Source organism: Photobacterium sp. GB-36 (assembly GCF_003026135.1).
In the GTDB taxonomy this organism is placed as follows: Bacteria; Pseudomonadota; Gammaproteobacteria; order Enterobacterales; family Vibrionaceae; genus Photobacterium.
Genome location: NZ_PYNY01000018.1, coordinates 1 through 87042 on the forward strand (window position 1 = coordinate 1; position 87042 = coordinate 87042).

General features: G+C 37.6%; 85 protein-coding genes. 44 read left to right on the top strand and 41 right to left on the bottom strand.

From position 1 onward, the window contains the following. Nucleotides 1-63: 63 nt before the first annotated feature. The 3 genes from C9J46_RS21670 to C9J46_RS15005 all read left to right on the top strand — a co-directional run bounded on the left by C9J46_RS21670 (nt 64) and on the right by C9J46_RS15005 (nt 2023). Complete coding sequence (locus tag C9J46_RS21670; RefSeq protein WP_199190640.1) at nt 64-222, top strand: hypothetical protein; 159 nt, start codon at nt 64-66, stop codon at nt 220-222. A 205-nt stretch (nt 223-427) separates the two neighbouring features. After that, nucleotides 428-1069: a hypothetical protein gene (locus C9J46_RS15000; protein WP_107207610.1), complete on the top strand. Its 642-nt coding sequence runs from the start codon at nt 428-430 to the stop codon at nt 1067-1069. A gap of 321 nt (nt 1070-1390) precedes the next feature. Beyond that, on the top strand, nt 1391-2023 hold the full coding sequence (locus C9J46_RS15005) for a hypothetical protein (RefSeq protein WP_107207609.1): 633 nt from the start codon (nt 1391-1393) through the stop codon (nt 2021-2023). A gap of 91 nt (nt 2024-2114) precedes the next feature. On the opposite strand, the gene C9J46_RS15010 is transcribed toward C9J46_RS15005, so the two are convergent. Together C9J46_RS15010 and C9J46_RS15015 are read right to left on the bottom strand one after the other, a co-directional pair. Beyond that, nucleotides 2115-2729, bottom strand: a complete 615-nt coding sequence (locus tag C9J46_RS15010) for a cold shock and DUF1294 domain-containing protein (RefSeq protein WP_107291131.1) — start codon at nt 2727-2729, stop codon at nt 2115-2117. A 27-nt stretch (nt 2730-2756) separates the two neighbouring features. Further along, the gene (locus C9J46_RS15015) at nt 2757-3416 is read right to left on the bottom strand and encodes a site-specific DNA-methyltransferase (RefSeq protein ID WP_107207607.1); all 660 of its coding nucleotides are present in this window, start codon (nt 3414-3416) and stop codon (nt 2757-2759) included. 179 nt (nt 3417-3595) lie between these two features. Between C9J46_RS15015 and C9J46_RS15020 the strand changes: the two genes are divergently transcribed. Both C9J46_RS15020 and C9J46_RS15025 read left to right on the top strand, forming a co-directional pair. Beyond that, nucleotides 3596-4441: a patatin family protein gene (locus C9J46_RS15020; protein ID WP_107207606.1), complete on the top strand. Its 846-nt coding sequence runs from the start codon at nt 3596-3598 to the stop codon at nt 4439-4441. Between the two features lie 80 nt (nt 4442-4521). Next, nucleotides 4522-5016: a peptidylprolyl isomerase gene (locus C9J46_RS15025; RefSeq protein WP_107291132.1), complete on the top strand. Its 495-nt coding sequence runs from the start codon at nt 4522-4524 to the stop codon at nt 5014-5016. A gap of 84 nt (nt 5017-5100) precedes the next feature. On the opposite strand, the gene C9J46_RS15030 is transcribed toward C9J46_RS15025, so the two are convergent. Beyond that, entirely contained in the window at nt 5101-5787 is a 687-nt protein-coding gene (locus tag C9J46_RS15030) for a DNA alkylation repair protein (protein WP_107207604.1), read from the bottom strand. Nucleotides 5788-6301: 514 nt separating this feature from the next. Here C9J46_RS15030 and C9J46_RS15035 point away from each other — a divergent pair. From C9J46_RS15035 to C9J46_RS15055, 5 genes are all read left to right on the top strand, one after another. Continuing rightward, nucleotides 6302-7732 (top strand): sodium-dependent transporter, encoded by a 1431-nt coding sequence (locus C9J46_RS15035; RefSeq protein WP_107207603.1) that lies wholly within the window; start codon nt 6302-6304, stop codon nt 7730-7732. A gap of 310 nt (nt 7733-8042) precedes the next feature. Then, the gene (locus C9J46_RS15040; protein ID WP_107246094.1) at nt 8043-9896 is read left to right on the top strand and encodes an ABC transporter ATP-binding protein; all 1854 of its coding nucleotides are present in this window, start codon (nt 8043-8045) and stop codon (nt 9894-9896) included. A gap of 289 nt (nt 9897-10185) precedes the next feature. Next, a complete protein-coding gene (locus C9J46_RS15045) occupies nt 10186-11787 on the top strand; it encodes a response regulator (protein WP_107207601.1) in 1602 nt (533 codons plus the stop codon). A 20-nt stretch (nt 11788-11807) separates the two neighbouring features. After that, complete coding sequence (locus C9J46_RS15050; protein ID WP_107207600.1) at nt 11808-15737, top strand: transporter substrate-binding domain-containing protein; 3930 nt, start codon at nt 11808-11810, stop codon at nt 15735-15737. Between the two features lies 1 nt (nt 15738). After that, nucleotides 15739-16941: an EAL domain-containing protein gene (locus C9J46_RS15055; RefSeq protein ID WP_107207599.1), complete on the top strand. Its 1203-nt coding sequence runs from the start codon at nt 15739-15741 to the stop codon at nt 16939-16941. Nucleotides 16942-16992: 51 nt separating this feature from the next. Here the strand turns inward: C9J46_RS15055 and C9J46_RS15060 are convergent, their stop codons facing one another. After that, complete coding sequence (locus C9J46_RS15060) at nt 16993-18105, bottom strand: NADH:flavin oxidoreductase (protein ID WP_107261091.1); 1113 nt, start codon at nt 18103-18105, stop codon at nt 16993-16995. A gap of 292 nt (nt 18106-18397) precedes the next feature. Beyond that, a complete protein-coding gene (locus tag C9J46_RS15065; RefSeq protein ID WP_107207597.1) occupies nt 18398-18997 on the bottom strand; it encodes a nuclease-related domain-containing protein in 600 nt (199 codons plus the stop codon). Between the two features lie 369 nt (nt 18998-19366). Between C9J46_RS15065 and C9J46_RS15070 the strand changes: the two genes are divergently transcribed. The 4 genes from C9J46_RS15070 (at nt 19367) to C9J46_RS15085 (ending at nt 23040) form a co-directional block, all read left to right on the top strand. Next, nucleotides 19367-19837 carry a hypothetical protein gene (locus tag C9J46_RS15070; protein WP_107207596.1) on the top strand — a complete coding sequence of 157 codons (471 nt, stop codon included), beginning with the start codon at nt 19367-19369 and terminating at the stop codon, nt 19835-19837. A 251-nt stretch (nt 19838-20088) separates the two neighbouring features. Continuing rightward, nucleotides 20089-21246, top strand: coding sequence for an ABC transporter substrate-binding protein (locus C9J46_RS15075; RefSeq protein ID WP_107261093.1), 1158 nt, complete (start codon nt 20089-20091; stop codon nt 21244-21246). Next, nucleotides 21243-22286, top strand: coding sequence for an iron ABC transporter permease (locus tag C9J46_RS15080; protein WP_107261095.1), 1044 nt, complete (start codon nt 21243-21245; stop codon nt 22284-22286). Before C9J46_RS15075 ends, C9J46_RS15080 begins: the two co-directional genes overlap by 4 nt. A gap of 1 nt (nt 22287) precedes the next feature. After that, nucleotides 22288-23040, top strand: coding sequence for an ABC transporter ATP-binding protein (locus C9J46_RS15085; RefSeq protein WP_107261097.1), 753 nt, complete (start codon nt 22288-22290; stop codon nt 23038-23040). An 87-nt stretch (nt 23041-23127) separates the two neighbouring features. On the opposite strand, the gene C9J46_RS15090 is transcribed toward C9J46_RS15085, so the two are convergent. The 3 genes from C9J46_RS15090 to arfB form a co-directional block, all read right to left on the bottom strand. Further along, on the bottom strand, nt 23128-24015 hold the full coding sequence (locus C9J46_RS15090; protein ID WP_107261099.1) for an aspartoacylase: 888 nt from the start codon (nt 24013-24015) through the stop codon (nt 23128-23130). Nucleotides 24016-24105: 90 nt separating this feature from the next. Further along, nucleotides 24106-24555 carry a hypothetical protein gene (locus C9J46_RS15095; protein WP_107246107.1) on the bottom strand — a complete coding sequence of 150 codons (450 nt, stop codon included), beginning with the start codon at nt 24553-24555 and terminating at the stop codon, nt 24106-24108. A gap of 130 nt (nt 24556-24685) precedes the next feature. Continuing rightward, a complete protein-coding gene (gene arfB, locus C9J46_RS15100; RefSeq protein WP_107207590.1) occupies nt 24686-25099 on the bottom strand; it encodes an alternative ribosome rescue aminoacyl-tRNA hydrolase ArfB in 414 nt (137 codons plus the stop codon). Nucleotides 25100-25355: 256 nt separating this feature from the next. Here arfB and C9J46_RS15105 point away from each other — a divergent pair, with 256 nt between their 5' ends. Continuing rightward, on the top strand, nt 25356-25688 hold the full coding sequence (locus C9J46_RS15105; protein ID WP_107207589.1) for a DUF3392 domain-containing protein: 333 nt from the start codon (nt 25356-25358) through the stop codon (nt 25686-25688). A gap of 43 nt (nt 25689-25731) precedes the next feature. On the opposite strand, the gene aphA is transcribed toward C9J46_RS15105, so the two are convergent. Next, a complete protein-coding gene (aphA, locus tag C9J46_RS15110; RefSeq protein ID WP_107246109.1) occupies nt 25732-26451 on the bottom strand; it encodes an acid phosphatase AphA in 720 nt (239 codons plus the stop codon). A 265-nt stretch (nt 26452-26716) separates the two neighbouring features. On the opposite strand from aphA, the gene C9J46_RS15115 reads away from it, so the two are divergent. Further along, complete coding sequence (locus C9J46_RS15115) at nt 26717-27496, top strand: thioredoxin domain-containing protein (protein WP_107291133.1); 780 nt, start codon at nt 26717-26719, stop codon at nt 27494-27496. A gap of 99 nt (nt 27497-27595) precedes the next feature. On the opposite strand, the gene ansB is transcribed toward C9J46_RS15115, so the two are convergent. From ansB to C9J46_RS15130, 3 genes are all read right to left on the bottom strand, one after another. Next, nucleotides 27596-28663: an L-asparaginase 2 gene (ansB, locus tag C9J46_RS15120; RefSeq protein ID WP_107291134.1), complete on the bottom strand. Its 1068-nt coding sequence runs from the start codon at nt 28661-28663 to the stop codon at nt 27596-27598. 215 nt (nt 28664-28878) lie between these two features. Then, complete coding sequence (locus C9J46_RS15125) at nt 28879-29130, bottom strand: hypothetical protein (protein ID WP_107246113.1); 252 nt, start codon at nt 29128-29130, stop codon at nt 28879-28881. 57 nt (nt 29131-29187) lie between these two features. Beyond that, entirely contained in the window at nt 29188-29634 is a 447-nt protein-coding gene (locus tag C9J46_RS15130) for a hypothetical protein (protein WP_233217771.1), read from the bottom strand. Nucleotides 29635-30084: 450 nt separating this feature from the next. On the opposite strand from C9J46_RS15130, the gene C9J46_RS15135 reads away from it, so the two are divergent. Both C9J46_RS15135 and C9J46_RS15140 read left to right on the top strand, forming a co-directional pair. Further along, entirely contained in the window at nt 30085-31101 is a 1017-nt protein-coding gene (locus tag C9J46_RS15135) for a Preprotein translocase subunit SecY (RefSeq protein WP_107291135.1), read from the top strand. Between the two features lie 217 nt (nt 31102-31318). After that, nucleotides 31319-32848, top strand: coding sequence for a phospholipase D family protein (locus C9J46_RS15140; RefSeq protein WP_107291136.1), 1530 nt, complete (start codon nt 31319-31321; stop codon nt 32846-32848). 73 nt (nt 32849-32921) lie between these two features. On the opposite strand, the gene rimK is transcribed toward C9J46_RS15140, so the two are convergent. The 3 genes from rimK to hppD all read right to left on the bottom strand — a co-directional run bounded on the left by rimK (nt 32922) and on the right by hppD (nt 35525). Beyond that, nucleotides 32922-33824 (bottom strand): 30S ribosomal protein S6--L-glutamate ligase, encoded by a 903-nt coding sequence (rimK, locus tag C9J46_RS15145; RefSeq protein WP_107207582.1) that lies wholly within the window; start codon nt 33822-33824, stop codon nt 32922-32924. Nucleotides 33825-33829: 5 nt separating this feature from the next. Then, nucleotides 33830-34291: an ATP-dependent zinc protease gene (locus tag C9J46_RS15150; RefSeq protein WP_107291137.1), complete on the bottom strand. Its 462-nt coding sequence runs from the start codon at nt 34289-34291 to the stop codon at nt 33830-33832. A gap of 163 nt (nt 34292-34454) precedes the next feature. Next, nucleotides 34455-35525: a 4-hydroxyphenylpyruvate dioxygenase gene (gene hppD, locus C9J46_RS15155; protein WP_107246116.1), complete on the bottom strand. Its 1071-nt coding sequence runs from the start codon at nt 35523-35525 to the stop codon at nt 34455-34457. Between the two features lie 223 nt (nt 35526-35748). On the opposite strand from hppD, the gene C9J46_RS15160 reads away from it, so the two are divergent. Beyond that, complete coding sequence (locus tag C9J46_RS15160) at nt 35749-36675, top strand: CHAD domain-containing protein (protein WP_107287939.1); 927 nt, start codon at nt 35749-35751, stop codon at nt 36673-36675. A gap of 3 nt (nt 36676-36678) precedes the next feature. On the opposite strand, the gene C9J46_RS15165 is transcribed toward C9J46_RS15160, so the two are convergent. After that, complete coding sequence (locus tag C9J46_RS15165) at nt 36679-37158, bottom strand: glutathione peroxidase (protein WP_107207578.1); 480 nt, start codon at nt 37156-37158, stop codon at nt 36679-36681. A 75-nt stretch (nt 37159-37233) separates the two neighbouring features. Between C9J46_RS15165 and C9J46_RS15170 the strand changes: the two genes are divergently transcribed. From C9J46_RS15170 to C9J46_RS15180, 3 genes are all read left to right on the top strand, one after another. Then, on the top strand, nt 37234-37785 hold the full coding sequence (locus C9J46_RS15170) for a hypothetical protein (RefSeq protein WP_107246120.1): 552 nt from the start codon (nt 37234-37236) through the stop codon (nt 37783-37785). A 200-nt stretch (nt 37786-37985) separates the two neighbouring features. Further along, entirely contained in the window at nt 37986-40091 is a 2106-nt protein-coding gene (locus C9J46_RS15175; protein WP_107246121.1) for a protein-disulfide reductase DsbD, read from the top strand. Nucleotides 40092-40120: 29 nt separating this feature from the next. Then, the gene (locus C9J46_RS15180) at nt 40121-40645 is read left to right on the top strand and encodes a protein disulfide oxidoreductase (protein WP_107291138.1); all 525 of its coding nucleotides are present in this window, start codon (nt 40121-40123) and stop codon (nt 40643-40645) included. Between the two features lie 45 nt (nt 40646-40690). On the opposite strand, the gene C9J46_RS15185 is transcribed toward C9J46_RS15180, so the two are convergent. Continuing rightward, entirely contained in the window at nt 40691-41200 is a 510-nt protein-coding gene (locus C9J46_RS15185; RefSeq protein WP_107261143.1) for an NlpC/P60 family protein, read from the bottom strand. Nucleotides 41201-41476: 276 nt separating this feature from the next. On the opposite strand from C9J46_RS15185, the gene C9J46_RS15190 reads away from it, so the two are divergent. Together C9J46_RS15190 and C9J46_RS15195 are read left to right on the top strand one after the other, a co-directional pair. Then, nucleotides 41477-41905 (top strand): GNAT family N-acetyltransferase, encoded by a 429-nt coding sequence (locus C9J46_RS15190; RefSeq protein ID WP_233217772.1) that lies wholly within the window; start codon nt 41477-41479, stop codon nt 41903-41905. A 368-nt stretch (nt 41906-42273) separates the two neighbouring features. After that, nucleotides 42274-43038: a 1-acylglycerol-3-phosphate O-acyltransferase gene (locus C9J46_RS15195; RefSeq protein ID WP_107246125.1), complete on the top strand. Its 765-nt coding sequence runs from the start codon at nt 42274-42276 to the stop codon at nt 43036-43038. A 55-nt stretch (nt 43039-43093) separates the two neighbouring features. Here the strand turns inward: C9J46_RS15195 and C9J46_RS15200 are convergent, their stop codons facing one another. Next, a complete protein-coding gene (locus C9J46_RS15200; protein WP_006644976.1) occupies nt 43094-43447 on the bottom strand; it encodes a DUF2750 domain-containing protein in 354 nt (117 codons plus the stop codon). Nucleotides 43448-43720: 273 nt separating this feature from the next. Here C9J46_RS15200 and rarD point away from each other — a divergent pair, with 273 nt between their 5' ends. Both rarD and C9J46_RS15210 read left to right on the top strand, forming a co-directional pair. Further along, a complete protein-coding gene (gene rarD, locus C9J46_RS15205) occupies nt 43721-44629 on the top strand; it encodes an EamA family transporter RarD (RefSeq protein WP_107291139.1) in 909 nt (302 codons plus the stop codon). A gap of 80 nt (nt 44630-44709) precedes the next feature. Continuing rightward, nucleotides 44710-45072 (top strand): nucleotide pyrophosphohydrolase, encoded by a 363-nt coding sequence (locus tag C9J46_RS15210; RefSeq protein WP_107246127.1) that lies wholly within the window; start codon nt 44710-44712, stop codon nt 45070-45072. Between the two features lie 62 nt (nt 45073-45134). Here C9J46_RS15210 and C9J46_RS15215 read toward each other — a convergent pair whose 3' ends face one another. The 4 genes from C9J46_RS15215 to nrdD all read right to left on the bottom strand — a co-directional run bounded on the left by C9J46_RS15215 (nt 45135) and on the right by nrdD (nt 50824). Further along, on the bottom strand, nt 45135-45398 hold the full coding sequence (locus tag C9J46_RS15215) for a DUF2960 family protein (RefSeq protein ID WP_045084205.1): 264 nt from the start codon (nt 45396-45398) through the stop codon (nt 45135-45137). Between the two features lie 106 nt (nt 45399-45504). After that, nucleotides 45505-47592 carry an EAL domain-containing protein gene (locus C9J46_RS15220; RefSeq protein ID WP_107246129.1) on the bottom strand — a complete coding sequence of 696 codons (2088 nt, stop codon included), beginning with the start codon at nt 47590-47592 and terminating at the stop codon, nt 45505-45507. Nucleotides 47593-48121: 529 nt separating this feature from the next. Then, on the bottom strand, nt 48122-48592 hold the full coding sequence (gene nrdG, locus C9J46_RS15225) for an anaerobic ribonucleoside-triphosphate reductase-activating protein (RefSeq protein ID WP_107207570.1): 471 nt from the start codon (nt 48590-48592) through the stop codon (nt 48122-48124). A 105-nt stretch (nt 48593-48697) separates the two neighbouring features. After that, nucleotides 48698-50824 carry an anaerobic ribonucleoside-triphosphate reductase gene (nrdD, locus tag C9J46_RS15230; RefSeq protein WP_107291140.1) on the bottom strand — a complete coding sequence of 709 codons (2127 nt, stop codon included), beginning with the start codon at nt 50822-50824 and terminating at the stop codon, nt 48698-48700. 328 nt (nt 50825-51152) lie between these two features. Between nrdD and C9J46_RS15235 the strand changes: the two genes are divergently transcribed. Beyond that, nucleotides 51153-52259: a diguanylate cyclase gene (locus tag C9J46_RS15235; protein ID WP_107207568.1), complete on the top strand. Its 1107-nt coding sequence runs from the start codon at nt 51153-51155 to the stop codon at nt 52257-52259. Between the two features lie 50 nt (nt 52260-52309). On the opposite strand, the gene C9J46_RS15240 is transcribed toward C9J46_RS15235, so the two are convergent. After that, entirely contained in the window at nt 52310-52732 is a 423-nt protein-coding gene (locus C9J46_RS15240; protein ID WP_107207567.1) for a hypothetical protein, read from the bottom strand. 294 nt (nt 52733-53026) lie between these two features. On the opposite strand from C9J46_RS15240, the gene C9J46_RS15245 reads away from it, so the two are divergent. Further along, complete coding sequence (locus C9J46_RS15245; RefSeq protein ID WP_107291141.1) at nt 53027-53893, top strand: endonuclease/exonuclease/phosphatase family protein; 867 nt, start codon at nt 53027-53029, stop codon at nt 53891-53893. 80 nt (nt 53894-53973) lie between these two features. On the opposite strand, the gene C9J46_RS15250 is transcribed toward C9J46_RS15245, so the two are convergent. From C9J46_RS15250 to C9J46_RS15265, 4 genes are all read right to left on the bottom strand, one after another. Then, a complete protein-coding gene (locus C9J46_RS15250) occupies nt 53974-55317 on the bottom strand; it encodes a sigma-54 dependent transcriptional regulator (protein ID WP_107291142.1) in 1344 nt (447 codons plus the stop codon). 298 nt (nt 55318-55615) lie between these two features. Further along, complete coding sequence (locus C9J46_RS15255) at nt 55616-56137, bottom strand: phospholipase D-like domain-containing protein (RefSeq protein ID WP_233217776.1); 522 nt, start codon at nt 56135-56137, stop codon at nt 55616-55618. A 268-nt stretch (nt 56138-56405) separates the two neighbouring features. Further along, the gene (locus tag C9J46_RS21675) at nt 56406-58340 is read right to left on the bottom strand and encodes a hypothetical protein (RefSeq protein WP_199190641.1); all 1935 of its coding nucleotides are present in this window, start codon (nt 58338-58340) and stop codon (nt 56406-56408) included. A gap of 200 nt (nt 58341-58540) precedes the next feature. Continuing rightward, complete coding sequence (locus tag C9J46_RS15265; protein WP_233217777.1) at nt 58541-59563, bottom strand: phospholipase D-like domain-containing protein; 1023 nt, start codon at nt 59561-59563, stop codon at nt 58541-58543. Between the two features lie 167 nt (nt 59564-59730). Between C9J46_RS15265 and C9J46_RS15270 the strand changes: the two genes are divergently transcribed. Both C9J46_RS15270 and C9J46_RS15275 read left to right on the top strand, forming a co-directional pair. Next, a complete protein-coding gene (locus C9J46_RS15270) occupies nt 59731-60123 on the top strand; it encodes a DUF2750 domain-containing protein (protein WP_005365846.1) in 393 nt (130 codons plus the stop codon). A gap of 67 nt (nt 60124-60190) precedes the next feature. After that, nucleotides 60191-60544, top strand: a complete 354-nt coding sequence (locus C9J46_RS15275; protein ID WP_107207563.1) for a HopJ type III effector protein — start codon at nt 60191-60193, stop codon at nt 60542-60544. Between the two features lie 83 nt (nt 60545-60627). Here C9J46_RS15275 and C9J46_RS15280 read toward each other — a convergent pair whose 3' ends face one another. After that, nucleotides 60628-60960, bottom strand: coding sequence for a hypothetical protein (locus C9J46_RS15280; RefSeq protein ID WP_107207562.1), 333 nt, complete (start codon nt 60958-60960; stop codon nt 60628-60630). A 279-nt stretch (nt 60961-61239) separates the two neighbouring features. Here C9J46_RS15280 and C9J46_RS15285 point away from each other — a divergent pair, with 279 nt between their 5' ends. The 3 genes from C9J46_RS15285 to C9J46_RS15295 all read left to right on the top strand — a co-directional run bounded on the left by C9J46_RS15285 (nt 61240) and on the right by C9J46_RS15295 (nt 63790). Continuing rightward, nucleotides 61240-62022, top strand: a complete 783-nt coding sequence (locus C9J46_RS15285; protein WP_107207561.1) for a phosphoribosylglycinamide formyltransferase — start codon at nt 61240-61242, stop codon at nt 62020-62022. Nucleotides 62023-62234: 212 nt separating this feature from the next. Continuing rightward, nucleotides 62235-63023, top strand: a complete 789-nt coding sequence (locus tag C9J46_RS15290; protein WP_107246133.1) for a phosphoribosylglycinamide formyltransferase — start codon at nt 62235-62237, stop codon at nt 63021-63023. Nucleotides 63024-63313: 290 nt separating this feature from the next. After that, a complete protein-coding gene (locus C9J46_RS15295; RefSeq protein WP_107291143.1) occupies nt 63314-63790 on the top strand; it encodes a DM13 domain-containing protein in 477 nt (158 codons plus the stop codon). Between the two features lie 173 nt (nt 63791-63963). On the opposite strand, the gene C9J46_RS15300 is transcribed toward C9J46_RS15295, so the two are convergent. Continuing rightward, nucleotides 63964-64605, bottom strand: coding sequence for a LysE family translocator (locus tag C9J46_RS15300; RefSeq protein ID WP_107246135.1), 642 nt, complete (start codon nt 64603-64605; stop codon nt 63964-63966). Between the two features lie 149 nt (nt 64606-64754). Here C9J46_RS15300 and C9J46_RS15305 point away from each other — a divergent pair, with 149 nt between their 5' ends. After that, nucleotides 64755-65030, top strand: a complete 276-nt coding sequence (locus C9J46_RS15305) for a nitrogenase-stabilizing/protective protein NifW (RefSeq protein ID WP_107207557.1) — start codon at nt 64755-64757, stop codon at nt 65028-65030. Nucleotides 65031-65134: 104 nt separating this feature from the next. Here C9J46_RS15305 and ykgO read toward each other — a convergent pair whose 3' ends face one another. Together ykgO and C9J46_RS15315 are read right to left on the bottom strand one after the other, a co-directional pair. Next, nucleotides 65135-65278 carry a type B 50S ribosomal protein L36 gene (gene ykgO / locus C9J46_RS15310; protein ID WP_023934641.1) on the bottom strand — a complete coding sequence of 48 codons (144 nt, stop codon included), beginning with the start codon at nt 65276-65278 and terminating at the stop codon, nt 65135-65137. A 2-nt stretch (nt 65279-65280) separates the two neighbouring features. Beyond that, nucleotides 65281-65538 (bottom strand): type B 50S ribosomal protein L31, encoded by a 258-nt coding sequence (locus tag C9J46_RS15315; protein ID WP_107261129.1) that lies wholly within the window; start codon nt 65536-65538, stop codon nt 65281-65283. Between the two features lie 105 nt (nt 65539-65643). Between C9J46_RS15315 and C9J46_RS15320 the strand changes: the two genes are divergently transcribed. The 4 genes from C9J46_RS15320 (at nt 65644) to C9J46_RS15335 (ending at nt 67972) form a co-directional block, all read left to right on the top strand. After that, complete coding sequence (locus C9J46_RS15320) at nt 65644-65877, top strand: hypothetical protein (RefSeq protein WP_233217779.1); 234 nt, start codon at nt 65644-65646, stop codon at nt 65875-65877. A gap of 229 nt (nt 65878-66106) precedes the next feature. Then, nucleotides 66107-66424 carry a fumarate hydratase gene (locus tag C9J46_RS15325; RefSeq protein WP_107207556.1) on the top strand — a complete coding sequence of 106 codons (318 nt, stop codon included), beginning with the start codon at nt 66107-66109 and terminating at the stop codon, nt 66422-66424. A 271-nt stretch (nt 66425-66695) separates the two neighbouring features. Next, complete coding sequence (locus C9J46_RS15330; protein WP_107291144.1) at nt 66696-67274, top strand: DJ-1/PfpI family protein; 579 nt, start codon at nt 66696-66698, stop codon at nt 67272-67274. Between the two features lie 11 nt (nt 67275-67285). Next, nucleotides 67286-67972 carry a DNA alkylation repair protein gene (locus C9J46_RS15335; RefSeq protein WP_304590120.1) on the top strand — a complete coding sequence of 229 codons (687 nt, stop codon included), beginning with the start codon at nt 67286-67288 and terminating at the stop codon, nt 67970-67972. Between the two features lie 2 nt (nt 67973-67974). On the opposite strand, the gene C9J46_RS15340 is transcribed toward C9J46_RS15335, so the two are convergent. From C9J46_RS15340 to C9J46_RS15350, 3 genes are read right to left on the bottom strand one after another with little or no spacing between them, the layout of a single operon-like run. Next, nucleotides 67975-68457: a rod shape-determining protein gene (locus C9J46_RS15340; RefSeq protein ID WP_107291146.1), complete on the bottom strand. Its 483-nt coding sequence runs from the start codon at nt 68455-68457 to the stop codon at nt 67975-67977. A gap of 29 nt (nt 68458-68486) precedes the next feature. After that, entirely contained in the window at nt 68487-69074 is a 588-nt protein-coding gene (locus C9J46_RS15345; protein ID WP_107291147.1) for a hypothetical protein, read from the bottom strand. Further along, the gene (locus C9J46_RS15350) at nt 69074-69925 is read right to left on the bottom strand and encodes a DMT family transporter (RefSeq protein WP_107291148.1); all 852 of its coding nucleotides are present in this window, start codon (nt 69923-69925) and stop codon (nt 69074-69076) included. The genes C9J46_RS15345 and C9J46_RS15350 overlap by 1 nt, the downstream gene beginning before the upstream one ends. Before the next feature lie 559 nt (nt 69926-70484). On the opposite strand from C9J46_RS15350, the gene C9J46_RS15360 reads away from it, so the two are divergent. Beyond that, nucleotides 70485-70733: a hypothetical protein gene (locus tag C9J46_RS15360; protein WP_105061985.1), complete on the top strand. Its 249-nt coding sequence runs from the start codon at nt 70485-70487 to the stop codon at nt 70731-70733. Nucleotides 70734-70954: 221 nt separating this feature from the next. Here the strand turns inward: C9J46_RS15360 and C9J46_RS15365 are convergent, their stop codons facing one another. The 3 genes from C9J46_RS15365 to C9J46_RS15375 all read right to left on the bottom strand — a co-directional run bounded on the left by C9J46_RS15365 (nt 70955) and on the right by C9J46_RS15375 (nt 74656). Beyond that, nucleotides 70955-72391, bottom strand: coding sequence for a glyceraldehyde-3-phosphate dehydrogenase (locus C9J46_RS15365; protein WP_107291149.1), 1437 nt, complete (start codon nt 72389-72391; stop codon nt 70955-70957). Between the two features lie 410 nt (nt 72392-72801). Continuing rightward, nucleotides 72802-74040 (bottom strand): cysteine desulfurase-like protein, encoded by a 1239-nt coding sequence (locus tag C9J46_RS15370; protein WP_107291150.1) that lies wholly within the window; start codon nt 74038-74040, stop codon nt 72802-72804. Beyond that, nucleotides 74018-74656: a 2OG-Fe dioxygenase family protein gene (locus C9J46_RS15375; protein WP_107207547.1), complete on the bottom strand. Its 639-nt coding sequence runs from the start codon at nt 74654-74656 to the stop codon at nt 74018-74020. Before C9J46_RS15375 ends, C9J46_RS15370 begins: the two co-directional genes overlap by 23 nt. Before the next feature lie 575 nt (nt 74657-75231). On the opposite strand from C9J46_RS15375, the gene C9J46_RS15380 reads away from it, so the two are divergent. Genes C9J46_RS15380 through C9J46_RS15400 form a run of 5 tightly spaced genes read left to right on the top strand, consistent with a single transcriptional unit; the run spans nt 75232 to nt 80872 of the window. Beyond that, nucleotides 75232-76362 carry an efflux RND transporter periplasmic adaptor subunit gene (locus C9J46_RS15380; protein ID WP_107291151.1) on the top strand — a complete coding sequence of 377 codons (1131 nt, stop codon included), beginning with the start codon at nt 75232-75234 and terminating at the stop codon, nt 76360-76362. Then, entirely contained in the window at nt 76362-77636 is a 1275-nt protein-coding gene (locus C9J46_RS15385; protein WP_107207545.1) for a TolC family protein, read from the top strand. The genes C9J46_RS15380 and C9J46_RS15385 overlap by 1 nt, the downstream gene beginning before the upstream one ends. Further along, complete coding sequence (locus tag C9J46_RS15390) at nt 77633-78847, top strand: ABC transporter permease (RefSeq protein ID WP_107246148.1); 1215 nt, start codon at nt 77633-77635, stop codon at nt 78845-78847. Before C9J46_RS15385 ends, C9J46_RS15390 begins: the two co-directional genes overlap by 4 nt. A gap of 2 nt (nt 78848-78849) precedes the next feature. Continuing rightward, complete coding sequence (locus C9J46_RS15395) at nt 78850-80124, top strand: ABC transporter permease (RefSeq protein ID WP_107207543.1); 1275 nt, start codon at nt 78850-78852, stop codon at nt 80122-80124. A 1-nt stretch (nt 80125) separates the two neighbouring features. Further along, nucleotides 80126-80872, top strand: coding sequence for an ABC transporter ATP-binding protein (locus tag C9J46_RS15400; RefSeq protein WP_233217781.1), 747 nt, complete (start codon nt 80126-80128; stop codon nt 80870-80872). Between the two features lie 66 nt (nt 80873-80938). Here C9J46_RS15400 and C9J46_RS15405 read toward each other — a convergent pair whose 3' ends face one another. The 4 genes from C9J46_RS15405 to C9J46_RS15425 form a co-directional block, all read right to left on the bottom strand. Then, complete coding sequence (locus C9J46_RS15405; protein ID WP_105061977.1) at nt 80939-81328, bottom strand: hypothetical protein; 390 nt, start codon at nt 81326-81328, stop codon at nt 80939-80941. Nucleotides 81329-82060: 732 nt separating this feature from the next. Continuing rightward, the gene (locus tag C9J46_RS15415) at nt 82061-84070 is read right to left on the bottom strand and encodes a diguanylate cyclase domain-containing protein (protein ID WP_107246151.1); all 2010 of its coding nucleotides are present in this window, start codon (nt 84068-84070) and stop codon (nt 82061-82063) included. Further along, entirely contained in the window at nt 84060-84632 is a 573-nt protein-coding gene (locus C9J46_RS15420) for a YfiR family protein (protein ID WP_233217780.1), read from the bottom strand. The genes C9J46_RS15415 and C9J46_RS15420 overlap by 11 nt, the downstream gene beginning before the upstream one ends. Nucleotides 84633-84686: 54 nt before the next feature. After that, the gene (locus C9J46_RS15425) at nt 84687-86828 is read right to left on the bottom strand and encodes a TonB-dependent siderophore receptor (RefSeq protein ID WP_233217783.1); all 2142 of its coding nucleotides are present in this window, start codon (nt 86826-86828) and stop codon (nt 84687-84689) included. Nucleotides 86829-87042: the final 214 nt, after the last annotated feature.

Genomic DNA, 87042 nt, shown 5'->3' on the forward strand with positions numbered 1-87042 from the left:
CTCGCTGCTTTGTAAGTTGCTGGGTGCCAATCGGTGCCTTAGTGGAGGCTTGAGCCGTATGCAGTGAAAGTTGCACGTACGGTTCTTAGAGGGACGGCACTTGGTAACAAGTGTCGTCTACTCGACAATGGGGTGCTATCGGAGCATGAAAAGCGATGTGATAACCAAGCGATTCTGTCGTATCGTAATTACCAAGCGACTTTGCCATTACACTCACTTTAAAGAGAATATCTAGTAAATACTAAGAAAAATACCAACGACCTCCCCCTCTAAGCTGACAATTACCTGACATAACACCACAAAAATAGCGACTTTTGTCATAACCCTGTAAAAAGTAAGTTATTCTCACTGCAAATGATTGCTTTTAATTTATTAACAATCTAACATCTTCTGCAATATTTATTCATATATTGAAAAAGGGTTTTACATGAAGAAGTTATGTTTAGCAGCAATGGTAGCTACAGTACTTGTTGGCTGTAACGCAGGTGACGAAGTTGTAGAACACGGCGGTATCGACATCAATAATTTATCTCAAACCCAAAAACAAGATTACGCAGAGTTAACTGCCGATGCATTAGCAGTCATCGCGCAAGCGGCTGATAATTGTTCAAATGGAATGGCTGTTGGCGAGACAAAACAATGTGACCTTAGCGCTAGCAATACAACGACAAACATTATTGTAGCAAAAGGCCAAATTGACGTTGAACAACAGGAAAATCAAACTGTTATTGTTCATACAACAAAAGCAATGGAGTTTACCTCTCCAAATGCAGTGACAAACGGTGAAGTCATTTCACTTAATTTCAGTGAAAACCTTGATAAAGATTACAACATGACCCTTAAAACGCTACCTGGCGGAAATAACGTTACCTTTAAGGGAATGCTCATTAATACCGCTGACAGCGATGCAAAATATTGGTCTACTGAATCAACAACTGGACTAGCTCTTAAATATGATGCCAATATCAAGCTTCCATCCCTTATCAGCGGTAATGCCGTAATTACTGGTAAAGATAACCAGACATTTAATTGGTCTGCTGATAGTAATGGCGATATTACCGCTCAATAGAGTTACGCCTAGCATTCATTAACCAGCACTATAATCTAGTGCTGTTTTTTTACATTTAACCAATTGTTTATTAAACAATAAATTTCTTCCAGCTACGATAGCAGAAATAAGCAGTAACCTTTACTTTTCTAGGTTCAGTTAACATCATTTAATATCTGAGCAGTTCTGTTAGACAAGTGTCATGAAAATTATTTGAAAACAACCATTACTGTCATCTCTTTGTCAAAACCAAGTCATTAACACTGCGAATGATTGCTTTCAATTTATTAACAACCTACCCTCTCTCACAGTATTTATACATATATTGATAAAAGGTCTTGTATGAAGAAGCTATGTTTAGCGGCAATAGTAACAACAACATTATTAGGTTGTAATGTTGGTGATGAAGTTGTAAATCACGGCGGGATTGATGTTGATAACTTGAGCCATGCTGATTTACAAAACTATGCAGACGTAACTGCAGATGCCTTAACTGTTGTAGCAAAAGCAGCAAAGGACTGTGCTGAGAATCTACCGGTTGGTAATTCTAATGAATGTTATATTCCTGAAATTCAGGGAAATATTGATATTGCTGTTACAAAAGGCCGTATCAAGGTAGAAAAACAAACTGACAGAGTTGTTATTCATACCATTGAAGCGATGCAGTTTACCACCCACAACGCGATTGCAAATGGCGAAATTATTTCATTATCTCTGGATAAAAACACTGATGATGATTACATCATGGCGATGAATAATAGTAATCAAATCACATTTAAAGGTATGTTGGTTAATACTGCGGACAACGATACTACATACTGGTCTACCGAATCTACATCGCCACTGACTTACCGATACAATATCAATGAAGTTCATCCTTATATCACAAATGGTAGCGCGATTATTTCAGGTAAAGGTAACCAGTACTTTACTTGGTCTGCTGATGCAGATGGCGACATTTCTGTTATTCGATAAATGAAAGATCGCCCAGCACGTCATTATACATTGGTCTATGCTGGACGATTAATAGAATCTTATTCATTACTATAATGAATCACGCTCTATTTTAAATTAGCTGCAACACTTGTTTAATTAACGTCACCCCTTCTGGGGTAAACGATAGAATAAACGCCGCGCAGTTAAGTATGATCATTGCCCATAATATGGCTTTAAATGGCTGTTTTTGAGATTTATGGCGCAATATCTTTTGTGCCCACAACGCACCAGGCCATCCCCCCACTAAGGCTAATATATGCAAGCTTGCTTCTTTGGTTCGCCATTTATCTAACTCAGCCGCACGTTTATCATGTGCATACACCGCAAAAGTCACAACGCTTAATACTAAATATCCAATCAGTACTTGATAAGGGGTATTAAAAAGCGCCACTGATATCGCAACAAAAGCCAAAAAGATAACACTAAACCACTGTGACTTTGAAAAAGGTGCGGTGTATTTATCTAAACCTGAATGTGCTTTGGTCAATGTCACTGTTGTTGCTGACATGCGCCCTTTTTTATCTTTACTTATACGAAATGTTACGGCCTCATTGATACGAGGACGACACTGTTTATCCGGCAAGGCAGAGACATGAAAAAAAACATCTTGCTCGCCGTTATCTGGTGCAATAAATCCAAAACCTTTTTGTTGATTCCAGCTAATAATCTTTCCCTGTTGGGCCATGTTTGTTCCTAGCTTAAAAAATGTCGTCTATCGCGACGATAGACGTTGTTTTAAATGTTGATGGGCTGAATCAGAGATATCGCTACCCCATGCTTGACGCGCTAACCTATCAGCCGCCACTAATGTTGAACCTGAACCAAAAAACGGATCGGCAATAACATCACCTTCAACACTACTTTGCTCTATTAATATCTCTAATAGTGGGACGGGCTTTTCTGTCGGATAACCACGATAAACACGCTTACATTCCAATACATCTGGAATCGATAAGTTATTCAGTTTTCGCTTACCTTTTTCGAAAAACAAAATAAATTCATAACGTGCTCGATAATGGTATCCCATCCCTATCGCGACTTTATCCCACACGATGGGTTTCCAAAACTTAAACCCCACCTGCTCTGCAATCGGTTTAATGTGAAACATTGTTTCTTGATCACAGAACAAATAGAAATGACTGTTTGGTTTTAAAACGCGATAGGCTTGCGTCAATAAACTTTCAAATCGTTCATTGGGGAAAATATCAAACCATTGGTTACTCGATCCTTTACTTTGTTTTAATCGCGTTGTTGTTCCCACTGAGCGGTGTTTTTCAAGCGACTCATAAGGTGGATCGGTGATCATCAAGTCAATACTTTGATCGGGCAAAGCTGTTAACCACTCAATCGCATCTTTTTGGAAAATTTGCATCAACAAACCTAATCTAATATGTGGGAGGAGAAACACGCAAAATAATGTCCGTCATAATACGTTAAATAACAAAAAACTCATAAAAATGTGATCTAGAATTAAATGTGTGCATATTCTTAAAGGTAATATCGTCTAATTCCAATATGGAATAATTAAATCACCAAGGATAAGGAACAGTGATGAGTAAACGCGCTTTGGTTGTCGAAGGTGGGGCAATGCGTGGCATTTTTGCCACTGGTGTATTAGATGCTTTTATTGAACGTAGTTACAACCCATTTGATTTTACTATCGGCGTATCAGCAGGCTCTGTAGTACTCATGGGATATCTGTGTGAAAGTTATCAACGTAACTATAAAGTTATTACCGAATACGCACGCAGTAAGGAGTTCATTAATTACAGACGTTTTGTTAAAGGTGGTAACTTAATTGATATTGATTGGTTATGGAACACCAGTATCAGTCATCTTCCTTTAGAGCTACACAAATATGAGAATCGTAATGTCCCACTTTACGCCACAACAACGGTGGTCGATACGGGTGAGCCTAACTACGTTGAAGTAACACGTAACAACTTAAATGAAGTGATGACTGCAACATGCGCCCTACCGATCATTTACCGTCAATTTCCACAAGTTGACGGTATTGAAATGAGCGATGGCGGTATTGCCGATCCTATCCCAGTGATCGAGGCTTACAATAAGGGCGCACGTGATATCACAGTTATTCTATCTCATGCTCAAGGTTTGTTTGCTAAAAATCGACAAGTGCCATGGTTAACACGTCGCTTATTCCGAACAAATCCCGTGTTTGGGCAAGAGTTTTTAACCAAAGAGTCTCGCTATAATAAGGCATTGTATTTTATTCATAATCCGCCAAAGGATTGCAAAATCACCGCCATTGCACCTGATAAAACGTTTATGATCAAAAGATTAACTAAAGATATCAGTAAATTAGATCAAGGTTATCAACAAGGTAGAGAAGCAGGATTAAGGCTGATCAATAATGACCTTCAATTTAAGCCATGATATTTAATGACTTTTTTACTACAAATAGCATCACTATTACGTATACTGCCCGATTCAATTTACACCACGGTTAGTTTTAGATGATTATTTTTACCACCAATGTTGGCGATATTACGATTGAGCTGAACAAGAAAAAAGCGCCTGTTACGGTTAAGAACTTCTTAAAATATTGCCAAGACGGTTTTTACAACGGCACTATTTTTCACCGAGTGATCAAAGGCTTTATGATCCAAGGTGGTGGTTACACTGTGAAAATGAAAGAAAAACCAACCCGCGCGCCCATTGTTAATGAAGCAAACCGTGGTCTGAAAAATGTGATAGGTACTATCGCAATGGCAAGAACAGATGCCCCGCATTCAGCAACGGCTGAGTTTTTTATTAATGTTGCTGACAATGATTTTCTTGATCACACAGCAACAACAAATGCGGGCTGGGGATACACTGTTTTTGGCGAAGTAACGGCTGGAATGGACGTAGTAAACAAAATTTCAAAAGTAAAAACATTATCTGTTCGCGATCATGACGATGTCCCTCGTGATCCGATTGTGATTGAAAAAGTCACTATCATTGAATAGTAAAAAGCCCGTATACGTTTAACTCGCTATGATCGAGTTAGCGTAATACGGGCTTTATCGTTAACTGTAAAGGCTTAAATATCGCTACAAACCTAATGTAAGTTTTCTTGCTTCTCGCCTAGCTTGCGGCGTTAATATACCAATATTCGATATAAGAAAATGATCAACGAAAGGGAAATCGGTTTCACTGTAATTTCGCAACACTAACCCTATCGCTTGCTGCACCTCATAATCACTATCATCGGCTAATAGCAGTACTGTCTCGCACAGTAAGTCGACATTGGTATGCTGTTTGTGATGACAATGCGCCAATAATGACGCTCGTTTCAACCATTTATTATCAGACTCTCGCCATTCAATTAGTTTTGATTCAAATTCGCGATGCCCTAACACAACAGGACTGATTAACTGCTCAACTAAGCGATCAGCAATATCAACCCCATCAACAGTTTCCAGCATTTCTTGATAAGTATGAAAAGCATGTTCATTTCTAAATGCATGGTAATACTCACCAGCATCAAGTGCTAAATAACGCTCTTCACGATAAACACCGGACCATAGCCAAAGCAGTAAGCGACGATAATTTTCTGCATTATCAATTTTTGTATGTGCTCTCGCATCTTTAAAAATTTCACTTCGTTGCTCGGCATTAACCCCATAGCAAGGCTGATTTACCCTAAGTGTTTGTTGCATATTGGCAGCAACCGCTTTATCTGCAACTTTGGCTAAGTGCTGCTGTATATAAATAACCATAGGTATAACAAGTGACATTGGGCGAATCTTTCCTTTTGCACTGTGTAATGACGCTATGACACTACACATTATGGCCAATTGGCTGACTTTTTATTATATAAACGAACCAAATGGAACGCTGTTCGCTTAACTGTTTCATATTCACTCTAAACAATCAATTTATAAAACACTTTATAATCCCAAGCGATTCGAAACCGTTTTATTTTAGGTTATCAATAGCAAACTAGTTATCAGCACAATCTTCCATTTTTTGTATACAGATTAATTGAGCAGCGTGCAAAACTAAAAAGTGTAAACATCTAATAACACTTCTATCTTTTTTACAGAAATTAACTAATTCATTACAATTAATGATTTTCAACCCCGCCAATGCGTGATAAATATGTTAATTATGTAAACTCAATCAGTTTAAATAACTTTTTATTTTATGATTTATAGTCAAAGATTTTCATATTTCTCATAGTGAAAAGGATATTTAAGACTAAATATTTATAACAATTATGACTCACTACAATCATTAACAGGATGTTTTATGGACACATCAACTTCTCCAACCGCTAATCGTGGAAACTGGAGTTCACGAATTGGCTTTGTTATGGCCGCAGCAGGATCTGCTGTTGGTTTAGGAAACATTTGGAAGTTTCCTTATACTGCTGGCGACAATGGTGGCGGCGCGTTTGTTGCTATTTACTTGTTTTTCGTTATTTTCATTGGCTTTAGCGTCATGCTAACTGAATTTGCAGTGGGACGTAAAACAGGTTTGTCTGCCGTTGGCGCATTTAAAACCACCGATCGTCGTTGGACGTTTGTTGGCATCATGGGAGTATTAAGTGGCCTACTTATCATGGGGTTTTACCCTGTTGTTGGTGGTTGGGCCATTGCTTATATCTATAAAATTTCAACCGGATTATTAAGTACGCCAACGGCTATTAACGATAGTTTTGGTAGCTTTATTTCTGATCCTATACAACCGCTTTTCTGGATGGGACTTTACCTTTTATTTAATATTTTTGTCGTTATCCGAGGCGTTTCAGGTGGTATAGAAAAAGCAGGTAAAGTGTTAATGCCACTGCTTTTCATTATCTTAATCATTGTGTCTATCAAAGGCCTTACCTTACCTGGCTCAATGGCGGGCTTAGAGTTTTTATTCAAGCCTGATTTTTCAAAAATTGATAGTTCTGTTGTGCTTGCTGCACTGGGACAGGCGTTCTTCTCACTAAGTTTAGGTATGGGCTGTATGCTGACATACGGCAGTTACTTACGCAGAAAAGAGAATATCGTACAAACCACCGCTATGGTTACGGCGATGGATACGGGGGTAGCATTACTCGCCGGTATCGCTATGTTCCCTGCAATGTTTGCGTTCAGCATGGAACCTTCTGCAGGGCCAGGTTTGGTATTTGTCGTTGTTCCGCAATTGTTTGCTGAAATGGGTGGCATCGGCTTCTTACTTGCAATTTTATTCTTCGTTGCTTTAAGTGTGGCGGCATTAACCTCGTCAGTGTCATTACTGGAAGTGGTCGTTGCCTACTTAATTGACGAGAAAGGTTTTAGCCGTGTGACTGCGGTGATCAGCGCAAGTATTGTGATGGCGCTACTTTGTATTCTTGCTTCGCTATCTATTGGTGGCTTTGGTCCTAAGCTATTCGACACTGGTGCATTTGATGTCTTTGACTTACTTACTGACAAAATCTTCCTTGCTGTTGGTGGTATGTTGGTGTGTCTATTTGCGGGCTGGCGTTTAGATCGAAGTGAGCTAAAAAAAGAAATTACCAATAACGGAAAAGTGTCATTCCCACTGTTCAACCTTTGGTATGTATTGATTAAATATATCATTCCAGTGGCTATCGCTATTGTTGCAATTTCAGGTGTGAAAGCTGGATTTGATAGTGATAAAGGCGACATCATGTTATTAGGTTTAGCGATTATTGCGCTGTGTGGGGTTTTCTCTAAAAAGCTGTAAATCTATTCGCTACAATCATGACAATATAACAATGAAAGGTTTGTCACTAACAATGACAAACCTTTTTTTTCTTATCGGTATACATTTATTACAAATGAAATCTGGCCATACTTGTATATTTTTATAAATTTGTATTCTCGTATTGAGACCCTTCATAATAATTCGTACACTGAGAGCGTTTAAATAATTAACTGCCATGCATACGGTTTTACTGTAATAAGCTCAATCATAAATCATATTTTTCCTCATTTTCTTATGAATGCGCGACTACACAGCTAATAACAAAATGCCAATACTAACTAGGTGAACTATGTTCAAACGCTTCGAAGGTTTCACGAACGCTTTTCCAAAGCAAGAGCCCACACAACCCCCCCAAGGTATTTTTGCATTTTGTCGCTATTACACTCGTGGATTTGAAAAGCCGTTAGCTTGCATGGCGTTACTTAGTGCTATTGTTGCAATTATTGAGGTTGTGCTATTTGGTTTTATGGGTAAGTTAGTCGATTGGCTAGCAGCAAGTGATCCTAAAACATTCTTAGCTGAAAACGGGACAACCTTAATTTGGTTATCCGTGGTCGTGCTTATCGTAATGCCACTATTAGTCTTGATCTCATCATTGCTATCACACCAAACGTTACTGGGTAACTACCCAATGTCCATTCGTTGGCAAGCTCACCGTTATCTGCTCAAACAAAGCCTGTCGTTTTACCAAGATGACTTTGCAGGACGTATTGCAACTAAAGTCATGCAAACTTCTCTTGCCGTAAGAGAAACTGTAATGAAAACGGCTGATGTTTTCGTTTACGTCTCTGTTTACTTTACTTCGATGTTAGTGATCCTTGCTCAAGCGGATTGGCTATTGATGTTACCTATGTTGGCTTGGTTAATCGCTTATATTGGTATTCAAATTCACTTTATTCCTAAGCTAAAGAAGGTCGCAGCAGAGCAAGCTGATGCCCGCTCGACCATGACAGGACGAATTGTTGACAGTTATACCAATATTGCAACAGTCAAACTGTTCTCCCACAGTAAATATGAAACCGATTATGCCGAAAAAGGGATGAAGGGCTTCCTTGCAACGGTTCATCATCAAATGCGCTTGGTTACCGGATTTGATATTTGCGTTCAATTAGCTAACTACTTATTACTTTTTTCTATTTCTGTCCTTTCTATTTATCTGTGGATGCACAGTGCAATTCAAGTGGGTTCGATTGCAATTGCGATTAGTTTAGCGCTGCGTATTAATGGCATGTCGATGTGGATCATGTGGGAAGTGGGTGCGCTATTTGAAAATATGGGTACCGTTGTCGACGGTATGAAAACGCTGTCTAAGCCAGTTGAAATTGAAGATGAGCCTAACGCTAAGCCATTAGCTGTGCAAAATGGTGGCATTGAATTTGATAACGTAAGCTTTAACTATGGCGAAAATAAAGATGTTATCAACCATCTCTCGTTGAATATTAAACCTGGTGAAAAAGTTGGCTTAGTCGGTCGATCTGGCGCAGGCAAATCAACCTTAGTTAACTTGCTATTACGTTTTCATAATTTAGAAGGCGGCAATATTCGCATAGATGGGCAAGACATTGCGAAAGTTACGCAAGATTCATTACGCAGTAAAATTGGCATGGTAACGCAAGATACGTCTTTGCTTCATCGCTCTATTAAAGACAACATTCTTTATGGTGATCCTGAAGCCAGTGAAGAGCAGTTGCTTTCCGCAACTAAACAAGCACATGCCCATGAGTTCATCGAAACATTGACAGACCCGTTTGGTAATATTGGTTACGATGCTCAGGTGGGTGAACGTGGTGTTAAACTCTCAGGAGGACAACGTCAGCGTATTGCTATCTCCCGCGTATTACTGAAAAATGCGCCAATCTTAATCTTAGATGAAGCAACCTCAGCGTTGGATTCTGAAGTGGAAGCGGCGATTCAGGAAAGTTTGGTTGAATTAATGGAAGGCAAAACAGTTATCGCGATTGCCCACCGTTTATCGACTATTGCAGCGATGGATCGTCTTATCGTATTAGATAAAGGCCAGGTTATTGAGCAAGGTACACACCAAGAGCTCATCAATCAGAAAGGTATTTATGCTCAGTTATGGGCACATCAAACTGGTGGCTTCATTGGCGAAGAAAATCATCACCTTGCCACTGAAAGTTAACTATTAACTTAGCCTATGTGTGATTGATGTTAAAAGAGGTCGCTTAGCGACCTCTTTTTTATAATAAGATTATCCGTATTCAATAGCACTGCCCCTTTCATACAACTCTTCCCTTGATTCACGTTGAAACGCCTAACAACAACATTCCTCATGAAGATAACTCACCAAAAAACAAAAGCTTAATTGAGTTACACGTTGTTACATAAGAATATTTGTTGATTATTTAATTAGCTATTATCATCCCGCTCCCTTTACAAATTTTAAATCCATTTTCCTTTTCTGAGCTTATATGGTTAATAGTCAATCAATTCTAATTGTCGATGACAGTGTAATTATTCAGCAAACGACTAAATTAATTCTGTTGAAAGCGAAATTTGAAGCACAACGAATTTATTTTGCATCAAATGCACAAGATGCAATAAAGCTTTGCCAACGCAATGTATTCGATATCATTTTTATTGATTTTAATTTAGGTCTTGGCAGCACAGGCCTTCAGTTACTTGAGCGCCTCCACCACAATCAATTGATCACTCATCATCCTTTGATTTTTATTGTTACTGCAGATGATTCAGAATCAATTTTGATGGGATTTTCTGAATACCAACCTACAGACTATTTAATTAAGCCTTTTCGTTTAGAAACACTGACAACGCGAATAAATCTCCATTTTAATAAGCATAAGTTTGAAGATGCTGTATTTAACACTTACCAATCAAAGGGTTGGTTAGGTGTACAAGAGTTTATTGAAAACTATTCTTATTGTGATAAATATTGGTCGAGTGTAACAGCCTTGGCTAAACGATTATTGCTAAATAAAGTGACGACAAGTTATAACGATATTGACGTCATGTTAAATAGTTTACTTCAACAAAATGACTATGTGCCTGCTAAATTATTATTAGCGCAATTATGGTTAGAGCAAAATAAATTTGACCAGCTTACTCCGTTGCTTACATCAATTAATTCTTCTAGCCCACAACAACACCTAACACTATTAGATCTTAAAGCTCGCTCTGCATTAAAACAGAACCGTATAAGCATAGGCTATGAATTTTGGTTAGCGGCGCATAAAGTAAGCCGTAATAATCTCTACCGCTTGTTTGGTTTAATATGGATTGAGTTTTGTCTTCAACACGACACTGAGATCGAACGTCATATCAGAGAAGCCTGTTTTTCACTGCGTTTTTCCATTTGGGATAAACCTCAAAACTACGCATTTTTAGTGTGGGTACAGCTACAACAATACAACAAAAAGCACCAGTCGATAGAGAAACTATGGTGCTCTATTAATCAGCAGCAGAAGATCACTAAGCACGATCGCGCCTATATCTATTTATTACAGGCATATCAGGCCGCTGAAAATGATTCTAATTTGATTGCGTATCGTGAATTTATGAATGCATTAAATTATGTAGAGCACCATGAATATAATGAATTACCAAGCGAATTTCTTATTATTGCGCTAAGTACAGCCATTAAGCTTTCAATGCATACTCATATAATTAAATTTGTAAAGCAGTTGACCAACATTTTCAATTTACAACCTAATGAACCACATAATGTCATTAAGCAGATGTGGCTAAAAGCGCAGACGGCTAAAATTAATGAGAGCAAGTGTGCTGAGTATAGTTATACCTTACAGTTGGTAAAACAAAAACAATTTGTGACGGCTGGACAGTTACTTTTTACATTATGGCCGATGTACCGTTTTGATATCACTTTGGCACGCTGCATAGTGGAACTATTTGCTCGTGGACACCTAGATTTATATGTTAGTGAAAAAAATACTGTCAACGAAGCAAGGTGGGTATTTGAGTCACAAGATATTAAACCTGAATGGTATAAAACATTAAAAACGAAACATACCGTACTCAACCAGCGCCTTTACTAAACGTTAATGAGAATTAAGTCATGCGTCACTTTACTTTACTAATAATTTTATTTATTAGCTCATTAACCTGGGCTGATGACAATGTTCAAAAAACAACATTAAAAGTTGGATACCTTTCATTAGATTGGTCACCGTTATCCTCACTCAATAAAAAGCAAGAAGTCGTAGGGCTATTACCTGACTATATGTCAATTATCAGCCATAACGCTGGGTACACTATTGAAAATATTGTTTATGATACGCCGACTGAAATTCTAACAGCATTAGCACGCGATGAGCTTGATGTTGCCATAGGGGTAAGCAACAGTGCAGAAAGAGAAAAGTTTTTTGCATTTAGTGAGCCTCTATTGGCTTTTCCTTACGCAATGCTTAGCTATTCGTCTTCTAATATTCTCTTAAATTTTGATGACAAGATAATCGCCATTGAAGAGAACAGTGTTCTTAGTGGTTTATTACCTCAAGTTAACGAAAGTATTACCACGATTTCAATGACTGATTCAAAAACCGCTCTCAATTCTGTTAAAAGAGGCGTGGCTGACGCTTACATCGGCAATTCAATTCTTTTAAATAAGCTACTGAAAAGCAATGATCCATCGATCCCATTTGAAGTAACAATACTTGAACAATTACCTTTAGAGCAGTTGCATCTTGCAAGTTCAATAAAAAATAGTGCCATTATCAAACAACTCAATAGCACTATCGTTGCCCTATCTAAAACAGAAATAAATTGGCTTCACAATAAATGGCTGACAAGTAATCAAATTGCTCTACTCAAGGATCCGAGTAAGATTAAACTTACTGGCGATGAAAGTCATTTTCTTGAGTCTTTAGCTACGCTAAAAATTGGTTACCAATTTGATGATAATCGTCTAAAAGATGAAGATATTCTATATCTGCAAGTTGAAGATATCGCTCAAAAAATGAGTTCAGGGCTCGGTATTAATTATGAGTTTATCCATATTAATGACTACTCCCAAGCTAAAGCGTTGCTTGCACAAGGGGATATACATATTCTTAGCGCCGTTGCCACGTCATCATTACGGAAAAAAGAACTGCTTTTTAGCATGCCTTATGGGCAAGAAGGCTGGGTTATTGTCAATAAAATTTCAAAACGAAATAGCTACGGAATTACACCTAAAAATAGTATTGGTGTTATTAAATCAAGTTTTGTTAAAAACCTTGCTTTAAACTTATACCCAGATAATAAAACTATTAGTTTTGATTCAAGAAATGACATGCTTGCTGCATTGATTAATGATCAAATCGATTATGCTGTTATTTCACTTAGCCAAGCGCATGTGTTGTTACAAAATGAATACCTTGGCCAATTAAAAATTGTCCCTAGCAAGTTGGATAACCACCAACGTTCAATTAATTTTGCAGTAGATAATAACAATCTTCAGCTAAGAAATATCATTAATAAAGTGATAATGACATTGCCACCAGAAGATCTAACGAATAGTTTTAGAAAGTGGCATTCTATAACCATAAAATCTGACGTTAATTACAGCCAAATCATTGGCTGGGCGATCATAGTTACAACAGTAATTTTTAGTATTATTACTGTAATTATCTATTGGAATCGTCGTTTAAGTCGAGAGATCACACAACGGAAAAATGCCGAACAAAAGCTAACTTATCTAACGAATAATTTTGATGGTGTTTTGATTCAACACTTACAATACAGTGCAAACCCATTTGATATTGAATTTTTATTCATTAGCGAAAAAATCAATCTATTCATTGATTGTGATGCATCTAAACTATACGAAGATCCGGCTTTATTAATTGATATTTTGAAACAGCGTGAAGACTTCGAATCTCTTTATTTAACAATGCAACAGGCAGTTTCTATTGGCTATTGGAGTACTAATTTACAAATTCATTCCAACACGCTTAAACCGCGCTGGATAGAACTACGTTGCCAAATATCGGAAGTTGAAAACGGTTGGCAGTGGAATACTATTATTCTAGATATTTCGCAAACCAAAGAACAACAAGTAGCACTAATGGAAGCTAACGAGAAATCACTGGCTGCGACTGAATCTAAATCACGCTTCTTGGCCATGATGAGCCACGAGATCCGCACGCCAATCAGCGGAATTCTAAGTTTATTAGAGCTAATGGAACCACATGCGAAAACTAATGAATTACGCCAAATTCATCATAATTTGTCACAATCAGGGCGTAACTTGCTCAACATTGTCAATGATGTATTAGATTTTTCGAAAATTGAAGCTGGTAAGCTCAGTATTAACCCAAGTGAAAATAATATTTCGGATCTTATTCATGAATTAGTACAGCCCCACTCTATTCATGCACAGCAAAAAGAAATTACATTCACCTTGTGGCTCGATCCTTCCATCGCACACTGTTTGCTGTTTGATGAAGTACGTTTAACGCAAATTCTTAATAATCTTATTAACAATGCGATTAAGTTTACCGTGCAAGGAAACATTCATCTGGCTGTTGATATGATCCAAGAATCAGCATCAGAACAAAAGCTGACATTCTCTATCACTGATACGGGGATTGGTATTAAACCTAAAGATTTAGAGCGTTTATTTCAACCATTTGTTCAAGTTGAGCAAAACAGTAACCGTCGCTTTAGTGGTACAGGGCTAGGTTTATCCATTTGCCACCAATTAGCCCAACTAATGGGGGGTGAAATTGTAGCGAAAAGTGACATTAATGTTGGCACTACATTTAGTGTTACGATCCCCTTCACTGTTGTTGAAAAGAAATCTGTCAAGCCGTTACATAAACATTGTGGCTTTTTGGGCGATATTGACGAGCAGTTTTTAGAGTTATATTTACAATCATGGCATTGCTCATACACAAAAATTGCAATTGCAAATAAAGCTAAATTACCAGCATTCATTCTAACGAATAAAATCAATACGATTATCGTGAAAGACACATGGCTTACTGATCACAATATTGATGCAGCATGGTTTAAGGCTAATTTACCGTCAATAAACGTTATTACAATTAGCTCTCCGAGCCATTTTTTCACTCAAAGCACCTCGGAAGGTTATATCATTTCTTGTAATCCATTATTGCCGAATCTGTTCTATCAAGCGCTAGCAAAACAGACCTGTAAAAATACCCTATTCCCTGATATAACCACCACAGAAAAGCGTGTATACACCTATGAGCAGGCTGTTGCAAAAGGGCGTTACATTCTGGTTGCAGAAGATCACCCTATTAACCAGCAGATCCTTAAACAACAACTAGAGCAACTTAACTATGCCGTTGATATTGTAGATAACGGTCAAAAAGCACTAGATGCATTAAGCAAGAATTCATATGATCTATTACTAACAGATTGCCATATGCCAGAGCTTGATGGTTTTGAGCTGGTTAAAGCCATTCGTAAACAAGAACAGATAAAAGCTGCTAAGCCTCTTCCTGTATTGGCGTTAACAGCAGATGCGCTATCTAACGAACAATTTTTTAAAGAGATTGGATTTGATGCGTATTTAATTAAGCCAATAACATTAGATGAATTAAATACCGTATTAAACCAATGGCTACCGAGTAGAAATTGTGACAATGTCACGTCAACATATGAGCACCTCGTGCCTAATACGTTAACGGATAGTGAAAGCACAACGGATTTAGTTAATATTAACGAGCTTATTGATATCTTCGGTGATAGTGAAACAGCCTATACATTGCTCGATCAGTATCTTGCATCATGTATTAAAGACCAGCATGAATTGAATATGGCTATTAACGAAAATAATATTGAATTAGTAGGCTTAATTATTCATCGAATTAAAGGTGCAGCTCGCGTCATGACGTTCCACCAGCTTGATGCACTTTGCATCGATGTGGAAAAGGATATTCAACAGCATAGAATAGAGACTTTACAGCACCATTATGAATCATTAATAGCTTTAGTTGGTCAACTCACTCAACAAATCGATAATTTAAAAGGTAACTAAAATGCGCATACTATTGATAGAAGATCATGATTTTCAGCGCCAAGTGCTAACAACGCAGTTAGCTCGTATTATCGATCCTGTTAATGATGAAATTCATTGCGCGGTTAACGGTGCCGAAGCATTAAAAATTATGCAGCAATATCAACCACAGTTATTGTTGTGTGATTTAAATATGCCGGAAATGGATGGCATCAGTTTTCTTGGTCATATTGCAAAACAGCAGTTTAAGGGCGCTATTATAATCACCAGCGCCTTGAAACAAGATATCTTAGCCAGTGTTGAGAAAATGTGTCTTAACTATAAACTTAATTTATTAGGCACATTGGCTAAACCTACCTGTTTAAAGCAAATTAGTGCTTTAATTGAAACAGCAAAGCAAACTAATGCATTACCTGAACGCCTACCGTCTTGTGATATAAAATTGGATGAAGCCTTTATCGATCTCGCCTTTAAACAATACTGGTTTGTGCCTTACTTTCAGCCTATCGTATCGCTTGAAACAGGTGAATGGGTTGCTTGTGAAGCGTTAATACGTTTAGTGCATCCTGAATATGGTACGGTTCCGGCTTACCAGTTTATTGATCAAATCATGGCGCACAATAAAGAAAAGCAATTAGCAATTTACATTATTCATTACGTAATTTGTTATCGTTCATATTTCCATAATCGAAAAATTGCGATAAATATTTCATCTAAAACATTGGCTGATCCACATTTCATCAACTGCGTACTGAAATTAAAAGAACAATATTACGATTTAAATCAATGGTTATATTTTGAACTAACAGAGTCCGATATATTTGAATCAGTCGGTGAAGCCATTGAGTCTGCATCACGCTTGAGTATGCACGAGTTTGTTTTATCCATTGATGATTTTGGTACTGGCTATTCGTCACTTAAGCAGTTAGAAACATTAACGTTTAATTCCCTTAAACTTGATCTTGGCTTTATTCAGGCATTACCAACAAGCATTACGGCACAAGCCATTGTGGAATCATGCTTACTACTCACTAAACGCTTAGATTTAATCACTATTGCTGAAGGCGTTGAAAACCTTGCTTTATGGAAGCAATTACAGGAAATGCACTGTCAACAAGCACAGGGATATTTTATATCTCCCCCTTTGCCATATGACAGTATTGAGCAATGGTATCAGCAGTGGCAACAAAAAAGCGCCTCACTTGCTATTACTCCCGCTGAATAAAAAAAGAGTTAGTGTTTTTGAACACTAACTCTTCTTATGCCCTCTTAAAAATTACAATGCTGCAATTTCAGCTTTTCGCGTTTTAGAGGTCACACAAAAATTCCCACGGCGAGTTCGACATTTTGAGCATCTTTCACACTCAACATCGATCCGATTCCCCTCTTTCCAACGTTTGATCAGTTGTGGCTCCGTCAGTAGCGGACGTGAAAACGCAAACAATTCAATATTTGTATTATCAGCAAGCGCTTCAATTGCACAGTAATTACTTAAGCCACCAACAGTCATAACAGGCACTTTAACGTCTTCACTTATCACACGGCCATATTCGCTAAAGTAACCTTCCGCTTGAATCTCATAACCATCATGCACTTCACCAACCATAGTATCGGCTTTGCCATGAATATTGCCTGAGATGATAATGGCATCAACCCCAATCGCTTCCAGTTTTTTACAAATAACACGCGTTTCTTCAAAAGTTAATCCACCTTCAAAAAATTCTGTCGCGGTTAATTTCACTAGGATCGGGAAATCTTTACCGACTAACTTTCTGATCGCATCGTAAATTTCAATTAAGAAACGCATACGATTTTCAAGGCTACCGCCGTACTGATCTTCACGTTGGTTGTAGTAAGGGCTTAAAAACTGATTTATTAAATAAGTATGCGCCGCATGAATTTCTACACCATCAAAACCCGATTGTTGAGCACGTAAGCTTGCTTGGGCAAATGCATTAACGATGTAATCAATTTCTTTTTGTGTCATTGCTTTACCCAATGTTTGGGTACTTTTTTCACACACGGCACTAGGTGCAAAAATAACACGTTCGCCAAGATTATAGGTTGTTTTCGTGCCACCATAGGCTAACTGCATGACAATTTTTGAATCATATTGATGTACAAGCTCTGTAAGCTTTTTATATTCTTCAATAAAAGAATCGTTATACATCCCCATCATGCCTGCATTCGGCTTTTCTTCTTCTACAATATTGGCATAACCCGTGACAATTAAACCAACCTCACCTTTGGCAAGCTCTTCATAGATAGCATAAAGCTTATCTGTCATATGACCTTCTTCTGTCGCCATATTTTCCCACGTTGCACTGCGTACAAAGCGATTTTTTAACGTCATCGAACCAATGTGAGTTGTAGAAAACAAATTACTCAAGGTGAAGCCTCTTACATCTTTTTATGATTTATCATCAGATTGAAGAACAAAAAGAACAGCGACACGATCAAGGTATCGGTTCTTTTTTCTAATATCTGTCAACTTTGAACAGATGGAGGGGATAGTACTGATAAAGGAAGGTGAAAACTTTAATCTGGATTAAGTTAAAGGCAGTTCTGTAGCACGTAAAAGTAATAATTTGGCTTAAAAACGGAATATATCCACATACCCTCTGTATATAGAGCGCAGTCTTGCGAGTAATTTAGCTCATCATAATACTTTTACTTAACCGTTAGTTGCAAAGATCTGGGTTAAATGATGTCCTTTCAATACTCGCAACCCATTGCTGTAACTGCTGGTCTGTAAATAACGGTGCCTTAAATGTATGGATATAATGCATCATTGCACTTACTGATTTGACTACATTATCAGGCATCTCGGTTTTAAAAGTACAATCACCAACAAAAACCACTGCGGAATGAAATGCCGTTTCATCAACACCCAATAAATATTGAAGTGTCTTAGTATGTTGAGCATTTTGATGTAACGGGTTTTTAAATACTGATGAGCGATTAAACGATGCTTGTTGCCATACTGACTGATAGGTCCCACCAAAAATCCACCCTTTAATATTTATCGTTTCCACGACAAAAATACCGTATTGAGAAACAACAAGATGATCAATTTGCGTTGTACCACTTTCAGTAGGCAAGGTTACATTAGTTAATACTTTGTAATGTTTTGCTGGCAAAAGTTTTAATCGGTAATGAACAATTAATTCACCTGCACGACCTTTAAACCACGGTGAATTTACTAAAAACAGAATAAAAACAACCGGAATAATCCAACATAAAGGCTGTAGAGCATTAAATATTATTGATGTCATATCCATGAATTAGGTTATCCATTCCAGTAAGAACGATTGCGCCTCTGTCTAACATTATTTAAGTGAAAAAATTAACGTTTTTAGAGATAAAATACTAAGTCAAAAATATGGCAGTATATTTACTGTTTTTAAAGGTCAAAAATGTAACGTTTTAATACACATGAAATTATATTGAAAAATACACATGGCGTTACATATAAAGCTATTATACAAATCATGAAATACAACTATTTGAGTATCGTTTAAATTTTACTTCTATTTCTACAAATGGAATTTAATTATACCGCTGTTTCATAGTAAAATATTTGCATTATGAATGCGTAAAAGGCATGTTATTAGGCTTTAATTAAAATCTAATTTCGTGGAGTTATATTAGTGTTTAAGCGTTCTACCTCACTTGTTGCACTTACTTTTTCTGTTTTTAGTATTTCTAATGCTTTTGCTGATACCACTCAACATAATACCTACCAAGCTGTCCCGTCCAAAAATGAGTTGATCACTCAAACTGATTTTGGCAATCAAACCTATGTTTTTCACTTTAGTAGCGGCTCACATCAACTCGCCCGTATCGACTTTATCGACCATATGCCTACTAACCAAAGTGTATGTAAAAGTTGGAAATATGTTTCAGCGCTAAGTAATTACAATGTGGCTAAACAAACCTTATTACGTGTATCTACTAGCTTCGATCCAAGCAATAACACCTGTACGGCCTATGCTTACGCCAGTAATAATGGCGCACAAATGTCGCAAGTTCTTGACCTATTTCAAACTAAAAACTACGTTGACATCGCAGGTTTCAACTTATCGGCTGACGGTTTTACCGCAGCAGTAAACGCACTGTAATCAAAGCGTTAATATCAACAAGAGATCCAAGTACTATTTAGTGATACTCAAATATTCATTTTCTTGGATCCTTACTCTCCGATACGTTTCACGATCACTTCTCCCCTTGCAACTAATCTAAAACTGACACACCAGTAAATGTTAATAAATCTTATTACCATTCATTAATGGATCCTTATCTCTCAATAAAACACATTTATAACGATAATTATTATCATTACTATTTCGAAAATTTTTTAAGGATAGCCATTTTGAAAACGCCCATTAAAACGTTGCTTTCTCTAACTGTTGGCTTAACAGTTTCCAATATCGCTTTAGCAAGCACCTATCCCATCACAGTAACGGATGTTGCGGGTAGACAAGTTACCTTTGATCATCAACCTCAAAACATTGCACTTTCAACCAGTCGAATTTTTCCATTGCTAGAAATTATTTATCAAAAAGAAGCAGCAAAGCACCTTGTTGCGGCAAGAGATGATATGCGAGTTTCAGCGCCAAGCATGTATGCTAGCTATATTAAGCAATACCCCTCACTAAAAAATGTTCCGACTATTGGTCTTATTAAGTCTGGAGAATTTGATGTTGAACGGTTTATTAATCTAAAACCTAAACCTGATCTTTTTATTGTTGATCTATCAAATATTAAGTTGGCTGAAGATAAAGGCTTATTGAAAAAACTCAATGATGCTGGCATTAAAGTATTAACGGTCGATTTCCGTGAAAATCCACTCAAAAACACAGTGAAATCAGTACAGGTTTTCGCTGATGCTGTTAACCGCTCAAAGCAAGGCGATGCATTCGCCAAATACTATACAAGTCACTTGAATGTGATAAAAGAGACACTGGCACAGCACCCAAACACACCGACTCCGCGCGTGTTTATTGAACGCGCTGCAGGTTACAGTGACTCCTGCTGCCGTACTTTTGCTAATGGTAATATGGGCGCTTACATCCCAATGCTTAAAGCTGAAAATATTGCGATAGCGCCACTTGATGGTTCTGAAACTGGACAGATGTCACCAGAGACAGTCATTACCTCACAGCCTGATGTTTATATTATGCAAACAACCGGTTGGATCACCAATGACGGTCAGCCAACAAGTGGGATTCCTCTTGGTTACTCTCCTAACCATGCTGCAATTAAACAAGCGACCACCGATTTGATGAATCGACCATGGCTACAAGCACTAACAGCGTATCAACAAAAGAATGTTTATTCGATTTATATGCCATTTTACAACTCGCCGTATAACTTAGTGGCGATTGAGTATTTTGCAAAATGGTTACACCCTTCACTTTTTTCAACGTTACAGCCAGAAAAGACATTTGAAGAGATGAACCTTAAGTTTGGTCATCGTCATCTGAGTGGTCAGTTTGGTCAAGATAACTTCAAGGCAATGAATCAGTGAATAGCATTACAGTTGAATTGAGAGCTCACCATATTCGTTCTCGTAATAAAAGAATCGCACTGATCAGCCTTGCCATATTAAGTGTGTTATTTGTCATTATTGATGTGCTTATTGGCTCACAAGGTCTCTCTTATTCACAAGTGATCCAAGCGATTTTCTCACCAAACCAAAGTGCTATCGCTAGTCGAGTCATTGTGTGGGATATACGCATGCCAATGTCACTCATGGCTCCTTTTATTGGGGGAGCATTAGCCTTGGCGGGTGCACAAATGCAAACAACATTGCATAACCCGCTAGCGGATCCTTATACCTTTGGCGTTTCAGCAGCGGCAGGGTTCGGAGCGTCTTTAGTTATCACCAATGTTGTTGCTCTGCCCTTTATCCCTGCACAGTATCAAATAGCTGTTATGGCGTTCATCATGTGTTTATTAACGACGTTATTAATTGCGGGTATTTCGTCAATAAAGCGTATTTCAATTGAAGGTGTAATGTTATTTGGTGTTGCCGTTATGTTTGCATACGATAGTTTGCTGATCATGATGCAATACATTGCCAGCGAAACCCAATTGCAAACATTAGTCTTCTGGCAAATGGGATCGCTAGATCGTGGTAGCTGGGAAAAAATTGTTTTCTTACTGATTTTGTTACCCATTGTATTAATCATTATGATGAAAGATGCTTGGCGATTATCTTCATTAAAAATGGGACAAGAACGTGCAGAATCGATGGGAATTAACGTTAAGCGTCTACGTATGAAGACCTTAGTGTTAGTTTCAATTATTACTTCTATCTCGGTTTCATTTGTTGGCGCAGTCGGATTTGTAGGTTTAGTGGCTCCGCATATTGCACGGATGGTTTTAGGTGAAGATCAACGCTTCTTCTTGCCCGCATCATTCTTAGTTGGAGCGGTATTATTAGAGTTAGCCTCTATTGCGAGTAAAGCAATTATGCCTGGGATCATTTTGCCTCTTACTGTTGTAATGTCGATTGTTGGGATCCCTTTCTTTATCTTTCTTGTGATTAAAAAAGGGGGACGCTAGCATGAGCCTTGATATCAATCATGTCACAGTGACATTTGGTAAACAGTCGGTCTTGAATGACTTAACATTGCCCACTATTCACTGCGGCGAAATGGTAGCCTTGATAGGAAAAAACGGTGCAGGTAAATCGACACTCTTGCGCCAAATGACTGCGCTGCTTAAACAATATCCTGAACAAATTCGATACCTTAAACAACCGCTTTCATTAAAGGATATAGGCTATTTACCGCAAGAGCATCGTATCCACGCTAACGTTACGGTACTCGAGTTATTGATCACGACAATGAACATCCACTCAACGTCTTTGATCGCGAAAAAAGAAAGTGCAGAGCAAGGGTTATTCTTATTAAAAGATATGGGGATTTTACATCTCGCTAATAAACAATGTTTTGCACTCTCTGGTGGTGAAAGCCAAATGGTAGGGCTTGCTCAAGCGTTAATAAACGCCCCTAAAGTATTGCTGTTAGATGAGCCAACTTCAGCACTTGATATGCAAAACCAATTACGATTGCTCAATTATGTTCGATCTTATACTAAGCGCACAGGGGCATGCGTGATTATGGTGATCCACGATCTTAACTTAGCGCTTCAATATGCCGACCATATTGCCGTGCTACATAACGGCAAATTATTTGATTATGGCTCGCCTAAAACAACAGTAACGAGTGAACTTATCTCTGCTGTATTTAATGTTGATTCGCATATCATTATGGTTGATCACACCCCTATTGTAGTCTTGAAAAAAACGCATTAAATAATAATAACAACTAAAAAGCCCGTAGCAGAACAATGTGCGTCTGTTACGGGCAAGTATTTGATGACTTATGATATGGGCTAAATATTAGTTTGTTGATACCACGATTTTCTTACCTAATGACATCGCAAGATTATTATCATAATAAGCGGCTTCATTAATAAAGTGAGGGTACGCTTCATAATCCCCTTCCCAGAAAATCTCTGTACCGTCGAACAAGGTGAAAATAGGGTCGCCTGAGCGCAGTGGTTCAAAATCATTATCTTGAACAGATTGATGAACCATACCAATTCGCTCCCCTTGTTCATCTACTGGAAGCTTGAGGGTTTCTTCATAACGGTAAGCGTCATAACTTGCAGGTAAGTCAGGCACTTCATTAGTGTTATTTAAATGAACAAAATCCAAAATATGTTTTGTCATCGCTTCCATCCAATCTAATACATCCTGACGGATAACCGATTGTGGTTGCGGCCCTATTTCAACGATCACACCTTGCTTGGCAATTGAGCAAAGAAATAAATGCTCATCAACAGAGGTATGATCTTCAAATACCACCACTGCTTTTGGCATTTTAGACTTAACATACGCCCCTAACTGACGATTAAATAGATCAGACTGAAGTAAGATTAACGAAGGTCCCATATTACTGGTGGTATTATGCAAATCGATAATAAAATCAGTATTTGCCTTTCCTTTTGGTCCAATTTGCTGATTAATTGCTTTAGCGCGAGTCTGTTCATAACTCGTCAGCTCATTATTCACGAGATCATCAATACCAAATTGGCGATTCAAATCATGATCAACATATCGCTTATTTTCACCGTATGCTTTTGGGTTAGCAAAGACAGTGTCGACAGAAAAACTCTCACGCGCTAATTGCAGGGGATCACTTTGCCACTTTTTGAGTAAGTAAATACCACTAAATTCATTACCGTGAGTACCACCAACAACTGCAACTTTATTTATCTTACTCATCCTTGACCTTCCTAATATCCAAACCTTTTTATCAGTGTACTGATAATATACATCGATACCAGTCTATTTTATCAACCAAAAAGCTATAGATTAGAATTTAATAGGTCGTGTTTGCGCTAATTTAAGATACGAATGCAGCTCGCCATTTTTGTACTCGATGGCGGAATGGATATTAGCGTGACGGTTAGCAAAGACAGTAAAGCGATAGGTATTCTCTGCTTTTTTAATTTCTATTTCGATCGCTCCATCTACTAGCTCCCAATAGCCAGTGGTGTGTAGACGATTGAATAGCGTGTATTCATCAAGCGTTCCATCATCATGTAACCTTAACTCTGTTATGTACCCTGCACTACAAGTTTTTAACCATACCTGCTCCACAATTTCATTGTGTTCAAAATTGCGTTTGGTTTCTAACCATAGGTTCATTTGTTGTTGCTGTTCAACAGCTAATGGCGGGAGATCGTCTAAAGTGAATAAACGTACGCGCTCTGTTTCACGATAAAACAACTGTAAAAGTTGAAGTGTTTTTTTCTCGAACATCCCTGCCACCCAATAATAAATAAATGCAATAAAGAATTTACACAGCTATTGATAGCAAAGATATTCGGTTAGGTATCACAATGTCACTTCTTTACAGCAACTTATGCCGTAAAGGTCACATTAATATTGGTTAAAAATTCACTTTACCTCTGAGGTTTTTGGTTTTCCCTCGCTGGGTTTTCTTATCGACACGACGTACCTGTGAGTTTTTCGTCGGACGTGTCGCTTTACGCGCTTTCTGGGTTGTCATAACACTTTGAATAAGTGTTTTTAGACGTGCTAATGCTTCATCACGGTTCATCTCTTGAGTACGATGTTGTTGACTTTTAATAACAATGACACCCTCTTTTGTGATACGGCTATCAGATAGTTTTAAAAGGCGTTCTTTGTAAAAGCCAGGTAAGGATGAACGATTGATATCAAACCGCAAATGGATTGCACTCGACACTTTGTTGACGTTCTGACCACCAGCACCTTGAGCTCGGATAGCGGTAAGCTCTATTTCCCAATCGGCAAGTTGGACTGAATTTGAAATAACTAACATGTATTTACTCTCTGCATTTCTTACGTCAATTTTACCATAGAGAGCGTTAAATCGTTATATAGCAATATGGAAAGAAATAGTTATGCCTTCTTCGTACTCAGAGCCACGACAAGGATCTAAATACTGTAATAGAAGCCAGTTAAGTATATCTCTGTATGCCGTGATCTTCTTGGCAAGTTTGTACTACTACACTAGTTTTTTATCATCAACACAACTACCCTCAAACGTCATTATTTAGCAGAAATAGTATACTTACATGGAGCTCATTATTCGTCTTTTATCTGATTTAGGACACGATCTTCGTCCTTGGTTAGATGATATTTCAACCGCGATTGTCGCTTGTTCATTGGTTGTTTTCGGTGGGGATTTTAATCGTTTTTTACGCAGGCATTTGTCCCATTACAATTTTATTATTAGGACTATTGTATTTATTCTCGTCAATGCCTTCGGTTATGGCTTTTTAATTATCAATTTATCACCTTGGGTATATCGTGAGCTGTTAAATCTTCCTAATTATTTGTCAGTTTGTATTATAAGCATCTTTTTTATCTTTATTGGCTGTTGGGCACAACGAAATAAACATATATAAAAAAAGCGACCATAACGGTCGCTTTTATTAAATTCATTAACAACTAGTACTGTGAATTAGTCACGACTTCTTCACCGAAAACACCATTTTTAGCAATTGGTCGGTTACTTGAGTTGGCAGCTCGCATAATACGAATGCCTTCTGCTCCCGCTTTGCGAGCTGAAATAATATCACCGTCAGAATCACCATAATATAACTTAATATTATTTTCTTTTATGTAAGGCGTTTTAGTAAATTCTGTTTTACTTGATCCTGCAAATATCACCTTATGCATATTTTTAATACCAAATACATCTTTTAAATATTGCGTGGTAATTTCACATTTTGACGCTGTACGACCTGTAATAAAGTAAATTTGATCGCCACGTTTTTGGTGCATAGCAATCAACTCTTTACCTATTTGCTTTGGTAAACTAAATTTCTCCCACTCACAGTTCATTTTATCCCAGAACTTCTGCTCATGCAGGTATGAAAAACTATTTGGAGAAAACTCCTGCTTACCACGATAGAAACCCGGTGTACTGAATAATACCGTGTCATCAATGTCAAAGCCGACAGCCATTGGTGGCTTACCTTTTAATTTTTCAGCAATTTGCTTAACTGAGATCCAATGGACGTCTTTTGGTTGCCCCATTTCCATTATTTGGATCGTACTATAACCAGGATCAGTCGCCGGTACTTTAGGATCCGCAAAAGCCGCTGTAGAAAGTGTAGATAAAGCAAATAGTGAGCTAACGGCTAATAATGTAAATTTTTTCTTCATAATAAGATCTCTGTTCATTCGTTATGAATAATTTACAACAAAAGTATTCATAATTATGCGCAATACATCACAATGATATTTTCAAATAATGAAAAATAAGATCTATATTTTATATAACAGTTTAATTAACTCACTTTCTTCTATTGAATTTTTTATTTAAAAATAAACATTTCTATAATATTTAACAATTTGATTCAGGTTACATTCATACTCTATATCATTTAATTGGTGATAATTAATACGCTATCTAACGTATAGAGATAAAATGAAAAAACTAATTTTACCGCTTATGGTGACAGTACTATTAGCTGGCTGTAATGAAACAACAGCAGTTAATAATAAAGACTTTAGCCCTGAGCAAAAAGCACAAATTGAAAAGATTGCCAGCCAATATATTATTGAGCACCCTGAAGTTTTAGTAAAAGCATCAGAAACATTGCAAAAGCAACAGATGGAAAAGCAGGTACAATCAGCGAAGCAAACTGTTGTCGCTTATGCTGACCAACTTATTAAAGATGCTAAAACACCATATGTTGGCCCTAAAGATGCCAAAGTAAACGTTATTGAGTTTTTTGATTACCAATGCATGTTCTGCTCAAAAATTTCGCCTATCGTGAAACAACTTGAAGCTGAAAACCCCGATGTAAAATTCATTTTCAAAGAAACGCCAATCTTTGCATCACGTTGGGAAGCTTCAAAATATGCGGCAGATATGGGTAACTGGATTTTTGCCCATAAAGGCAGTGACCTTTACAGTAAATACCATAATGCCGTATTTGCCTCAGGTAAAGATGAAGGCAAATTAACCAAACAAGATGTTAATGATATTGCAACTAAGTTGGGCATTGATATTAGTAAGTTTGATGCGAACAATAGTTTTGAAGGCAACTTCCAGCTATTTAGTAAATTAGGTTTTCAAGGAACACCGGCATTAATTGTTATGCCAACAGATAATATAACCACAGACAATGTTCACATTATTAATGGCTACGATCCTCAGGGGCTTAAAGATGCCATTGCGGAAGTAAAGAGCAACGCTAAATAATTCAGTACGTTATTAAGCGAGTATCAAGCCAGTCAGGAAGACTGGCTTTTTACTATAAAAAACCTACGTAAACACGAAACTCAAGCCAATAAATATAATCTAGTAATACTGAAACATCTTTTGTACATCACGATAATCATTTGTTTGCGTTAATGACAGCATTAATAGAATACGGGCTTTTTGGGGATTTAGAGTTCCGGATGCAACAAAACCATATTTAGTGTCATCGATTTCTGCCGCAAGTGTTGTCGCGCCAGTAGGTACACGAGAACTCCGAACGACCATGATCCCGTCTTTACTTGCTTTAGCGAGTTGTTCGAAAATACCTTTATAAATATTACCATTACCAACACCAGCACTCACAATACCATCAAATTTTGCATCAATTAGCGCTTTAACAGGTAAGTCAGAGGCGTTGGAATAGTTATAAACGATCCCGACTTTAGGCAAGGCTTTCACTTTCGATATATCAAACTTAGAATCTTTCGTATTATGACGCTCTGGACTGCGTTGATACACCGCATCGCCATTATGGATATAACCTAACTCACCAAAATTAGGTGATTTAAATGTATCGACAGCTGTTGTACTGGTCTTAGTGACATCACGCGCATCCAAAATCACATCATTCATCGCCATTAACACACCGCGGCCTTTTGAATCAGTGTCAGCAGCGGTGATCACAGCATTGTATAAGTTAACAGGTCCATCAGCACTCATCGCGGTTGATGGGCGCATTGCACCCACTAATACAACAGGCTTATCACTCTTCACGGTTAAATTTAAAAAGTATGCTGTTTCTTCCATGGTGTCAGTACCATGTGTAATAACAATACCGTCAACATCGTCTTTCGCTAAGAGTTCATTGACACGTTTAGCTAACGTAAGCCATACCTGATCATTCATGTCTTGCGAACCAATATTCGCAACTTGCTCGCCACTGATATCGGCAATTTTTGTCATTTCCGGTACAGCATTAATAAGGGCATCAATACCGACTTGTCCTGACGTATACGCACTGCCTGTTGCCGATTGCCCTGCACCAGCTATTGTTCCACCCGTTGCTAATATCTTAATATTAGGCAGTTCACTACCTTGAGCAAAAGAGGATGATTGAAAACTTAAACCAGCAACCAAGATACCTAAGCAAACTAAATTCTTTTTCATTAATACTTCTCTCGATATTTATTACAAAATATTTATAAATTGAGAGTAGTTATTAATAGAAATCATTTTTGCGCAGAGAATCACCCTTCATATAAATGATAATTCGATATTCATCACACAAAGGAATAACGCAATACAAGCATTAACATTAATAAGACGTAATATTTTAATCAATCACATCAGAACAACATATTAATTATATTAATAACAAATTTTTAAGCACCAATAGCTGAGAATGGATCAACTTCAAAATAGTGGCTCTGACAACAATCTGCTAATTGAGCATCGACATAATGCTCAATCATTTCAAGAGATTCTGCTTCCCAAACACATTGAAACGTTTGATTATCAACATAAACTAAAGCAAGGTGTAATTGTAAATTAGATGGTAAATTGCACCCCATATACTGCGACTTAATGAAAAATTGCTCTTCATTTGTCATTTTATGTTCACTGGTAAAGAACATCACTGACCCTCCTTAACCGTTAAATTAACAATAAGTATAGGTCAGCTTTTTACATAATTAATTATGGGCGATATCTTTAACTGCACGTAAATAGGCTTTTTCAGATTCTATATACTCTAAAGACTTTTTGGCTCTTAACCATTCAGGATACAATAAATCTCTTTTTATCAATAAGTTATTTATAAAGGATTGTTGTTGTTCTGACGCCGGGTATTTTGTCTTAATACGTTGAATTTCAAACATCACATGAACTTTATTACTAACAATTTCTTTATAACTTTGAAAATCAAACTTTTGCAATTGCGGCCAAGTATCATAAAAAGCACTTAGACACTTTTGCTCTATGAGCGATAATTCATCGTCCATAATTTTGTACCACGCATAGGACTGTCCTAAGCGCTCATACATTACGCGTTCTCTTTCAGTATAATAAATCGGTGTTGTGTTATCCCTAACCTGTTGATCGATACTTCCCATCACATTCGACTGAGGTTGATATTTCACAAAACTACCTGTGGTTACTTTATTGTTCCTATTATTCAAATAATGCTAGATATTTTTGTCAATATAATGACAATTTATCTCAATCCGTATTAATTAGTTTATATAAAAGATGGATAAAGACTCATAGCTTTAGCAATAAATGACCACTATACATCATGTTAGATATTCCCCCTTTTTTGCACAGTAGTCTTATTTAACCTTCGATTATGTTTAGTTTGTAATCACTCTATGGTGGCATTTTAAACAGCAATGAAAGCGGCGTGTAAATTTTCATCGAAAAAACACAACACGCTAGGTTTTATAAGGGCTGGGAACAATTTTAAGGTATCCTATAGACTCCTTTTTTGCTTGGCGTTAATAACGACAAGCGAGCAAACGCTCATTACTCAGACTTAATTTATGCTTTACGATCAGAAAAGTCACATCCGCTACCCGAAAGGATTTTTTGCGATGTGGACAGTTTATAGTTTCACAGGTGCAGCTATTCTCGCCTCTATCATCTTCTCGCTGCTATTATTCCTTTCCATTGATGATGATCCATTAATGAAGTTTCTCTTTGGTGGATTGGCGGTTATTTTCGAACTAGGAAAATTCTTCGCATGGTACGAAGTTGGGGAACGTAAAGCACGTCGTAACTATACTGGCACACTATCTGCTTTTACTTTTTACGCCGTTCTTGCCGCAATTTCGATTGGTGGATCTATTGGCGGTATTAACAGCGCAACGAATAAAGCACAAAGTGAAGTTAACGTTCAAAAAAGCAAAATCAATGCATTCAACATGCAGATTGCAGCCATTGAAAAACAAATTGATCTCAATAACGTCGCAGCAGAAAAATACATTCAGATGGAGCGCATTGCCTCTGGTGTTGCACGCATTCAAAAACAAAATGATGAATTACGTAAGCAACAACAAAAGCTTGCAATGGAACGTGATAGCATTCCTGTCGTTAGCCAAGGCTCGGTTTTAGGATTGATTGATAGTCTTGCAGAATCGTTACATGTAACCCCTCAAGCTGCACAATTAGGTTTAGTGGTGTTTCTATCAGTATTATTAGATTTCTTTGCTGCATTCTTTGTAGGGTTAATCGGTGAAGAAAATCGTTTTCGTCATCAGTATCGCCATAACAAAGTGTTAGAAATGGCAGGATACAATGAATTTGACCAACCTAAACTGCTAGAACATTTTGACCCTTCGACGATTGGAACATCAGAAGTTAATGTACATGAGCAAGAGCCAGAAGAAATTATTGTCGAACCTGAACAGCCTAAAACCCCTTATGAATTAACCGTTGATGCGCTTAGTCATAACAAAGTAAATTGCAGTAAACGCGCTGTAAGTAAGTTTTTAAATATTTCAACCGATGAGGTTGATAGTATTTTCAAACAGCTATTGGATGAAGGTATTGTGAGTAAAAAGCCTAACAATCATTACCAATGGCATGGACTTACAACCACGACGAGTTAACGCATAACTGTGATAGATTAACCAAAATATCAGCCCGAAATAAGCAATTATTTCGGGCTTTTTTTGACTCAATATAATAATAGATTCTTACTTTGTTACACTTCTTATCAGTTAGTTTTCTAAAAGCAGAAAATGATCACATAATGTATTTTTAATTACAGCTTACCCAATTATTCCTCTGTAGAATCCAGTCACATTTATTTTCAATGTCTTAGCCATGATCCGTATTAAAGATTATAAGAAGCTGTTATCTCGTACTATTATCGCAACAAGTATTCTTGCACTTGTTGGTTGTGCTCAACCGTTATCACTAGAAAAGCAACCAAGCTATTCCAATGTTGATAATTTCAACACTAGCTTGTACCAAAGCTCTTTGCCTTATACCAGCATTCATCCTGATAAAACAGGCTTCTACCCTCTTGGTGATGGTCAAGCCGCATTACTTGCACGTTTGGCTATTATTGAACATGCACAAAAAACACTGGATGTTCAGTACTATATTTACCGTGATGATGCGACAAGTGGGTTGATGACATGGTATTTATATCAAGCTGCTGAGCGTGGCGTTCGTGTGCGCTTATTACTTGATGATATGCAAAATCGTGACGATCAAGCATTAGCAAGCCTCTCTGCTCATCCTAATGTTGAAGTACGCTTATTTAACCCATTTTCAAACCGTACTATTAAGCCATTAAGTTTCTTAACTGACTTTGATCGGTTAAATCGCCGTATGCACAATAAAGCCATTATTGCAGATGGTGTGTTTGCCATTACCGGAGGACGTAATATCGGCGACGAGTATTTCTCTGCCAATAGTGACGTAGAATTCGGAGACTTCGACCTCATTATGCTGGGTAAAGTGATCCCACAATTCGCACGTCAATTTGATGAATACTGGAACAGTAAACCAGCAACACCGATTGAAGCCTTAGTCTCATCAGCACATAAGCCTACAAAAGAACAACTGGCACAGTGGAAAGATGCTCAGCTTAAGTACATGTCATCAGACTATGCAAGTTCGCTAAAAAACCACCCAATGGTACAGCAGTTAATAGAAGAGACATTACCGCTATACTGGACAGATGCAGAACTGCTTTACGATACACCGTATAAAATTGCGAATAGTAAAGATGATTTATTGCTACATAAGCTATCAGAGATGATCGCGAAAGCAGAGCATGATTTCTTTTTAGTTTCACCGTATTTTGTCCCAACAGAAGAAGGGGCTAAAGTGCTAGCTAAAGCGGCAAAGAACGGCAAAAACATCACTATTGTTACCAACTCATTAGCTTCTAATGACGTTTTCGCTGTACATGGCTGGTATGCCAAATACCGTAAAATCATGCTAGAAGGTGGTGTTAAGCTATACGAAGTAAAAGTAGAACCCGGCCATAAAACAAAACACAAATGGCTAAGTCGCTCTCGTACAAGTTTGCATGCGAAAACGTTTATTATTGATAAATCGAAAATTTTCGTCGGTTCATTTAACTTTGATCCACGCTCTGCATACTTAAATACAGAGTTAGGCGTGATTGTTGATTCACCTAAATTCTCAGGTGAAGTTTACAACACGATCAATAACTCACTTGTTAAAGATGCTTACCGTTTAGCATTGGACGAAAATGGTGAGATCATATGGAATGATGATACAACGGGCAAGCAGTATACATCAGAGCCAGACAGTAGCATTTGGCTTAAAATGGGCGCTTGGGCGGCCGGTGTATTACCAATAGAGAAACAGTTATAAGTCGGTAAGATAACCATTAAATAGTGACAAAAAAGGCGCTCATTGAGCGCCTTTTTTATGCTTGATTTTTCAATTAGCCTTTATTGCGAAGTGTCGTTTTTTTCACTGCATTTTTTTCGATGTAATCGATGATCATGCCGGCAATATCTTTACCTGTCGCTTTCTCAATACCTTCAAGGCCTGGTGAAGAGTTAACTTCCATAACAAGTGGACCACGCTCTGAACGTAACAGGTCAACACCAGCAACACCTAATCCCATAATTTTTGCAGCTGCAACGGCTGTTTTACGTTCTTCAGGTGTGATCTTAACCAGTGCTGCGCTACCACCGCGGTGTAGGTTTGAACGGAACTCGCCTTCTGCACCTTGGCGTTTCATTGCTGCAATCACTTTATCGCCAATAACGAAACAACGGATATCTGCACCGCCTGCTTCTTTAATGTATTCTTGAACCATGATATTCGCTTTAAGACCCATGAAAGCTTCAATAACACTTTCAGCAGCTTTACGTGTTTCAGCAAGAACAACACCAATGCCTTGTGTGCCTTCTAATAGCTTAATAACGACTGGCGCACCACCAACCATATCAAGTAAATCTTTAACGTCATCAGGCTTACTTGCAAAACCTGTCACAGGCATACCAATACACTTACGTGATAGTAGTTGCATTGAACGTAACTTATCACGTGAGCGGCTTATCGCTACAGATTCATTAACGGTATATACACCCATCATTTCAAACTGACGCAAAACAGCAGTACCGTAAAATGTTACTGATGCACCTATACGTGGAATAATCGCGTCAAAATCCACTAAATCTTCACCTTTAAAGTGAATCTGAGGTTTTTGCGAGTTAATGTTCATATAACAACGCAGTGCATCGATCACTTTAATTTCATGGCCACGTTGTTCAGCGGCTTCAATCAAACGAGCTGTCGAATACAGTGAACGATTGCGAGATAAAATTCCAATTTTCATGACAACTAGCCTTGATTTTTAATAAGATAAGATGCTTCTGGATCAACAATAATACGATCATGCATAGCTGTACGCCCTAGTAGCATACGGAAAGCCATATTATCACGACTGGTTAGCGAAATTTCAATCGGCCACTGTTGACCATTAAAATCAATTGTAGAAACGATAAAGTAGCGCAGTTGCTCATCACCACCTGAGTTTCTTACAACGCGTTTATCAGCCACTTTAGCTTCACAAATTTGTTCTACGTCGGTGTTGTTATGGATTGGGTGAATCCAAAACTTCACCCAATCTTCACCGTCACGGGTAAATTCTTCAATTTTGAAAGTATGTAGGCACGAACTACGTGCACCAGTATCAATTTTTACATGAATATTATTGATACCCAGATCAGGTAATGCAGCAACTTCACGCCACCCAACAAGAAACTTATTATTTTTATTCACTATTGTATCTTTATTAACCATATTAGATGTCCAATATACTATAGAAGCATTAAACCCAATACCTTGAAATGATACTACTACAGTATAGAGAACATTAACCAGACCCTCTGGTATAAATTTTACATTGAAGAAATGTAAAATTTATAGCTAACAGCAGGGAAACAAATTGCTTATTTTCATTAAGCTAAGATTTTTCGCTCAGGACACCTCGGCGTATTTGGTCAAGTTCAATTGATTCGAACAAAGCTTGAAAATTACCTTCACCGAATCCTTGATTTCCTTTGCGTTGAATAATCTCAAAAAATACGGGGCCAATCACAGTTCCCGTGAAAACTTGCAACAAAATACCATGTTCATCGCTATCGATCAGTATTTTGTCATGCTGCAACAATGCAATATTTTCATCGTGACAATCAATCCTTTTATTGACCAGTTCGTAATAAGTATCCGGTGTATCCATGAAGATAACACCTAATTGACGAAGTTTTTTCACAGATGAAAGAATGTCATTAGTACTTAAAGCGATATGCTGAATCCCTTCTCCATTATATTGTTTTAAGTATTCTGCAATTTGAGAATGTTCATCGCTTGATTCATTGATAGGAATGCGGATTTTGCCACAAGGTGATGTCATTGCGCGAGATTTTAAACCAGTCAGTTTCCCTTTAATATCAAAATATTTAATTTCTTGAAAATTAGCAATTTTTTCATAAAAATCAGACCACTTATCCATGTGTCCAATTGCAACATTATGCGTAAGGTGATCAATCGTTAATAACCCTGTATCTATAGCGGCTAAACGCTGTTGTGCGTCTGGGTAATACTCAAAATCCACTTCATAAATATCTCGTTCGCCATAACGATCGACAAAATATAATAATGCACCACCAATACCTTCAATAGCGGGAATGTTGAGTTCCATAAGCCCAACATTATTTTCGCACCTCGTTGCACCATGCTTGATAGCATAGTCTAACGCCTTGTTAACCTCTTTCACCCGAAATGCCATCGCATTAACGCTTGCGCCATGCTGCAATGCAAACGAACTTGCTTGCGAAGCTAACTCGCCATTAACTATGAAGTTTATGTCCCCCTGACGGTAAAGCCACACCATTTTATGTTTATGTTTCGCTATTTCCGCAAAGCCCATTTGTCTAAATAATTTTTTAAGCTTAGTGATCCCAACTTTTGTTGGAGCAGTGTATTCAACAAATTCAAAACCATCAGTGCCTAATGGATTACATACTTTTGACATACAGTGACTCCTATAAAACTTATTGTTAACTCTTTAAGCTTTAGCAGCACTTCAAAATAACGAGCAGTTTTATCTTTCGTCATTGTTCATTTAATTTATTCTTCATTGTAACGTACTGTTTCCATAATATTTACATACACAAATAAGCCTCATGTTTCAGCTGTAAACGTTTATTTGTTCTATATTTAGGGTTTAAAGTGAATTTTACTAGTTAGGCAAAATCATGCATAAGCGAGACACTTTTCAGCTTCCTCGAAAAACGTCAGGTGTTTATCCTATTCATTCTACTTTGCCACTATTTAAAATTATTCGCGCTCACGTATTACAGAGCTTCTCTTTTTGTGAAAACTATCAAAAAGGCATTGTAAAAGATGATGATCCTGAATTTCTTCATCAATATCGCGTTACCATGCGCCGTATACGCGCCATACTTAGTCTCCATCAATCACTTTTCATTCCAGAACAACTAAAAGAAACTAATTTAGCTATCAAAAGTTTAATGCAGCCCACTAATTTACAACGCGATCTCGATGTTTATCTCATGCAAATGGAGCATTACTTTTACTTAGTCGAACATAAGCATCATCAAGGACTGGCACGCTTTTTTGACGATCTGCAGCACCAACGCCAAAAAGCCTATAAGAAAAATAAGCATTGGTTAAAAAGCGAAGAATATAAAACGCAATATAAGCTCATCTGTATACAGTTAAAGCAGCTATCGCCTCTCATGGAAGATCTATCTACACCACCACAAGAAATGATAAACACGCTATTCGTGAACTTAAACAATCGTATTATCACCTCAATGAAGGCTATTGATTCAAAAACGTCTGACGCGCAACTTCATCGCTTGAGAATCAAATATAAAAAATTACGTTATGGTTTGGAGTACTACCACCCATTAACAGAACAGTTATCACTTCGTTTGAAATTAAAAACAGTGAAGTTTCTACAAGCCAAATTAGGTGACTTCAATGACAGCTCGGTACAAATTGACTTTCTTAATCATTATTTAGAGCAATACAAAACAACGGGGAGACGTGCGAAGGCGATTGGTTTATTACTTCAAAAAGCACAACAACGGCACCTAGAAAATAAGCAGCAATTGATTAATGAAGTCATCCTATGTAGTCAAAATACTGCTTATTAATCATTATGATAGTAGCTTGATAATATCATCTTCTAAAGCAAATGGTTTTGTGGTGGGTGCATAGCGTTTCATTGGTTCACCCTCTCTTGAAATCAAAAACTTGGTGAAATTCCATTTAATATCATTGCCTAGCAGGCCAGGTAATTGTTTTACGAGATAAGAAAATACAGGTTCAGCATCACGCCCTTTTACATCCACCTTACTAAACATCGGAAATGTCACGCCATAATTGATTAGACACTCCTGTTTAATTTGGCTTTCAGTTCCAGGCTCTTGTCCACCAAACTGATTACATGGAAAACCAAGTATTACTAAGCCTTGATCACGATACTTTTCATATAATGCCTGTAATGCTTCATATTGAGGTGTAAAACCACACTTACTAGCAGTATTTACAACGAGTATAACCTTCCCTTCAAAAGCACTTAATGAAAGCGCTTCCCCTGAAAGTGCTTTAACCTCGAAGTCATAAATTTTTGTCATTCTCATTCCTATTTATTATTACTCGCTAATTGTCCATGTTATTCTGTGGACGTCCTTTTGTACGAAGTTAATAGCATGACAGATCTCAAACACTTATTTTTTTCTCTTGGCCTTGAACAACTTGATTTATCAGAAAAAGAGAAAAACATTATTAATGCTTTTATTCATGAATCAACACCTCGATTTAATGATATTTGCCACCAACGACAAGATAAAGAGCCTTTAGCGTTACTATTAGGCTATATGACGCAACAACATCACATTGCCTCGTCTCGTTGGACTGAACAACAGACCGCCTATCATCAAATGCAATCGGTATTTCAATCAACCGTAGGGGTTGAACACGCTAGCAAATTTATTAATCAAGATATCGATGAATATATTCTGATCACTCTACTATGGTTGCTTGTTCAAGGGGCAAATAAAATTGATTATAGTTATGCTAATGAACAAGCAGAGACGCTGTTAGATCACATTAGTGAAGAGATAAAACAGTCGAATGACAGTAAAAAAGATGAACAGCTTCGACAACGGTTACTGCAAGCATACTATCAAGGAAAAAATACGACGCAGCAAAGCCTTTTCACAAAACTAAAGCGTATGTTCAGGTTATCGCAACAACAATAGGAAATGACAGCATAACTTATCGCGATAATACGCGAACCAAAACGTAAATAGACTGTCACCTAATAATCTAAATATTTTGCTAACTCGATGAAATAGAGTCGTTATTTTACCGTTCTATTTTATCACCAAGACCATAGTATAAAATTTATACGCTCATGATCGTTGCAATGACATGCGCATTGTTAAAACGGAGTTCTAGATTGAAAAAGATATATCTCAATACTTATTTCGTCTGTGCCATGCTCGGCGCATTACTCAGTATCACTTTTTCCAGTCAAACCTTTGCGGCTACTGAGATTACAACGGGGTGGGTAACAAACCCACAGCATCCCCCTGTGCAAGTTAGGTTAGTGCTAACGGGTGAAAAAGACACAGCTAACCATACAGTTCAAGGACTGCTAGAAGTTAAACTTGATAAAGATTGGAAAACCTATTGGCGATCGCCTGGTGAAGGTGGTGTCGCACCATCTATAAACTGGGATATGTCTAGTAATGTTGAAAGTGTTGACTGGCAGTGGCCGATGCCAAAACGTTATGAGTTCTTAGGTGTTGAAACGCTGGGCTATAAACATGATGTTATTTTCCCACTTTCAATTCATGTAAAAGACATGAATAAGCCTGTATTCCTTGCAGGTAAATTAACCATGTCTTCCTGTACCAGTATTTGTGTACTGACTGACTATGAATTAGCACTTGATTTTAACCCTGAAAAACTCAGCTTATCGACTGACGCGATGTTTTTATACAACAAGGGTTATAGCCAAGTACCTAAATCGTCTCAAGCAGTAACATTGGATACTGTCTCTTATAACAAGGACAAAAAAGCAATTACGGTGGTTGCAACAAATAAGGCTGGCTGGATAAAACCAGATGTGTTGATTGACGGACATAATAAAGCCGTTAAAGACACCTCTTTTTTAGCGCCGAATGTTACGATTAAAGATAAAACACTGTATGCGGTATTACCGGTGACCAGTTGGTTTGGTACACCAAAGCTTGTTGGTGAACCACTTCAAATCACAATCGGTGATAATAATCTCGCTGTTGAGATCCCAGCAACAGCAACAGATACCCCAGTGATTGTGCCAAGTTCTAATAGTAACTTATTAGAAATAATTGGCATTGCGCTATTGGGCGGTTTAATTCTTAATATCATGCCATGCGTATTACCGGTATTAGGCATGAAGTTAAGTAGCGTTGTTTCAGCGAAAGGCTTAGAAAAACGCCAAATCCGTACCCAATTTATCGCTTCTGCTGCAGGTATTATCACCTCATTTTGGCTATTGGCTGGCTTTTTAGCATTAATGAAATTATCAGGCCAAGCGTTGGGCTGGGGAATCCAATTCCAGAGCCCTTGGTTTATTGGTGCCATGATTGCGATCACCGCCCTGTTTGGTGCAAATATGTTAGGCTTATTTGAAATTCGCTTATCAAGTAACACCAATACTTGGATGGCAACCAAAGGGGATAACTCACACCTTGGGCACTTTATTCAAGGAATGTTTGCCACCCTTCTTGCAACGCCATGTAGTGCCCCATTCTTAGGCACAGCTGTCGCGTTCGCATTAGGTGCTAATTATGTGACACTTTTTGCCATCTTCACCGCGTTAGCGATTGGTATGGCTGCACCATGGTTGCTCATTGCTCTCTTCCCACAACTGGCAAACGCATTGCCAAAACCTGGTCTATGGATGGATAGGGTTAAAACGCTGTTTGGTTTGATGATGCTGGCAACCAGTATCTGGCTATTAAGCTTAATGACTAGCTTCTTTTCTGCGGCGGTTGTTTGGGTGATTGGTCTACTGATCATGCTTGTTATCTTATGGCAATTAGGTCGTAAGAAAGGACGTAAAGCCGTTATCATCACAACAGCAGTTCTTTTACTGGGTGTTGCAGGTAGCCTTATCGTGGGTAGCTTAACCTCAAACCATTGGGCGAAGCCGCTAGCTGATGACCACCATTGGCAAACGCTAAACGTTGATAACATTGCAAAACAAGTTGCTGAAGGAAAAACAGTCTTTGTTGATGTTACGGCTGAATGGTGTATCACATGTAAAGCCAATAAAGTCGGTGTTTTACTGCAAGAGCCCGTATATTCAGCCTTATCTGCTGATAACATCGTGTTAATGCGCGGTGATTGGACGAAACCTTCTGACTACGTCACAGGCTTCTTACAGTCACATGGACGTTTTGGTGTACCATTTAATATTGTATATGGTCCTAATGCGCCTCAAGGTATCCCATTGCCCGTAATTTTAACAAGTGACGAAGTGCTTAACGCAATTAAAAAAGCAAGTAAGGAATAAAGGAATAAAGGAATAAAGGAATAACATACATGACAAGGACGTCTGCCAAAGGATGGCTTAAAAACATACTTATCACTGCTATATTAGTAACAGCAATAAGTATTATGGTTGATATCTGGCGAAATAAAGATTTAACGGTTTCTGTTGATAACCATTCGGTAGAAAAAACTATAAACCAGCATGATATTGATTGGCTAACTCTCAGTTATCAACAGCCTGTTGTACTCTATTTATGGGCAACATGGTGTCCAAGTTGCCGCTTTGTAAGTCCATCAATCAATTGGCTGCAGCAATATCAAAGTGATCTGAATATAAAGGTATTTAGTGTTGCTATTCGCTCTGGAGATGACCGTTCATTACGAGCATACATGAACAGTAAAGATTATCGCTTTCCTGTCATTAATGACCAAAATGGTTCTATTAGCCAACAATTAGGGATAAGTGCTACACCTACTATTCTTATTGTTAAAAATGGCGAAGTCTTTAATTCTACGACAGGTGTGACGACTCCTGTTGGTTTATTCGCTAGAGTAATGGCCGCAACATATTTATAAATAAAAAGCCCAGCTAGAGTAGCTGGGCTTTTTATCATCTAATTGTCATTGTGGTTTCGGCATACGTCTAATTTGCCAAAAATGTCGCTTCCAATAAGGATTATCTAAGCGTGAAATCATCACACCTTTTGATTGTGACGCGTGCATAAATTCTGAATTGCCTAAATATATTCCAACATGGCGTGTATTACGTCCCGTTCGGAAAAAGACTAAATCCCCTTCTTTTGCACTGTTACGTGAAACTTTACGTCCCTTTTTCACCAATTGTAATGTTGTTCTTGGCAACATCATTTGGTAAACACTGGAATAACCTACTTGCACAAATGCTGAGCAATCAATGCCTTTCTTTGTTGTTCCACCAAGACGATAAGGTGTTCCTTTCCATGAATGGTAAACACCATCAAACATACCTGTATCTACAGAAGCGTTCTTTTTCAAACCTTCTTCCAACATATCATTGCTAACAGCAATTTTTTTGTCTACTGACGTTGTTTCAGCAGCCTTATTGTTTGATGTTTTATCATTTACAGAGTCAGTCGAAGAACACCCAATCATTGACACAAGCGCCAATGCAAATAATGCGTGTTTATTATATTTAAATCCGTTCTTCAAAATTTAGCCTGTACTGATCGTTTGATAATACTTTTATTGATTATGGCTTAAAATAATACCAATAATAAGGACAAAGTGCACACTATCAGAATAAATTTGACCTATTCCAAACAATAACAATTCTAATATCTTAAAATTAGATACAAACATTAAACGTATACGCTCAACAATATGACCTCAATACAATTTCATAATTATAATCCCCATTATGAGCAAGAATTGTCTCAGCTTTACTATGACGCTATTACAAAAATTGCGCCTGCTTATTATCATCCACAACAAGTCAAAATATGGGCTGATTATCCGCGCAAACACCCAAACGAATTTGCTAAATTATTAACACAAGGTGCTGTAATAATGGCAATTAACAATGAAGGGAGTGTCATGGGGTTCGGTCAACTTCATCCGAAAAATTATATTGCTTTACTCTATACCCGGCCTGAGTTTAATCGCTTGGGTGTCGCGAGTGCTATTTATAGTAAGCTCGAACAAATAGCACATATAAGCCATCAAACAACACTGAGTGTTACAGCCAGTAAACTCTCTCTACCCTTGTTTAGCAAGCTAGGTTTTGAATTAATCGATACAGAAATTGCTATCCGTGACGACATTACGTTCGAACGCTACAACATGGTAAAATTATTGTAGGGAAGGAAAAAAAAAAGCTTACTGTTAAGTAAGCTCAAAAATTTATACAACAGAAGAGATAAAAACTACGTCTATAACGTATTGATTATCTATATATAATTTTTACTTTTATCCTATTTAAGATCCAGTCATTTACTTATCTATAAATACATATGCGATTATCTTCACGCCTAGATTGAAAATGTAACTGTTAATGTTATTAACAAGCAATATATCATCTGACCAGATACCGTATATTTTTATAAATCGTGATAACACACTATAAAATGTTAATTATTTGTAAACCCACACTATCACAATAATAACTATTTAGGTAATGTATAAAGATGTAGTCATGCGACATAACTTAAACAGCATAAGGAGTATATGTGCTGGCTTTAATTCGAATTACCATCGCAACCCTTTTTATTATCATTACAACCTGTTGTGCACTACTTTACTGCCTAATAAACCGACCTCGTGCACCTAAACATGTCTACACCTTTTGCCGCTGGTTTAACCAATTGCAAAAAATTACAGGTGTTCGTGTTGAGCAACGTGGACTCAGTAACAGCGCCAATATTGCTAATGCCGTCTATATATCCAATCACCAAAGTGTTTATGACTTTGTTACGACCCCTGGTATGTTGCAACCAAATACCGTGTCACTAGGGAAAAAAAGCTTATTATGGATCCCTTTCTTCGGGCAGCTTTACTGGATCACGGGCAATATACTGATTGATCGTGAGAATAAAGCCAAAGCGCGTAATACCATTCAGCAAGTTGCTGATGCTATCCACCAGCGAAATTTATCTGTCTGGGTTTACCCAGAAGGCACGCGAAGCAAAGGACGTGGATTGCTGCCTTTTAAGACAGGAGCTTTTAGAATGGCGATAGAAGCAGGTGTACCTATTATTCCTGTCGTGATCAGTACGACACACAATAAGATTGATTTAAATAAACTTGATAACGGTACTGTTATAGCTGAAATGCTAGCCCCAATCGACACTCAAACATTTAAATCGACTGACGCAAGACAGTTAGCTGAAAAATGCCATCAACTTATGGCAGAAAAGATCGCCCAACTTGATAATGAATTATCGCAAGATTCTTATTTGGCGAGTGAAGATACATCAAAAGAGAATAAAGCCTAAAATAATTACACCCAATGAGTTTCATTGGGTGTAAATTATATCAACAATCTAAGGCTTAGATGTAAAGCTTAGCAACATCGCTAGGCTCAACTTCCACACCTTCAAGACTTTCGTTCCAGTTCAAACCAACAAGAACACCGTCTTCAGCTAATGTGATCATCCAATCTTCTAAGAAAATATCTAGTGGCAATTCACTTGGTTGGAACTCAGCCCACTCATCAGCACATTGCGCTTTCGCATCTTCTTCATTTGACCAGAATGGCATTACTTCCGAATCTTCAAACTCAGATGAAGCAACAGATAGCCAATCACCTTCTTCATTACGAAGGCTCCAAACAATACGTGTATTTTGTGTTTCTTCAACAAACATTAATTTGTTAGCTTGGATATCTGACGTTAATTTAGTCATCTATTTTCTCTCAGTTGTAAACCTAAATGGCAAGCAACCATAGCTTATATCACCACAGCACTCTAACCCATGAAGTTTAACAAAAAACAGAATAAACAGTGATTAAATATTGTTTATATTTTTATGCTATATAGAGATAAAATAATATTGACATATACCTATTCAATGGCAAAATGTCGCGATTATCGTCTAGGTTCATTCTGTTCCACCCGATATGGCAAAGTCTTGCCAACACATTACATCAAACATTTACACTTACTGTTAGGTCAATCAATGCAATCTCGTCGTGCTGGAAATATGCTGGCGGCATTTTCTTTTGTGCTTTGGGGAATTCTCCCACTGTATTATCAGTTCTTGCCACAAGCCAATATTAATGAATTACTCGCACTAAGACTTATTTTTTCAGTGCCTGTTATGTTATTAGTCATAGTACTACTTAAACGGCCTTTACCTAACGTTACGGAACTGTTGGCAGATAAGAAATCGTTCTTCATGTGCGGTGTTGCTGGCTGTATTATGAGTGTATCTTGGTATGCTTTTACCTGGGCGATTACCCACGGTGAAGTGCTTGCCGCAAGTCTTGGTTATTTTATTAACCCATTATTTGCTATTGCCTTAGGTATGTTTTTCTTAAGAGAAAAGCTCACAAAAGCTCAAGTAATCGCTGTGGTTCTGGCTATCTTAGGTATTGCTTATCAAGTCTGGCAGTACGGGGGATTACCTTGGTTGTCTCTTCTTATGGGCAGCTTTTTTGCTATCTATGGATTAACCAAAAAGTATATAAGATATGATGCATTAACCTCGGTGACTATTGAAGCCGCTATCCTTACCCCCTTTGCTGTAATTTATATGCTGTGGCTTTACTTCTCTGGTGATAGTGTGTCGTTAACATCAGGTACGACTACATTCCTATTATATGTAGGCTCTGCGCCAGTTACAGTCGCACCCTTAATCTTCTTCGCTTTAGCACTGAATCGTACTAGCTTAACAATGGTTGGATTAATGCAATATATCGAGCCAACATTACAGTTCTTATTAGCCGTGTTCTTGTTTGGTGAGGTCTTTGATCATACTAAAGCGATCAGTTTTAGCCTTATTTGGGCAGGTTTGATCTTTTGTACGCTTGAAGCATTACCCAACTTATTCGATAAAAAGCGTAACGTTACCCTGCCTCACTCGTAATTGTCTTAAATGTAAACACCGTGCGTTGTACGGTGTTTTTGTTTATCCTTCAATTATTGTCCAAATAAGAACGTTTTATCATGTCATCAAACCCACCTTCAGAGCTACAGCAACTACAAGAACAACTCCGTCACTTTGCAATACAGCGCAATTGGGATCAGTTCCATACCCCTAAAAACTTAGTAATGGCCTTAAGTGGTGAAGTGGGTGAATTAACAGAAATTTTCCAATGGTTAACCCCCGAGCAAAGCCAACACCTTTCAGTTGAAAAAAAACGGCAATTAGAAGAAGAACTTGCGGATGTGATGATGTACTTGGTTCGATTAGCGGATAAGTGCGATGTGGATATTTTAGAGGCTTGCCAGAGAAAGATAATAAAAAATGCTGATAAATACCCTATTGAGAAATGTTATGGATCAGCGAAAAAATATAATGAGTTATAACAGCGTTCAGTAAGAACAAAAAAGCTGGCGATTATAGCCAGCCTTTTTCATTTACTTGCCAACTATTTTTGGCCAACACCGCGATTTTCTTTTTTCGCTAAAGCAATTTTACCAAAGCCTAGCTTACGAAAATAACTATCACGATAGTCACGGGCAGCTTTACTTGAATTTGAAACTGCTTCAACTTGCAATTCCATTTTTAGAAATGACGTTAAGTCGATACCTTCTGCAGCAGCTACCGCTTCATGAATATTACGGTATTGATCAAATGAAAAAATAAGCTCTTTTTCTTCATTTTTGTAGGTATAGATAATAGTGCGTGACATAACGTCCCCAGTAGAGCATAAAAATGGATACGAAATTTACCGTATATCCTTTTAAGATGGAAGCTTAAACAACGCGGTATTATTTAATAAATCCGTCACCATTAAACTATACCTCGATAGCTGCTACCTGCTTGGTTGTCAGATCATTATTTATATCGTTATTAGAAACAAAGTCTTGTAATAATTCATTAGCAAAAACATCTTGTTGCGACATTGGTCGATAGTAATAAAAACCTTGAATATAGCGTACCCCCACAGATTGAATAAATTCAACTTCTTTAAGATGCTCTACCCCTTCAACAACAATCTCAGCATTGGTGATCTTACCGAGTTGTACAGCTAAGCTAAACAGGTCTTTACCTCGCTGTGTTTCTAGATTCAGTACCAGTGTTCGATCAATTTTTACTTTATCAAAATCAAAACGCGATAAATAAGCCAGTGATGAATAGCCAGTACCAAAATCGTCTAATGCTACGGCAATGCCTAATTGATGTAATTGATCGATGACTTTCGCAACATCGGCTTCATTTTGCACCAATAACTCTTCAGTGATCTCAATTTCAATTTGAGAGAATGACAGTGAGCTCTCTTCAATATGTGTTTTAATCGTTTGGACAAAATTTTTCTTTAAGACAGTATCTGGTGAGATATTTATCGATAATCTAATGTTCTCATTCACTTTCGCAAATCGTTCGCCAGCACGTAATGCTTTGTCAAAAACCCAATAATCTAAATCTGGCATTAACCCTAATTGATTAAAGGCGGCTAAAAACGTCGGCGGTAAAATCTTTCCATCCTTATCATGATAACGAATAAGTGTTTCAAAACTAATGATCTTATTCGTATTCACATCAACCTGAGGTTGAAAATAGAGTAAAAACTCCCCTTCAGCTTGTAGCCGTTCGATCTCTTTTTGTGCTTTTAAATTTCGATGTAAAGACGGTATAAAACTGGTTAAACGTGTTTTAACTTCAATCTCATCACTGGTAAATAAGCGATTGGAGAAGACATCGGACACACCAATACCAAGGTTACGCTTATCCATTAGTTTAAAGAATGGGTAATAGATCGCGACACCAATTAGGATGATAACAGCCTGTAATATTGCGCCAGAAATAGCCCCTCCTGTTGCAACATAGCCGCTTAATAAAGGCGGCATTAACCAGCTTTGGATTTCACTTAATGGTGGCACAATTCCCCAATACATCGCCCCATAAGCCACCACAAAACCAATTGCAGGTGCAATCAGAAAAGGAATAATCATGATTGGATTAAATATAACAGGCACACCATAGAGCACCGGCTCATTGACGTTAAAAAGACACAAGATAAGGGACGCTTTTGCTAATACTTTATAGCCTTCACTTTTTGCAAATAACAGCATACAAATAACTAAGCTCAATAAGTTGCCGCTACCACCAATGCCCGTAAAGAAATCATAAAAATTGGTGCTGATAATATTAAGATCTGCACCAAAATTATGCCATGCTGAAATATTCACCATAGTGATATCGTAAAGTTCAGCTTTGTACATATGAAGTACATTATGGCCATTGATCCCTACGGACCAAAACGCCCCGCGCAATAACTCATAAATAAGGCCATCAACAAAAGAGGTAGGATCAAGCGAGGGTAATAATGAAGATGAAATGCTTACCGAATTAACAACAAAGTAAATAAGCTGACTGGATGTTATCAATGCACCAATGGAGACTATCGCACCTAGTAGCATGTTTGCTGAGCTGTCGATGACGGAGTCGCGATCACTGCCTCTAAAAACACGAAATTTCTTTAATCGAGAAATCAGTCCACAAGTAATATATGCCGTTAATAACGACAACGGAAAACTATTAGGTAATGGCATAATTTGCGATAAAAAGCCCCATTGGTAGGACACCACAAAATACACAGTTAATGCACTGGCTATTGAGACCCCTTTAGGGATACGTTTTACAGAAGAGAGGTATGTAACAAGATAAAAGTTGATCAATATAGGAAACATCAAACCCGTTGATTCACCTACATACCTTATCGTGCCAGTTAATGAGTCATAGCCGTAGTACTCACAGAATACCGCTATAAGTTCACAGAACGTCGAGATTAATGCCAGCGGTAAGGCCATGATAAAGACATTCGAAACAGCAACAAGATATTTATTCGACGAGAGCTCTGACATTACTCTGTAAACAGTCATAACTATTTTCTTATTTAATTATGATAAATACTATCAGCTCGATGCTGCCTGTATTTCACTACTCAATACCAACATTCGTGTTGATAACATCAACTAATCATCACGAACAACGCTAACTAATTATTTTATTTCAATAAATTATACTATCAATCATATCAGTTTATTATACATGAAAATTTATAAAATACTGTGCTACCTATCACTTCACACAAAACATGTAAGAGATTGTTAATAAAGTATACTTCGAACACTATTTAAAGCTGCATATCAAAGAAATAAGAGATAAATACCGTTATGTAACCACAGGAGTAATAATTAAAATGTGACATGTTTTAAACGTATTCTCGTTAATAGGGCATGGGTAAAATCATACACTGCCTTTTCCCATACTTATACACAGAAACAGTGGATAACTTTACTAACGCTGTGAAAAAACACACTTTTCGTATGTTTTTTATACAGGTGGGATTTTTAAATAATCAGTAAGTTACGATAGTAAGTCAAAATTATCATGTAATTCTCATTATGATTATTTTTTAGTTAAATAGTGGATAACTTGATTCTCACTACCACGCCATACCAAAGCAGGATCTCGTTGAGATTCTTCGTATTTTCCATCAACAAGAACATCGATAAGATCAACAATTTGCTGTTGCTGCTCAGTTAACTCAGCGAACGTGTACCCCGTCCATAACCAAATATCTTTACCAATACATTCACTACGGACACGTTTTACCAACTTTAAAATATCAGGCACGTTGTTTGGGTGTAACGGATCACCTCCAGATAAAGACAAACCACGGCGTTTAATTCTAGTATCGTTCAAATCATTAATGATCTGATCTTCCATCTCTTGGCTAAAAAAGTGCCCTGCATCTAGTCGCCATGTACTCTGGTTATAACAACCTCGACACTGATGAATACAGCCAGAAACAAATAAACTTGCACGAGTGCCCGGTCCATTAACAATATCGACAGGGTAATAGTTGTGATAATTCATATTGGTCACCTACACTCTCTAGTAATTTATTAAATAATAATCTTAAAAAGAAAAAGTGCCCTCTCAGGCACTTTTATCTTGTTACACTATGCACTCAAATAGAAATTACATGTGTTTAACACGACGTTTCACTTCTTCTTGTTTACCGAAGTTAAACGGGCGTGCGTCAGGGCTACCTAAGTAACCGCATACACGGCGTGTTACTGATACCTTAGATGGCTCGTGGTTACCACACTTAGGACATGTAAAGCCTTTACTTGTACAGTCAAACTCACCCGTAAAGCCACACTCATAACACTCATCAATGGGTGTATTAGTACCGTAATAAGGAACACGCGAATAGCTGTAATCCCATACATCTTCTAGTGCTTCAAGGTTATGCTGAATATTTGGGTATTCACCGTAACAGATGAAGCCACCATTCGCGATATCAGGGTAAGCCATCTCAAAGTCAATTTTATCGTATGGGTTTACTTTCTTTTCAACATCTAGGTGGAAGCTATTTGTGTAGTAGCCTTTGTCCGTCACACCTGCAACAACACCAAATTCTTTAGTATCGATTGCACAAAAACGACTACATAGGTTTTCACTTGGCGTACTGTATAAGCTAAAGCCATACCCCGTTTCTTTCTTCCATGCATCTGTTGCATCGCGTAAACGCTGAACAATGGCAACCGCTTTTTGGCGAAGCTCTTCACTGTCGTATACATGCGTATCATTGCCATATAGTGCATTCACTGTTTCATGAATACCAATATAGCCAAGCGAAATTGAAGCACGACCATTTTTGAAGATTTCTGATACGTCATCATCTTCTTTAAGGCGTACACCACATGCTCCTTCCATATATAAAATAGGGGCTACACGTGCTTTCACTCCATCAAGACGGGAGATACGTGCATCAAGTGCACGACGAGATAAGGCCAAACGCTCATCTAATAAAGTAAAGAAACGCGCTTCATCCCCTTTTGCTTCTAATGCAATACGTGGAAGGTTAATACTTACAACACCAAGGTTATTGCGGCCTTCGTGGATCAACTCACCATTTTCTTCATACGGACCAAGGAAACTACGACAACCCATCGGCGTTTTGAATGAACCCGTTACTTCAACTAACTTGTCATAGTTCAAAATGTCTGGGTACATGCGCTTAGAAGCACACTCTAACGCCAATTGCTTAATATCGTAGTTCGCGTCATCTTGTTTATGGTTTAACCCATCTTTAATGGCAAACACAAGCTTAGGGAATACTGCCGTCTTATGATTTTTACCCAAACCTGAAATACGGTTCTTCAAAATAGATTGTTGAATTAAGCGTGATTCCCACGACGTACCTAAACCAAAACCGAAAGTAACAAACGGTGTTTGCCCATTTGCGGTATGTAATGTGTTTACTTCATATTCTAGTGATTGGAATGCGTCATAACATTCTTTTTCAGTACGCGCATTAGCAAAAGCAACTGGGTCTTCAATGCCCCACTCTTTTGCTACTTCTAAATACTTTTTATAACTAACAGTAACATAAGGTGCTAATACTTCATCAATACGGTTGATGGTTGTTCCACCGTAGATGTGGCTTGCTACTTGTGCAATGATCTGAGCTGTAACTGCTGTTGCGGTAGAAATAGATTTAGGAGTATCAATCTCTGCGTTACCCATTTTAAAACCATGGGTCAACATGCCGTTTAAATCAATCAGCATACAGTTAAACATAGGGAAGAAAGGAGAATAATCCAGATCATGGAAGTGAATATCACCACACTCATGTGCTTTAACAATGTCACGCGGCAACAAATGTTGAGTCGCGTAGTGTTTAGCAACAATACCAGCCAATAAATCACGCTGCGTTGGGATCACTTTACTGTCTTTATTCGCGTTCTCATTAAGTAAAGATGCATTGCTTTGCTCAATCAAACCACGAATTTCATTATTTAGGCGGCTTTTCTTTTCACGTGCAATATCGCGATCATGGCGATATTCAATATAGGCACGGGCAACTGTTTTGTGAGGACCAATCATCAATTGATTCTCTACAGCGTCCTGGATAGCGTGAATATCTACTTCTTCAGCATGCTGGAATTGAGCTAATGTCGCTTCAGCAACAGACATTGCATCCACTTCACTCATATTCATGTCATTGATTGACTGAGCTGCACCCATTACCGCTTCTTTAATGCGTTGCATTTCGAAAGGTACACGGCAGCCATCACGCTTAATCACAACAAGTTTCACACTAGGCTCCTAAATATACAATATTCATTACAGTGTCACGTAAACACAAAATATAGGCATTCGGTATACACGCAACAACAAGATGTGGGTATTAGGCGAGATTTTCAAAAAACAAACATTGATCCAAATCAATTTGTTTTAAAGAGAGATTACGATACGAACGATGCATCTGATGCGTCACAAAATTCTTTATAAAAGCAAATTTACATATACGCTTGTCAATAAAATTATTTGGTATTTAAGTAAAAATAATGAGAAAAAATTCTTGATTTTTTGCTGAATGAAGTAGACTGATTAAACACTTTTACCAGGCTGATTTGAATATTTAATGGATGGCTTAACACTTACACAGCGTATCAATAAAGTAACCTATAAAAACCTTCGTATTGGTTTTTTATGGTCATCTAAGATATCTCTGATGATCTTATCTTTAATGTTAGTCACATTATGGCTCAATCATTTCACTAATGACTCTGATATATCATTTTTGTTAACAGCCCAGTTTACTTGGCAAATGATACTTTCTGGTTTCGGGATCATTTATTTTAATCGCAGCACTGAACCTGCAAATTATCGCTTAGTGAGTGCCTTTTATAGCTTCACCTATGGTTTGAGTTGGGGAGCAACTATCTTAATCTTAGGCCTGTATGCACAATTCACTTTACTCTCTGAAGTATTAGCCAACCTGACGACTATGGTGGCATTACTTGGATTTTATACCTACCGAAATGCCTTATATTTAGCGATTACACCAATACTTGCTTTGAGTACTTGGATAACAATCAAAGATGAGCACTTAACATTACTGTTTTCGTTTGAAAAGTTTATGATCACTCTCATCATCATTGAATCTGGACGCCGTGTGCTATATCGCTGGTTCAGTAATCGTATTCAACAAGAACATGAGAATAAACGTTTACTAAAAGAGTTAAATCAACTCGCTTCTCGTGACCAATTAACCCAAATTAAAAATCGCCGTTTTTTCCAAATAGAACTTGAGAAGCAAATTAAAAATAGCCAACGCTTACATATCCCTTTGTCTCTAATTTTAATTGATATTGATCACTTTAAAGCATTTAACGACAGTCAAGGCCATATTGCGGGGGATGAGTGTTTAAAATTAGTTGCAAAAGTGATTGATGCAAGCTTGCTTCGAGGCACAGATAGTGTTTCTCGTTTCGGTGGAGAAGAATTTGCGGTTTTGTTACCAAATACCAACCTTGATGGCGCTATTTTAGTCGCCCAACGTATTCAGGAAAACTTAACTAAAGTAGCGATTGATCATCCCGCCTCACAAACCAGTCATATCGTGACAATCAGCCAAGGTATAACGACTTATGAGGAAAGCCAACGTTCAACGCAATTTATAGAAAAAGCAGATCACAATTTATATGATGCAAAAAAATCAGGACGAAATTGTTATATCGCTGCTTAGTAAATACCGCACTTTGAGCTATGTATAATAACCATCTGTGGCTGTTTTGGTCATATTGCGTCAACGGCTTGCCGACATTTAGATACTCGTATCGACATTACACTTTTATAGTGTTCTGCTTGCGCTTTGATATACACAGCGCAGCCAGCACGATCATGAGATATCCATGCCTTTTCTGGCTCAAGCGCTACCTTTTTCCCTTCAGGAAAGACATAGTTCAAAATAACATTGCCATTAGGTTGAATCGCAAAACTATAAAATCGATCTAAATGCTCTAAATAGCCTACTGTTAAAAATAATACAGGTAGAAAAGAGCACTTAAACACAATGCTTTTAACGGTTAATGACTTAAATTTCATGTATGCTTCTACACGCAGCACAACATAGACCAATACAATAGATAAAGCAGCAAACCACGCAAGGATCTTAAATTTCCCCCACGAAACTTCGGGTTCAAGCAGTAGTATTTCCACCTTAGATTCCTTTCTAAAACAAAGCTGACAGTAAGATGCCACAAAAGTTATAACTCATGATTTTTGTTTGAGATAACACACTGCATACGATATTAAGAATAGCTTTCAAGTGGTGTGATAACTCACTCCAGAAAACTATGTTTACCAAGAATAGTGAAACTGAATTTTCATCATAAATATTATAATAAGGCTAAAAAGTTAACCTAAAATAAGGAGAACATAATCCCGTATTTATTCTTTTTTGCGATTCAATTCATACTCGCTAATATTTGTCATGCACACTCATTAACGTTAATGACGTGGAATTTTCAATGGCTAGCGGATCATCCCAAAAACGACATACAACGAACAGCAAAAGACTACCAAGTATTAAAGCAAATCTTTCTTACTCACCAACCCGATATTCTCGCCTTTCAAGAAGTCGATAGTGCCTCAAGCCTTCATCGCATTGTTCCTAAAGACCGCTATCAAATATACATATCATCAAGAGTCAAAAACAAAGACGACGTTTTTAATGGGATCAACCAATTCACTGGTTTTGCCGTTAAAAAAAACCTTACCGTTAAAGAACACCCAGATATAACCACGTTGAGCTCTCCCGCTATAGCATTAGGAAACAAGCCGTATTACCCACAAAAGTTACGTTATGGTTCAGCAATTAAAGTCAATCTTAATCAGCATGATATTATCGTTGTGAATGTACACTTAAAATCAGGTTGCTTTACTCCTAAACAGCTAAAGAACAACCGTAAAAAATCCTGTCGCACACTGAATTTACAACGAACATTAATCCAACAATGGATAGAACAGCAAGAAGTGAAAAGGCAGCCTTTTATCTTAGTTGGCGATTTTAATCATCGTATATCTCTTAATACAACAAATAACAAAACTTACTTTTTCTCCAATAATAATCAGCAAGGTTCTTTAAAATGGCTTACTCATAATGTTAAAGGTAACTGTTTAACAAAAAGAAGAAAGAAGAATAAAACCTATTATCGTCGTTATAAAGAATTAATTGACCATGGTTTTAGTAGTGAACATTTTACTATCTCATCTATCCAGCAGGTACCTTATTCCTTCGAGCAAGTATCAACTTACCAATTGAGTGATCACTGTCCAGTTATCTTTAGCCTCAGTTTTACACCGTTTATTTCTTCATGACTTATTAAGAGTCAAAGAAAAGCCCACTTACCGACACCCTACGAGAAAGTGTAAAATAAGTGGGTATTGTTCATCAAATTTTATTCTGTCGCGTAATTGGAGCCATTGTAGTAACGTACATCAGGCACAATATTATGTTTATTCAACAAGCGGTACATTGTTGCTCTTGAAACACCAAGATCTTTTGCAGCTGATGCTACTTGACCACGGTGAGTTTCTAATACAGCAACCAGTACGTCTTTTTCTGCCTCATCTTTAATATTACGTAAACTTTGCTTCATATTAATTTTCTTAGGTAAGTCGAAGTGTTCAACACCCACTTCATTACCATCTGTTAATAACGAAACGCGTTTAACTTGATTTATTAGCTCTCGTACATTACCCGGCCAGTTATAACGGAGAAGTAACTGCTTTGCTTCTTCATTATACTGAGTTGCAATGGTGTTATATTCGCTTGAATACTTATGTAAGAAATATTCAGCTAAAGCAATAATATCAGCACCTCTTTCACGTAACGTTGGTACTGAAATATGGAAAACATTAAGTCGGTAAAATAACTCTTTACTGAATGTTTCATTCGCAATTGCTTGTTCTAAATTAGCACTAGAGCAGGCAATAACACGAACATCACACTCTCTGGTATCTTCTAAAGAGTCATTAGTCGGTTTTTGTAAATAAGCGAGAAGCTTCTGTTGCAAGTTTTTAGACAGTTCTTCAATACCATTAAGTAAAACCGTACCCGCTTTTATCGTGTTTTCAGATACATGTTCACCGTCTGAATTTAAAAAGGCTATTTGCTCATCATCGTCCATAACTGATGCGCAATTGATCATAGTAAAACTGTCATTTCTTCGTTTACTTAAATTATGGATAGAATTCGCAATAAGATCTTTTCCGGTTCCTTGCTCACCGCTAATAAAAATATTAACGTCTGTCATTGCAACACGCCGAACCATATCTCTCAAATGCTTAATTGATTTAGATTCACCAAATAAACCGATATCTTGCTGAGCATCTGTCCAAGAATTAGATTCAATTTCTAACATGCCTAATTGATGGCCGACAGTTTCCAATAGATGCGTCGATGGAATGGGAATTGAAAAATAATCAACACAATAATTATTTATAAATTGACAAATAGCATCCATACCAAGCTGTTCTTTCTTAATTACAGCAATCCATTTTACTTGCTTGGTTTTATTTGCCCTTAAAGAAATGCTATTTAAACTAAAATCATTATTACTAAGATCGACAATACAAATGCAAGGACTATATTCTTCCAAGATGGCATCAGCAGTACGAAGGTCATAACAACAATGTGTTTTCCATCCAGTTTGTTCTAATAACGCAATCCAAGGTTCATAAGTACAGCCAATAGCAACGAGTTTAGCTTTGAACGTTTTCTTATCACACTGTGCTAGCATTGAAGCCACCTTTATAATATCGTTGATTCCCCTCTTTTTTATAATATAGGCAACAAATGAATAATATGCCTCGTATTAATACCGCTAAATAAATAAAATATATACTATTTATTTTGCATACCAAAATGCAAAAAATACATTATTATATCTAATTCATCATCTTATTTATTAATTATAACTGTTTTTATGATGTTATATTTTTATCTAATTCTTTTTTTGACAAATAAATACAAGAGATAAATCCATTTTAAATATCTAATTAATTATGTTGTATTGTATAACTATATTTACATTCTTATTATAATAAGAAATTAAACAGCCATGACGGCAACCACATAAATTTCATTTTTGTTGTATCAGGCTCACCAGATCCATAAACATTAACTGGGTTATTTTGACTATCTATTGCCTCTTCATTCCCTACGATTTGGTATCCATTCTTTGCTCGTGAACGAATACTCTCCTCAATTTCAGCGACAAGCTGATCGTTGCCACGACAAAAAAGTCCCATTTCAGTATTATAGTGATTAGAACGGTTATCAATATTGTACGTCCCCACCATCACTTCATTTTGAGCATCACCATTGCGTTTATAAATTTGTGTTTTTGAATGCATTCCCCACCGTGCATTTTCCACCGCTTTACTCACTGAAGCCGTTTCATTTAGCCATTCGCCAGCATGGAGATAGATATGCATTCCCTTAGCTTGCCAATCATAAACATGACTATAGAGTTGTGCCGCTACATAAGTGGCATCGGTTGAGGATAAAGAATTGGTGTATAACGTCATATCGATATTTTTATCGAGTAATATTTGCATTAAATGCTCTGATTTTCGATTATTCAGTAAATGTTGTTAAACCATATCTAATAAAGGGACTGTAAAAATCACTTGCTCTATAATCGAGTATTTATGTTAATTTATAATATTTTTTTATCAATTATGAATACCACAATTTAAAGTCAAAAAAAAACCAGTAATAAACTAAGTTATTACTGGTTCTGAGAGTATTACTGTTTTATTTTTAACTTTTAAAAAAAATAGTTTTTATTTTCTCTTTCAAGCTATACATAATCATTAAATAGTTTTAATCAAACTTGATTGTAGATTCCCCCCAATGTGCAATTTCACCTGATTTTATTAATTGGGCTTCGCTAGGTGCAACATGCTTTCCTGATAGATCTGTCGGGGTAAATTGCTCAATATTTTGCGCTGAGAGATCGACGAGACTAGCATCCCCTCCTTTTAGTGGATCACCTACCGCAACTGCGCTACCGTCCACGAAAAGTACGGTGAATGCATGTCTTGATGGATAAATTAATCCAACCTCTTTATCAGGAGTGTTGACAACTTTAGTTAACTGATCACTGCCATTTAAATCACGGACGTATATACTGCGAGAATCACCAGCAAGCAAAAGTTGATCACTATTAATCTCGCCAGCGATGATTTTTTCACTGTTTGGAAGTTTTATTTCGTTTACAGAGACGTCATCCCAAAGCATCATTACACCGTCATCGCGCAACGCTGCGAAATCAGTTCCTGTTTTATCACCGTAAACTTCGATGAATTTATGGTTGTTAAGAGCCGCACGATGTACCTGTCCTGATGTATAACCAATTGGCACAACTGAACCATCTTTTCTCAACACTACGAAGTTCTCTTTATTAGATGCGACACTTTTAACTTTATGATCATTTGTCAAAAAATCATTTTCATCGAAATCATTTAGCTTCGCTCCCCAAACAACAGGCTTACCATCGTACCCAATTGCTAAAAAACCAAGAGTATTTTTACGGATATCATAAACATCTAATTTGTCTGCATTGTACGGACAGGATATATACCCAAAACACTGCAAACCGAAACGACCATTGTTCGCAACAACCATGTATGAATTGCTTGTAATTGTTGCTGTATGTGTTTTAAGTTGCTGCTCTGGCAATGCGTCTTTACCCCAACTTACCATCTTTCCAGACGATTTAACTGCGTAGAACGTACCCATGTCATCACTACTGACATGCCAAACTGGATCTGTTGAACTTAAATCAACGGCTGTTGCGTCACCACCATAGGCATTTTCTCCCCAAGCCGTAACTGAACCATCTGAATTTAGCGCAGCAAACGCATATCTCGTACTATACACGCGAGTTACAGCGTTGAGATTAACAGCACTGGAATCTCCACCATAAGGTGCATAACCAAATGTTTTGACTGTTTTATCATCGAATAATATAGCGTGTGCCGAGCTGGTGGATGTGATTTTTCTCGCTGGATTGCCCCGTAAAAAAAATAGGCTTGAAGCATCACCGCCACTATTTTCGTCTCCCCAAGCGATTACCTTGCCTGTGGCTTGTATGATCGCTTGAGAGTAGTCATTGCCTGAATGTGAATGGTTCTTCATCGCACCGACTTTTTGTATAATATCAACAGATACCAAATCTTTACCGTCATAAACCCAAACAGCGATTCGCGCACCAAAGTCGTCAGGATCGATATCTAGCCCCATAGGATAATCAACGATACGCTCAAACGTATTATCATCATCAGAATCAATCCCTACTTGAGCATTCATTTGATTGCACTCTTTGCACTCAATCGTAATATCAAGAGGTTTCCAAGCTTCAATTTCACCTACCGTGATCACTACTTTTGAATCCACTGGTACTGGATCTACTGGATCTACTGGATCTACTGGATCTACTGGATCTACTGGTATGATTTCATCAACAGGGGGAACAACCACATCAACAGGGGGAACAACCACATCAACAGGGGGAACAACCACATCAACAGGAGGAACAACCACATCAACAGGAGGAACAACCACATCAACAGGGGGAACAACTACTTCAACAGGGGGAACAACTACTTCAACAGGGGGTGTTACCGATGGTGGTGTGATAACTGTTTCACTGTCTTTATCAATAGGTAAATCTGAGCCTTTATCCGATTCGCCTCCACCACCGCCACCGCATCCAGTTAGGGCGATTAACACTATGTAAGATATATACTTTAACATGAAATCCCTTTTTTATAGTTCACTTTTATTCTTATTCAATATAATTTAAAAAAACGTCAACGAGAATACCTCTCAAGTTGACGGTATTATCATTTTTAAATGTAATTATTTTCGGAGATTGTTTGGATTGGAATAATGCTCATATAGAAATGAGCATAAATGCTTGTTTTGATATTATTTAATATCTAACTTATCGAGAATTAAGGGATAAACCTCATTGTCAATATTTTCAAATTCCGTAAAGGAGAGGCCAATATTAAACTGTTATCGACTGTCATCACTTTATCGAAAATAGTTTTACGTAAAAAACGATAATTATCACTATACGGATCTTTAAATCGCGTCCAGAATGATCCTCCTGGTGCGTCTGAAGTAAATGTCGTTTCAGGACATAAATACGTCTTTTTCTCCATTAAAATCGGTCTTGCGATGGCTTCTATTCTTGCTCTTGTCGCCTCTTCAATTTCTGTGTGAGCAAGAAAGGCTTGAACGGCTTCCTGTTTACGCTCGTATTTTTGCAATTCAATACGATTGTTAGGTACTTCAGGAGAGTGATAACGTTCACTGATATCATGTTCAAAAAACGCATTAAAAGAATCTTGCATCGCTTTAACAATAGACCCTGATACATGCAGATCGCGATCAAGAAAGTTATATTGTTCTGAAAGATCAAAATAATCATTTTCGATATTTCGTCCACCCGTTACCGCTTCTTTACCATCAACCACCAACAATTTACGATGATTACGAAAGTTTATCGTAGAAATATAATACAGCGGTGCGGCATTATAATAACGAACATCAATACCATGATCTTTCAAACCATCGGCGTAGTATTCATCAAACTCAAATACGGTGGCAGACTTATCAATTAATACCCGTACTTTTACTCCTCGCTTTGCTGCTGACACTAATTCTTGCACGATTATTTTCCCACTCATATCGGGCGAGAAAATAAAGTATTCCACCTCTATCGTTTTATGAGCACGTCGGATCATATCAATACGGGTTTGTAATGCTGCAATACCGCTATTAAGTACTGTTATGTCATTGCGCCCTACACCGCTATCCGGCTGATAAATATCAACTTGATGAAACGGGTAAGGATTCGATGACGAAAGATCATGATAGCTCTCAAAATCTTCATCCCAATAAACCCAATTACACCCAGAGAGTAGTAATGATAATGACACAGTGGTTGCAATAGAACGGTAAGTAAACAACACAGGCTCCTTGTGCTATATAGATAAATCCCTTTATTATTTCATCTTGCATGACAACCTAATAAAACCCCATAAAATTGTAATAATCAGTAGGATAAAACAAGATCTCTGTTCTATTTTGATTTATTCTTACAATCAATCGACATAACTACCAAGGTAATACACCCATGTCTACGCCATTAGATGCAACAGCAATTGAAACAATCCAAGGTTTTGATGCCGAAAAGCGTTACAAGCATTTAGTTAAAGAAGTTGTCGCTAACCGTGAAATTTGGATCCTTATCGATGAACACGGTTGTGTAATGCTTAATACCGACGATGAAGACTGTGTACCAGTATGGCCAAATAAAGAGTTTGCAGAAGCATGGGCAACTGGTGAGTGGGATAATTGTAAAGCAGAAGCTATTTCATTAAACAAATGGCATAGCCGTTGGACACATGGCCTTGAAGATGACGAACTGGCAATCGTTGTATTTCCAATTCAAGATCAAGAGGGTTTAGTGATCTACCCTGACGAGTTAGATTACGAGCTAAAGAACCAAGCAAAAAAACAGCGTTAATCGCTGGACGAATTTACAATACTAAGGTCAGAGTTATTCTGGCCTTTTTTATAGGAGAAAAACGTAAATGGACGCACTACTTCAAACCATTAAACAAAATCCAACCATCGTTGAATTTGCACACGTTATGGCAGTGATCACTGAACATTACGATTACCAAGCCACCACATTTTACAATGGTTTAAAAGACGATACGTTAAAGAATGATGCAGGAACAAATGAAGGTTCATGTAAGATTTTTGCTTTTGCGCAATTAAATCAACTATCAGAACAAGAAACGCTAGCTTGTTTTGGTCAATATTACCGTCAAGATGTGTTAGAACATCCTGAAAACAACGACCACCAAAATATTCGTCATTTTATTAAATACGGTTGGTCTGGCATTCAGTTTGATACATTCCCGTTAACAGCTAAAGCTTAATCACAAACAAGCCATCACGATAATTACTCTCTATCAACTTAGAACAATACGATGATGGCTTGCTTAATATAATAATTGAAAAATTAACTTAACGGCTTATTACAATGACTACATTTCTGCGGCGGCTTCATAAAAAATGGTGAGCGAGTTGCCTGCCCACAGCTATCACAAAACTTGGTAGAACGAATAGTCAACAATGTTAATGGCACCAATAACACTAGAATCGCAACTAACCATACCGTTGGTGGTTGCATATAAATAATGAACCCGCCAATCACGACGTTACTAAACACGGTATAAATTGGCCATAATTTACGCTTTTTTGCTACATCCTTACCGCGTTGAAATATCATTACACTACCCACAACCAGTGCAACCCAAATAACGATAAAGCCAATTAATAGATTTTCCTGCATTACTTACTATCCCTACGATTAAACACTATAAAATTTCACATTGAACAAACTTCAAACAACAAAAGTAACTTATCCCCCTCATTGAAAGCATAATTAACCTCTCAATAAGTATGGTTTTATGACCCTTCTCACAATGTTGGATTATCGTTAAAAAAAATAAACATTTTTATTACCACTTTTCAAAATAAAGTATTATCTTTAGCGCCAGAACAGGACGTTCAGGAATAAATCACAGACTTAGCTGCCATTTGCTAGTGCGCTGTGCTAAAGGAGTAAAAAATGGTTGTTCACACTGTCGCTCGTACTCATCGTCTACTACCTTCTGCGGTTAGCAATGACACAATTGCTGATGCGATGTTTCAACATTCAAAAAATAGTCATAATTTTAAGCTCATTAATAAAACGAGTGTATTATTCAATTCACCGCATTCTATCAAAGAGCTACAGCAAATTCCTAGCTGGCGTCAGCATAATATTACACAGCCTTATAATCAGTTAGAGAAGTTATACCAGCACGCGTACCCAGCTCAACAAGAGCTAAATATGCTATTAGAATCCGCCGCACTCGCTAGCCATTCTCAGGCTTTTTTACCAGGAATTAAAAACCAAAAACGTGCTGAGAAGAAAATAGCCACAGAGTTACTCGGTAACGTAAATAAGCTAACCGATGTTGTACGAGGAAGTGTTGTCGCAACAAACATTAGCGATTTAGTGAAAGCTTATTACTACCTAGCTCAATATAGCGATATTGTTAGAGTGAAGAACCGTTTTGATTCCCCTGCAGTATCTGGCTATCGCGATATCAAAGTGTTAATTCGGTTAAGCAATAGTGGGCTTATCGCTGAAATTCAACTACACCTTGAAGCCATTGCAGAAATTAAAAATGGTGAAGAGCATGATATCTATGAAGCCATTCAAAACATCGAGCGTATTTCGATAATTAAACGTCGAGCGCTAGATGATATTGAAAAAATGCAAATCAAACGCTTACAGGAAAAATCCCAGGCACTATATGCAAAAGCGTGGCAAGCTTATACTCAGCATTTCAATCTAGCCAGCTAATAAAACAACATACAACAATGTGATCAGAACCGCATTTTTATGCGGTTTTTTTATCGTTTTATGAATATTGACACAGAGTTTACCTCCCATTCAGGCTATATTGCTAACATCAGATCAGAAAGTAAAACCAAGCGCCGACAAACTACACAACACTTTTAAATACTCTTTTTGTGTGTTTGATATTGAAGGACAATATCGTTGGGAGTTGCTTAATGGATGTAAAATCTGTTCTACGTACAAGCTTTATTCTGTTCTGTATGCTTAGCCGTTCTGTGGTTGCAGCACCCGCTGTTGCGCCTGCATACACAATCTCTGACCAACCATCACCAACCCGTTTATCTCAAGCAAGCCGGAAGTCATTTCAACGTGATTTAAGTGGTTTATATAGCATTCAATCTTGGAAAAATAATAACATTGCACAACCGTATGATGACTTTACTACCTTGTACCAAGCATCAACTCAAGCACAAGTTGAATTAGCACATCTTATGCGTAGCATTAGCCTAGTTTCATCAACTGAAGCATTAGTTCCTGCCGTTAAGTCAATGGCACGCGCACAACATAAAATTGAAACAGAGCTAAATGGTCAAACGAATAAAATTACGGATATCGCGCGTGCTTCTCTCGTTGCTAACGATGTTTCATCGTTAGTGCAATCTTTTGAACTACTAAGCAAAGAAGCGACCATTGTAGGTGTTAAAAACCGCTTTAAAAAACCAACAGCTTCTGGTTACCGTGATTTGAATGTATTAGTTGAACTGCCACAAAGTAAAATCATTGCCGAAGTACAACTTCACTTAAAAGATATTTCTGATGTGAAAAATGGTAAAGAGCATGATATTTACGAACAAATTCAGAAAATTGAACGTTTAGCTCTGCATCAAAAACGCCCCCTGACAGAGTTTGAAGAGAAGAAAATTAAAAAACTACGTCAAGAGTCATTACATTTATACCAAGCCGCTTGGCAGCAATACTTACAACCTAACAGCATTGCCGTCTAACTCACTTTCTATTCACTTCAACGCCCTACTCACTAGGGCGTTTTTGTATTTATCACTTGAATCGCAGATTTTTAATCATTCAAAAGCGCTACCTTTAAAAACAAACAGCAACACATAACTCTATGTGTGTAATTTGTTATTGGTTAACCGATAACAATAAGTAAAGCCCATCACGCTAGTTCGTAATGGGCTTTTTGTATATTTATTAGAAATAAAGCATTAAGAATTTGAATTTATAATATTTTTAAGCAATACCTATAAAAACCTATTGTTTAAACGCAGGTAGACTTATGACTATCAAAAAGACAATTACACTTCTTATCACTCACTTACTTGCCGGTGCATTCGGTGTTGCCCTAGGGATCTATTTACTGCCTATTTTGACTGCGCCAACGGCACCAACACAATCTGAAGTCTCTCGCATTTCGAAGCAAGCCCAGTATTCTGGTGAGTTCACAAAAGGATCAGCTGGTAGCGACTTTCTCCATTGGGGCGAAGGTAAAGTTTCAATCTCACCAACAAAAATAACCTTAATGGGAAAACTCGCACCAGGGCCTGATTATAAACTATACCTATCACCTAAATTTGTAGAAACCGAAACAGAATTTAACCAAGAAAAAGCCAATATGATGTTGGTAGGAAACGTGAAAACCTTTGATAATTTCGTTGTCAATGTGCCTCAGAATATTAATATCACTGAATACGATACAGTGATCGTGTGGTGTGAATCTTTTGGTCAATTTATTACTTCAGCTAAATACCAATAAGATTGAACACAGCTACACTTTAGACGCGAATAACCTCTTATGGGTTGAATACAATAGTCTTAATATCCTCCACTCCAAATATTATTTTTAACTAACACTTGCTGAGCTTTTATTTTTAATACGAACAAAAAAGCGATCGTTAGATCGCTTTTTACTATCAATAAATCATAAGATTAATTAGAGCTAGATAAAGCAACCTTCGCGCCTAATGCCATTAACACCACACCCATGACTTTTTCAATATACTGCTGAGCTGATAAGAAAGCATTTTTAATGTAACTGCGGTTTAAGAAAATTGCGACCAGAGAAAACCAAACAAAACAGGTAAATGACACAATCGCACCATAGGTAATTTGAATAGCGATAGGTGTCGACGCACTAACTAACTGAGTGAATAAACTCAAGAAGAATAACGTTGCTTTAGGGTTTAACATATTGTTTAAAAAACCCATTTTAAAAGCTGCAATAGCACTAACATCCTTCTTTTTAAGATCACTATTCTCTAATGTTGTCTTCGCTGTGCTTTTTAGACTTTTATAACCAATATAAAGCAGATAGGCCGCACCAAGGTATTTAACGATAGAAAAGAGAACAATAGATTGAGAAAGCAATACGCCAATCCCTGCTAAGGTATAAAAAATATGTACCCAAATCGCAGCAGCAACACCTAATGCAGTGAGAATACCAGAACGCGTTGAATGAACGAGACTATTTCTAACCACAATCAGAAAGTCAGGTCCCGGTGTAATAATGGTTAAAACCGTGATAGTAACAACGGCTATTAATTCTGTTAGGTAGGTCGTAAATAATTCCATTTCAGTCTCTTTTTCTTTTCACTCTCCACAATAGTTAAAAACAATTAAAAAAACAAACAATTTATTAACAACCTAATATACAGATCAAAATCAAAATACCTTACTTCCCTTTGTGCTACCTTGCGCTTTCAATAAATAGAGACAACACCATGACCAAACCAGATATTCTCACAACTATTAAAGATTTCACTGCTATAGAGCAGGCACTTGATTACTTTGAGATTAGCTACGACAGCCAATTTATCAATGCCAATCGTGAGGCGTTAGTAAAGCGCTTTGGTGGTTATTTGATCATGGAAAAGCCTGATGATTGGTTTTCAGGCCGCCGAGCATTGAAAAATGCCTACTGTCGTGTACAACGTTCATTATTAGATAAATCAACAAGACAAGCTTGTCGCGGATGTACCAGTTGTCAACGTCGATAATAAACAAAAAGCCCATCACGTTTGTAATGGGCTTCATATGCAATATATTATTTTAATATGATGATACCTTGCCGGTTGGGATTCATCCTTTCACTATTGCTATCTTACTTTTTCTTCTTTACCTTGCCTTGTACTGCTTTAAATCTTGGATTTGATTTACAAATAACATAAAGGCGTCCACGGCGCTTAACGACTTGGCAATCCTTACTTCGCTGCTTTGCACTTTTTAATGAGCTTAATACCTGCATCGTTATTCCCCTTTTAGCCCTGTCATCGCAAACTGTTTATTAAATCGAGCAACACGCCCATCACGTTTCGTCATCTTCTGCTTACCGGTGTAAAACGGATGAGAGTGCATAGAAACATCTAACGTGACATAAGGATATATTTCTCCCTCTAGTTCAACCGTTCTTGACGTTTGTATTGTTGAACCAACCATTATGTACTTGTCTGCACCTGTGTCATGAAAAGCCACCGTTCGATATTCTGGGTGTATACCTTCTTTCATTATTACTCTCCCTCGCTGCCTTTTGGTTATGTTATAACATAACAATAAGCAAGATCAACAAAGATGATAATAGTTATCAGTAAGATTCATATCGAGATGCGGATAATGACTGAAACCACTTTTTTATACCGATCATTTTATAAAGCAGAAGATCTCTTTCTTATTCATCAAAATGAGAATGGGTTAGAACATGATCTTGTTGCTAATTACATTCAATCAAGTTTAAGCCTCGCGACTTGGTATAGAAAAGAATCTGATTTTGCGAATCCATTATTAGAAGAACTTTTTCTTCGCTGCCTCTTTTACAACCTTTTGAATACCATTAATGACGCACTTTAACAGCTTCATGATTAACATAAAAAACACAGAAAAAGAGAAACTTAAACATTAATCTGAATAACCAATGTAATAGCGATTAATTTTCCAACCTGATATTGCAAAATTAGCTATAATTAGGGGTGTCACAAATTTTCTCTTTAGTTAAAATATCGAAATAATATGGCTGATTATCATGCCATTGTTGGGCTTTTTTGCCCTTTTAAACATCATCATTCAGGAATGTACATTCATGAACCAACCAGTAGACACTGTTGATAAAACTGAGCGAGATAATTCAACGAATGATATGCAACTTGCACAGTTTAATATTGCACGCATCTTTAGCATCATTCTTAATGTGGTATTAATCCTCGCACAAATTAAGTTATTAAAAACACACGACGTTACCATTAAAACATACGGACTTTTTCTGCTATGTAACGTAAGCATTTTATTTAGTCTCTTTGCACCACGTTTAACAAGCTTTAAATTAAAACAAATTCTCAAATACGCTTATATGCCAACGGTTATTGCTGTATTTATTTTTATTGGTCAAGTCACTAACTAAATACTGATTAAGTACCGAGCATGAAGTGTTAAAAATAATGATTTCGATTATGCTAACACTTCATTAATTATTCTAATTCAGCTATCCCAATACTTCGTTACAAATAACCACTCAATAACAGAGTCATTCATTGTTTTATTAAAACATTCAAAAATGTATCACTCATCACAATCTTCTCTCTTACCTCCAGTAATGTTGCGCGATATGATAGCCCTACTAAACGTTATATCTGTTCCTTTCTCATTTAAGTTCATTCATGCATGGAGCAAAAATGAATATCGGTATTTATATTTACGACAATGCAGAAGTTCTCGACTTTTCTGGGCCTTTTGAAGTTTTTAGTACCGCTAAGCGCTTACATGCAAAAGATTGGAATATATTCCTCATTGCTGAAACGTCTGATCCAGTGACAGCACGAGGTGGCTTCCAAGTACTACCACATTACAGCTTCAACGATCACCCGCATATAGATGTTCTCATCGTTGTCGGTGGTATTCACACTGAAGAAATGAATAAAACAGAAGTATTAGCATGGATAAAGCATATTGATACAACAGCAACTCACGTTGTTTCTGTTTGCACTGGCGTCTTTTTACTCGCACAAGCCCAATTGCTTAGCCATTTGTTTGTCACAACCCACTGGGAGGACATCCCAATTTTAATCGAAACCTTCCCTGAACTAAATGTCATAGATAACAAGAGATGGGTTTGTGATGGAAAATATATAACATCCGGAGGTATATCAGCAGGAATAGATATGAGCTTATACCTCGTATCAAAATTACACAGCTTAGTGCTTGCAGAACAAGTGGCACATCAAATGGAATACCATTGGCAACAATACCCTTAAAATGATTTACAATAAATGCCAACAAGCAGGACGCCATGACGATCATATCAACCGTTAAAAATGCCCTTTCAGAAATAGGCTATCCCGCCAAAGCGATTAAAACCAGTCAGGTTCGGGCCCTTTCTGCTGCGCTTTTTAAACAATTAGAAATCCAAGATATTGATTCAACTTTATCAGTGTGTGAAACATTGCTAAAACAGCGTGATTGGGCTTGTAGTATTATTGCTTACGATTGGGCATTTAAAATGAGGAAGCAATACACTCCTGAAACCTTTACAACTTTCCAACATTGGCTATTTACTTACGTAACTGACTGGAACGATTGTGATGATTTTTGTACCCATGCTTTTGGTGAATTGCTACTGAAATATAAAGCACTATTTCCTAAAATTTTACCGTGGGTAAACCATGATAACTTTGCTGTTCGTCGTGCTATGGCGGTGATCCTGATTTATCCAATGAACAAAAAAGACTACAGCGACTTATCCCCGTTAACCGTGGCGAATTTACTCCAGAATGATGAGCACTACTTGGTGCAAAAAGGATACGGTTGGATGCTAAAAGTACTGTCTAAACACGAACCTGAAACTGTGATTAAATACTTAACTCAGCACCGCAGCGCGATGACCCGTACGGCTTTTCGCTATGCGCTAGAAAAACTGGATAAAACCACGCAACAAAAATTAATGGCACTATAAAACTACGAGCCTATTTGTTTTTTCAACGCTGCATAAGAGGTTTGCTGAGCATGAATGCGAACCGAGTGATTGTAGACTAAAACCTGCCTTGCCCCAGCTCCCATTGCTAATTCTTTTAACACCCGCTCTTCAATATCAGTGAGACCACCGTCTACTTTTTCCAATTGATGTATCACAATACGTGGGCTTATTGAGAACTTGTTATTACCTAATACTTCACGGACAGCATATTGCAGCAGCTTTTCAGCACATGCAAAATCACCGACAAACGAGCGTTTATGATCAAACGGATTAATTACTGTAATATTTGAACCTGATAAATGTTTTGCGTTATCTCCTACCGCTAGTACATTCTTTTTCTTACCTTCAATCGCAATATAGGGAGATAAATCCACCCTTTCACCCGTTCCAAATACCTGAACAGATAACTGTTTAGATCTCAGTTCAATCAACAAATCGCGTTTGAACTTTTGTAAGAATGACATTGCCTTGCTCTATCCTCAAATCAAAGCTGTTAAAAGTGATGCTTAATTGGAGTGACTAATTCAGGTTTCGTCACGACCATCGCATAATAGCCAAAACTGAGATCCGTTTTTCTCCCCACTAAAATGACGCGATCATTTAATGATAATTTACTCCCGACTTCAGGGGGAATATCACAAATATTATCATTCATAAATTGCGTAAACTCTTCTGGCTCAATACACCAATCCATGCTTCTATCTTGTGAAAGTTCTTTAATGACAACAGTTTGATACGCAATATTGATAGGAAAAGCAAGAATTACACTAGGGATCACTTTTATATAAAATATGTAAATAAAGAGCGGTGTTATAGTAAAGAAAATGAATGCTGGTGCAATACTGAAAATCTTATTTCCTTTCTTTGTTATACGAGTAAAAACGTCTATTCTAAAGCTATCATTTGTTACGAGAAAATAAACGAACAGCAAAAAAAGAATAATATAGGTACATATTGCCATCATTAACAACATGTTATGAGCATCTGCATACACCAATGTAGACGGCGCCAAAATCAGAAATAATAACCCACTAAAAATAAGAAATACGTAATAACCCAACGATGCGAATAACGACCACATTAGCTATTCACCATTTCTTTTCTAGGTGAACTCACATTCATTAAATTACCCACCAGCATAAAACTGGCACCTAAGAAGAGAGTCCAATCAATCCCTTCCTCATAAACATAAAAGCCCACAATTGCGATTAAAGGCAAGCGCAAAAAGTCCATCATAACCACTAAGGTTACATCAGCAAATTGCATTGCTTTGGTCATACAGAAATGGGCTAATAGTGCTGAAACAGACACTAAAACAATCCAACCCCACGCAAAGATATTGGGTGATTGCCAACCTTGGTAAGCCAGTATTAACCCAAACGGAAGTTGTACTAAACACATGAAAAATAGAATAGTTAATGGCTTATCTGAAGTAGAAAGCAATTTAGTTGAAGCATGAGATACGGCATAACACATCGCCGCCCCTAGTACGATTAGCGAAGCACTATTAATGATTTTAATACCGGGCTGAACAATAATAAGTACGCCAATGAAACCCAGCACTAAGGAGAACAAACGCTTTGAGGTAAAGCGTTCGTTTAAGAGCAACGTGGCAATAATTGCAGTCCAAATAGGTACGGTAAACTCAATCGCAAAAACTTCTGCCAAGGGTAATAATGTTAACCCTAATAACCAGCCATATTGACCAGCAAAGTGGAATACATTGCGAAATACGTGTAACCGCAAGCGTTGTGTCTGAAATAAACGCTTATCTTGATAATATAAGATAATAGCACTAATAATACCTAACCCAATTATACTACGCAGTGCCATTAACTGAGCTGTGGTGATATCACCAGATAACTCTCTAGCACCAATCGCTATTAAACAAAACGAGCAAAGTGCACCCATCATCCATAATATTGACAGCATCACTGCTAACCCTTTTTGAATACTTGTGATATTAATGATTTAAAGTCTAAACCAAGTCCATAAACCCAAACCAGATATAAATAATACCCACCAATTATAAAGCAATATAAAGTTCTTTAATTAATGTGGTTTATTATTAAAGACTCTAATTTTTCAACAACAGATGGAGATCTATTAATATCCAGTTCAAACCAACCATCAGTCCCCATCTGGTATAACTGACTTACCTTTAGCTCTTTACATTTTTTATTGTAAGTGCCTATAACGTTAAATATGCCAAAATCAGTGTTTATTCGACTTATATTAAATTTTTGCATTCGTTCAACTTAATAATAAATTACTCATATTATAACTTCTTATCTTGTCTTTCTTTTCGAATACAAATAAAGGCGAAGTACGACACATCTTCATGTAACAAAAATCCCCTTATCATTTACGTATAGACGATTATGCAATAGCAAAAGGTATGTTTGCATAACTCAATAAAGACAGAAGAAATAATCGAGAATATGCTTATTCTAATGCTTAAATATTGATTTTAAAGGGATGAGGTGATGTGATGAAGAAAGCGCTTAAAATAAATACTGTCTATATCAATATGGAAACGATTGTTGCTTTTGATCTTGACTATAAAATTGATGGTAATCGTGCTTTGTACCTAATGACCAATAGCAATGAACTACCTTTTCTTGAAATTGAAGTCGCAGAAGATGGGCAGGCAGAATCTACCGACTATCAAGCACAAAAAGTAACGAATCGAGAATATAATCGTATCAAGAGTGAACTCATGGCATACATGGGGTTATAAATCATTAGGTGCAATTATCTATGTAAGACTCGCAGCGCTTTATTCATCCAGATTTTATCGATAAAGCGTTGTTTCACTATTTTCTTTCGTCAATAAAAGCCACTCAGAACTATGGGGAGTAGCGCTAAGTGGCAATCCTCTTCATAAAAAGAGGCAAGTGAAACCATTATATTTTTACTGGTATCTTTATTATTTTAAGATCGATTTAAGAAAACTATTCATTAAACGTAAGGATATGTTTTATAACGCACTCCCATCATCTGCTCCATGCAATGCACAACCTGACAGCTATAACCAAACTCATTGTCATACCAAATATACAAAACGGCACGATTATCTTGTGCAATGGTCGCAACACCATCAACCACTCCCGAATAACGCGAACCAACTAAATCTGTCGAGACAACTTCTGTCGAGTCAGTAAAATCAATTTGTGCAGATAACGTTGAAGAGAGCGCCATTTCTCGTAAATAAGCGTTCAACGCTTCTTTATCGGTACTTTGCTCTAATTGAAGATTCATTACCGCCATTGATACATTTGGGGTTGGAACACGAATCGCGTTGCCTGTTAATTTACCTGCCATTTCAGGCATGGCTTTTGCCACTGCTTTAGCAGCACCGGTTGATGTCAGCACCATGTTCAATGAAGCAGCACGGCCACGACGATCTCCGGTGTGGAAATTATCTATCAGATTTTGGTCATTAGTAAATGAATGTACTGTTTCAATATGACCAAACAATACACCAAACTTATCATGTACTGCCTTTAATACCGGAGTAATCGCATTTGTCGTGCAACTTGCAGCAGAAATTATCGTGTCTTCACGGTCAATAACATCTTCATTTACACCGAATACAACGTTCTTTATTTCTCCTTTACCTGGCGCGGTCAACAACACCTTTTTGGCACCTCTACATGCAAGGTGCTGGCTAAGCCCTTCAGTATCGCGCCACACACCTGTATTATCAACAACTAAGGCGTCCTTAATACCGAAAGTGGAGTAATCGACATCTTGCGGTTTATTGGCATAAATCACTTGAATGTAGTTACCATTCACAATGATGACTTTACGTTCATGATCGATGACTATACTGCCATTAAACTGACCATGCACAGAGTCTCGACGTAGTAAACTGGCGCGTTTTTCTAAGTCACCGTCTTTTCCACCCCGCACCACAATTGCACGTAATCTTAATGGATAACCGGGCCCACTCTTTTCAACTAATAATCGAGTTAATAAACGACCTATACGACCAAAACCATACAGCACCACATCACGAGGCTCTGTCATTGGATCATCTTCAAGTGAATCTTTCAATGCTGTTTGCAAGAAATCATCCATCCCATGTGTATCTACATTACTCTCCCAAAATGTATATGCGAGGCGCCCGACATCAATACGACAAGGTGACAAATCCATCTTAATAAGATGCTGAATAATTGGTTGCGTTTGTTCAACTGTAAGTGAACAACCAATGTAACGCTTGGCAACACGGTGAGCTTTGATGATGTCGATTGTTGTCGCATTAACTAATGTTTTACCAAAAAGTATAACTTCAACACCTTTTTGACGGTACAGTTGGCCTAAAACAGGAGCAATAGATTCGGCGTAAGTTTGACTCGTTTGCCATTCTCGGAAGTGCTTTTCTGGACTCATTTTTTCTCAGGACCTTTTCACGTTAAGTTTTTGCTTTCATGGCGATTGTAGGGAGCCACTTAGCATTAAGAGTGCATTTCAAGTCATGGTCTTTAGTGCCACTTTAAAGACTCGAAAGCACAGCATTTCAAGCTGTAGTTTTTATATGATTGCGTTTAAGATGAGATTAGCTGTTCAGCTAGGAAAAATAAGTGTCACTCATGATTGATAACGAGTAAAAGCAATGGAGAGCTTAAATCGTTACACATGGCGTCAATAAGGCTGCGACACATTAAAAATGGGAATGTTTCATCCCCCATTTTTAACTTATTTAATTTACAGATAATTAAATCGCAACCCAATCAAGTATCAATAACACGAAGACATTACTCATTGAAAAGTAAGGCCTCTCATTAAAAATTACTCAATCGTTAAAGTATCTGATCAAGGGCATTGAAAAAACGTTCGATTTCTTCTTCGGTATTATAATGCATTAAACCGACACGTAAGATCCCACCCTTTTTTGTTATTTTAAGTGCATCTGTCAACATATCAGCGTAAAGATGACCACTCCAGGTGTAAATCTCCTGCTCTCCTAAATGAGCGGCTACCTCTGTTGGGTTCAACTCACCAAAGCGCAGTGCAAACGTTGCCGTTCTATTACTAATACTAGGCTCGCCAAACAATTCAATTGAAGGGTAGTCTTTCAAACGTGTCAGGAACTTGCTCGCGAGAAAGTTCTCGTAATTTCCAATGTTCTCATAACCACTCTCTAATTGTTCTCGTAAACACCTTCCGTGGCCTAAAGACGCTAAGTAATCAATTGTCGAAGAGAATGCCGATAACGCCTCAAAATTTAGCGTTCCTGTTTCCCAGCAATTCGGTGAGTATGAAGGGGCTGGCTCTACCTTATAAGGAGAGTAATACTCTAACGCCTGTTGGCGACCGTACAAGACACCAAGGTGAGGGCCGAAGAACTTGTAGGCAGAGCCTGCAACAAAGTCAGCGCCTAAAGAAGCAACGTTAATGATTTTATGGGGTAAAAGATGCACGGCATCAATATAAACGACACTGCCATTGGCTTTACCAAGACGGGTTATTTTTTCAATATCGACTAACGTACCCGAAAGATTACTCGCTGCAGTCACAGCAATAAGTCGGGTTTTATCATTTAGTAGGCGTTCAAACGCTTCAAGGTCAAGTTGGCAAGTATTATCCAAGATAGGAATATAATGAACTTTTACCCCTTTATCTTGAGCAGCCATCGCCCATGATGAGCGATTTGAACCATGATCTGCAGTACTCAGTATGATCTCATCACCTTCTTTCCAATCGTTACTTATCGCACGGCTAAAATGGAAAGTCATCGAGGTCATATTAGCCCCAAAGATAATTTCTTCTTTTTTCTCTGCGCCAAAAAGTGCTGCCGCTTTCTCACGACATGTATCGACAAGCTCTACCGTTTTACGACTGACAGAAAAATGACCGCCGAGGTTAGTATTACCCTGCTTAAGATAATTACCATAACTCTCTATCACGCTAAGCGGTTGTTGTGCACCTCCTGGACCATCAAAATAGATAGCTTGACGACCATCAACCTCACAATTTAACGCTGGAAATTGTTTACGTAGAAGATCTACATGCTGACTAAGCGGTAAAGACGAAGACATCTCTTACTCCTTTTTGCCCTTCAATATTGGATAATGTTTCAGATATGTAATGATAAAAGCGTTCGTCATTGAGTATTACAAATTGGTTTTCTTCAAGCACTGTATTCATATGTGGATGCTGCTCTACTGGAGAAGCAAAGATTTGCGTATATCCGCCTGAGATGTTTTTTCTTTGAACACAGAAAATACCAACATACCGAAAGCCATCTTGGTGTATTCCTTCTGGCGCAGGTGCACTTGCAGCATCATGGTCGCAAGTAACACGAATTTGGTGAACATCCACAACTGAGTGATCATCTATAGCCCCAGTGCGTTCCATAAATGATTTCAAAAGATGCTGAAATTCAACGGTATTTACCATGTCTTGTGATATATCAGAAAAGTCTCGCTCAACGTCACCGAGCACCCGGTTAACTTGAGATGACTGTTTAAATTTTGAATGGGGAAGTTTAATGATGCTTCCATTTTCAAACTGAAAACGCGCGTAAGCACGAAATCGATGATCGCTGTTGATGTACTTGTCAGGGGGGAGCAGGTCAAAGAATGGAGCAACTTTCGCTGCTACCTTTGACGGTACTTGGAAAGCTTCGATTAAGAATTTATTTTCTATCTCCATTAAACACCCTCGCCTCTATCCATGTTAATAACTCGTTAACTAACATTATAATATATTGCTAAAGTGTTTAATTTCAATCAAATAAGCCAAAAAGAACATAAATTCCAAAACCTAAATCCAGAAAAGAATAAAATTAAAACATTAATCTAATACAAGACAGAGAATCAGTGGTTTAATCCATTAATTATCAAAAAAAAAGAAGGCAGGTTACATTTATTCGGTTATGTCAATATTTTAATAAGCCGGAGAAAATATTCCATCATCAGCTGTGAATACATAAACCTATACGTAAAATAATCACAATAAAAAATTAAATTCAGAACTAAGCACAATATAATCAGTTGATAGGAAGGTTAACGCCTATTTATACATATTGCTCCTGCCGCTAAATGACGATGTATTCTTTTCTAGTTAACAATCGTTTTCCTTTTTATTGCTCTAAAAATAACTTGACAGTTAAATAACACTTTTAATTTATATCTATTTAAAATTTAACCATTGTAATTATGAATTCTGCTATTCATAGTTGTCTTACTTAGATTCCTTTTTTCGATTTACACCGTTAGAGTATTACTATGAAAAAACGCTGGATTGTCGTTGCAACCCTAAGTGCTATTGCTGCCTTAGGTATTTATGCAGTTAAAGCTCCCTCTTCTGATGAACACCATTTCACCATGCTGACTGCTAAAAATGCGACGATTGAGAAACAAGCCATTGCGGTAGGACAAATCATGCCGGCTCAAGCGGTAAAGATTAAATCTCAAATAGAAGGGATAGTAGATAAAATTTATGTCAATCTAGGTGACAAAGTAGAGGCTGGCTCTCCCGTTATAAAGCTTCGTCCAAACCCGACACCGCAAGATCTGACTCGTGTTAATGCTGACTTATTAAAAAGCAAAGCCGATTTGGAATCAGCCAAAATAAAATTAGCGAATTTAAAACGTTTAGCGGCTCAGAAAATTATTCCAGCTAATTTCGATGCCTATATTCAAGCACAAGCAGATGTGAAATCGAGAACCGCTGAGTTAAAACAAAAACAACAAGAATCTGATCTAATGAGTAAAGGCGAATCAGATGCAGGCTCCACCAAACTCACCTCTATTATTTATGCGCCGATTAACGGTACGGTATTAGATGTCAAAGTCGATGTCGGTGAACCGATCACTTCAACGGAATCAAACCAAGCAGCGACAGAAATTATGACCATGGCTGATATGAAAAATATCATCTTTAAAGGTTCGGTGAGTGAACATGATGCAGCCCAACTAACAGAGGGAATGCCAGTTGAATTAACCCTTGCGCCTTATCCTGATCTAAAAATTGCAGGAAAACTCACTAAAGTTGCGGTGCAATCAGAAAAACTAAACAACGATAGTAATAACAACCAGCAAGCGCAGAGCTTTGACAACGGTTTTGCAGTTGAAGTCAGTGACATTAAGTTTCCTAAAGATATTACTTTACGCTCAGGCTTTACGGCTACTGCACATATCACATTGAAAAAAGCGACAGACGTAATGACGGTACCTGAACGCGCTCTGCATTTTAAAGGTAATGATCCTTTTGTACTTATCGCCGATGACTCAACGAAAGGCTATAAAGAGGTTCCCGTGAAGCTAGGCTTATCAGACGGTATTAATGTTGAAGTCTTATCAGGCATTGAACCTAAACAAAGCATCATCGATGCTAGCATGGTCGAGGGCTTATAATGACAGCTTTATGGCGTAACACACTATTGAGTCTTTCACTGGGTTTGGTATGCACTCAAAGCTTCGCATTAACGATTGATCAAGCATGGAAAGCGGCAAAACAAACCAATCCTGATTACCGTATTAAACAGCTTGAAGAAACTCAGAGTCAATACGGTGTATCACTAAGCAAAAGTGCATTACTTCCTAGCCTTCAAGGGAGTGCAACAACGGGCTGGACTAAAGATGGTGGCAACAGTAATGGCTACAATATTTCACTTAATCAATCGATTTGGAATAGTCAAAACTGGGCTGCATTGGATCAATCACAAGTAGATGTAGTTATTGCAAAAATCGCGATTACGCAAGCGAAAAACACACTGGCAGAAGAGCTTATCCAAGCTTATTTCGCTTTAGCACAAGCTCAACGTTCGCTAACCATTGCAGAGCAACAACGTAAAGATAGTCAACAACTTCTCTCACTGACAGAACAGCGCTACAAATCCGGTTTGATCATGTCAACAGGAATTGACGATGCTAAAGCGCATGTCATTGGCACTGAGACTACTGTATTGCAACGACAATCAGATCTCGTTGAAAAACAGTCTGAACTCGCTATCGTGATCAACCAAACACCTGATCGTGTCAATGAAATCGACAGCCAAAATCTTCACCAACCAGCACTGGCCGTCAATGATGAAAAAGCATGGTTAAACAAAGCAAAAGATAACAGCCCTGAATTATTGATTGCGAAACAAAATGTAAAACGTCAGCAACTCGCGGTAGATCAAGCACAAGCGGGATACTACCCTACTGTTAACGGCTCTGTTGGCTACAGTAATAACTTTGACAATAATAGCGAAGGGATGAGTGCAAACCTTGGTGTTTCAGTGCCGATTGATCTTAATGGCGCGATTAAAACCAAAGTTTCACAATCTAAGCTCGAGTTACAAATAGCTAAACAGCAATTAAGAAAAGTCGAACTTAATCTCGAAAATAATGTGAAAACACGCTTTAACCAACTTGATCTGGATTGGAAACGCGTTGAAATGGGCGTAGAAAAAGTCAAGTCCGATGAAAAGGCACTTAAAACTAAAGAAATTTTATTTAATTCTGGCGCTGATGGTACAACAGCATTAGACGTTATCAACGTTCAAGATACGGTATATCAAAGTAAAGAAGACTTACAGCAACTTCTCTATCAATACTGGTTAAACCGAATTGAATTGCTAAAGCTAACAGGTCAACTCAATGACCAAACAATTACTCAGCTTTCTCAGGCCTTAATGCCATGATCACACTGCTTAGCCAAACCGTTCAAACACTGCTTACCCATAGGTTGAGAAGTGCATTGGCCATTATTGCGATAGTCTGGGGGATTGTTTCAGTTTTAGTCTTAGTCGCATTAGGCGAAGGGTTTTATCGTGAAAACTTAAAATCTTTTTCTATGCTGATGAGCGATACACAGAAAGTCTCTTTTGCACAAACGAGCAAACCGTGGCAAGGATACCCTGCGAGAAGAAAGATCACGACAACGGAAAAGCAGCTAAGTGCGTTGTCTGAGGTGCCTCAAATAAAACAAGTCTCTATTTTATATTCGAATGCCAAAGCACAAGTCACCGATATTGACGGCACTCAATTAAAAGGAAATGTTTTTGGTATTGATAATCACTTCCTGGCGCTTAATAACACACGTTTAGTGCTAGGCTCTCGTAAAATATCACCGAGTGATTTAGCCAACCATACTCGTGTTGCCATTATAGGCTGGCGTCTCGCGAAACGCGGAAACATTCGTTTGAACGACAACATCAACATCAATGGTGTGCCGTTTCAAGTGATCGGTATTTCAAAAAAGACAGAAAGTAGCGGGCTTACCAGAATTAAACGTGCCGCCTTAATTCCAAGTACAACATTTAATGACTTATGGCTAAGTAATCCTACCGATCTGTTAGTGCAACCAGCGAAAGGTATTTCAGGCATGGCATTACGTACAGCAATGCAAAGCTTTTTCGCTAAACAGTACCAATTTGATCCTAAAGACAAACAGGCTATACGAATGCCAGATTACAGCCGCTTTGCCGATTTCTACACCAGTCTGTTACGAGGTATCCAGCTATTTTTAGGCGCTAGCGGTGCAATGACACTCGCGGTAGGTGCATTAGGTGTTGCTAATATCATGTTTTTATCTGTAGCAGAAAGAACCCGCGAAATAGGCGTAAGGCTTGCCATTGGTGCGACCCCTACTCATATTTTGATGCAGTTTATGGTAGAAGGTGCTGTATTGGTGACAGTGGGAGCTCTCACCGGTATTGCCGTTTCTGCCATCATCATTCAATGCTTAAATCTTCTCTCATTACCCGATTGGCTCGGTCACCCAGTAATGACGTCAACATCTATCGTTTTAACACTCATGATCACAGCAGTACTTGCCTTATTAGCTGCATTTTTTCCAGCACGTAGGGCTGCACACTTAACGCCAGTGATAGCATTAAGTGCGAGGGCCTAACAATGTTTCCTGTTAAACAAATTTTCCATGAAATGTCAGCCGAGAAACTTCGCTTAAGTCTTACTATTCTTGCCATTGTTTGGTCGACAGTCTGTATTAGTACCATGCTCGCAGCTGGTGAGGGTTTACGCCAAGGGTTAATTCGCAGTTCAACCAGTGGAAACGGCAATCTCATTTATGTATCAACCGGTGTCGCATCCATTAATTATGGTAATTTTTACAAAGGAAAATCACTTGATTTAGCCATTGAAGATCAAAAGCTTATTAAAGCATTACCAACAGTAAAAATGGTTTCAGCAACCGCAACATGGGAAGAAAGTGCGCATTACAAAGATCGCCAAGCCTTTATGTTTCCGCTTGCGGTTGAAAACAATTATAAAAAACTCAATGATTTAACATTAATGGCAGGTAGCCGCTGGTTTAACCCTCTTGATACAAAAGAACAGCGAAAAGTCGCTATTTTAGGGAAAACAACAGCAGCGCTATTATTTAACAAAGCTGCGTTTAGCTGGGATAAAGACGTAAAACTCGACAGCGATCCTGTTGGTAAACAATTTAAAATTGGTGATGAAGATTTCACCGTAATTGGTGTACTAAAAGATGATCGTAACATTGAGTCGGGGTCTTCCTCTGAATACAGCATATTGGTGCCGTTGGCGACATGGCAACGCTTTTATCCCAATTCTCCAATCCAAGGTATTAATGTAGAACCTCAACCCAACGCCAACCGTGAACAATTGGCCAAAACTATACGGCAAGTAATTGCACGAAAATACAACGCGGATATTGCTGATGAACAGTTAATTCAAACGGATGACATGCTGCTACAGCAAGAAACCATGCGTTCATTTTTACTCGGGCTACAGAGTTTCTTAGGCATTATTGGCTTTGTAACATTAGGCGTTGCGGGAATAGGTATTGCAAATGTCATGTACGCCAGTGTAAAACGCGCAACACGTGATATTGGAGTTCGGATGGCAGTAGGAGCAACGCCTAGCCATATTCGTTTACATTATATTGTGCAAGCTATGATGACGATGGCTATGGGTGGTTTTATCGGGTTATTAATGACGCTTGGCCTTGTCAGCATCATTGACGCAATCCCTATTTCAGATTCGGGTTTTTATGCTCGTTTGGGCAGCCCTAAACCTGAGTTGTCACTGTCCGTTATGTTAATCGTAATTTCTGCATTAATTCTGGTTGGTATTCTTGCAGCTTGGTTCCCAGCGAATAAAGCCGCAAGTATTACGCCATTAGAGGCATTACAAAGTGAATAAAATGACAAATACATTGGGTACCTCTCCGGCACACACAGCTTTAGTTGAGCTTAATCATATTTGTAAGTTCTATGGCGAAGAAAATAATTTAGTTAAAGCATTAGATAATGTCTCTCTCACTATTCATTCTGGTGAGTTTTTATCAATACTTGGCCCTTCAGGCTCTGGTAAATCGACCCTGATGAACATGCTAGGTTGTTTAGATAAACCGACATCTGGCGAATATTTGCTGGATAATAACGATGTATCATCAATGACAAGCCACCAACTTGCAAAAATCAGAAACCACAAAATTGGTTTTGTTTTTCAAAGTTTTAACTTATTAGAATATGCCACTGCATTAGATAATGTTGCGCTACCTCTCGTGTACCGAGGCGTAAAAACAAAAGAACGTCGAGCAAAAGCGGCAGATTTATTAGCCCAAGTAGGACTCGCTGATCGTATTCACCATAAACCGAATCAATTATCGGGTGGTCAAAAGCAGCGTGTGGCAATTGCGAGAGCTTTAGTTAACGATCCACAAATTATCCTTGCGGATGAACCAACGGGGGCATTGGACTCTAAATCAGGCGCAGAGATTGAAGCACTTTTTAATGACTTGCACCAACAAGGAAGAACCTTAATTGTCGTCACTCACGATGTCAGCCTAGCGGAAAGAACGCCACGCATTATCACTATCAAAGATGGACAAATAGTTTCTGATAAAAAGACAGGCTATAAACCGCCTTTAGCATCGGCAGTTATTTAATCTTAAATATAAAATAGCGGGCATTTTGCTCGCTATTTTATAATTTTCGTTCTAAACCGTATTTTCTTATTTTTCAATAGTACATTGATATTGATAATCACCATTTGTTTCACCTGAACTGTTTTGTACTGATTTCTTTAAACATTTAGCATTTTTAATAGAAAGCTGTTTTAGTTTTTTATTATCAATATCATCGAGACTAATGAAAGGCTGTAACGTATCCACTAACTGTTGGGCTAATTCTTCTTTAATTGTGCGTTGCTCTGTCACTTCTTTATAATCACACTGCATTTCGTGCTGATGAGTATCGCAATGTATATCATCAACAATAACCCACGCTTTACCCATGCCATGCTCTACATATACGATTTTCGCCAATACGTTAAACAAAGCCTGATCATTTGCCATTGCATGTGAACTAACTAATAACCCCACCAGCAACAGAGTTTTTCTCATGTATCTTTCCTCTTTTAATGTGGGTTAACTTTACCACATCAAAAAAGCGAAACTTTATATCCAGTAAAATTTAACACTACTCAAACATTTATCGCTAAACTCATGTTCACTTTTGCTTAGTTGTTTGTAAGAGATCTCTTACAAACAACTAAGACAATCACACTTAAATTTGAATATAGTGTCCATGTGATTTTTATAATCATTTGTTTTTAAACAAATAAGATCAATACATACAAATAATTAATCGATACAACAAAGAAAATTTCCCTCTCTATATCTATATTCTATTCCTACTTTTACCTATTATTAATGGTGTCAGAGGGAACTGGCGACAGGAACAGGATTGGAACCAAGGACGTTGGTGATCTCAGGATGAGATGTGATGAACTAGGATGGTTTATCAAACAAGGACTGTGATGGAGACTACTGGAAGTAGTAAAGGTAAATAGGATATTTACCGGTCAGGATGACACAAGGACACTTCAAGAAGAAGTAAAGGACACCTCTAAGGAAAGAGATGAGAGTTATAACAGGATGTTATGACGGGTTATGGAAGCCATAGGAACAACTTCAGGAAGAAGAAAAAAGGATTATGCTGAAGGATTACAGCAATCAAAGGAATGATGCAAGGAGCACGATAGTAGCAGGATGGCTGCAAGTAAGACCTAAGGGCGCAACGAAAGTTGCGCCCTCTCTTTTTTAATACTATGTAAAATAATGCTGCCTAAACCACTATTCGGCAAGTGTGTCTATGTTGAGCTGATTAAACTCAGTGATACGCCCTTTTCCTTGCATCTTTGATTGATACATCGCCATATCCGCACAATGTAAGACGCTATCAATCCCCGTCACATCTTGAGGTTCAATATAGTAACAACCGATACTCGCACCAATATTAATACTATAGCCTTTGATATTAATTGACTGGGAAATATTGTTAATAATACGCTCTCCTATATTTAAAATAGGTTCACGACTATTAACCGGATTGAGTACAGCTACAAATTCATCTCCAGCTAAGCGCGTAACAATATCGTTTTGACGAACACTCATCATTAATTTCTTAGCGACAATTTGAAGTACTTTATCGCCAATATCATGGCCGTAAGAGTCATTTACAAATTTAAAGCCGTCTAAATCAATAAACAGTACAGCCATTACATCGCTACGAGGTAAAGTAAGCGCTTCTACTAGATAATGGTGTAAGAATTCACGATTAGGTAAATGTGTTAATGCATCATGCTGAGCAATATACGCTAAACGTTGTGCTTCTTTTACTGAGCTGATATCGGAAGCCAACACAACAATTTGGCTCTCATTACTTTCAGTATCAATCAGTTGATTTATTTTTAAATGTAAAGATGTCGTAACACCTCTCTTACGATTAAAGAACGAACATTCTCCTTGCCATTGCTGATCTAAAGACAACGACATTAGAATTTCTTTTCTCATCAGTAGTGTTTCGGTTTCAATTAATACCGAACGGTAATATTTACCAATAATGGTTCCGTGCTCTTGACCTATCAATTCACAAAAAGCGAGATTCACCATCTCAATATAACCTTGGCCATTGAGTAATAAAATCGCTTCACGGCTATTTTCAAAAATCTTAGCCGCTAACTGTTGTTGCCGCTCTGCAACACTCCGTTCCGTCACATCTTCTAGCGCAAATAAAGTCTGGTTTTTATGCTGTAGCGGATGGCTCACTACTTGATATATTGCCGTTCCCTTTATGCCAACCGTTTTAACTAAATCATGACTAAACTGCTTATTGCCCTGTAGTGTTTGATCTAATTGATCTTGAAATTTTTCAAGATCAACCGGTTTAATCACATCACAAATATGTTGGGATTGCAGAACTTGTGGTGAATCGTGAAATAGTTTCGAGCTGCTATCATTGGCTAATATTATATGTCCAGAATGATCAACAACTAACAGCGCATGCTGTACTGTACTAATCACATCATCGGCAAATTCTTTCTCATATTCTAATTGAGAAATAGTCTGTTTAATTTTTAATTCACGCTGATTCAGTTTTATGATCATCGTATTAAAGCAATCGATCAATTCACTTAGCTCATCTTTCGAACTTGTAGGATGCTGTACAACTTCAGTTTGATTAAAGTGAATCACATTAATCATCGCATCATTTAATTGACGGATAGGACTGATCATCCAATGCCGTAATCGACGGATAACGAAACTACTAAATAAAATTAAAATCACTAATAAATACAAGCTAATTTCTATCTGAGATGATTTAAGGGCATGTAATCTATCAAGAGACACAACAATGCGCATTTTTGCAAGCTCTGTGTTCTCTATATAGATAGGGATCTGCATATATAAATACTGTTTACTAAAAACATGCCCTTGCGCTTTAACTATGACCTCTTCTGCATCATTTGCTGGTAAATGCCTATTATCGGTATTGTTAAATCCAGCAAAAACGACATCGTTCGCAGTTAACACAGAAACAGATACGATCATTGGATCGGCTGAAAATGCCGATAAAATCTCTTGCCCGGTTGTCGCGTCGTCAAACTGAATAGCGGCAGTTAAATTCGTACCAATACCCGTACTTAATATCGTAATTCGATTTACTAAATTTTGCTTTTCACTCTCTATATATTTATAAGAGCTTAACGTTTGAAATAAGATAAAAAGTACAACAACAAAAAAGACTAACGGCAAATATAGACGTTGATTAAGAGAGAGAGAATTCATCCAATTATTGCGCATGATTTTCCCCTCCCTGCTGCTGGCTATTGAGAGAAGGAAGTATAGCTATTTTCAATAATTTTGAACTTATTGTTAACTCAGCTTTTTTGGCACTCGATATAGCAATAACAGGGCGGATTTTATTATTGACTGAACGTAATTCAATCATCCCTCCTTTTGCTAAAAAGGAATTACCAGTACCAATCGTCAGCACCCCTTCTTTAATTGGTATTTGAGTTAAACCCAGTTCTTTTTGCCTAGAAATATAAGCAATTTGGCACTGCGCAAGCTGACTAATGCTCGTTAACGTAACAATCTTGTTATTTTTAGCTTTCAGCAATCGGCTTAATGTTAACGCGATATTATCAGTACCTAAAGTGCAATAAGTTAATGTTCTGTCGTCTTGAGGCCAAGTAACAAACTGAGAAAAACGGTAAATATAGACAGCAGATATTTCATAGTCAGCAACGCTATCTGCATTGGCTTTATTTGCAAAAGTATAGATACAAATAAGTACAACAGCAGTAAAACACAGAAAGTACAAACGGCAGAAATGGTAAGGCTTTGCAAGCAGCCCTACCATCTTATTCAACACAACTTTACCTGGAGTGAAATAGTTACTCTGCATTCCGCCTCATTACAATTTTGTCCATGAAAAACGTAAAAACGCTGTTTCTTCTAATGGTACTTTATTCGGTAAATCTTCATATGTTGAACTACCTAAACCATCAACCACAAACTCAACCAGTGGCCAATCTTGATTGTATTGCCACGCAACACGTACATCCATTGTCGTTATTGCAGGCGGCTGATAAAAATCAAGAGATGATGATACCGAGCTCTTATGTTTTAGCCAGCCATCTATTTGCCATTGTGAGTTAATCGTCCACATCATTTGTAACGAAACGTAATGTTTTGGCTGAAGATTATACAAAACTTTGTAACCGCCATTATCATAGCTATTACATGTCATATATTCTGTACTGCATTCAGCCTGAGTATCAATATAACTGTATGATGTATTGATACTTATATCATTTACTGGCTGCCAAAACAGTGACAATTCAGCACCGTAACTTTGTGCATCAATAGCATCAACTAATTTAAACTCGTGAACGGCTAATTGACCAGGTTGTGTCGAACCATCAACACATTCACCGTAGCGACAATACCATGACCCATTATCAAGCATCCGCAAATTTTCATAGTGACTTAGGAAAATCGTTGTATCGATCGATAATGTATCTGAGAGTTTCCCTCTATATCCTGCATCCCATGTAACAACCGATTCATTATCCATATCAGAATTACCCGCCGTCAACGCAAGCATAGGATATTGGGCATAACAATTTTGCTGTGAAACATCACAATTAGGCAAGGGTGCAACTACAAATCCTAATCGATATAAATCAGTCGTCGAATCAACCGAGGAAGGTGTTACAACAGCTCGACCAACGCCCGCCCAGAATTGATGATCATCAGAAGCGCGATACAACAATCTCGCTTGAGGCTGAATCTCAGTCGTATTATTTCGAGTGAAATGTTCAACTTTTCCTCCTATGCTAGAGGTGAACTTATCTGTTAGCCGAGTTTCTAATTGCGAGAAAACATTATAAATTTGCTCGCGTTCTATTTGCTTCGAACTAGTACGACGATATGGCTCCATACCAAGGTAAAAATCTGCTTTTTTCTCAGGAACTTTTATTTTGGTATAACGCGCACCTAAGCCTAATGTCAGCTCATTATTTTGATTTATTTGCTTGATTGCTAACACATCTGTATTAAATGTATCGTATTCACCATTCGCGGAGGGTTCTGTTCTTGAGTTACTATCAACCCACAATGTTGCTTCATACTGCGTATCATCAACCGTTTTACCTAGGTTTAAATTAGTATAAAAACCACGAGAATAATCTTCTAGCCCTACTTTATAGCCAACGACAGCACTCATTGGATCATTAGGGTTAAAGGGGGTTTCTAAAATTTCATAACGATACCAATCAGAATGTTCAGACTTGGTATGATAACCGCCTAACTGAAATGTTAAAAATCGATCATCTTCAACATAATCCGTACGAAATGAAATATCATAACTATTCCATTCATCATCATTGAAAGTGTAATAGTCAGATTGAACACCTTTCATTGAGAATCTTGCTGTTGTCACATCATTAATTTGAAAACCGTTACGATAACTAACTTCTTTATAATTATATTCACCTACAGCGACTTCAAGAAATTGTCCCAACGTTTCATTACTATTTTTAGTAATGATATTAATGACGCCGTTAGTTGCATTCCCCCCCCACATTGTCCCGGCAGAACCGCGTAATATTTCAATGCGATCAATGTCATCTAAAATAGCATCAATAGTGTGCCAAAAAGTCCCTGACATTAAAGGACTAAATACACTACGACCATCAACCATGACTAATAATTTGTTAAATAATGCCTCGTTTAAACCACGTAAGGATACTTGCCAATTAAATTCACTGATTTTAGTTACCTGTACTCCTGGCGCTAAAGTTAAGGCTTCAGCTATAGAACGAACACCACTGCGCTTAATTTGCTCATTGGTAATAACATAAATAGCAGCAGGCACATCACTTAACGATTGCTCTTTCTTTGCAGCCGTAGTAACTGTCACACTTTGCGTTGTGAGGTCATCTAAATCCATCGACATCAAGTCATCAATTTCAGATGCTAATGAAACATTGCCGTAGCTAGAAAAACAAAGTACTGAAAATAAAATAGATGGTTTGATTAAGTAATTTTTCATAATTATTAGAAAGTAAAAATCTCAAACTAATTCTAGCAAAGTAGTTCTGTTTTTTAATAATTACAATTTATAAACTTCAAATAGCCAGCAAAATACCCCAATGGAATAATTAATGGTAAAAAATATTCTTTTTCATTTATAATGTAACAATTAGATAAATATATAGCTAACATAGCGATATCCAAGAAGTTAAATATACATTAATTATCATAAC

What these genes read in the sequence shown, in the direction of transcription:
- C9J46_RS15000 (WP_107207610.1), top strand. Translation starts at nt 428, where the DNA reads ATGAAGAAGTTATGTTTAGCAGCAATGGTAGCTACAGTACTTGTTGGC.
- C9J46_RS15005 (WP_107207609.1), top strand. Translation starts at nt 1,391, where the DNA reads ATGAAGAAGCTATGTTTAGCGGCAATAGTAACAACAACATTATTAGGT.
- C9J46_RS15010 (WP_107291131.1), bottom strand. Translation starts at nt 2,729, where the DNA reads ATGGCCCAACAGGGAAAGATTATTAGCTGGAATCAACAAAAAGGTTTT.
- C9J46_RS15015 (WP_107207607.1), bottom strand. Translation starts at nt 3,416, where the DNA reads ATGCAAATTTTCCAAAAAGATGCGATTGAGTGGTTAACAGCTTTGCCC.
- C9J46_RS15020 (WP_107207606.1), top strand. Translation starts at nt 3,596, where the DNA reads ATGAGTAAACGCGCTTTGGTTGTCGAAGGTGGGGCAATGCGTGGCATT.
- C9J46_RS15025 (WP_107291132.1), top strand. Translation starts at nt 4,522, where the DNA reads ATGATTATTTTTACCACCAATGTTGGCGATATTACGATTGAGCTGAAC.
- C9J46_RS15030 (WP_107207604.1), bottom strand. Translation starts at nt 5,787, where the DNA reads ATGTCACTTGTTATACCTATGGTTATTTATATACAGCAGCACTTAGCC.
- C9J46_RS15035 (WP_107207603.1), top strand. Translation starts at nt 6,302, where the DNA reads ATGGACACATCAACTTCTCCAACCGCTAATCGTGGAAACTGGAGTTCA.
- C9J46_RS15040 (WP_107246094.1), top strand. Translation starts at nt 8,043, where the DNA reads ATGTTCAAACGCTTCGAAGGTTTCACGAACGCTTTTCCAAAGCAAGAG.
- C9J46_RS15045 (WP_107207601.1), top strand. Translation starts at nt 10,186, where the DNA reads ATGGTTAATAGTCAATCAATTCTAATTGTCGATGACAGTGTAATTATT.
- C9J46_RS15050 (WP_107207600.1), top strand. Translation starts at nt 11,808, where the DNA reads ATGCGTCACTTTACTTTACTAATAATTTTATTTATTAGCTCATTAACC.
- C9J46_RS15055 (WP_107207599.1), top strand. Translation starts at nt 15,739, where the DNA reads ATGCGCATACTATTGATAGAAGATCATGATTTTCAGCGCCAAGTGCTA.
- C9J46_RS15065 (WP_107207597.1), bottom strand. Translation starts at nt 18,997, where the DNA reads ATGGATATGACATCAATAATATTTAATGCTCTACAGCCTTTATGTTGG.
- C9J46_RS15085 (WP_107261097.1), top strand. Translation starts at nt 22,288, where the DNA reads ATGAGCCTTGATATCAATCATGTCACAGTGACATTTGGTAAACAGTCG.
- C9J46_RS15090 (WP_107261099.1), bottom strand. Translation starts at nt 24,015, where the DNA reads ATGAGTAAGATAAATAAAGTTGCAGTTGTTGGTGGTACTCACGGTAAT.
- C9J46_RS15095 (WP_107246107.1), bottom strand. Translation starts at nt 24,555, where the DNA reads ATGTTCGAGAAAAAAACACTTCAACTTTTACAGTTGTTTTATCGTGAA.
- arfB (WP_107207590.1), bottom strand. Translation starts at nt 25,099, where the DNA reads ATGTTAGTTATTTCAAATTCAGTCCAACTTGCCGATTGGGAAATAGAG.
- C9J46_RS15105 (WP_107207589.1), top strand. Translation starts at nt 25,356, where the DNA reads ATGGAGCTCATTATTCGTCTTTTATCTGATTTAGGACACGATCTTCGT.
- aphA (WP_107246109.1), bottom strand. Translation starts at nt 26,451, where the DNA reads ATGAAGAAAAAATTTACATTATTAGCCGTTAGCTCACTATTTGCTTTA.
- C9J46_RS15115 (WP_107291133.1), top strand. Translation starts at nt 26,717, where the DNA reads ATGAAAAAACTAATTTTACCGCTTATGGTGACAGTACTATTAGCTGGC.
- ansB (WP_107291134.1), bottom strand. Translation starts at nt 28,663, where the DNA reads ATGAAAAAGAATTTAGTTTGCTTAGGTATCTTGGTTGCTGGTTTAAGT.
- C9J46_RS15125 (WP_107246113.1), bottom strand. Translation starts at nt 29,130, where the DNA reads ATGTTCTTTACCAGTGAACATAAAATGACAAATGAAGAGCAATTTTTC.
- C9J46_RS15135 (WP_107291135.1), top strand. Translation starts at nt 30,085, where the DNA reads ATGTGGACAGTTTATAGTTTCACAGGTGCAGCTATTCTCGCCTCTATC.
- C9J46_RS15140 (WP_107291136.1), top strand. Translation starts at nt 31,319, where the DNA reads ATGATCCGTATTAAAGATTATAAGAAGCTGTTATCTCGTACTATTATC.
- rimK (WP_107207582.1), bottom strand. Translation starts at nt 33,824, where the DNA reads ATGAAAATTGGAATTTTATCTCGCAATCGTTCACTGTATTCGACAGCT.
- C9J46_RS15150 (WP_107291137.1), bottom strand. Translation starts at nt 34,291, where the DNA reads ATGGTTAATAAAGATACAATAGTGAATAAAAATAATAAGTTTCTTGTT.
- hppD (WP_107246116.1), bottom strand. Translation starts at nt 35,525, where the DNA reads ATGTCAAAAGTATGTAATCCATTAGGCACTGATGGTTTTGAATTTGTT.
- C9J46_RS15160 (WP_107287939.1), top strand. Translation starts at nt 35,749, where the DNA reads ATGCATAAGCGAGACACTTTTCAGCTTCCTCGAAAAACGTCAGGTGTT.
- C9J46_RS15165 (WP_107207578.1), bottom strand. Translation starts at nt 37,158, where the DNA reads ATGACAAAAATTTATGACTTCGAGGTTAAAGCACTTTCAGGGGAAGCG.
- C9J46_RS15170 (WP_107246120.1), top strand. Translation starts at nt 37,234, where the DNA reads ATGACAGATCTCAAACACTTATTTTTTTCTCTTGGCCTTGAACAACTT.
- C9J46_RS15180 (WP_107291138.1), top strand. Translation starts at nt 40,121, where the DNA reads ATGACAAGGACGTCTGCCAAAGGATGGCTTAAAAACATACTTATCACT.
- C9J46_RS15185 (WP_107261143.1), bottom strand. Translation starts at nt 41,200, where the DNA reads ATGATTGGGTGTTCTTCGACTGACTCTGTAAATGATAAAACATCAAAC.
- C9J46_RS15200 (WP_006644976.1), bottom strand. Translation starts at nt 43,447, where the DNA reads ATGACTAAATTAACGTCAGATATCCAAGCTAACAAATTAATGTTTGTT.
- rarD (WP_107291139.1), top strand. Translation starts at nt 43,721, where the DNA reads ATGCAATCTCGTCGTGCTGGAAATATGCTGGCGGCATTTTCTTTTGTG.
- C9J46_RS15210 (WP_107246127.1), top strand. Translation starts at nt 44,710, where the DNA reads ATGTCATCAAACCCACCTTCAGAGCTACAGCAACTACAAGAACAACTC.
- C9J46_RS15215 (WP_045084205.1), bottom strand. Translation starts at nt 45,398, where the DNA reads ATGTCACGCACTATTATCTATACCTACAAAAATGAAGAAAAAGAGCTT.
- C9J46_RS15220 (WP_107246129.1), bottom strand. Translation starts at nt 47,592, where the DNA reads ATGACTGTTTACAGAGTAATGTCAGAGCTCTCGTCGAATAAATATCTT.
- nrdG (WP_107207570.1), bottom strand. Translation starts at nt 48,592, where the DNA reads ATGAATTATCACAACTATTACCCTGTCGATATTGTTAATGGACCGGGC.
- C9J46_RS15235 (WP_107207568.1), top strand. Translation starts at nt 51,153, where the DNA reads ATGGATGGCTTAACACTTACACAGCGTATCAATAAAGTAACCTATAAA.
- C9J46_RS15245 (WP_107291141.1), top strand. Translation starts at nt 53,027, where the DNA reads ATGACGTGGAATTTTCAATGGCTAGCGGATCATCCCAAAAACGACATA.
- C9J46_RS15250 (WP_107291142.1), bottom strand. Translation starts at nt 55,317, where the DNA reads ATGCTAGCACAGTGTGATAAGAAAACGTTCAAAGCTAAACTCGTTGCT.
- C9J46_RS15255 (WP_233217776.1), bottom strand. Translation starts at nt 56,137, where the DNA reads ATGCAAATATTACTCGATAAAAATATCGATATGACGTTATACACCAAT.
- C9J46_RS21675 (WP_199190641.1), bottom strand. Translation starts at nt 58,340, where the DNA reads ATGTTAAAGTATATATCTTACATAGTGTTAATCGCCCTAACTGGATGC.
- C9J46_RS15270 (WP_005365846.1), top strand. Translation starts at nt 59,731, where the DNA reads ATGTCTACGCCATTAGATGCAACAGCAATTGAAACAATCCAAGGTTTT.
- C9J46_RS15275 (WP_107207563.1), top strand. Translation starts at nt 60,191, where the DNA reads ATGGACGCACTACTTCAAACCATTAAACAAAATCCAACCATCGTTGAA.
- C9J46_RS15280 (WP_107207562.1), bottom strand. Translation starts at nt 60,960, where the DNA reads ATGCAGGAAAATCTATTAATTGGCTTTATCGTTATTTGGGTTGCACTG.
- C9J46_RS15285 (WP_107207561.1), top strand. Translation starts at nt 61,240, where the DNA reads ATGGTTGTTCACACTGTCGCTCGTACTCATCGTCTACTACCTTCTGCG.
- C9J46_RS15290 (WP_107246133.1), top strand. Translation starts at nt 62,235, where the DNA reads ATGGATGTAAAATCTGTTCTACGTACAAGCTTTATTCTGTTCTGTATG.
- C9J46_RS15295 (WP_107291143.1), top strand. Translation starts at nt 63,314, where the DNA reads ATGACTATCAAAAAGACAATTACACTTCTTATCACTCACTTACTTGCC.
- C9J46_RS15300 (WP_107246135.1), bottom strand. Translation starts at nt 64,605, where the DNA reads ATGGAATTATTTACGACCTACCTAACAGAATTAATAGCCGTTGTTACT.
- C9J46_RS15305 (WP_107207557.1), top strand. Translation starts at nt 64,755, where the DNA reads ATGACCAAACCAGATATTCTCACAACTATTAAAGATTTCACTGCTATA.
- ykgO (WP_023934641.1), bottom strand. Translation starts at nt 65,278, where the DNA reads ATGCAGGTATTAAGCTCATTAAAAAGTGCAAAGCAGCGAAGTAAGGAT.
- C9J46_RS15315 (WP_107261129.1), bottom strand. Translation starts at nt 65,538, where the DNA reads ATGAAAGAAGGTATACACCCAGAATATCGAACGGTGGCTTTTCATGAC.
- C9J46_RS15320 (WP_233217779.1), top strand. Translation starts at nt 65,644, where the DNA reads ATGACTGAAACCACTTTTTTATACCGATCATTTTATAAAGCAGAAGAT.
- C9J46_RS15325 (WP_107207556.1), top strand. Translation starts at nt 66,107, where the DNA reads ATGAACCAACCAGTAGACACTGTTGATAAAACTGAGCGAGATAATTCA.
- C9J46_RS15330 (WP_107291144.1), top strand. Translation starts at nt 66,696, where the DNA reads ATGAATATCGGTATTTATATTTACGACAATGCAGAAGTTCTCGACTTT.
- C9J46_RS15340 (WP_107291146.1), bottom strand. Translation starts at nt 68,457, where the DNA reads ATGTCATTCTTACAAAAGTTCAAACGCGATTTGTTGATTGAACTGAGA.
- C9J46_RS15345 (WP_107291147.1), bottom strand. Translation starts at nt 69,074, where the DNA reads ATGTGGTCGTTATTCGCATCGTTGGGTTATTACGTATTTCTTATTTTT.
- C9J46_RS15350 (WP_107291148.1), bottom strand. Translation starts at nt 69,925, where the DNA reads ATGCTGTCAATATTATGGATGATGGGTGCACTTTGCTCGTTTTGTTTA.
- C9J46_RS15360 (WP_105061985.1), top strand. Translation starts at nt 70,485, where the DNA reads ATGAAGAAAGCGCTTAAAATAAATACTGTCTATATCAATATGGAAACG.
- C9J46_RS15365 (WP_107291149.1), bottom strand. Translation starts at nt 72,391, where the DNA reads ATGAGTCCAGAAAAGCACTTCCGAGAATGGCAAACGAGTCAAACTTAC.
- C9J46_RS15370 (WP_107291150.1), bottom strand. Translation starts at nt 74,040, where the DNA reads ATGTCTTCGTCTTTACCGCTTAGTCAGCATGTAGATCTTCTACGTAAA.
- C9J46_RS15375 (WP_107207547.1), bottom strand. Translation starts at nt 74,656, where the DNA reads ATGGAGATAGAAAATAAATTCTTAATCGAAGCTTTCCAAGTACCGTCA.
- C9J46_RS15380 (WP_107291151.1), top strand. Translation starts at nt 75,232, where the DNA reads ATGAAAAAACGCTGGATTGTCGTTGCAACCCTAAGTGCTATTGCTGCC.
- C9J46_RS15385 (WP_107207545.1), top strand. Translation starts at nt 76,362, where the DNA reads ATGACAGCTTTATGGCGTAACACACTATTGAGTCTTTCACTGGGTTTG.
- C9J46_RS15390 (WP_107246148.1), top strand. Translation starts at nt 77,633, where the DNA reads ATGATCACACTGCTTAGCCAAACCGTTCAAACACTGCTTACCCATAGG.
- C9J46_RS15395 (WP_107207543.1), top strand. Translation starts at nt 78,850, where the DNA reads ATGTTTCCTGTTAAACAAATTTTCCATGAAATGTCAGCCGAGAAACTT.
- C9J46_RS15400 (WP_233217781.1), top strand. Translation starts at nt 80,126, where the DNA reads ATGACAAATACATTGGGTACCTCTCCGGCACACACAGCTTTAGTTGAG.
- C9J46_RS15405 (WP_105061977.1), bottom strand. Translation starts at nt 81,328, where the DNA reads ATGAGAAAAACTCTGTTGCTGGTGGGGTTATTAGTTAGTTCACATGCA.
- C9J46_RS15415 (WP_107246151.1), bottom strand. Translation starts at nt 84,070, where the DNA reads ATGCGCAATAATTGGATGAATTCTCTCTCTCTTAATCAACGTCTATAT.
- C9J46_RS15420 (WP_233217780.1), bottom strand. Translation starts at nt 84,632, where the DNA reads ATGGTAGGGCTGCTTGCAAAGCCTTACCATTTCTGCCGTTTGTACTTT.
- C9J46_RS15425 (WP_233217783.1), bottom strand. Translation starts at nt 86,828, where the DNA reads ATGAAAAATTACTTAATCAAACCATCTATTTTATTTTCAGTACTTTGT.